The organism is Mesorhizobium sp. M1050 (assembly GCF_040318715.1).
Lineage (GTDB): Bacteria > Pseudomonadota > Alphaproteobacteria > Rhizobiales > Rhizobiaceae > Mesorhizobium.
The window spans coordinates 1-113,553 of record NZ_JAMYMV010000008.1; the positions used below are offsets into that span (position 1 = coordinate 1).

At 63.4% G+C, this 113,553-nt stretch carries 104 protein-coding genes, 2 tRNA genes, 1 pseudogene and 2 riboswitches (1 of these 109 only partly in view); of the genes and pseudogenes, 63 read left to right on the plus strand and 44 right to left on the minus strand.

The window, feature by feature from the left end; translation table 11 throughout:
- Positions 1-17 precede the first annotated feature (17 nt).
- The 6 genes and pseudogenes from NKH57_RS06865 to NKH57_RS06890 all read left to right on the plus strand — a co-directional run.
- Positions 18-833, plus strand: a pseudogene (locus tag NKH57_RS06865) (efflux RND transporter periplasmic adaptor subunit); the annotation flags it as partial.
- On the plus strand, positions 830-3,991 hold the full coding sequence (locus NKH57_RS06870; RefSeq protein ID WP_352942887.1) for an efflux RND transporter permease subunit: 3,162 nt from the start codon (positions 830-832) through the stop codon (positions 3,989-3,991). The pseudogene NKH57_RS06865 and the gene NKH57_RS06870, both read left to right, overlap by 4 nt.
- Before the next feature lie 80 nt (positions 3,992-4,071).
- Positions 4,072-4,683, plus strand: coding sequence for a nitrile hydratase subunit alpha (gene nthA / locus NKH57_RS06875; protein WP_352942889.1), 612 nt, complete (start codon positions 4,072-4,074; stop codon positions 4,681-4,683).
- Positions 4,680-5,339: a nitrile hydratase subunit beta gene (nthB, locus tag NKH57_RS06880; protein ID WP_352942891.1), complete on the plus strand. Its 660-nt coding sequence runs from the start codon at positions 4,680-4,682 to the stop codon at positions 5,337-5,339. Before nthA ends, nthB begins: the two co-directional genes overlap by 4 nt.
- Positions 5,308-5,685, plus strand: a complete 378-nt coding sequence (locus NKH57_RS06885; protein WP_502907266.1) for a nitrile hydratase accessory protein — start codon at positions 5,308-5,310, stop codon at positions 5,683-5,685. The genes nthB and NKH57_RS06885 overlap by 32 nt, the downstream gene beginning before the upstream one ends.
- A 187-nt stretch (positions 5,686-5,872) precedes the next feature.
- Positions 5,873-7,000, plus strand: coding sequence for an ATP-dependent DNA helicase (locus tag NKH57_RS06890; RefSeq protein WP_023757098.1), 1,128 nt, complete (start codon positions 5,873-5,875; stop codon positions 6,998-7,000).
- Here the strand turns inward: NKH57_RS06890 and NKH57_RS06895 are convergent.
- The gene (locus NKH57_RS06895) at positions 6,993-7,418 is read right to left on the minus strand and encodes a SpoIIAA family protein (protein WP_352943182.1); all 426 of its coding nucleotides are present in this window, start codon (positions 7,416-7,418) and stop codon (positions 6,993-6,995) included. The two genes, NKH57_RS06890 and NKH57_RS06895, sit on opposite strands and share 8 nt — an antisense overlap.
- 136 nt (positions 7,419-7,554) lie before the next feature.
- Here NKH57_RS06895 and NKH57_RS06900 point away from each other — a divergent pair, with 136 nt between their 5' ends.
- Together NKH57_RS06900 and NKH57_RS06905 are read left to right on the plus strand one after the other, a co-directional pair.
- Positions 7,555-8,295 carry a pyridoxine 5'-phosphate synthase gene (locus NKH57_RS06900; RefSeq protein WP_352603078.1) on the plus strand — a complete coding sequence of 247 codons (741 nt, stop codon included), beginning with the start codon at positions 7,555-7,557 and terminating at the stop codon, positions 8,293-8,295.
- A 103-nt stretch (positions 8,296-8,398) separates the two neighbouring features.
- Entirely contained in the window at positions 8,399-10,318 is a 1,920-nt protein-coding gene (locus NKH57_RS06905; RefSeq protein ID WP_352602984.1) for a potassium transporter Kup, read from the plus strand.
- A gap of 65 nt (positions 10,319-10,383) precedes the next feature.
- Here the strand turns inward: NKH57_RS06905 and NKH57_RS06910 are convergent, their stop codons facing one another.
- Positions 10,384-11,277, minus strand: coding sequence for an SDR family oxidoreductase (locus NKH57_RS06910; protein ID WP_352942898.1), 894 nt, complete (start codon positions 11,275-11,277; stop codon positions 10,384-10,386).
- A 135-nt stretch (positions 11,278-11,412) separates the two neighbouring features.
- On the opposite strand from NKH57_RS06910, the gene NKH57_RS06915 reads away from it, so the two are divergent.
- On the plus strand, positions 11,413-11,823 hold the full coding sequence (locus NKH57_RS06915) for a winged helix-turn-helix transcriptional regulator (protein WP_352727688.1): 411 nt from the start codon (positions 11,413-11,415) through the stop codon (positions 11,821-11,823).
- A gap of 98 nt (positions 11,824-11,921) precedes the next feature.
- Here the strand turns inward: NKH57_RS06915 and NKH57_RS06920 are convergent, their stop codons facing one another.
- Complete coding sequence (locus NKH57_RS06920) at positions 11,922-12,650, minus strand: glutathione S-transferase family protein (RefSeq protein WP_352727689.1); 729 nt, start codon at positions 12,648-12,650, stop codon at positions 11,922-11,924.
- A 144-nt stretch (positions 12,651-12,794) separates the two neighbouring features.
- On the opposite strand from NKH57_RS06920, the gene NKH57_RS06925 reads away from it, so the two are divergent.
- Positions 12,795-13,253 carry a MarR family winged helix-turn-helix transcriptional regulator gene (locus tag NKH57_RS06925; protein WP_352727690.1) on the plus strand — a complete coding sequence of 153 codons (459 nt, stop codon included), beginning with the start codon at positions 12,795-12,797 and terminating at the stop codon, positions 13,251-13,253.
- A 29-nt stretch (positions 13,254-13,282) separates the two neighbouring features.
- On the opposite strand, the gene NKH57_RS06930 is transcribed toward NKH57_RS06925, so the two are convergent.
- Positions 13,283-13,717 carry an anthrone oxygenase family protein gene (locus tag NKH57_RS06930; protein WP_502905872.1) on the minus strand — a complete coding sequence of 145 codons (435 nt, stop codon included), beginning with the start codon at positions 13,715-13,717 and terminating at the stop codon, positions 13,283-13,285.
- A gap of 152 nt (positions 13,718-13,869) precedes the next feature.
- Between NKH57_RS06930 and NKH57_RS06935 the strand changes: the two genes are divergently transcribed.
- Together NKH57_RS06935 and ilvC are read left to right on the plus strand one after the other, a co-directional pair.
- The gene (locus NKH57_RS06935; protein ID WP_352727691.1) at positions 13,870-14,526 is read left to right on the plus strand and encodes a TetR/AcrR family transcriptional regulator; all 657 of its coding nucleotides are present in this window, start codon (positions 13,870-13,872) and stop codon (positions 14,524-14,526) included.
- 22 nt (positions 14,527-14,548) lie between these two features.
- A complete protein-coding gene (ilvC, locus tag NKH57_RS06940; RefSeq protein WP_023757108.1) occupies positions 14,549-15,568 on the plus strand; it encodes a ketol-acid reductoisomerase in 1,020 nt (339 codons plus the stop codon).
- 82 nt (positions 15,569-15,650) lie between these two features.
- On the opposite strand, the gene NKH57_RS06945 is transcribed toward ilvC, so the two are convergent.
- Entirely contained in the window at positions 15,651-16,247 is a 597-nt protein-coding gene (locus NKH57_RS06945) for a BA14K family protein (protein ID WP_023757109.1), read from the minus strand.
- Between the two features lie 193 nt (positions 16,248-16,440).
- Here NKH57_RS06945 and NKH57_RS06950 point away from each other — a divergent pair, with 193 nt between their 5' ends.
- On the plus strand, positions 16,441-17,553 hold the full coding sequence (locus tag NKH57_RS06950; protein WP_352602971.1) for an endonuclease/exonuclease/phosphatase family protein: 1,113 nt from the start codon (positions 16,441-16,443) through the stop codon (positions 17,551-17,553).
- A 7-nt stretch (positions 17,554-17,560) separates the two neighbouring features.
- The gene (locus NKH57_RS06955; protein ID WP_352727692.1) at positions 17,561-18,277 is read left to right on the plus strand and encodes a hypothetical protein; all 717 of its coding nucleotides are present in this window, start codon (positions 17,561-17,563) and stop codon (positions 18,275-18,277) included.
- On the opposite strand, the gene NKH57_RS06960 is transcribed toward NKH57_RS06955, so the two are convergent.
- The 4 genes from NKH57_RS06960 to NKH57_RS06975 all read right to left on the minus strand — a co-directional run bounded on the left by NKH57_RS06960 (position 18,274) and on the right by NKH57_RS06975 (position 21,876).
- Entirely contained in the window at positions 18,274-18,516 is a 243-nt protein-coding gene (locus tag NKH57_RS06960; RefSeq protein ID WP_352727693.1) for a hypothetical protein, read from the minus strand. The two genes, NKH57_RS06955 and NKH57_RS06960, sit on opposite strands and share 4 nt — an antisense overlap.
- A gap of 132 nt (positions 18,517-18,648) precedes the next feature.
- Positions 18,649-19,866, minus strand: a complete 1,218-nt coding sequence (locus NKH57_RS06965) for an ABC transporter permease (protein ID WP_352727694.1) — start codon at positions 19,864-19,866, stop codon at positions 18,649-18,651.
- Positions 19,863-20,576: an ABC transporter ATP-binding protein gene (locus tag NKH57_RS06970; RefSeq protein WP_352942904.1), complete on the minus strand. Its 714-nt coding sequence runs from the start codon at positions 20,574-20,576 to the stop codon at positions 19,863-19,865. The genes NKH57_RS06965 and NKH57_RS06970 overlap by 4 nt, the downstream gene beginning before the upstream one ends.
- Before the next feature lie 4 nt (positions 20,577-20,580).
- The gene (locus NKH57_RS06975; RefSeq protein WP_352727696.1) at positions 20,581-21,876 is read right to left on the minus strand and encodes an efflux RND transporter periplasmic adaptor subunit; all 1,296 of its coding nucleotides are present in this window, start codon (positions 21,874-21,876) and stop codon (positions 20,581-20,583) included.
- Between the two features lie 102 nt (positions 21,877-21,978).
- On the opposite strand from NKH57_RS06975, the gene NKH57_RS06980 reads away from it, so the two are divergent.
- From NKH57_RS06980 to NKH57_RS06990, 3 genes are all read left to right on the plus strand, one after another.
- Positions 21,979-22,887: a PhzF family phenazine biosynthesis protein gene (locus tag NKH57_RS06980; RefSeq protein ID WP_352602959.1), complete on the plus strand. Its 909-nt coding sequence runs from the start codon at positions 21,979-21,981 to the stop codon at positions 22,885-22,887.
- Positions 22,888-22,993: 106 nt separating this feature from the next.
- Positions 22,994-23,069 (plus strand) — tRNA-Lys (locus tag NKH57_RS06985).
- A gap of 412 nt (positions 23,070-23,481) precedes the next feature.
- Positions 23,482-24,174, plus strand: coding sequence for an outer membrane protein (locus NKH57_RS06990; RefSeq protein ID WP_352942907.1), 693 nt, complete (start codon positions 23,482-23,484; stop codon positions 24,172-24,174).
- Positions 24,175-24,351: 177 nt separating this feature from the next.
- On the opposite strand, the gene cobT is transcribed toward NKH57_RS06990, so the two are convergent.
- The 7 genes from cobT to cbiE are packed head-to-tail and all read right to left on the minus strand — an operon-like array spanning position 24,352 to position 30,693.
- Entirely contained in the window at positions 24,352-25,362 is a 1,011-nt protein-coding gene (gene cobT / locus NKH57_RS06995; protein ID WP_352942910.1) for a nicotinate-nucleotide--dimethylbenzimidazole phosphoribosyltransferase, read from the minus strand.
- A 40-nt stretch (positions 25,363-25,402) separates the two neighbouring features.
- The gene (gene cobS, locus NKH57_RS07000) at positions 25,403-26,179 is read right to left on the minus strand and encodes an adenosylcobinamide-GDP ribazoletransferase (RefSeq protein WP_352942913.1); all 777 of its coding nucleotides are present in this window, start codon (positions 26,177-26,179) and stop codon (positions 25,403-25,405) included.
- Between the two features lie 3 nt (positions 26,180-26,182).
- Positions 26,183-27,496 carry a cobyrinic acid a,c-diamide synthase CobB gene (locus NKH57_RS07005; RefSeq protein WP_352942915.1) on the minus strand — a complete coding sequence of 438 codons (1,314 nt, stop codon included), beginning with the start codon at positions 27,494-27,496 and terminating at the stop codon, positions 26,183-26,185.
- Positions 27,493-28,311 (minus strand): uroporphyrinogen-III C-methyltransferase, encoded by an 819-nt coding sequence (gene cobA / locus NKH57_RS07010; protein ID WP_352942917.1) that lies wholly within the window; start codon positions 28,309-28,311, stop codon positions 27,493-27,495. Before cobA ends, NKH57_RS07005 begins: the two co-directional genes overlap by 4 nt.
- On the minus strand, positions 28,308-29,072 hold the full coding sequence (cobM, locus tag NKH57_RS07015; protein ID WP_352942920.1) for a precorrin-4 C(11)-methyltransferase: 765 nt from the start codon (positions 29,070-29,072) through the stop codon (positions 28,308-28,310). The genes cobA and cobM overlap by 4 nt, the downstream gene beginning before the upstream one ends.
- Entirely contained in the window at positions 29,069-29,455 is a 387-nt protein-coding gene (locus NKH57_RS07020; protein ID WP_352942922.1) for a cobalamin biosynthesis protein, read from the minus strand. Before NKH57_RS07020 ends, cobM begins: the two co-directional genes overlap by 4 nt.
- Positions 29,452-30,693 carry a precorrin-6y C5,15-methyltransferase (decarboxylating) subunit CbiE gene (cbiE, locus tag NKH57_RS07025; protein WP_352942925.1) on the minus strand — a complete coding sequence of 414 codons (1,242 nt, stop codon included), beginning with the start codon at positions 30,691-30,693 and terminating at the stop codon, positions 29,452-29,454. Before cbiE ends, NKH57_RS07020 begins: the two co-directional genes overlap by 4 nt.
- A 1-nt stretch (position 30,694) precedes the next feature.
- Here cbiE and NKH57_RS07030 point away from each other — a divergent pair, with 1 nt between their 5' ends.
- On the plus strand, positions 30,695-31,471 hold the full coding sequence (locus NKH57_RS07030) for a cobalt-precorrin-6A reductase (RefSeq protein ID WP_352942928.1): 777 nt from the start codon (positions 30,695-30,697) through the stop codon (positions 31,469-31,471).
- Here NKH57_RS07030 and NKH57_RS07035 read toward each other — a convergent pair.
- From NKH57_RS07035 to NKH57_RS07070, 8 genes are all read right to left on the minus strand, one after another.
- Complete coding sequence (locus tag NKH57_RS07035; RefSeq protein WP_352942931.1) at positions 31,435-32,199, minus strand: precorrin-3B C(17)-methyltransferase; 765 nt, start codon at positions 32,197-32,199, stop codon at positions 31,435-31,437. The two genes, NKH57_RS07030 and NKH57_RS07035, sit on opposite strands and share 37 nt — an antisense overlap.
- The gene (locus NKH57_RS07040; RefSeq protein ID WP_352942934.1) at positions 32,196-32,954 is read right to left on the minus strand and encodes a precorrin-2 C(20)-methyltransferase; all 759 of its coding nucleotides are present in this window, start codon (positions 32,952-32,954) and stop codon (positions 32,196-32,198) included. Before NKH57_RS07040 ends, NKH57_RS07035 begins: the two co-directional genes overlap by 4 nt.
- Positions 32,951-33,583 carry a precorrin-8X methylmutase gene (locus NKH57_RS07045; protein WP_352942936.1) on the minus strand — a complete coding sequence of 211 codons (633 nt, stop codon included), beginning with the start codon at positions 33,581-33,583 and terminating at the stop codon, positions 32,951-32,953. Before NKH57_RS07045 ends, NKH57_RS07040 begins: the two co-directional genes overlap by 4 nt.
- A gap of 2 nt (positions 33,584-33,585) precedes the next feature.
- On the minus strand, positions 33,586-35,070 hold the full coding sequence (gene cobG, locus NKH57_RS07050) for a precorrin-3B synthase (protein WP_502905873.1): 1,485 nt from the start codon (positions 35,068-35,070) through the stop codon (positions 33,586-33,588).
- Positions 35,067-38,705, minus strand: a complete 3,639-nt coding sequence (gene cobN / locus NKH57_RS07055) for a cobaltochelatase subunit CobN (protein WP_352942938.1) — start codon at positions 38,703-38,705, stop codon at positions 35,067-35,069. The genes cobG and cobN overlap by 4 nt, the downstream gene beginning before the upstream one ends.
- An 18-nt stretch (positions 38,706-38,723) precedes the next feature.
- Positions 38,724-39,761, minus strand: coding sequence for a cobalamin biosynthesis protein CobW (gene cobW / locus NKH57_RS07060; protein ID WP_352942939.1), 1,038 nt, complete (start codon positions 39,759-39,761; stop codon positions 38,724-38,726).
- Positions 39,758-40,192, minus strand: coding sequence for a DUF1636 family protein (locus NKH57_RS07065; protein ID WP_352942942.1), 435 nt, complete (start codon positions 40,190-40,192; stop codon positions 39,758-39,760). The genes cobW and NKH57_RS07065 overlap by 4 nt, the downstream gene beginning before the upstream one ends.
- A 39-nt stretch (positions 40,193-40,231) precedes the next feature.
- A riboswitch (cobalamin riboswitch) is annotated at positions 40,232-40,436 on the minus strand.
- 28 nt (positions 40,437-40,464) lie between these two features.
- Positions 40,465-41,664: a winged helix-turn-helix domain-containing protein gene (locus NKH57_RS07070; RefSeq protein WP_352942945.1), complete on the minus strand. Its 1,200-nt coding sequence runs from the start codon at positions 41,662-41,664 to the stop codon at positions 40,465-40,467.
- Between the two features lie 318 nt (positions 41,665-41,982).
- On the opposite strand from NKH57_RS07070, the gene NKH57_RS07075 reads away from it, so the two are divergent.
- The 23 genes from NKH57_RS07075 to NKH57_RS07185 all read left to right on the plus strand — a co-directional run bounded on the left by NKH57_RS07075 (position 41,983) and on the right by NKH57_RS07185 (position 66,916).
- On the plus strand, positions 41,983-42,348 hold the full coding sequence (locus tag NKH57_RS07075) for an NADH-quinone oxidoreductase subunit A (RefSeq protein WP_010910112.1): 366 nt from the start codon (positions 41,983-41,985) through the stop codon (positions 42,346-42,348).
- Entirely contained in the window at positions 42,339-42,920 is a 582-nt protein-coding gene (locus NKH57_RS07080; protein WP_023757133.1) for a NuoB/complex I 20 kDa subunit family protein, read from the plus strand. The genes NKH57_RS07075 and NKH57_RS07080 overlap by 10 nt, the downstream gene beginning before the upstream one ends.
- 4 nt (positions 42,921-42,924) lie before the next feature.
- Positions 42,925-43,527 (plus strand): NADH-quinone oxidoreductase subunit C, encoded by a 603-nt coding sequence (locus tag NKH57_RS07085; RefSeq protein ID WP_352942949.1) that lies wholly within the window; start codon positions 42,925-42,927, stop codon positions 43,525-43,527.
- Positions 43,528-44,718 carry an NADH-quinone oxidoreductase subunit D gene (locus tag NKH57_RS07090; RefSeq protein ID WP_352942951.1) on the plus strand — a complete coding sequence of 397 codons (1,191 nt, stop codon included), beginning with the start codon at positions 43,528-43,530 and terminating at the stop codon, positions 44,716-44,718. It abuts the gene before it with no gap.
- Positions 44,719-46,017, plus strand: a complete 1,299-nt coding sequence (locus tag NKH57_RS07095; protein WP_352942954.1) for an NADH-quinone oxidoreductase subunit E — start codon at positions 44,719-44,721, stop codon at positions 46,015-46,017. It abuts the gene before it with no gap.
- 10 nt (positions 46,018-46,027) lie between these two features.
- Positions 46,028-47,332 (plus strand): NADH-quinone oxidoreductase subunit NuoF, encoded by a 1,305-nt coding sequence (gene nuoF, locus NKH57_RS07100; protein ID WP_352942957.1) that lies wholly within the window; start codon positions 46,028-46,030, stop codon positions 47,330-47,332.
- Between the two features lie 103 nt (positions 47,333-47,435).
- Positions 47,436-48,131, plus strand: a complete 696-nt coding sequence (locus NKH57_RS07105) for a helix-hairpin-helix domain-containing protein (RefSeq protein WP_352727719.1) — start codon at positions 47,436-47,438, stop codon at positions 48,129-48,131.
- Between the two features lie 73 nt (positions 48,132-48,204).
- Positions 48,205-50,286 carry an NADH-quinone oxidoreductase subunit NuoG gene (gene nuoG / locus NKH57_RS07110; protein WP_352602913.1) on the plus strand — a complete coding sequence of 694 codons (2,082 nt, stop codon included), beginning with the start codon at positions 48,205-48,207 and terminating at the stop codon, positions 50,284-50,286.
- A gap of 2 nt (positions 50,287-50,288) precedes the next feature.
- Positions 50,289-51,332: an NADH-quinone oxidoreductase subunit NuoH gene (nuoH, locus tag NKH57_RS07115; RefSeq protein ID WP_023757141.1), complete on the plus strand. Its 1,044-nt coding sequence runs from the start codon at positions 50,289-50,291 to the stop codon at positions 51,330-51,332.
- Positions 51,332-51,823: an NADH-quinone oxidoreductase subunit NuoI gene (gene nuoI, locus NKH57_RS07120; protein WP_352727722.1), complete on the plus strand. Its 492-nt coding sequence runs from the start codon at positions 51,332-51,334 to the stop codon at positions 51,821-51,823. Before nuoH ends, nuoI begins: the two co-directional genes overlap by 1 nt.
- Before the next feature lie 234 nt (positions 51,824-52,057).
- The gene (locus NKH57_RS07125) at positions 52,058-52,678 is read left to right on the plus strand and encodes an NADH-quinone oxidoreductase subunit J (protein WP_352727724.1); all 621 of its coding nucleotides are present in this window, start codon (positions 52,058-52,060) and stop codon (positions 52,676-52,678) included.
- Between the two features lies 1 nt (position 52,679).
- Complete coding sequence (gene nuoK / locus NKH57_RS07130; RefSeq protein WP_019858930.1) at positions 52,680-52,988, plus strand: NADH-quinone oxidoreductase subunit NuoK; 309 nt, start codon at positions 52,680-52,682, stop codon at positions 52,986-52,988.
- Positions 52,989-52,998: 10 nt separating this feature from the next.
- Positions 52,999-54,972: an NADH-quinone oxidoreductase subunit L gene (nuoL, locus tag NKH57_RS07135; RefSeq protein WP_352602911.1), complete on the plus strand. Its 1,974-nt coding sequence runs from the start codon at positions 52,999-53,001 to the stop codon at positions 54,970-54,972.
- Positions 54,972-56,477, plus strand: a complete 1,506-nt coding sequence (locus NKH57_RS07140) for an NADH-quinone oxidoreductase subunit M (protein WP_023757144.1) — start codon at positions 54,972-54,974, stop codon at positions 56,475-56,477. The genes nuoL and NKH57_RS07140 overlap by 1 nt, the downstream gene beginning before the upstream one ends.
- Positions 56,478-56,495: 18 nt before the next feature.
- Positions 56,496-57,932 carry an NADH-quinone oxidoreductase subunit NuoN gene (gene nuoN / locus NKH57_RS07145; protein WP_023757145.1) on the plus strand — a complete coding sequence of 479 codons (1,437 nt, stop codon included), beginning with the start codon at positions 56,496-56,498 and terminating at the stop codon, positions 57,930-57,932.
- A gap of 5 nt (positions 57,933-57,937) precedes the next feature.
- Positions 57,938-58,759: a biotin--[acetyl-CoA-carboxylase] ligase gene (locus NKH57_RS07150; RefSeq protein ID WP_352942963.1), complete on the plus strand. Its 822-nt coding sequence runs from the start codon at positions 57,938-57,940 to the stop codon at positions 58,757-58,759.
- A 118-nt stretch (positions 58,760-58,877) separates the two neighbouring features.
- Positions 58,878-60,548, plus strand: coding sequence for a ribonuclease J (locus NKH57_RS07155; RefSeq protein ID WP_352942966.1), 1,671 nt, complete (start codon positions 58,878-58,880; stop codon positions 60,546-60,548).
- Between the two features lie 108 nt (positions 60,549-60,656).
- Positions 60,657-61,061 carry a methylmalonyl-CoA epimerase gene (mce, locus tag NKH57_RS07160; protein ID WP_352942969.1) on the plus strand — a complete coding sequence of 135 codons (405 nt, stop codon included), beginning with the start codon at positions 60,657-60,659 and terminating at the stop codon, positions 61,059-61,061.
- Positions 61,058-61,342, plus strand: a complete 285-nt coding sequence (locus NKH57_RS07165) for a DUF1467 family protein (protein WP_352602899.1) — start codon at positions 61,058-61,060, stop codon at positions 61,340-61,342. The genes mce and NKH57_RS07165 overlap by 4 nt, the downstream gene beginning before the upstream one ends.
- Before the next feature lie 625 nt (positions 61,343-61,967).
- Entirely contained in the window at positions 61,968-63,296 is a 1,329-nt protein-coding gene (gene proS, locus NKH57_RS07170; RefSeq protein WP_352942972.1) for a proline--tRNA ligase, read from the plus strand.
- Positions 63,293-64,579, plus strand: a complete 1,287-nt coding sequence (locus NKH57_RS07175) for a lipoprotein-releasing ABC transporter permease subunit (protein ID WP_352942975.1) — start codon at positions 63,293-63,295, stop codon at positions 64,577-64,579. Before proS ends, NKH57_RS07175 begins: the two co-directional genes overlap by 4 nt.
- Positions 64,576-65,259, plus strand: a complete 684-nt coding sequence (locus NKH57_RS07180; RefSeq protein WP_023757151.1) for an ABC transporter ATP-binding protein — start codon at positions 64,576-64,578, stop codon at positions 65,257-65,259. The genes NKH57_RS07175 and NKH57_RS07180 overlap by 4 nt, the downstream gene beginning before the upstream one ends.
- Before the next feature lie 406 nt (positions 65,260-65,665).
- Entirely contained in the window at positions 65,666-66,916 is a 1,251-nt protein-coding gene (locus tag NKH57_RS07185) for a site-2 protease family protein (RefSeq protein ID WP_352942978.1), read from the plus strand.
- Positions 66,917-66,937: 21 nt separating this feature from the next.
- Here NKH57_RS07185 and lipB read toward each other — a convergent pair whose 3' ends face one another.
- The gene (gene lipB, locus NKH57_RS07190) at positions 66,938-67,681 is read right to left on the minus strand and encodes a lipoyl(octanoyl) transferase LipB (protein ID WP_352942981.1); all 744 of its coding nucleotides are present in this window, start codon (positions 67,679-67,681) and stop codon (positions 66,938-66,940) included.
- Positions 67,682-67,859: 178 nt separating this feature from the next.
- Between lipB and NKH57_RS07195 the strand changes: the two genes are divergently transcribed.
- From NKH57_RS07195 to NKH57_RS07205, 3 genes are all read left to right on the plus strand, one after another.
- A tRNA-Leu gene (locus NKH57_RS07195) sits at positions 67,860-67,944 on the plus strand.
- 215 nt (positions 67,945-68,159) lie between these two features.
- Complete coding sequence (gene mgtE, locus NKH57_RS07200) at positions 68,160-69,557, plus strand: magnesium transporter (protein ID WP_502904128.1); 1,398 nt, start codon at positions 68,160-68,162, stop codon at positions 69,555-69,557.
- Positions 69,558-69,670: 113 nt separating this feature from the next.
- The gene (locus NKH57_RS07205) at positions 69,671-70,057 is read left to right on the plus strand and encodes a MerR family transcriptional regulator (protein WP_006203215.1); all 387 of its coding nucleotides are present in this window, start codon (positions 69,671-69,673) and stop codon (positions 70,055-70,057) included.
- 41 nt (positions 70,058-70,098) lie between these two features.
- Here the strand turns inward: NKH57_RS07205 and NKH57_RS07210 are convergent, their stop codons facing one another.
- The 5 genes from NKH57_RS07210 to NKH57_RS07230 form a co-directional block, all read right to left on the minus strand.
- Positions 70,099-72,243 (minus strand): beta-galactosidase, encoded by a 2,145-nt coding sequence (locus NKH57_RS07210; RefSeq protein ID WP_352942984.1) that lies wholly within the window; start codon positions 72,241-72,243, stop codon positions 70,099-70,101.
- Between the two features lie 25 nt (positions 72,244-72,268).
- Entirely contained in the window at positions 72,269-73,408 is a 1,140-nt protein-coding gene (locus tag NKH57_RS07215; protein WP_352942987.1) for an ABC transporter ATP-binding protein, read from the minus strand.
- A gap of 64 nt (positions 73,409-73,472) precedes the next feature.
- On the minus strand, positions 73,473-74,324 hold the full coding sequence (locus NKH57_RS07220; RefSeq protein ID WP_352828527.1) for a carbohydrate ABC transporter permease: 852 nt from the start codon (positions 74,322-74,324) through the stop codon (positions 73,473-73,475).
- The gene (locus tag NKH57_RS07225) at positions 74,324-75,208 is read right to left on the minus strand and encodes a carbohydrate ABC transporter permease (RefSeq protein WP_352942989.1); all 885 of its coding nucleotides are present in this window, start codon (positions 75,206-75,208) and stop codon (positions 74,324-74,326) included. Before NKH57_RS07225 ends, NKH57_RS07220 begins: the two co-directional genes overlap by 1 nt.
- Before the next feature lie 116 nt (positions 75,209-75,324).
- Positions 75,325-76,596: an ABC transporter substrate-binding protein gene (locus tag NKH57_RS07230; RefSeq protein ID WP_352942992.1), complete on the minus strand. Its 1,272-nt coding sequence runs from the start codon at positions 76,594-76,596 to the stop codon at positions 75,325-75,327.
- Between the two features lie 114 nt (positions 76,597-76,710).
- On the opposite strand from NKH57_RS07230, the gene NKH57_RS07235 reads away from it, so the two are divergent.
- On the plus strand, positions 76,711-77,886 hold the full coding sequence (locus NKH57_RS07235; RefSeq protein ID WP_352942994.1) for an ROK family protein: 1,176 nt from the start codon (positions 76,711-76,713) through the stop codon (positions 77,884-77,886).
- Positions 77,887-77,924: 38 nt separating this feature from the next.
- On the opposite strand, the gene NKH57_RS07240 is transcribed toward NKH57_RS07235, so the two are convergent.
- Entirely contained in the window at positions 77,925-78,401 is a 477-nt protein-coding gene (locus NKH57_RS07240) for a methyltransferase family protein (protein WP_352828518.1), read from the minus strand.
- Positions 78,398-79,396 (minus strand): heparan-alpha-glucosaminide N-acetyltransferase, encoded by a 999-nt coding sequence (locus NKH57_RS07245; RefSeq protein WP_352828517.1) that lies wholly within the window; start codon positions 79,394-79,396, stop codon positions 78,398-78,400. The genes NKH57_RS07240 and NKH57_RS07245 overlap by 4 nt, the downstream gene beginning before the upstream one ends.
- A gap of 224 nt (positions 79,397-79,620) precedes the next feature.
- Between NKH57_RS07245 and NKH57_RS07250 the strand changes: the two genes are divergently transcribed.
- From NKH57_RS07250 to cobO, 5 genes are all read left to right on the plus strand, one after another.
- Positions 79,621-80,820, plus strand: coding sequence for an MFS transporter (locus tag NKH57_RS07250; RefSeq protein ID WP_352942998.1), 1,200 nt, complete (start codon positions 79,621-79,623; stop codon positions 80,818-80,820).
- A 125-nt stretch (positions 80,821-80,945) separates the two neighbouring features.
- Positions 80,946-81,142: riboswitch (cobalamin riboswitch) on the plus strand.
- Positions 81,143-81,178: 36 nt separating this feature from the next.
- A complete protein-coding gene (locus NKH57_RS07255) occupies positions 81,179-81,358 on the plus strand; it encodes a CbtB domain-containing protein (RefSeq protein WP_023757164.1) in 180 nt (59 codons plus the stop codon).
- A gap of 15 nt (positions 81,359-81,373) precedes the next feature.
- The gene (locus tag NKH57_RS07260) at positions 81,374-82,141 is read left to right on the plus strand and encodes a CbtA family protein (protein ID WP_352943001.1); all 768 of its coding nucleotides are present in this window, start codon (positions 81,374-81,376) and stop codon (positions 82,139-82,141) included.
- A gap of 138 nt (positions 82,142-82,279) precedes the next feature.
- Positions 82,280-82,711 (plus strand): bifunctional adenosylcobinamide kinase/adenosylcobinamide-phosphate guanylyltransferase, encoded by a 432-nt coding sequence (locus tag NKH57_RS07265; RefSeq protein ID WP_502907267.1) that lies wholly within the window; start codon positions 82,280-82,282, stop codon positions 82,709-82,711.
- A 1-nt stretch (position 82,712) separates the two neighbouring features.
- The gene (gene cobO, locus NKH57_RS07270; protein ID WP_023757166.1) at positions 82,713-83,327 is read left to right on the plus strand and encodes a cob(I)yrinic acid a,c-diamide adenosyltransferase; all 615 of its coding nucleotides are present in this window, start codon (positions 82,713-82,715) and stop codon (positions 83,325-83,327) included.
- 40 nt (positions 83,328-83,367) lie between these two features.
- On the opposite strand, the gene cbiB is transcribed toward cobO, so the two are convergent.
- Positions 83,368-84,336 (minus strand): adenosylcobinamide-phosphate synthase CbiB, encoded by a 969-nt coding sequence (gene cbiB, locus NKH57_RS07275; protein WP_352943005.1) that lies wholly within the window; start codon positions 84,334-84,336, stop codon positions 83,368-83,370.
- On the opposite strand from cbiB, the gene cobD reads away from it, so the two are divergent.
- Together cobD and NKH57_RS07285 are read left to right on the plus strand one after the other, a co-directional pair.
- Complete coding sequence (cobD, locus tag NKH57_RS07280; protein WP_352943008.1) at positions 84,335-85,381, plus strand: threonine-phosphate decarboxylase CobD; 1,047 nt, start codon at positions 84,335-84,337, stop codon at positions 85,379-85,381. The two genes, cbiB and cobD, sit on opposite strands and share 2 nt — an antisense overlap.
- Complete coding sequence (locus tag NKH57_RS07285) at positions 85,378-85,887, plus strand: tyrosine phosphatase family protein (RefSeq protein WP_023757789.1); 510 nt, start codon at positions 85,378-85,380, stop codon at positions 85,885-85,887. Before cobD ends, NKH57_RS07285 begins: the two co-directional genes overlap by 4 nt.
- On the opposite strand, the gene NKH57_RS07290 is transcribed toward NKH57_RS07285, so the two are convergent.
- Both NKH57_RS07290 and NKH57_RS07295 read right to left on the minus strand, forming a co-directional pair.
- Positions 85,888-86,691 carry a creatininase family protein gene (locus NKH57_RS07290; RefSeq protein ID WP_352728444.1) on the minus strand — a complete coding sequence of 268 codons (804 nt, stop codon included), beginning with the start codon at positions 86,689-86,691 and terminating at the stop codon, positions 85,888-85,890.
- 55 nt (positions 86,692-86,746) lie between these two features.
- Positions 86,747-87,130, minus strand: a complete 384-nt coding sequence (locus NKH57_RS07295; RefSeq protein ID WP_023757787.1) for a RidA family protein — start codon at positions 87,128-87,130, stop codon at positions 86,747-86,749.
- Between the two features lie 266 nt (positions 87,131-87,396).
- On the opposite strand from NKH57_RS07295, the gene NKH57_RS07300 reads away from it, so the two are divergent.
- The 7 genes from NKH57_RS07300 (at position 87,397) to NKH57_RS07330 (ending at position 94,232) form a co-directional block, all read left to right on the plus strand.
- Positions 87,397-88,401 carry an ABC transporter substrate-binding protein gene (locus NKH57_RS07300; protein ID WP_352602863.1) on the plus strand — a complete coding sequence of 335 codons (1,005 nt, stop codon included), beginning with the start codon at positions 87,397-87,399 and terminating at the stop codon, positions 88,399-88,401.
- A gap of 11 nt (positions 88,402-88,412) precedes the next feature.
- A complete protein-coding gene (locus tag NKH57_RS07305) occupies positions 88,413-89,240 on the plus strand; it encodes an ABC transporter ATP-binding protein (RefSeq protein WP_352943012.1) in 828 nt (275 codons plus the stop codon).
- Entirely contained in the window at positions 89,227-90,078 is an 852-nt protein-coding gene (locus NKH57_RS07310) for an ABC transporter permease (RefSeq protein WP_023757784.1), read from the plus strand. Before NKH57_RS07305 ends, NKH57_RS07310 begins: the two co-directional genes overlap by 14 nt.
- Before the next feature lie 78 nt (positions 90,079-90,156).
- Positions 90,157-91,458 carry a cytosine deaminase gene (locus tag NKH57_RS07315; protein ID WP_352943015.1) on the plus strand — a complete coding sequence of 434 codons (1,302 nt, stop codon included), beginning with the start codon at positions 90,157-90,159 and terminating at the stop codon, positions 91,456-91,458.
- The gene (locus NKH57_RS07320) at positions 91,458-92,861 is read left to right on the plus strand and encodes an FAD-binding oxidoreductase (protein ID WP_352603074.1); all 1,404 of its coding nucleotides are present in this window, start codon (positions 91,458-91,460) and stop codon (positions 92,859-92,861) included. Before NKH57_RS07315 ends, NKH57_RS07320 begins: the two co-directional genes overlap by 1 nt.
- 202 nt (positions 92,862-93,063) lie before the next feature.
- Positions 93,064-93,645, plus strand: coding sequence for an NAD(P)H-dependent oxidoreductase (locus tag NKH57_RS07325; RefSeq protein WP_352602857.1), 582 nt, complete (start codon positions 93,064-93,066; stop codon positions 93,643-93,645).
- Positions 93,645-94,232 (plus strand): NAD(P)H-dependent oxidoreductase, encoded by a 588-nt coding sequence (locus NKH57_RS07330; protein WP_352828484.1) that lies wholly within the window; start codon positions 93,645-93,647, stop codon positions 94,230-94,232. The genes NKH57_RS07325 and NKH57_RS07330 overlap by 1 nt, the downstream gene beginning before the upstream one ends.
- A gap of 169 nt (positions 94,233-94,401) precedes the next feature.
- On the opposite strand, the gene NKH57_RS07335 is transcribed toward NKH57_RS07330, so the two are convergent.
- From NKH57_RS07335 to NKH57_RS07355, 5 genes are all read right to left on the minus strand, one after another.
- Positions 94,402-96,852 carry a GcvT family protein gene (locus NKH57_RS07335; RefSeq protein WP_352943019.1) on the minus strand — a complete coding sequence of 817 codons (2,451 nt, stop codon included), beginning with the start codon at positions 96,850-96,852 and terminating at the stop codon, positions 94,402-94,404.
- Positions 96,849-98,030: a pyridoxal phosphate-dependent aminotransferase gene (locus NKH57_RS07340; RefSeq protein WP_352943021.1), complete on the minus strand. Its 1,182-nt coding sequence runs from the start codon at positions 98,028-98,030 to the stop codon at positions 96,849-96,851. The genes NKH57_RS07335 and NKH57_RS07340 overlap by 4 nt, the downstream gene beginning before the upstream one ends.
- Positions 98,023-98,928, minus strand: coding sequence for a homocysteine S-methyltransferase family protein (locus tag NKH57_RS07345; protein WP_352943024.1), 906 nt, complete (start codon positions 98,926-98,928; stop codon positions 98,023-98,025). The genes NKH57_RS07340 and NKH57_RS07345 overlap by 8 nt, the downstream gene beginning before the upstream one ends.
- Positions 98,925-101,378, minus strand: coding sequence for a GcvT family protein (locus NKH57_RS07350; protein ID WP_352943027.1), 2,454 nt, complete (start codon positions 101,376-101,378; stop codon positions 98,925-98,927). The genes NKH57_RS07345 and NKH57_RS07350 overlap by 4 nt, the downstream gene beginning before the upstream one ends.
- 99 nt (positions 101,379-101,477) lie before the next feature.
- Complete coding sequence (locus NKH57_RS07355; RefSeq protein WP_352943188.1) at positions 101,478-102,020, minus strand: helix-turn-helix domain-containing protein; 543 nt, start codon at positions 102,018-102,020, stop codon at positions 101,478-101,480.
- A 225-nt stretch (positions 102,021-102,245) separates the two neighbouring features.
- Here NKH57_RS07355 and NKH57_RS07360 point away from each other — a divergent pair, with 225 nt between their 5' ends.
- Positions 102,246-102,950, plus strand: coding sequence for a nitroreductase (locus tag NKH57_RS07360; protein ID WP_352943030.1), 705 nt, complete (start codon positions 102,246-102,248; stop codon positions 102,948-102,950).
- 110 nt (positions 102,951-103,060) lie between these two features.
- Here NKH57_RS07360 and soxG read toward each other — a convergent pair whose 3' ends face one another.
- The 4 genes from soxG to NKH57_RS07380 all read right to left on the minus strand — a co-directional run bounded on the left by soxG (position 103,061) and on the right by NKH57_RS07380 (position 108,285).
- Positions 103,061-103,678 (minus strand): sarcosine oxidase subunit gamma family protein, encoded by a 618-nt coding sequence (soxG, locus tag NKH57_RS07365; RefSeq protein WP_352943032.1) that lies wholly within the window; start codon positions 103,676-103,678, stop codon positions 103,061-103,063.
- Complete coding sequence (locus NKH57_RS07370) at positions 103,671-106,664, minus strand: sarcosine oxidase subunit alpha (RefSeq protein WP_352943035.1); 2,994 nt, start codon at positions 106,662-106,664, stop codon at positions 103,671-103,673. The genes soxG and NKH57_RS07370 overlap by 8 nt, the downstream gene beginning before the upstream one ends.
- The gene (locus tag NKH57_RS07375; RefSeq protein WP_023757771.1) at positions 106,661-106,957 is read right to left on the minus strand and encodes a sarcosine oxidase subunit delta; all 297 of its coding nucleotides are present in this window, start codon (positions 106,955-106,957) and stop codon (positions 106,661-106,663) included. Before NKH57_RS07375 ends, NKH57_RS07370 begins: the two co-directional genes overlap by 4 nt.
- A gap of 68 nt (positions 106,958-107,025) precedes the next feature.
- Positions 107,026-108,285 (minus strand): sarcosine oxidase subunit beta, encoded by a 1,260-nt coding sequence (locus NKH57_RS07380; RefSeq protein ID WP_352602843.1) that lies wholly within the window; start codon positions 108,283-108,285, stop codon positions 107,026-107,028.
- 209 nt (positions 108,286-108,494) lie between these two features.
- Between NKH57_RS07380 and NKH57_RS07385 the strand changes: the two genes are divergently transcribed.
- The 3 genes from NKH57_RS07385 to NKH57_RS07395 form a co-directional block, all read left to right on the plus strand.
- The gene (locus tag NKH57_RS07385) at positions 108,495-110,984 is read left to right on the plus strand and encodes a mechanosensitive ion channel family protein (protein ID WP_352943039.1); all 2,490 of its coding nucleotides are present in this window, start codon (positions 108,495-108,497) and stop codon (positions 110,982-110,984) included.
- A 174-nt stretch (positions 110,985-111,158) separates the two neighbouring features.
- Positions 111,159-111,422 (plus strand): hypothetical protein, encoded by a 264-nt coding sequence (locus NKH57_RS07390; protein ID WP_023757768.1) that lies wholly within the window; start codon positions 111,159-111,161, stop codon positions 111,420-111,422.
- A gap of 295 nt (positions 111,423-111,717) precedes the next feature.
- Positions 111,718-113,553: the 5' portion of a GcvT family protein gene (locus NKH57_RS07395; RefSeq protein ID WP_352943042.1), read on the plus strand. Its footprint extends 726 nt past the window's final position; 1,836 of the gene's 2,562 nt are visible here — the first part of the coding sequence; its start codon is at positions 111,718-111,720; its stop codon lies off the right edge, out of view.

Genomic DNA, 113,553 nt, shown 5'->3' on the forward strand with positions numbered 1-113,553 from the left:
TGTAAAAGCGCCCGCAGCTGCAGCCCGCCAAGGATCTGGGCGCCAAGCTGGCCGCCACCAAGCACACCTATGCCCAGCCTGGCGCCGCGGCGAAGGCTGCCGCGGCGACTGTCGATGCCGACAAGGCGACGATCGACGCCGACAACGTCCAGCTTGGCTTTGCCACGATCACGGCGCCGATTGCCGGCAGGCTGGGTGCGGTCAACGTCACCGTCGGCGACCTCGTCACCACCAGCAATGGCAACAGCAGCACGGCCACTCCGCTGGTGACCATCACCCAGATGGACCCGCTGCAGGTCAACTTCAATCTTCCTGAGAGCAACCTGGCGCTGCTGCACAAGGCACTCGCAAATCCGCAGCAAGGGGCAGTGACGCTGACCAAGGACGGCGACCCGACGCCGATCGGCAAGGGCACGCTCGATTTCGTTGATTCAAGCGTCGACACGGCGTCGGGCACGATCGCCACACGGGCAAGCATTCCGAATGCCGATCTTTCGCTATGGCCGGGGCAGTATGTGAATGTCGTGCTCGACGCCGGCATCATGCCGCGGATGACCTCCGTTCCCACGGTAGCGGTCCAGCCTAGCCAGAAGGGGCCGTTCGTCTATGTCGTCAAGCCGGACAACACCGTCGAATTGCGCCCGGTGCAGGTGGCGCTGACCGAGGGCGAGAACAGCGCCATCAGCCAAGGGCTGAAAAGCGGTGAGAAAGTTGTCACCGAAGGCCAGACAAAGCTGAAGGACGGCGCCGCTGTGCATGAGGGCAACGCTGCGGCGGGTGCTGCCGCGCCCAAGGTGGCCGAGGCGGCCAAGGCCGGCGAGGCAGCCCGATGATCTCCGAATTTTGCATACGCCGGCCTGTCGCCACCCTTCTGATGTCGTTCGCCCTCGTGCTGGGCGGTCTGTTCGCTTACAAATTCCTGCCGGTGGCAGCACTTCCGAGTGCCGAATTCCCGGTGGTCAACGTCTCGGCTTCGCTGCCCGGCGCCTCTCCGGAAACCATGGCCACATCGGTGGCGACGCCCCTGATCAAGCAGTTCGCCACCATAGCCGGCATCGATTCGATCTCGACCAGCAACTCGCTTGGCTCGACCTCGATCGCCATCCAGTTCGTGCTCAACCGGGACATCGACGCCGCCGCCGCGGACGTGCAGGCGGCGATCGCGCGCACGCAAAGATCCCTGCCGCCGCAGATGACGTCGCCGCCGAGCTATCGCAAAGTCAATCCGGCCGACGCGCCCATTCTTTTAATGTCGCTGGTCAGCGACACGGTTCCATTGACCGATCTCGATGCTTTCGCGGAAAACGTCATCTCGCCGTCGCTGTCGACTATCGACGGGGTGGCTCAAGTTTCGATCTTCGGCCAGCAGAAATACGCCGTGCGCATCCAGATCGACCCGACCGCGCTTGCCGCGCGCGGCATCTCGATCGATCAGCTGCAGGCGGCGATCGCGTCCGCCAACAGCAACACGCCGCTCGGCGTGCTCCAGAACGACAAGCAGCAGCTCTCGATCACCGCCAACACGCAGCTCAATGACGCGGCCGGTTTCTCCAACATCATCATCGCCACCAAAAACGGTCACCCGGTGCGGCTGGGCGAGGTGACCCGCGTCGTCGATTCGGTGCAGACGACCACGACCGCAAGTTGGTACGATGGCACCCGCGCGATCATCATGGCGGTGCAGCGCCAGCCCGACGCCAATACGGTCGACGTCGTCGACAAGGTCAAGGCGATGCTGCCGTCCTTCCAGGACCAGATGCCGGGCGCTGCCTCGATCAAGCTGCTCAACGATCGCTCGACCTCGATCCGCCAGGCCGTCGACGACGTGCAGTTCACGCTGCTGTTGACCATAGCGCTGGTGGTGATGGTTATCTTCGTGTTCCTGCGCCGGGTGACGGCAACCATCATCCCGGCCGTGGCGGTGCCGATTTCGCTGATTGCCACGCTTGGCGCGATGTTCCTGTTCGGCTTTTCCATCGACAACATATCGCTGATGGGCCTGACGCTCGCGGTCGGCCTCGTCGTCGACGACGCTATCGTGATGCTGGAAAACATCTTCCGCCACATGGAGGAGGATGGGTTGTCGGCCTTCGATGCGTCGCTGAAGGGCGCGCGCGAAATTGGCTTCACCATCATCTCGATCTCGATCTCGCTGGTGGCCGTGTTCATCCCGGTGCTGCTGATGGGCGGCGTCATCGGCCGCATCTTCAACGAGTTCGCCGTCGTGGTGACGGTCGCCATCCTGGCGTCGATGTTCGTATCGCTGACGCTGACGCCGATGCTGTGCTCGCGCTTGCTGTCGGTCAGCAAGGCCGATCGCGACAAGCATGGCCCTGGCCATAAACGGGACCTCATTACACGCGGCTACGACCGGATCTTGAGTTTCTGCCTGAGGCACACCTTCCTGGTGTTCCTCGTCTTCATGGGAACCGCGGCAGCCTCGGTGTGGCTGATCGAGGCCTCGCCGAAGGGCTTCTTCCCGCAGGAGGATATCGGCCAGATATCGGTGACCACCATCGCGCGCCAGGACATCTCGTTCGACGCCATGTCCAAGCTGCAAGGGCAGGTCGCCAGCGTCTTCTCGCATTCGCCCTATGTCGACCATGTGGCGTGGTCGGCGGGCAGCGGCAACAATGCGCTCAACCAGGGGCAACTCTTCGTCCAGCTCAAGGGCAAGGACCAGCGTCCCGATATCGACAAGGTGCTTTCGGATCTGCGCAAGCAACTGGCCGGCGTGGCGGGTATCGAGACCTACATGCAGCCGGTGCAGAACCTGAGGCTGGGCGCACGGTCGTCGGCCAGCGCCTACCAGCTCGTGGTGCAAGGGCTCGATACCGGGCTAACCGACACCTGGGCGCAGAAACTGAATGACGCGATGGCGGCCGACCATACGAACTTCACCGACGTCACCAGCGACCTGCAGAACAATGCACTGCAGGCGACGCTGGTAGTGGATCGCGATAAGGCCGCGCAGCTCGGCATCGATACTGCCACGCTGCGCTCCGCCCTTTATGGCGGCTTCGGCACCGATCAGGTTTCAACGATCTTCGGTTCGGCCGACAGCTACGAAGTCGTCACGGAGCTCGATCCCAAGATCGAATGGTCGCCGGAGCGGATGCTCGCCATCCAGATGAGGACTGCGAGCGGCAGTCTGGTTCCGCTTGGCGCCTTCGCCCGGGTCGATCGCACGGCAGGCGCCTTGACCGTCAACCAGCTCGGCCAGCTTCCGGCGGTGACGATCTCCTATAACCTGCCGCAGGGCGTGGCACTGGGTGACAGCGTAGCGCGCATCGACGCGCTCAAAGAGCAGATCGGCATGCCGACGGCGATCTCGACCACCTTTGCCGGCACGGCCAAGACCTTCCAGGACTCACTAGCCAACCAGGGTCTTCTGGTCGGCGGCGCGATCCTGACCATCTATATCGTGCTCGGCATCCTGTACGAGAGCTTCATCCACCCGCTCACGATTCTCACCGGCCTGCCGTCGGCTGTGTTGGGTGCCGTCGTTGCCTTGCGCTTCGCCGGCATGGATCTGTCTGTCATCGCGGTGATCGGCATCCTGATGCTGATCGGCATCGTCAAGAAGAACGGCATCATGATGGTCGACGTCGCGCTCGAGCTCCGACGTGATGGCATGTCCGCGAAGGAATCCATCCACAAAGCCTGCCTGATGCGGTTCAGGCCGATCATGATGACGACGCTGGCGGCATTGATGGGAACCTTCCCCATCGCCCTCGGCACCGGCGCCAGCGCCGAGCTGCGCCAGCCGCTAGGTGTTGCCGTTGTCGGTGGTTTGCTTGCCTCGCAGGCGCTGACCCTGTTCGTGACCCCGGTGATCTATGTCTACATGGAGAATTTCTCGGGCTGGCTGGTCGGGCTTTGGTCGAAGCGCAAGGGCGATCGGAGCGCGGTCGAAGATGTCGACCAGCCCTCGCCACTCGATGCCAAGCAGGAAATGCTGCCCGAACCGCGGCGGGCGGCCGCCGAATGATGTAGCAGGGCCAGCTCCATGTGCCGGTGGCCCAAGGCGTTGCGCTTGCGGTGGCATCACGGGAAACGTAATTTGTCGCCATGTCCCACGACCACGACCATGACCACGACAACGAACTCGATCCGTTTGCCGCCCGCGTGCGCGCGCTGGAAACCATCCTCACTCAAAAGGGGCTGATCGATCCGGCGGCGATCGACGTCATCGTCGACACCTATGAAACAAAAATCGGGCCGCGCAACGGCGCCAGGGTGCTGGCCAGGGCCTGGGCCGACGCGGACTTTGCCGACTGGCTGAAACGCGATGCGACGGCGGCGATCGGATCGCTCGGTTATGCCGGCCGTCAGGGCGAACATATGCAGGCTGTCTTCAACACCGAGGAGACGCATAACCTCGTCGTCTGCACGCTGTGCTCCTGCTATCCGTGGTCGGTGCTCGGCCTGCCGCCGGTCTGGTACAAGGCCCCGCCCTATCGGTCGCGCGCCGTCATCGATCCGCGCGGGGTGCTGGAGGAATTCGGGCTGACGCTGCCGGCGGACAAGAAGATCCGCGTCTGGGATTCGACCGCGGAACTGCGCTACCTCGTCGTGCCGATGCGGCCTGCCGGCACCGACGGCTGGAGCGAGGAACAGCTGGCGGAACTGGTGAGCCGCGACGCGATGATCGGCACCGGCTTGGCGAGACAGCCGGCGTGAACGGGCCGCAGGATCTCGGCGGACAGATGGGGTTCGGCCCGGTCGCGCCCGAAAAGGACGAGCCGTATTTTCATGCCGCCTGGGAAAGGCGGGCGCTCGGCGTGACGCTGACTGCCGGCGCCATGGGCGCGTGGAATATCGACGAGAGCCGGCATGCACGGGAATCGCTGCATCCGGCCGACTATTATGCGTCGAGCTACTACGAGATCTGGATCAAGGCGCTGGAGATACTGCTCAAGCGCCATGGCTTCGTCAGCGAGCGCGACCTGGCCGAGGGCCGGGCGGTCGATCCGGCGGCAACACCAAAAAGGGTGCTCAAGGCGGAAAACGTGACCGCAGTGCTGGCCAAGGGCGGTCCTTGCGACCGGCCGGTGGCGCAGCCGGCACGGTTCAAGGCCGGCGATGCCGTGCGGACCAAGAACTTCAACCCGACCGGCCACACGCGGCTGCCGCGCTACGCACGCGGCAAGAATGGAATGATCGAGGCGGTGCGCGATGGCTTTGTCTTTCCCGACAGCAACGCGCATGGGCACGGCGAAAACCCGCAATGGGTCTACACCGTGGTTTTCGACGGGTTGGAGATTTGGGGCGAGGGGGCCGACCCGACTCTGAGCGTGTCGATCGATGCCTGGGAGAGCTATCTTGAGCCGGCGTGACGGCCTTGTCGCAGATCTGCCACCGGGGATCGATGCCCCGGTGTTTGCCGAGCCATGGCAGGCCGAAGCCTTCGCCATGACGGTGGCGCTGCACGACAAGGGTGTGTTTTCGTGGAGCGAATGGGCGCAGGCGCTGTCGGCGCAAGTGAAGAACCCAGGCGCCGCGGCTGACGGCCATGACTATTACGAACATTGGCTGGCGGCGCTGGAGGGCCTGCTTGCCTCGAAAGGACTGGCCGCCAAGGCGGATGTAGACGCGATGGCTGAGTCCTGGGAACGCGCCGCACATGCCACCCCGCACGGCAAGCCGATCCTGCTTGAGAACGATCCCGGCCCGACCCGATAGGGTCGTGGCGGCCCGACCCGATAGGTCGGCAACCCGTCCCAAGGACGTCGAGCTAGATCGTGCGTTCTCTTTACGTTCTGATTTGCCCCTGATAGCCTGATCCTGTCGGTGGCACTGAGGCGCCCGACCCGTCGATGGTGGTGATGGCTGTCTTGTCTTTCCCTTGCGAATCCGGTCTCTCGCGCTGATGGAATTCTCTCCCCAACAGGACGAGGCGCTGCAAGCGGTTGCTCGCTGGCTGAAGACCGGAAAGCCGCAGCTGTTCCGGCTGTTCGGCTATGCTGGCACCGGCAAGACGACGCTGGCACGTTATTTCGCCGAACATGTCGACGGCCAGGTGCAGTTCGCCGCCTTCACCGGCAAGGCCGCGCAGGTTCTGCGCTCCAAGGGCGCGGTCAATGCGCGCACCATCCATTCGCTGATCTACAGGCCCAAGGGCGAGGAATCGGTGTCGGACGAGGTCACCGGCAAGACCTCCATGTCGCCGACCTTCTCGCTCAACCGGCAAAGCCCGATCTCGCGGGCGAAACTGGTCGTCATCGACGAATGTTCGATGGTCGACGAACAGCTTGGCCGCGACCTGATGAGTTTCGGCACGCCGATCCTGGTGCTCGGTGACCCCGGCCAGTTGCCGCCGATCTCGGGTGGCGGTTTCTTCACCGATCACGAGCCGGATTTCCTGCTCACCGAAATTCACCGGCAGGCGCGCGACAATCCGATCCTGCGGCTGGCGCTCGACGTGCGCGAGGGCCGCGAGTTCATGCGCGGCGACTACGGCACGGCGCAGGTGATCGGCAAGGAAGACGTTACCCAGGAGCTGGTGCTGAAGGCGGACCAGGTGCTGGTCGGCACCAACCGCACCCGGCGCCGCTACAATCAGCGGCTGCGCGAGCTCAAAGGCTTCAATGCCGAGTATCCGCAGGCCGGCGACAAGCTGGTCTGCCTGCGCAACGACCCGGCCAAGGGCTTGCTCAACGGCTCGCTGTGGAAGGTGATGACCTCGTCGCGCGAGACGGTGAAGCCAGGCATCAATCTGCTGGTTTCACCGGAAGAGGACGATCCGGATCGCGGCGTCGCCAAGATCAAGTTGCTCAAGGCGGCTTTCGAGGATCCCGACGCCGATATCCCCTGGCAGCAGAAGAAGCGATTCGACGATTTCGACTATGGCTACGCGCTGACCGTGCACAAGGCACAGGGCTCGCAGTGGAACGAGATCGTGCTGTTCGATGAAAGCTGGGCCTTCAAGGAAACCCGCCAGCGCTGGCTCTACACCGCCATCACGCGGGCGGCGGAGCGGCTGACGATCGTCAGGTAGAGGCGGCGGGACGCTGTCGGTCCCCGACAGGCCGCGCAGCAAGCCATTGCCAGGCCGCGGCTTCGTCCTCGATCTTGAAGTGCCTGAATTCGATGGGCGGCGAGGACGGCAGAAAGCGTTGTGCGTCCGCTATCCAATCCGGTTCGCCTATCGTCGCGCAACGTCCGACATGTTCCAATGCATGGATGGCGCCCTGCTTCAGGGTCTCGTCCGCGATATCGGCCCAGTCGACGCCCTCATGGTCGATGAGGCGCATCAGCACGTCGATGCGCTGGTGGAGGGCATAGGCAGCCTCCAGCAACCCGAAAAGGTTTTCGCCGTCGGCCGCGGAAACGTGCCCGACGACATCGATGGCTAAAAGGTCGTCACGAGTGGTCTCGACACGGCGAATAGCCGGCACGGCATCGAGAAAATTCATGGGTGCGTCCTTTCCCGGACTCATTCATCAGGCTCCTGGAACACCCGAAACCCCCAGTCTGTTCCCACCGAAGGCATTACTGTTCCCGCTAAACGCATTATAGGTGGCGCATCGAATGATTTCCGAGGCCATCGCCATGCCCGCAAAACTCTCCGTCAATCTCAATGCCATCGCCATGCTGCGCAACCGGCGCGACCTGCCGTGGCCCAGCGTCACCGGCCTCGGCCGCATTGCACTCCAGGCTGGGGCGCACGGACTGACGGTGCATCCGCGCCCCGACGAGAGGCACACAAGACACTCCGACCTGCCCGAGATCCGGTCGCTGATCGACGACGAGTTTCCGCGCGCCGAATTCAACATAGAGGGCTATCCAACCGAGGAGTTCCTGGCACTTGTGGAAAAGCATCAGCCCGAACAGGTGACGCTGGTGCCGGACGATCCCGCCCAGGCAACCTCCGACCACGGCTGGAACTTCGCGGCCCAGGCTGCGTTCCTTACTCCGGTCGTCAAACGCCTGAAAAAGGGAGGCTTTCGCGTGTCGCTGTTTGCCGATCCGGACCCCGATTGCGTGGCTGCCGCGCGCGATACCGGGACCGATCGTATCGAGCTCTACACGGGTCCGTATGGAAGCTGTCATTCGGATTCCGCCAAGGCGGCCAAGGAATTGGAAAGGTTGGGAAAAACCGCCGATGCAGCGCTTGCTGCCGGGCTTCAGGTCAATGCCGGGCATGATCTGGTGGTTAGCAATCTGCCTGCGCTTGCCAAGCGCATTCCGGCATTGGCCGAAGTGTCGATCGGACACGGGTTGACAGCCGACGCGTTGGAGTATGGCATGGCCGGCACGGTGGGGCGATTTCTCAAGGCCTGCGGGTGGTAGCGATGGCAGCTTCGCGCGACAGACATGGCAGCCATTACCCGACGGCACTTGATATTGCATCGCAGCAAGCGTAGAGCACCGCGCGCTTATCGGAGTGTCGTCCATGGCCCTTACCAATGCTGGTACTGAGGCAGAACCCGTCGAACAATCAAGCCATCCAGAGGTCGAACAGCACAGCACCAAGGTCCTGATGCTGGGCGCGCTCGGTATCGTCTATGGTGATATTGGCACCAGCCCGATCTACGCCTTTCGCGAAGCTTTGCACGCCTCGTCCGGCGGCGATGTCGCCGATCGTGGCGACATCCTTGGTGTGTTGTCGCTGATTATCTGGTCGCTCACGATTACGGTTACAGTAAAATATATCATGTTCGTGCTGCGCGCCGACAACCGTGGCGAGGGCGGCGTGCTGTCCCTGATGGCGCTGGCGCGCGGCAGCTTCCCGACGCGCTCGGCGATCATTCTCGCCATCGGCATCGTCGGGGCCTCTCTGTTTTTCGGCGATGCCGTCATCACGCCGGCCATCTCGGTCCTTTCGGCGGTCGAGGGCATGAATGTCGTCACGCCTGCCTTCCAGCCTTATGTGGTACCGCTGACGTTGGTTATCCTGGCCATATTGTTCGCGGTGCAGCGGTTCGGCACGGGTGGTGTTGGCTTGGTGTTCGGCCCGGTAACCGCCGTGTGGTTCCTCGCCATTGGCCTTTCCGGCCTCAATCACATCATCGCCGACCCGGAAATCCTGTGGGCGGTGAGCCCGCACCATATCGTCGCCTTTCTGATCAATTCGCCCGACGTTGCCTTCGTCACCGTCGGCGCCGTCTTCCTTGCCGTCACCGGCGCCGAGGCGCTCTATGCCGATCTCGGTCATTTCGGCCGCAAACCGATCGTGCTCGCCTGGCTGGCGATCGTGTTCCCTTGTCTGCTGCTCAACTATGCCGGGCAGGGCGCCTTCGTGCTGGCCAACGGCGGAGTCGTCGGCCATCCATTCTTCGAGATGAACGGGGGTTGGACGCTGATCCCGATGGTGGTGCTGGCGACCGCTGCGACGGTGATCGCCAGCCAGGCGGTCATATCAGGCGCTTTCTCGCTGACCCGGCAGGCGGTGCAGCTCAACATGCTGCCGCGCCTGGAAATCCTGCACACGTCGGAAAAGCAGTCCGGCCAGATCTACATGCCGCGCGTCAATCTGTTGCTGGCGCTGGTGGTGATGATGCTTGTCGTTGGCTTCGGCGAGTCCAGCAGGCTGGCCTCGGCCTATGGCATCTCGGTGACCGGCAACATGCTGGTGACGACGACCCTGCTCTTCGTGATCATGACGCGTATCTGGAAATGGAACCTCTGGCCGGCAATCGCGCTGACGGCGCTGTTCTTGTTCATCGATATCGGCTTCTTTGCCTCCAACATCGTCAAGGTATTCGAGGGCGGTTGGGCCTCGTTGGCGGTGGCCTTCGCTATCATCATGGCCATGTGGACCTGGGTGCGCGGCAGTCGCTATCTGTTCGACAAGACCCGCCGCAACGAAATCCCGCTCGATTTCCTCGCCGGCAATCTGTTGAAGAAGAAACCTCAGCTGGTGTCGGGCACCGCCGTGTTCCTGACCAGCGATCCGCTCAGCGCGCCAACCGCGCTGATGCACAGCCTCAAGCACTACAAGGTGCTGCACGAGCAGAACGTCATCCTTTCGGTGGTGACGGCGCCTCAGCCGGTGGTGCCCGACAGCGACCGGGTCAAGATGGAGACGGTCAACGAATTGTTCATGCGGGTGACGCTGACCTTCGGCTATATGGAACAGCCCAACATCCCGCGTGCGCTGGCGATCTGCCGCAAGCAGGGCTGGAAGTTCGACATCATGACGACCTCGTTCTTCCTGTCGCGGCGCTCGCTCAAGGCCTCGCCCAATTCAGGCATGCCGGTGTGGCAGGACCGGTTGTTCATTGGCCTGGCGCGCACGGCGGCCGATGCGACCGAGTATTTCCAGATCCCGACCGGTCGTGTCGTTGAGATCGGTACACAAGTAGCGATCTAAACAGGCGATTGGCAAACGGGCTGTGCCTGACAGCACAGCCCTGCCATACCGGCGAAAATGCCGCCTCAGCCCGCCAATGCGGTTTTGTTCGCCTCGAGAAATTGCTTCAACGTCTTTGGCGTCCTGCCGGAAAGCGTCTCGATCGCGTCGGTCACAATGGCGATGCGGCCTGCGCGCGTGTTTGCGTCGAACGACACGACGACGTCAGCGAAATCCTCGGGAACGCCTGCTGCCTTCACCCCTTCCGTCAAGGCTTCATCCGGAACCTGCACGACATTGAGCGGCTTTCCGGTGACCTCGCTCACCAGGGCGGCGATTTCGGCCGTGGTGTAGGCGTGCGGGCCGGTCAACGTGTAGGTCTTGCTTTCGTTCGAGGCGCCGGCGAGGCCGGCGGCAATCGCTGCTGCCATGTCATCGCGTGCGCCGTGCGCAATGCGGCCTTCGCCGGCGGACGTATACCAGTGTCCAGAGGCGATCGCGTGCGGCAGGGCCATGAACAGGTTCTCCTGGTACCAGCCGTTGCGGAAGATCGTGTAGGGGATGCCACTCGCCTTGATCGCCTGCTCGGTGCCGTAGTGGTCGCCGGCAAACAGGACCGGCGACACCGGCTCCGGATTGGGCATCGAGGTGTAGAGCAGATGCGAAACGCCGGCGTTCTTGGCCGCCGCGACTGCATTTTCGTGCTGCCTCAGGCGCTTGCCGCTTTTGAGATCGAGATCGCCGGTCGAGATGATCAGCACCTTGTCGGCGCCCTTGAATGCGGTTTCCAGCGAGGCCGCGTCGTTGAAATCGGCGGCCCTGACGACAACGCCGCGCGCCGCTAGATCGGCCCCGTTTTCTGGATTGCGTGTGGTGGCGATGATCTTTGCCGGCGGAACTTTGTGCGTGTCCAAGAGATAGTGGATGACGCCGCGGCCGAGCTGGCCGGAGGCGCCGGTGACGAGAAGGGTTTCGGTCATGGGGGATCCTGACGTTGCGCCGCAAGGGCGGATCGAGTGGTAGTCTCTGAAAGAGACCAGCACTAAAATAGGAATTGACCCACCGCCGTAAAGAAGGCAGTTTTTCGGGAGGTAGGCACAGGCAGGGAACCAGCCATGGACGGCAAGGTCATCAATCTCAGATCGAAGATGGAGGTCTACAAGGCCATCTCCGGCGGCGGCAATTTCGCCAATTGTCCGGTTCGCGATGTCATCCAGGGCGTCAGCGGCAAATGGAGATCGCTGCTGATGATGGCGCTGGCTGAAAGACCCTATCGCTTCGGCGAGTTGAGGCGCCTGGTGCCCGATATTTCGCAGCGCATGCTGACCCAGACGCTGCACGATTTGCAGCGCGATGGCTATGTCCATCGTGAGGTGTTCCCGACCAAACCACCGGGTGTTGAATACAGCCTGACCGATCTCGGGCGCTCGATGTTCGGCGCCTTTCATCAATTGATTCTGTGGGCCGAACTCAACCACGATGCGGTGCGGACAGCGCGCGCCGATTTTGATGCCGCCCAGGCGTAAGCTGAAGCGGTGGCTTGATTTCGCCCGACGGCTGAAGGATTGTCCCGGCCATTCGGCTTTCCTCGCCTCGATGGTGGCTGGAACCGTGATCGATCCGTTCAGGCGGATCGGGCTTGCAGAGGCGAAGTGGCCGGATCGCTTCGGCCAATGAGGCTCGAAAGGTACGATCCCTTTGCCTGCAGGAACGCACCCAGGCCCCGCGGGTAGTCCGGTGCCACGGCGTGCTTGATCGACGCCCGTTCACTCAATGCCTTGCGCCAGGCCCGGACGAGCGGCTTGCCCTCCAGGATGCCGAAATCGCCGATCCGATCGAAGGCATCGAAGTAACGGAAGATCGGGCCGTAGACGGCATCGACGAGCGAAAAGCGCTCACCCGCGAACCATGGTCCGTTCCGTATGCATTCCGCCAGCTCGGCCTCAACACGATCGAACATCGCTGACAATGAACCGGACTCGGCAAGGAAGCCGGCCTCGGTCGAGGCTGAATAGAACCGGCCGATGGCGTTAAGGGTTGCCGAGCCGAATTCGATCCAGGCACGATGCCGGGCGCGGGTATAGGGGTCGGCGGGGTGGAGAGGGTTGGCCTGCGTCTCTTCGAGGAATTCGAGGATGACCGCGGATTCGAAGATCACCGTTTCCTCGCCATTTCGCTGCGCGCGCAGCAGCGGCACCTTGCCGAGCGGCGAGATTGCCTTGAACCAGTCCGGCTTATTGGCGAGGTCGATATCGACGCGTTCGAACGGCACGCCCTTTTCAGCCAGTGAAATCGCGGCGCGCTGCACATAGGGGCAGAGATGATGGCTGACGAGGATGAGTTTATTGGCCATTTCGCTCTCCCCAATTTCGGTGAGTTTCCAGATTTCGTGTTTCATCGGGTTGGCTTTCCATAGTTAATGCAATTGCATCTATCTAGATGCATACGCATCGATCGTCAAGCTTGATGCAATTGCATCTATTGCCTATGCTGGGCCATGACCGAGAAAGTCGCGCCTTCGCCTGAAGCCATCAAGGCCTGGGCCCGCCTGATGCGCGTTTCGCGCCAGCTGATGGAAAGCGCTGAAGAGGCGTTGAAGGCCGCTGGCCTGCCGCCGCTTGCCTGGTATGACGTGCTGCACGAGCTCGCCGAGGCGGGCGAGGGCGGGGTGCGACCGTTTCAGCTGATCGAGCGCACACTGTTTGCGCAATACAATATCTCCCGGCTGCTGGCGCGGCTCGAGGCCGATGGGCTTGTGGAGAAGCTGCCGGTGGCCGATGACGGTCGCGGCCAGACCATCCGCATCACTCCCAAGGGCCGCGAGACGCGGCGCCAGATGTGGGCTGTCTACGGACGATCGATCGCCGAACTGGTCGACGCCAAACTCTCGGCCGATGAGTTGACCATGGTCTCGGCACTGCTCGGACGGTTGCGTCATCCGCCCGTCGTGGACTGACGCCATGGCACCGAGCCGACCTGGCGAGGTCAGGCCAGATGGCTGCCCCAGAGAAACGCCAGCGTCGCCAGCACGCCAAGTGCGGTGCGAACCAGATGCAGATTGCCCCATTTGACGATCAGGGACCTGGCTTGCGGATTGGCGGCGCCTGCGTCCATCGCCCCCAGCACCCTGTTGGTCGGCATCATGGCGATCAGCGTCCACGGCCAGGGCAGGATGATCAATACGGCGCCAACCAGAAAGGCGAGACCGCCGGCCTGCCACCAGGCAATCAGACCGAGAACGCAGGCGACAAGGGCAATCGACGCCTGCATGGCGGCGCCGCGTTTGTAGGAAGGCTGCCATTCCTGCAGCAGCGCCTTGTCATCGAGACGAAGCCGCGCCGGTTGCTCGGCGACGCTGACATAGATCGCAGCGCCGGAGAACGCGGCGGCAACCGTCAAGGCAAGCAACCCGATCAGCATCTTCTTTCCCGCGCAAGCCGTCCGGCGCTGATGCCGCCAGACAGAAATAGGGCTTGCAAGGCTCAAAACAATACGCCATAGATTGAGCGAACCGTAACGTACGGTACGGCTGGGCGGGGATAACCGGCCGGCCTTGCCTTTGAGAGAAGAGCGTGTTGCACATCCTACCCGAGATCGAGAACAGCCAAGCGCTGACAGAGCGGCAGAAGGCCGTTCTCGATGCGGCGTTGCGGCTGCTGGTCGAGGAGGGCGACCAACTGACCATGACAGCCGTGGCACGCCGTGCGAGTTGCTCCAAGGAAACGCTCTACAAATGGTTCGGCGATCGTGATGGATTGCTGACGGCGACAGTGCAGTGGCAGGCTTCGAAAGTGCGGGTGGCGCCGGTCGACGGCAAGGGGCTCGATCTGGACTCGCTGACGGCAAGCCTGGAACGCTTTGCTTCCGACTGGCTGAAGGTAATTTCGAGCGACACCTCGATAGCGCTCAATCGTGTGGCGGTCGGCCATGCCGGATCGGGAAACGACAATCTCGGCGCTGTCGTGCTGGAGAATGGCCGTTTCGCGCTGGCCAAGCGGTTGAAGCCTGTCCTTGAGGCCGGCCGCCAGGCCGGGTGGCTCGACTTCGCGGATGCCGAAACGGCGTTCCGCACCTTTTTCGGGCTGGTCGCCCGTGACGTGCAGATACGTCTGCTGCTCGGCGATCGGCTGGAATTGACTGAGGCGGCGATCGGCGGCGATGCCGCGCGGGCGACGCAGCAGTTTCTCGCTCTTTTCGGAGCAAAAACCGGCCGCAAGGCTGATTCATAAAAAACGGGAAGGAAGACAAAGAATGCGCGTCTATTACGATCGTGATGCCGATCTCAACCTGATCAAGGGCAAGAAGGTTGCCATCATCGGCTATGGCAGCCAGGGCAGGGCGCATGCGCTCAACCTCAAGGATTCCGGCGCCAAGGAGATCGCCATCGGCCTCAAGGCCGGCTCGGCGACCGCCAAGAAGGTCGAAGCCGACGGGCTCAAGGTGATGAGCGTGGCCGACGCCGCCAAATGGGCCGACCTGATGATGATGGCGACGCCTGACGAACTGCAGGCCGACATCTACAAGAACGAGATCGCGCCAAACATCCGCGACGGTGCCGCAATCGCCTTCGCGCACGGCCTCAACGTGCATTTCGGCCTCATCGAGCCGAAGTCGACGGTCGACGTCGTCATGATCGCGCCCAAGGGTCCCGGCCATACCGTGCGCGGCGAATACCAGAAGGGCGGCGGTGTGCCGTGCCTGGTCGCCGTCAACCAGGACGCTTCGGGCAATGCGCTCGACCTGGCGCTGTCCTACGCCTGCGGCGTCGGTGGTGGCCGTTCGGGCATTATCGAGACCAATTTCCGCGAGGAATGCGAGACCGATCTGTTCGGCGAGCAGGTCGTGCTGTGCGGCGGCCTGGTTGAGCTGATCCGCGCCGGCTTCGAGACGCTGGTGGAAGCCGGCTACGCGCCGGAGATGGCCTATTTCGAGTGCCTGCACGAGGTCAAGCTGATCGTCGACCTGATCTATGAAGGCGGCATCGCCAACATGAACTACTCGATCTCGAACACCGCCGAATGGGGCGAATACGTCTCGGGTCCGCGTATCATCACCGCCGAGACCAAGGCCGAGATGAAGCGCGTGCTGAAGGACATCCAGACCGGCAAGTTCACGTCGGAGTGGATGCAGGAATACCGCGCTGGCATGTCACGCTTCAAGGGCATCCGCCGCATGAACGACAGCCACCAGATCGAGGAAGTCGGCGCCAAGCTGCGCGCGATGATGCCATGGATTTCGAAGAACAAGCTGGTCGACAAGGCGAAAAACTGAGCGAAATCAGCACATACAGCTGGAATCTGAAACGGCGCCTCGTGGCGCCGTTTCCTTATTCTGCCGGTAGGTCGGCTGCAGCTCAGCTATAGGGCGAGTAGCACTGCTGGCGCGGGCCGCTATAAGGCTGGAACGTGTTGTCGTAGGCGCGATACGACCGATAACGGTTGTAGCACCATTGGACATGGGCGCTCGAAAGCCGTCCTGCGCGGTAATAATGGCGCGGGGCCGGCCTGACATAGTACCTGTCATAGTAGTTGTAGTTGTTGTACATGCTGCCGAGGCCGAGCCCCAGCCCAAGGCCCAGGATTGCGGCCGCTCCATCATCGTAATAGCGGCCGCCGCGATAATGGTGGCGACCGTGGCGCCAACGCCAGTCATCTCCGCCATTCCAGTTGCCGCGGTTCCATCCATTCCAGTTGCCGCGGTCCCAGTTGTCACGGTTCCAGTGGCGACGCCCATCATGGCGGCGCCACCTCCAATTATCACTGTAGAACGGACGGTTGTTGCCGCCCGCCCATTCCTCGCGGACCGGGGTGACCGCCGGTGCCGCGGTGCTGGTGGGAATCGACAGTGTCGGCTGTATGATCGGACCGGCAGCGGACGGTGCCGTGGTGCCGGAGAGGATACTGAGCGCTACCAGTCCTGATGTTATCGTGGACGAAAAGAGCGAATTCATTGCACTCTCCAAGAGGTACAGGCCCCACGCCTACCCGAGGAATGGGCCTAATGTGGATGTTTGCATCTGAACGGCGGATGAACGGAAAGGTTCCGGTCAACCACGGCGCGTATGCCCCCAGGACCAACCGGTCTCCCTAGGAGGTGGTCCTGCAACCTTGTTTTCTGCAGCGCTTGCGGGCAAAGGTCATGGCATGTCGCTGCGCCTTGCCACTTTCAATGTCGAGAACCTGATGAACAGGTTCGATTTTTCCGGCTATCGCAACCAGCTCAACGAAGATCGAACGTTGGCGCTGTTCGATATCCAGAGCGAGGCGGAATACAAGATGCTGGAGCAGGCACGCGCCATCGCCCAGTCCGACGACACGCGCCAGTTGACGGCGCTGGCAATCGCGGCCACCCGCGCCGACATCGTCTGCATGCAGGAGGTCGACAATATCGAGGCGCTGAAGGCCTTCGAATACGGTTACCTGTTCAAGATGGTGGGACAAGGCTACCGGCAGAAATACATCACATCGGGCAATGATTCGCGCGGCATCGACGTTGCCGTGATGATGCGCAACCAAACCGCGCACGGCCAGCCGATCGAATTCGTGCGCATGACCAGCCACGCCTATGTCACCTACGAGCAGTTCGGGCTGCATACGCCGGAGTTGGCGGCACTTGGCAACCAGGCCAATGAGCGCATCTTCCGGCGCGATTGCCTGGAAATCGACATCACGGTGGGCGGCGTGCCGCTGACGCTCTATCTCGTGCACTTCAAGTCGATGGGCTCGCCGCGCAACGGGTTTGACGGGCGTGAGGCGACGATGCCGGTCCGCATCGCCGAGGCGCAGGCCGTGCGGCGGATCATCGAGGAGCGCTTCGGCAAGGACCATGCCGCCGACAAGCGCTGGGCGATCTGTGGCGACATGAATGACTACCGGCAACGCGTGATGGTCGCCGGCGATGCGATCGACGGCTACCGCTTCGAGGTGATCGACGAGACCCTATCCTGCATCAACGTACTGACGGCGGGGGGTTTCTGCGAAAACGTCGTCGAGCGGCGGCCCGAGATAGACCGCTGGAGTTTTTATCACACGCGCGGACCGGAAGAGCGGCATCTGTGCCAGCTCGACTATATCCTGCTGTCGAAGGGGCTCGCCGCCAGCAATGCTACGGCTGTTCCCGACATCATCCGCAACGGCCAGCCCTGGCGCACGATTTTCCCACCCGGCCAGGAGGTCGATCGCTTTCCGCGCGCCGGCTGGGATCGGCCGAAGGCGTCGGACCATTGTCCGGTGGCCATCACCCTGGACATCGTTTGATACGCCCATGAGTTTCGACCTGCCGCGCAATGTCATCCTGCCGGTCGACGCCGTCGACGTCAGGCTCGATCCCCGCCCGCATCCCTTCGCTTGGGACAATGCAGAGGCCATCGCCGAGAACTGGCAGCGCGAAATCGCCGCCAATCCGGCGCTGTTCGACGGCATAGTGGTGTTGCTGTCGCAACTCGCGTACCGCGACAACCGTCTCGTCGGCCGCTGCCATGCGGTCAATTACTCGACGTTCCTGCTATGGCGAAAACGGCGCGAGAATTCGGGCGCCGAGCATGCCTATGCGCATGCCATGCTGGTGGCCGGCGACAACGCGCTGGTGGCGATCCGCATGGGACCGCACACGGTGAACGCCGGCCGCGTCTATTTCGCCGCCGGGTCGTTCGAGCCGCTCGATTTTCGCGATGGACTGGTCGATGTCGATTTCAACATGATCCGCGAGGTTCGCGAGGAAACCGGCCTCGACCTGTCGGGTGCCGAACGCGGCAAGCGCTACCACGCGCTGTCGACCAACAGCGGAACGGTGATCTTCCGCCGCTATCACGCGAAGGCGCCCGCCGACGAGATCGCGCGCCGCATCTCAGCCTTCGTCGCCACCGAAATCGATCCGGAGATCGAGGGACCGGTGATCATCCGTGATGCCGCCGACCTGCCGAAAGGGCTGTCGCCGCACATGAAGCCGCTGATTGATTGGCATTTTGCCGGCAGGGATTAGCGTTGCGCCTTGTCCTGCGCCGGCTCGCGATCGTTGCGGGTGGCGACGAAGAACAGGATAAAGCCGATGCCCAGCAAGCCGCCCATCGCCATCCCCATGGTCTGGCCGACGACTGCCTGGAAATCTGGTGTGACGCGGTCGGGATTGGCCATGCCGTAGCGGGCGAGATACCACCAGATGCCTGCAAGAGCGGCCTCGATGATGACCATCACCAGGATCAGCCGCGCCTTCTTGCTCACGCGCTATTCCTCGACCCAAGGTGAATTGCCCTAGCATCGCGAACGGTGCGGCGACAGTGGCGGGGCGGGTTGGGAACGTCGAAGCCTGCGCAAAAGCCGGCCGGGCGCGGGGTGCGTTCCGATCGGGTTGCCCTATTCGTGCCTTAGCGCATCGATCGGATCGAGCCTGGCGCCGCGTAGCGCCGGGAAGAAGCCGAAGACCATGCCGATCAGCGCTGAAAAACCCACGGCGAGCAGGATGACCGCGGGGCTTGGCGCGAAGGGGATGGTCAGCGTCACCGCGGCGAGGCCGGCCAGCGACAGGCCGATCAGGATGCCGATGATGCCGCCGAGCAGCGACAGCACCGTCGCCTCGACCAGGAACTGGATGAGGATGTGCTTTTCATGCGCGCCGATGGCCAGCCTGATGCCGATCTCGCGTGTACGCTCGGTGACCGAGACCAGCATGATGTTCATGATGCCGATGCCGCCGACCAGCAGGCTGACGCCGGCGACAGCACCCAGCATGCCGGTCATGGTGGTTGTGGCGCTGGCCATGGCGTCGGCGATCTGGGTCATGTCACGGATGGCGAAATCGCTCTCGCGGTCCGGCGTGACGCGGCGCGCGTCGCGCAAAATGTCCTCGACGCGCGGCTGCAATTCGCTGGTCGGCGTGCGGTCGTCGGCGGCGATGTAGATGTTGTCGATGTCGCGATTGCCTGCGATGCGGCGCTGATAGGCGTGCAGCGGCATCAGCACGACATTGTCCTGGTCCTGGCCGAAGCCGGTATAGCCCTTGGGCTCGAGCAGGCCGATGATCTTGCAGGAGGTGCGGTTGACGCGGATGATCTCGCCCTCCGGATCGCCGGCCCCGAAGAATTGCTGGCGCACCGTCTCGCCGATCAGGCACACGCCGGTGCCCGAGCGGGTTTCGGAATCGCTGAACGGGCGGCCGGACACCAGTTTCCAGTCGCGCGCATCGAGATAGGCGCTGTCGGTGCCGGTGACGCCCGAGGTCAGGCTCTCGGTGCCGAAGATGACACGCACCTGTTTTTGCGAGGCCGGCGAAATGGCGCGCGCGCCGGTCAGGTGCGCAACCAGCGCGGCCAGATCCTTTTCAGCCAGCGGACGCACTGCCTGATCGAGCCCGCCCGGAGCGCCTGGGCCGGCCGGACGGCCGGAGCGCACGACCAGCAGGTTGCTGCCGAGCTTGGAGATGTCGGCCTTGACCTTTTCGGTGGTGCCAGAGCCGATGGTCAGCATCGCGATAACGGCGGCAACGCCGATGACGATACCGAGCAAGGTCAGGAATGAGCGCAGCACGTTGCGACGGATCGAGCGGAGCGAGAGACGGACGGTTTCCCAGATCATGGTTGTGCCACCTCGATCTTCATGGTGTCGGAGGCGACATGCCCGTCGAGGAAGCGAATTGTGCGTTCGGCATAGCCGGCGACGTCGGCCTCGTGGGTGACCATGGCGATGGTCAGGCCAAGCTCCTTGTTCAGCCGGGTCAGCAATTCCATGATCTCGTGCGTACGTGCGGTGTCGAGATTGCCGGTCGGCTCGTCGGCGACGAGCAGCGTCGGGCGGGTGACGATGGCGCGGGCGATCGCCACGCGCTGCTGCTGGCCACCGGAGAGCTCGGCCGGCGTGTGGTGCTCGCGGCCGACAAGGCCGACCTGGGCCAGCGCCTGCATGGCAAGGGCGCGGCGTTCGCGAGCGGCGACGCCGCGATAGATCAGCGGCAGTTCGACATTTTCCGCCGCCGTGGTGCGGGCCAGCAGATTGTAGCCTTGGAAGACGAAGCCGACATAGAGATTGCGCAGCATGGCGCGGCGGTTGCGGTCGAGCCGGCCGGCATCGATTCCCATGAAGGAATAGGTTCCGGCCGTCGGCGTGTCGAGGCAGCCGATGATGTTCATCGCCGTCGACTTGCCGGAGCCGGACGGCCCCATGATGGCGACGAATTCACCGCGGCGGATGGCAAGGTCGACGCCGGCCAGCGCATGCACCCTGGCCTCGCCCTGGCCATAGCTTTTCCAGACCTTGTCGAAGGTGATGAGGGTCGCGCCCGCGGCCACGGTGTCAGCTCCGCTGCTGCGACGCGGTGATAACCTGAGCGCCTTCGTCCAGGCCGGAGGTGATCTCGGTCAGTTCGCCGTCGGTGGAGCCGATCTTGACGTTGACCGGGCGCGGACGCCCATTCTCCAGCACGTAGAGCGTGCGCGAGCCGTCGGTGGGCGGCGTCGGGGCTTGGCTCTGGCGATTGCCGCCGGGGCGACCCATGCGGCCGGTGAACAGATCACTCAGGCTCCACGTGCGGGCGGCCGCCTGCTGTGTCGGGCGATAGCGAAAGGCCGTGGCCGGCACTGTGAGCACGCCCTTGGCCTGTTTGGTGACGACCGAAACGGTGGCGGTCATCCCGGGCCGCAGCAACAGCTCGCCGTTGTCGACTTCCAGCCGCGCATTGTAGGTGACGACGCCGTCGGTGGTGACCGAGGCGTAGGAAATATCGCGGATCTCGGCATCGAATGGCCGATCCGGAAAGGCATCGACGGTGAAACGGGCATGCTGGCCTGTCTTGACCGCGCCGATGTCTGCCTCGTCGACCGCAGCCACCAGTTCCATGTTCCTGAGATCGGCGGCGATGATGAACAACACCGGCGCCTGCAGGGAGGAGGCGACCGTCTGGCCGGGATCGACCGAGCGCGTCAGCACGATGCCGTCGATCGGCGCATAGATGGTGCTGTTGGCAAGGTCGGTCTGCTGCGATTTCAGATCGGCATTGGCGATGGCGAGGTTGGCCTGGGCGCTATCGAGCGCCGCCTTGGAGCGATCGCGGGTCGCGGTCGCCGCCTCGAGCGACTGCTCGGTCGCCATGCCGCGTTTGGTCAAAGCCGCCGCGCGGACAAGCGCCTTCTCGTTTTCGGCGAGCGTTACCGTGGCGTCCTCGACATTGGCCGCCGCACCCTTGGCGGAGGCCTCAGCCCGTTCGATCTGGACCTGCAGCTTGGCGGTGTCGAGCGCTGCCAGCACGTCGCCCTTCCTGACCCGCTGGTTCTCCTCGACCGACACCGAACGGATGATGCCGGAGAGCTGGCTGGAAATGTCGACCTGGGTGAGCGGCTGCAGCGTGCCGGTCGCCGACACCGCGACGGTGAGGTCGGCCTTTGCGGCTGGCACCGTGGTGTAGTCGATCCTGGCCGGCGTGCCGGCATACCACTGATAGGCGCCAAGCCCGCCGGCGAGCACGATCAGCGCCAGCAGGGCATAGAGCCAGCCGCGCCGGCGCGACTTGCGCAGACCTTGCTTGTCGAGCCCGAGCGCCGTCTCGATGGTGGTATCCGATTCCGTCTTTGGCAGATTGACAATTTGGTCCACGCTGGACCCCTATAATGCGCAAATGTCCCGATCTGTGCACAGATCAGGCTTGATGGTTCGAATATCAAATTAAATTTCGCCCATGTTTGGATTGAGGCAGGAATGAAAACCCGGAATTACTTGCTTTACGATGTGTTTACGACGGAGCGACTGGCCGGCAATCCTTTGGCCGTCGTGCTGGACAGCAAGGGATTGGACACGGCCGCGATGCAGGCAATCGCCCGCGAATTCAACCTGTCCGAATCGGTTTTCGTGCTGCCGCCGAACAATCCAAAGCATAAAAACCGCATCCGCATCTTCACGCCCGACTATGAAATGCCGTTCGCCGGTCATCCAACGGTCGGCTCGGCGATCGCGCTGGCCGAACTGGCGGAGGAGGGCGGCGCTGGCATCTTCGTACTGGAGGAAAACATCGGCCCGGTGCGTTGTGCCGTCAGCAAGCATGATGGAGCGACGTTTGCCGAGTTCGATCTGGCGAAGCTGCCGGAGCCGCTGAAGCTGGAGGCCGATCCGGAGGCTATCGGTGCAGCCCTTGGCCTGACGCCGCACGAAATCGGCTTCGAGAATCATCGCGTCGCGTTCTGGTCGGCGGGCGTGCCCTATGTGACCATTCCGGTCGCCAATCTCGAAGCGGCGGGCCGCATCCGTCTGGATAACCAAGCCTGGTCGGAACTGGCGCCGCGCAAGAGCGAATGGGCCTTCGCCAGCCCGTATGTCTATTGCCGCGAGACGGTGAACCACGAAAGCGCCTTCCATGTGCGCATGATCGTGCCCGGCACGCCATCGTATGAAGATCCGGCGACGGGTTCGGCGGCAGCGGCTTTTGCCGGCGCCATCATGCATTTCGACGCGCCGACCGACGGCATTTGGCAGCTGTGGATCGAGCAGGGGCTGGAGATGGGCAGGCCATCGCGAATTCGCCTCGAATTGAACGTGGAAGGCGGAAAACTGGCCTCCGCACGCATCGGCGGCAATGCCGTGAAGGTGGCGGAGGGCAAGCTGTTCGTTTGATCGCGATGGGCTGAAAGCGATTTGTCGGGAAATGACTCCGGCAGGGCTGGACATGACCGATGGTGGCGGCTATATGCCCGCCAACGCCGGTTTTTGCCGGCCGAGTGGGTGCGTAGCTCAGTTGGTAGAGCAGCTGACTCTTAATCAGCGGGTCCACAGTTCAATCCTGTGCGCACCCACCAAATTCCTAGAAGACTTGGTGGAAAGACCCTGAAAACGAGACGCGTTTGGCGTGTCACGAGCGCGTGAGCGTGACCGTGACTACCGTGCCGATGCCGTCACTTTCCCAGCCATGCGCCTGCAGAAACACGCCAGGGAATGGCCCGATGCCGGCCTAGGCATCGGCCATGAAGAAATTCAACAGTTGAACGGGCCAGATCCCGCATTGCGCCGCCCGGATCGCAGACCTGTCCATTCCAGCCATCGTCCCAGCCGCGGCGGCCGGAGTCTGGTTCAGTCCGGCATGCCATGATATGCGTGGCGCCGCTGCATGCCGGGATCGGGCAGGCGTCGAACAGCTTGTTTCCTTTAGTTGTTGCGAAAATATCACGTCTAATGCGAGCGAGCTGTAGTATTATTCGTGCAGGGCAATGCTTGGGGATCAAACGCATGCGGGCTTCCGTTTTTATCGGTTCTGTATTCTTTGCGGCTTTGATGGCTGGTACGGCACTTGCCGCGGACCGGACGGTCGAGCTGCCGGTCGCATCGAGCTACAACTGGACGGGCGGCTACATTGGCGCCCAGATCGGCGGCGGGTGGAGCAAGGTTGATCAGCCATGGGGTGTTACCGAGGCTAGTCCGAACATCTTCGACCAGGACAATGCGGATGGAAGCGGTGTCGTCGGCGGCTTGCATGCCGGCTACAACTGGCAATCCGGCTCATTCGTGTTCGGTGGCGAAGCGGACATCAACGCAACCGGCATAGATGGCGACGACGGCGGAAGCGGAGGCGACATCAATGGCTTCAAGGCGAGATGGGTTGCTTCCGTCCGCGCCAGGGCTGGTGTCGCATTTGATCGGGTGCTGATCTACGGTACGGGCGGTTACGCCTACCTCAATGGAAAAGCAGACACTCGAGATGTGGGTCGACAGGAAAGTCACTCGGCTTCATTCAACGGATGGACGATAGGCGCAGGCGCTGAATACGGTGTCACCGACAACATTACGGTTCGTGGCGAATATCGCTACGCAGATTTCGGCTCAAAGACCGTCGTCTTCAACAACTATGTCGAAGACATTAGCCCGGCCTTGCACACCGTCACGATAGGTGTGTCGTATAAGTTTTGACCGTCTTCGGCGCGGCCCCCCCGCGTCGACCAGCTGCGGCAAAGTTAATCACCCGCATAGTCCCCGTTTCACGGAAACGGGGGAACCGGTTCAGCTCTTGTTTCGAGGCAATTCCCAAGGGGAGTGCTACGCGCCTTTCCCCGGGGAAAGCCGATACACACTTGTCCTGGAATTGCTCTACTTCTCCGACACACCAGCCTCGGCAAAACTGGCCATCCTCGCATGGCATTCCAGCGCTGAACGGACGATGTTGACGGCCAGACACGCGCCGGAGCCTTCGCCGAGCCGCATGCCGAGATCGAGCAGCGGCGGCAAGCCGAGCGCTTCGAGCAGGCCACGATGGCCCGATTCAGCCGAAACGTGCGCGGCGATCGTGTGGGCGAGCCCGGTCGGGTGCAGCTTTGCCAGTGGGGCTGCGGCGGCGGTGCAGACGAAGCCGTCGAGCAGCACGGGTATGCCCAGATGGCGGGCGGCCAGCGTGGCGCCGAAAATGGCGGCGAGTTCGCGTCCGCCAAGATTGGCTGCGACGTTTAGTGGGTCGGAAAGAGAATCGGCATGGCGCTTCAGGCCGGCTTCGATGGCGACCACCTTGCGCTTCAAGCCGGCGTCGTCGACGCCGGTGCCGCGCCCAGTCCATTTTTCAGCACCACCGCCGAACAGCGCCGCCGTAATGGCGGCGGCCGGCGTGGTGTTGCCGATGCCCATTTCGCCGAAGCAGATGAGGTCGAGGTCTTTGGTCACCGCGTCGTAGCCGGCCGATACGGCGGCGAGGAAGGCTTTCTCATCCATCGCCGGCATTTGTGTGAAGTCGCCGGTCGGATGGTCGAGATCGAGCGGAATGACGTCGAGTTCGGCGCCAGCCATGCGGGCGAGCTGGTTGATTGCGGCGCCGCCACCGGCGAAGTTCGCCACCATCTGTACGGTGACCTCGGAAGGATAGGCCGACACGCCCTGCGCGGTGACGCCATGGTTGCCGGCGAAGACGAAAACCTTGACGCGATCGAGTTTTGGCATGTCGCGGCTCTGCCAGCGCGCCAGCCATGCAGCGATCGTCTCCAGCCTGCCGAGGCTGCCTTGCGGCTTGGTCAGGGTGTCCTGGCGGCGCGCAACGGCATTGGCCGCCTCGTCGCTGCCAGCCGGCAGCTCGAGGCAAGCGGCGCGCAGTTCATCGAGTGATTTGAAAGGCATGGGGGCAAAGTCTCCAAAAGAGAATCAGGTCAAAGGGGAATCAGGAAAGGGCTACTGAAGCGACGAGAAGCACCGCGATTTCGCTCGCCTGCTGCAAGGCGCCGATCGTGTCGCCGGTCTGGCCACCGATCTGGTTGAGGCAAAGGGCGCGGAACGCGGCAAACAAAAGGCCAAGCAGGATGAGCGCAAAAACGGCGCCTCCCAGCCCGAGCAGGAGCAGCGGGATCGCACCGACCACGGCGCCGGCCATGGCGGCTTCCCGCGAGACGGTGCCGGCGTCGGCCGACAGGCCATCGGCCCGCGCCGGCGGCAAGAAATGCATGAAGGCGCCGAGCAGACCGCGCGAGGCCGCGTGTGCGGCCACGAGGGCGAAGAGCGCCTGTGTGGGGTCGACGAGTTGCGAAAGGACGCTCCAGCGGATCAGCAGCGACAGAGCAAGCGCCGCAGCGCCATAGGCGCCGATGCGGCTGTCGCGCATGATCTCAAGTTTTTTGCCGCGCGACTTGCCGCCGCCAAAGCCGTCGGCAACATCGGACAGCCCGTCCTCATGCAGGCAGCCGGTGGTAAGCAGGGTAGCCACGAGGGCAAGGCCGGCCGCCGGAGCCATGGCAAGGCCAAACCGTTCCGCCGTGGCAAAGACGATGGCGCCGATCAGGCCGACCACGAGGCCGGCGGCCGGTGCGGCCCAGATCGCTGCGGCAAGGCTGCGGCCGCGAAAATCGAACACTGGCAGCGGCAGGCGGGTGAAGAAGACCAGGCAAAGCGCGATGTCGTCGAGGACCTGCCGAGGCGACAGACTGATGTTTCGGAGCCTCATGCTCTAGCCCTTCGCTGTGGCGTGGAAGAAGGTACCGCTGACATGGCCCCGCCGATAGCCCGAAGCGCCGATCGGATTGCCCTGGCCGTCGGCAAGGTCGGCCAACGGCTCGTCATTACCGATGGCGGTCATTTGCGCATAGTGGAATTCGTGGCCACGGATCAGCGCGCCAGCTGAGCCCAGCGGACAATCGGCACGCAACCGGGCCTCGCGGTAGCCGAGGTTCATCTTGCGCTTGGCAAAGCTGGTGGAATGGCCGAGCAGGCCAAGCATCTTGTGCGTCTCGGCGGCCGCGTCCTCCAGCGCTTCGCCAAGCACCATGAAGCCGCCGCACTCGCCATGGATGGGCTTCGTCGCGGCGAGTCTTGCCATTCCGGCGCGGAAAGTCGCGGCGCCGGCGAGCCGGCCGGCGTGAAGCTCGGGATAGCCGCCCGGCAGCCAGCAGACGTCGCAGCCCTCATCGGGTGCCTCGTCGGCGAGCGGAGAGAACGGGACGATTTCGGCACCCGACTTGCGCCAGTAGGCGGCGACATGCGGATAGAGGAAGGTGAAGGCGGCATCTTCGGCCAGCGCAATGCGTTGACCGGGCGGTGCCAGCGCGTCAGCGAAGCCGCCGGGCGCCGGGGTAAGGGGTGTCGCCAGGGCCATAATGGCGTCGAGGTCGAGCGATTTTTCCGCCATGTCGGCAAGCCGGTCGAGATGTGCCATCAGGTCGTCATATTCACCGGCCTGCACAAGACCGAGATGGCGCTCAGGCAGGTTGAGGGTCGGATCGCGCAGGATAGCGCCGACGACCGGCAGGCCGATCGCCTCGATGGCATCGCCGGACAGCCGGCGGTGCCGCTCGCTGCCCAGCCGGTTGAGCACGACGCCGGCCATGCGCACGGCCGCATCATAGGTGGCAAAGCCCTTGGCGACGGCGGCCGCGGTGGTCGACTGGCCGGACACATCGAGCACCAGCAGCACCGGCAGGCCGTAGAGCCGCGCCAGGTCGGCTGCCGAACCGCTGCGCCCCTGCGAAGCCGGAATGCCGTCGAACAGTCCCATGGCGCTTTCGAGGATGACGAAATCGGTGTCGTCGGCTGCCTGCGCTGCCAATGCGTTGAGCAGCGACGGCGGCATCGCCCAGCTGTCGAGATTGACGCCGGAAAGCCCGGTGGCTGCGGTGTGGAAGCCTGGGTCGATATAGTCGGGACCGGATTTGGCGCCCCGCACCTTCAGCCCGCGCCGGGTGAGCGCGCGCAGGATGCCGATGGTGACGCTGGTCTTGCCAGAGCCCGAGCGCGGCGCGCCGATGATGATGGCGCGAGCCGTCATGCGTTCCCCGCCAGTGCCGCGCGCATGGCGACGATGCCGCCGACGACGATCAGCGCCGGCGAGGCAAGGCCGGCGGCAGCGGCTTCCTCGGCAATGGTGGCCAGCGTGGCGACGACCGTCCGCTCCTGCGGTGTCGTTGCGGCGACGATCACCGCCGCCGGCGTCGACGGCGCCAGCCCGCCATCGAGCAGCGCCGCGGCGATCAGCGGCAGATTGGCCATGCCCATATAGACGACGACAGGCTGGCCGGTGCGGGCGATTGCCGCCCAGTCGAGATCGTCATCGGTGCCGGCGGCATGGCCGGTGGCCAGGATCACGGCCTTGTTGATGCCGCGCATGGTGGCCGGGATGCCGGTGGCGGCCAGCGCGCTGAGCCCCGAGGTCAGGCCGGGCAGGACGCGAAACGGGATAGCTTCCCGCGCGAGCGCCAGAGCCTCTTCGCCGCCACGGCCGAAAATATAGGGATCGCCGCCCTTCAGCCTGACGACGCGACGGCCAGCGCGCGCCAGCCGCACCAAGAGGGCGGTGATGTCGTCCTGTTTCATTGACGGTTTGCCGCCGCGCTTGCCGGCAAAGAAAAGCTCGGCATTTTCGGCAACGGCGACGACATCTGGTGAGACCAGCGCGTCGTAGACCAGGGCATCCGCCTCGGCCAACGCCGCCAGCACTTCCAGCGTCAGGCAGCCAGGGTCGCCGGGACCGGCCCCGGCCAGCCAGACATGGCCTGGCTCGAGCCGGCGCGGATTGAAATTCAGCCGCGACAAGGCCTTTTCGAGCGTGGCATTCTCGCCGGTATCTTTGGTGCTGCCGCTCACAATCCGTCCCGCCCGCGAAAACGCCGCTGATAGTGAGCGTCGTACAATGAACTCTCGCCAAAACCTTCCGCTGCCAGCGAACGGCCGACGAAGATGATCGCCGTACGCTCCATTGGGTCGGCGGCGAGCTGTGCCTCGATTGTGGCCAGCGTGCCGGTCAGCACGCGTTCGTCCGGCCAGGAGGCGCGGAAGACGATCGCCACCGGGCAATCGCCGCCATAATGCGGGGTCAGTTCGGCGACGACGCGGTCGATGGCGTGGATAGCCAGATGAATGGCGAGCGTGGCGCCGGTGCGGCCGAAGCCCGCCAGCGTCTCGCCAGGCGGCATTTTTGATGCGCGGCCGGAGACGCGAGTCAGCACCAGGCTTTGCGCAACTTCGGGAATGGTCAGTTCGCGGCGAAGTGCTGCGGCAGCGGCGGCGAAGGAGGGGACGCCCGGTGTCAGCGTGTAGGGGATGCCATGCTTTTCCAGCCGGCGGATCTGCTCGGCAACGGCGCTCCACACCGACAGGTCGCCGGAATGCAGGCGGGCGACATCGTGGCCGTCACTATGAGCGTCCAGAAATGCGGCCTCGATCTCATCGAGCGACATCGGCGCGGTGTCGATCAGCCTTGTCCCCGGCGCGCAATGTTGCAAAAGCTCGGGCGCGACGATGGAACCGGCATGGAGGCAGACGGGGCAGCTGGCCAGAAGCCTTGCGCCGCGCAGCGTGATGAGATCGGCGGCGCCCGGGCCGGCACCGATGAAATGAACGGTCATGGCGCGTCTCCGCTGATGGCGATGGCGCAAGTGACCGGGCCGAGCACCGTGCGGGGGCCGAGCAGTCTGGCGCCTTTGCCGGCGACGGCAAGCGCGGATGCCTCGGAAACCGATGGCGTGCCAGCCAGATCCTGCGAGAGGTTGGAATGGCTGAGCGCGTCCGGCGAGGCGGCCTGGAGCGCTGAGTCATCGACGACAATGACCGGAAGACGCAGCGCGCGGCCAGCGGCGGGGATGGCTTCTTCATCCTTCTTCAGCGTGGCAGTTGCCAGCGCCGAAAGGGCCGTCATCGCCAGCCCATGCGCTTCCAGGGCGGTTTCTATCGCGGCAAGCACGTCCTCGACGCGCACACCTTTTCGGCTGCCGATGCCCGCGACCATCATGGCTTCACCCAGCTCCATTGGGTGACCGGCATGGCCGGCCGCCAGGCCTGCATCGAGCCGACCGGCGATACCCGGGAGATTGCGATCCGGGTAAGGTCACCGCCGAGCGAGACGTGGCGGGCGAGAAGCAGGGTTTCCATCTCCAGCGTCACCGCATTGGCGACGAGACGGCCGCCTGAGCGCAGGGCCTTGATGGCAGCGTTCAACACGCCGGCATCGCTGCCGCCGCCGCCGATGAAGATCGCGTCAGGCGTATCCAGCCTGGCAAGCGCCTTGGGCGCGCTGCCTTCCACCACGACAAGTCCAGGAACGCCGCAGGCGGCGGCATTACGGCCGATGCGGGCGGCGCGGATCGGGTCGGCCTCGATGGCAATGGTGCGCATAGAAGGGTGGGCCAGCATCCATTCGATGCCGATGGAACCGGAGCCGGCACCGATGTCCCAAAGCAGTTCGCCACGCCTCGGCGCCAGAGCCGACAGCGTGATGGCACGGATTTCGCGCTTGGTGATCTGGCCGTCATGATCGAACAGATGATCGGCAAGGCCGGATGTGAGCGGTAGCACACGGGCTTGCGGGCTAGGATCAATTTCGATAGCCAGCACGTTGAGCGGATTGATGTTTTCGAGATCGAAGGCGTCGGCGCGGGCCTTGCGCTGATTCTCGTTTGGCCCGCCCAGCGCCTCCAGTACAATCAGCGGCGAGGCGCCGAAATCGAGTTCCGTGAGCAGGCGGGCGATTGCCGCAGGGGCTTCGGCATCCGAGGTCAGCGCCAGGATGCGGGCATTCGGCTGCAATAGTGGGCGGATCAGGTCGATCGACCGGCCATGCAGCGACACGGTCTCGATGTCCTGCAGCGCCCAGCCAAGCCTGGCGGCCGCCAGTGAAACGGCCGACGGGGCGGGAATGACATGCATCTCTTGGGGCTTGACCTTGCGGGCGAGCGTGGCGCCGACGCCGTGGAAGAAAGGATCGCCGGAAGCCAGCACACAGACGCGTCGGCCGGCAAGCGCGAGTACGTCGCGCATCTCGGCATCGAAAGGGGTGGGCCAGGGGCGCGCCTCGCCCTTGGCGAATGAAGCGACCAGCGCCAGGTGCCGCTTGCCGCCGAAGATGATCTCCGCTTGCGCAATCCGCTGCTTGGCCTCGTCGCCGAGACCCGATAAACCGTCCTCGCCGATACCGACGATGGTGAGCCATCGTGAGTTGACCCTGGCACCGCGCGGACGCTCAGCAGGCATGATGACCCACCGTATTCTGATCCTCGGCGGCACCACTGAAGCCCGGCAACTGGCCGGAAAACTGGCGGCGCGTGCCTCGGTCACGCTGTCGCTGGCTGGCCGTACCGAGAGCCCTGTCGAACAGGGCGTGCCGGTGCGAACCGGAGGCTTTGGCGGTGCCGATGGATTGGCCGCCTATCTCAGGGAGATGCGCGTCGACCTGATGATCGACGCCACGCATCCTTATGCGGCGCAGATCTCCGCCAATGCCGCGCAAGCCGCACGCGCGTCCGGCGTGCCAATCCTTGCCCTGCGACGCCCTGGCTGGGAGCCTGTCGAAGGCGACCGCTGGACGCTGGTCGATACGTTTGGCGATGCCGCGCAGGCGCTTGGACCGGCGCCGCGCCGTGTCTTCCTGGCGCTCGGCCGGCAAGAGGTTGCGGTTTTCGAAGCCGCGCCCCAGCACCACTATCTTATTCGCAGTGTCGATCCGGTCGAGCCCACGTTGGCCGTGCCTGATGCCGAATATCTGTCGGCCCGTGGCCCGTTTCGCGAGCCCGATGAGCGCGCGCTGCTCGAAAAGCATCGCATCGAAGTCGTCGTGTCCAAGAACAGCGGCGGCGCGGCCACATACGGCAAGATCGCTGCGGCGCGGGCGCTTGGCCTCGTCGTGGTCATGGTCCGACGGCCTGATCTGCCGGATGTGCCTTCGGCTGAAACCGTCGAAGCGCTTGCCGCCATTGTTGATCAATTTGGGGTCGATCATTTTGTCGAGCCCGCTGCCGAACGCGGCGTGTAGACCAGCGCCGGCTTCTCCGCGCGCTTGATGATCCTGGTTTCCGGCGAGCCGATGATGATGCAGGTCGCCATGTCTGCCTTCTCAGCCTCGACCTCCGCCAGCAGATAGACCTCGATGCGCTCGTCCGGGCGGCCGGCGGCGCGGCCGAAAATCACCGGCGTCGTGCCGGGCAGGATCGCAGTCAGGCATTCAAAGGCGCGGCCGAGCTGCCAGGGACGCGCCTTGCTGATTGGGTTGTAGAGCGCGATGACGAAGCCGGCGCCGGCCGCCGCCAACAGGCGCAACTCGATCAGCTCCCACGGCTTCAGATTGTCGGACAGCGAGATGGCACAGAAATCATGGCCGAGCGGCGCGCCGATGCGGGCGGCGACCGCGAGCATGGCGGTGATGCCGGGCACGACGGCGACATCGACCGCGCGCCATTCGGCTGGGCCGGCCTCGATCGCCTCGCAGACGGCCGCCGCCATGGCGAACACGCCGGGATCGCCGCCGGAGACGACGGCAACATCGTGGCCCTCGGCCGCTTTGATCAGTGCGTCCTTGGATCGGGCGAGTTCCTCGCGATTGTCGGAAGCGACGCGGATCTGGTCCGGTCGTAGCTCCAGCCGGTCGAGATAGGGTCTGTAGCCGTAGAAGAATTTTGCCTCGGCGACAGCGCGGCTGGCTTCCGGCGTGACCTGATCGGCATTGCCGGGGCCAAGGCCGATGACGGTGAGACGGCCACTCATGCCTGCGCTCCCAAGATGCCGGGGCGGCCCGACCAGCCGGCGACCAGTACGATGGCGAAATAGGGTGCCTTGTCGTCTTGTTTGTCGGCAAGCTTCATGGACACACTGCCAGCCATGGTGCCGCGCTCTACATAGACGGCGCGCGTCAGCTTGCCGGTAGCTTCCAGCGCTCGCCTGATCTTGGGCAGGTTGCGGCCGACCTTCATGATGACGGCGGCATCGGTGTCGGCCAGCCGACGGGTCAGCTCGAACTCGCTCATCGTGCCAGGCAGCACCGTCAGCACGTCGTCGCCCTGGACGATCGGAACACCAGTCTGCGACCAGCAGCCGGACATGGCGGTGATTCCGGGAATGACTTCGGTCGGGAAGCGATGAGCCAGTCGCACATGCAGATGCATGTAGGAGCCGTAGAAAAGCGGGTCGCCTTCCGACAGCACGGCAACCATTCTGCCTGCCTGAAGGTGTTCGGCGACCTTCTCGGCGGACTCCTCGTAGAATGCCGTGATCTGCGACCGATAGTCGTCGTGATCCTTGTCGATCTCTATGGTGACCGGATAGAGCAGCGGCAATTCCGTCATTTCGGGCCGGAACTGCGCTTCGACGATGGCGCGTGCGTTGCTGTTGTTGCCGCGCTTGGCGAAGTAAGCCACGACATCTGCCTCGGCCAACACCCGCGCGGCCTTTAGCGTCAGCAGCTCAGGATCGCCGGGACCGGTGCCGACGCCAACGAGACGGCCTTTTGAGAGCGCGTTCACAGGCCCGGCCTCGCCAACGCATTGAGCGCCGCGGCGGTCATGGCGCTGCCGCCGAGCCTGCCGCGAACAATGGCGTATGGCACTCCATAAGAGTTTTCGGCCAGCGCATCCTTGGATTCAGCCGCACCAACGAAGCCGACCGGCATGCCGATGATGGCCGCCGGCTTCGGCGCGCCGTCGCGCAGTTTTTCCAGCAAATAGAACAGCGCGGTCGGCGCATTGCCGATGGCGACCACTGACCCCGCCATGCGCTCGCCCCACAGGTCGATCGCGGCGGCGGAACGGGTGTTGCCGATCGCTTTGGCGATGTCGGGCGTGCGCGGGTCACGCAAGGTGCAGATCACCTCGTTGCCGGCCGGCAACCGGGCGCGGGTAACGCCATGCGAGACCATTTCCGCGTCGCAGAAAATCTGCGCGCCCGCCGCCAAAGCGGCGCGCGCGGCGGCAACGAAATCCGTGGAGAACACAAAACGACCTGATGCTTCGACCTGGCCGCAGGCATGGATCATGCGGACGGCGACATCGGCCTCGGCTTCGGAGAAGCGCGACAGATCAGCCTCGGCGCGGATGATCGCGAAGGAGCGCTCGTATATCGCCGTGCCGTCATGGATATAGTCGTAGGCGGCCATGCTCATTCCTGTTGGTAAGTTCGGGCCTGTCGGTAAGCCTCGGCGATAGCGGCCGGCCCGAGCCTTGTCAGGCAAGCAGCGGCGGTCTCGCCTTGATATCGTGCGCTGCGGATCATTGCCGCGACGCGGCTGATGCCGCGCGCGGCGTCATAGCCCGGCCTGTAGCCGGCAGGAAGAGCCTTTGCCGTCGCGTTCACGACAAGTCCGGCTCCGTTTTCGCCGCCGACCAGAGTGAGGGCTGCCTTGCCTGGGTGGGCGCAGCCCTTGGCGCAGCCTGAAATGTGCAGTGTGAAGTCGAGAACGTCGGCGTTTTCGGCGGCGATCGTCTCGGCAATATCACGCGTGGCGATCCGGCCGGAACCGCAGGCCGGCGTGCCGGGGCAAGCGGCGATGCGCGTGCGCGGATCGGTGGCGGCGGTGACGAAGCCGAGGCTGGCGGCGGCGTCTTGGAGGGGCTGGCTGGCGGCTGCTGGTTGGCCGAGGAGAAGCAAGGCGCGGCCGGGGGCGAGGCGGATTTCGGTTGTGCCGAGGGTGAGGGCGTTTTGGGCAAGGGTGATGATCTTGTCGGCTGGCATGCTGCCATAGGGGAGGCCGGTGCCGAGGGCGATGGCGTGGCTTATGTTGAAGAAGCCAATTGGCCGGCGAGAGTGCTCTACGGCGCCCCCCTCTGTCCTGCCGGACATCTCCCCCTCAGGGGGGGAGATTGCGCTCCCATCTTTGCTTTCGCCAATCACCAATGTTGAGCTGCGGGCGCGGACAGCGAAGCTGCCAATCTCCCCCCTTGAGGGGGAGATGTCCGACAGGACAGAGGGGGGTGTGAAGGAATGCCAACCTGCGAGAGAAGCCAACTGCCTCTCCGACAAATCCCTCGCGCGGACCAAACGGCCTTTCTCGGCGACCATCCTGAGCACGGCAACAGCAATATCGCGCGCTGCATCGTCTTCCACCGTGACCAGCGGTCTCGCGTTCTGCCCATCGCCCGCGACAGACACCCGCCATCGAACTCCCGCATCGGTGCGCATTGCAGCAAGCCGCACATCGGCCGTCACCGAATCCAGCCCCAGCTGCCCGCCGCCGTCCACGACGACCGACACCTTCGGGCCGAGCCGTTGCGTTAGCCCAGTCTCTTCGACCGCTGCCCTGATCCGTTCCGCCAAAGGCCGGGGATCGACGATCTCCTGAGGATCGATGCCGGCAAGCGGCCCGGTCTCGACCGGCACACCGGTGCGCACCGCGATGCCCAGCGCATCGACCTCCGCCGCCAGCACGGTCGCGCTTTCCGCCGTCAGGCCGCGTATCTGCAGGCTGCCGCGCGCGGTGACTTCCATGATGCCATTGCCAAGCCGCAATGCGGATTCGGCCAGTCCGATCAAAAACTTCGGCGACAATTCTCCCGCGACCGGGTTGAGCCGCACCAGCAGGCCGTCGCCGGTCTGCATCGGCGCTGACAGGGCGGGGCAGGCGCCACGACGTGAGAAGTCGTTCATGCCGCCACCCCAAGCGCTTCCGCCTCGGCAATCAGGGCCGTGAGATCGTCGTCGATGGAATTGCGCAAGGGATGCCATAGGCCACGCCGGCGCGCCGACAGCAAGCGCTCGGCGATGATTTTTGCGGCGGCGGGGTTCTCGCGCAGGATGAAGGCGCGGACGGCTGGATTGCCGACATACGCATCGTGAACGGCCTCGATCAGCGTTCCCGATATGGCATGAGTGGTTTCGGCGAAGCCGACCAGCCGGTCGACCGTTTCGGCGAATTCGGAAGCGCCGCGCGGGCCATGGCGCATCTGGCCCGATATGAAGCGCGGATTGACGGCGCGGGCGCGCACGACGCGGGCCACCGCCTCGCCAACCGAGCGCGGCTTCGGCTTTTGCGGGTCCGTGGTGTCGAGCACGATGACGTCGGCATTTCTGCCGAGGGCCGCCAGGGCTGCCGAAAAACCACCGATGAAGGCGACGTCGGCGGAGCCTTCGAGGATGTCGCGGCCGGGGTCGTCGCCGGTGTGGACGAGAAGATCAGCCTCGGCGATGCGACCCTCGAAGGCGCCGGGCGCCGAGACGCCTTCGCCCACCGCACCGCCATAGGCGTGCGAGGTGGCGTCGAGATAGGCGCGGCCGACCTCTTCGCGCACTTCCCAATCGCCGGAGGACAAAAGATCCTCGACGCCGGCGCCATAGGTGCCGGGCGAGGTGCCGAAAATGCGTGGGCTGACCTTGCCATCGGCGCGGGTCCTCGCCGCGAGCGGGTTTTCCGAATCCTCCTCGTCACGCGCGGCAACGGCGTTGGCGGCGGCATCGATCAGTGCGATCTGGGTCGGGAACATGTCGCGAAACAGGCCTGATATGCGCCAGGTGACGTCGACACGTGGGCGGCCAAGCGTGGCCAGCGGCAGCACTTCGATGCCGGTGATACGGCCGGTCGCAGGGTCCCATTGCGGCCGGCAGCCCATCAGCGCCAGCCCTTGCGCGATCTCCTCGCCGCCGGTGCGCAGCGAAGCGGAGCCCCAGAGATCGATGACCAGCGAGCGCGGCCAGTCGCCATGCGATTGCATGTAGCCGCGCACGACCTCTTCCGCCGCTGCCTTGCCCAGGTCATAGGCGGTCGGCGTCGGCATGGTGCGCGGATCCGACGTGAACAGATTGCGGCCGGTGGGCAGCACGTCCGAGCGCCCCCGCCCGGGCGCGCCTGCCGGACCGGCCTTGACGTGGCGGCCATCGAGTGCGGCAAGCAGCGCCATCTTCTCCGAATCAGCGCTTTGGCGGCGCATCGCATCGAGCTCGTCATCGGGAGCGCGGCCGTAGATATGCAGCCCGTCCTTGATGGCGAAATCCTTGAGGTCGCAGAGCCAGGCGTCAATGCGGCGCAACGCTTCATCGGGCGCGTCGGTCGTGGCGACGCCGGCTTCGGAGGCGACGCCGGTCTTCTGCGCCGTCTCGACGATCAGCTTGGCAAGGCGGTCACGGCGGCGGCGGTCGAGCCCGTCGGCCTGGGCGTATTCGTCGACCAACCGTTCCAGCTTGTGCTGGTTCTCGTCCAGGCCGGCGCCGGTCAGCGGCGGCGGCAGGTGGCCAAGGGTGACGGCGGCGATGCGCCGCTTGGCCTGTGCCGCTTCGCCGGGGTTGGAGACGATGAAGGGATAGATGACGGGCAGGGGACCGGTGACGATCTCGGGAAAGCAGTTTTCCGAAAGCGCGACCGTCTTGCCGGGCAGCCATTCCAGCGTGCCATGCGCGCCGACATGGACCAGCGCGTGGATGCCCAGCGACTTGCGCAGCCACAAGCCGAAGGCGATCAGCGCATGGCGCGGCGGCAGTGTCGGGTCGTGATAGTCGGCGCGGCGGTCGGCCGAGCGGCCGCGGTCGGGGGCGAGGGCCACAGTGACGTTGCCGAAGGTGGCGGCACGGAAGGGGAATTTGGCGAGGGTAGGTGCGTGAGTACCCCCCTCTGTCCTGCCGGACATCTCCCCCGCAAGGGGGGAGATTGGCAGTGCCGCCGCCTGCGCCTCTTCTGCAACGCTTGAGATTAGCGAAAGCGCAGATGACAGCTCAATCTCCCCCCTTGCGGGGGAGATGTCCGGCAGGACAGAGGGGGGTGCCTCGCGCAAACCTAACTCGTCCTCTGCCTTCCCCCAAGCAGCCTCTACAGCAACCATTGCCGCCTTCGGCAATTCGGTCGAAGAGGCGAGATAGTCGTCAAGCTTCAGCCCGTGGCTGGACGTTTCCAGGCTCTCCAGCAACGCACGCGGCGTCTCCGGAATCCCCTCAACTCCATAGCCCTGTTCGCTCAAGTCATGCAGCATCGCCAACACGCTGGACGGCACGTCGAGGCCGACGGCGTAGCCGGTGCGGCCGGGGGCGCTCGGATAATCCGGGATCAGGATGGCGAGCTTGCGCCCGGCGCGGGGCGTCTGCTGCAGGCGGATGAAGGCCGCGACGCGGTCAGCCACCTGCGCGACGCGATCGGGTTCCGGTCGGTTGGCGAAGGCGCGGTGGCCAAGCGCGGGATCGGTCTCGCTCTCGCCCTTGAAGGAGATCGCGCCGGCGAGGATGCGGCCGTCGAGTTCGGGCAGCACGACATGCATGGCGAGGTCGGCGGGCGCCAGGCCGCGCTGGTTGTTTTCCCAGATATCGCGGCGGGTGGTGGCGACGATGACCTGGAAGACGGGCACGCCGGCGCGGTCGAACAGAGTTTCGACGCCGGGCTCGGCGCCGGAAGCGAAAGCGGTCGCGGTGATGATGGCGGCGGGTTTCAGGAAGGCCAGTGACGTTTCCACGAACGCCAGGGATGCTGGGTCCTTGAGGCTGGAGACGAAGATGGGGACGGGGTTGATGCCGCGCTGCCGCAGCGCCTCAAACAGGGCGTCGATGGGCGCGACATCGGCGGCCAGCAGCATCGAGCGGTAGAACAGGATGGGCACGACGCTTCCCTCCCCCTCGAGGGGAGGGTGGCCCGAAGGGCCGGGTGGGGTCGGTACGACCGGACTCGACGTCTCTTTGAGTCGGCGCGTCTCAGAGAGGACCCCACCCCCGGCCTGCGGCCGGACCCTCCCCTCGAGGGGGAGGGGGACGACGCTGCGTTCGGGGTCGTAGTAACCGGCTTTCGGCACTGCGACCGGCTCTGCTACGTCCGCATCGGACCCCGCTAACCTTGCCAACCTTCGCACCAGCGCGCTCATATTCGCCAGGCCGCCCTCGCGGAAATAGTCGAGCAAGCCGTCGAGTTCTTCGCGCGGCAGCGTCGAGGCTTCGATCAGCCTTAGGTCCTCGTCGCGGCATTCGCCAGGCAGCAGCGCCAGTTTTATACCGCGCGCCCGCGCCGTCGAGGCAAGCTGGTCGCAGCCGTAGCGCCACCAGTCGTAACCGCCGAGGATGCGGACGAGGATGATTTTGGCGTGACGGGCGACGCTGTCGACCCAGAGGTCGACGGACATGGGATGGCGCAAGTCGCGCAGTGCCGCCAGCCGCATCGAGGGCAGGCGGTCGGCGTCGGCCTTCCACGCTGCCGCCAGTCCGGCGAGGTCGCTGTCGGTGAAGGACAGGGCCACGATATCCGCCGGCGTCTGCCGCAGATCGACCGGCTCGGCGAGGTCGTCGAGCGAGGCGGATGTCGTGGTTAGGATGTGCATCGCAACCTGTGTCCGAAATCAGCCGGCGAGTATACGCTCGATAGCCGGGCGGTTCAGCCCCTTGAGGCCGATGACGACAAGGCGCGAGCGGCGGTCGTCCTGCGCCGTCCAGGCGCGGTCATAGTAGTGGTTGACGCGCGGCCCGACGGCCTGCAGCAGCAGCCGCATCGGCTTGCCGCCGACCTCGACGAAGCCTTTCACACGCAGCACGTTCTCTTCCTCGGCAGCCGTGGCGACGCGTTTCGCCAATTCGTCCGGATTGGCGATCGAGGCAATGTCGACGATGAACGTATCGAAGTCGTCATGCTCATGGTCGAAGGCGCCGTCGTGATGGGACTTGCGGTTCTCGATATCGTCCTCGACCGCGAGTCCGAGGCCGAGCAGCACGGAGGGATCCACCTTGCCATGCGACGTCGGCACGATCTTCACCGCGCGGGCGGAGTGTTCGTTGATGATGGCGTTGGCGCGGGCGGTGCCGGTGGCGTCCATCAGGTCGCTTTTCGACAGGATGATCAGGTCGGCGCAAGCGATCTGGTCCTCGAACACTTCCTCGACCGGGTCGTCGTGGTCGAGCGTCTCGTCCTGGGCGCGCTGCACCTGGAGTGCCTCCATGTCGTTGGCGACGCGTCCCTCGGCCAATGCCGGCCCGTCGACCACGGCGATGACGCCATCAACGGTCACGCGGCTTTTCACGCTCGGCCACTGGAAAGCCTGGACCAGCGGCTTGGGCAAAGCGAGGCCGGAAGTCTCGATCAGGATGTGGTCGACCTTCGGAGTCAGCGCGAGGATCTGGTCGAGCGCCGGCACGAAATCGTCGGCGACGGTGCAGCAGATGCAGCCATTGGCCAGTTCGACGATGTTTTCCTCGGGGCAGGTGTCGATGCCGCAGCCCTTCAGGATCTCGCCGTCGATGCCGATGTCGCCGAACTCGTTGACGATGATGGCAATACGCTTGCCGCCGGCGTTTTCCAGGAGATGGCGGACCAGCGTCGTCTTGCCGGCGCCGAGAAAGCCGGTGACGACGGTGCAGGGGACGCGGGAGACGGAAGCAGTCATTTCAAGTCCTTCAACAGGTCGAGGGGAGGGATGCGGGCAACAAGGCCGCGCTTCAGGCTATCGGGGCGGCCGCGCCACGGGATCAAACCGTCGGCCGAGGTGGCGAAGAGCTTCGCGCCGGTGACGAGATCGCTGCCACTGGTTGCCGTCAGGTCGCCGAAGACATAACTCCAGCACCCGTCGCGCAGGATGGCGGCGCTGAGCCGCCGCTTGCAATTGCCGAGACATTCGACGCTGCTGATGCGAATGTTGTCGCCCGACGCGGCGCGTCGCGTGTCGTCCGCCAGCAGTTCGCCGGCGCGGGGATGGGCGTCGGAGCCGGTTTCATCGCGGCAGGAGGCGCAGACGATCACGGTGACGCCAGCCAAGGCATCATCATGGCCGGACGAAACATCCGCTGTGCCAGCCGAAAAACTGCTGTCGTGGTCCAAAGATCGTGCTCCTTGCCCGGAAACCCGCCGGACGATCGGATTCTGTAGTCGCAGACGGCAGGTCTCCTGGCTCGCGGGTCATTGCCTTGGGTAGCCGCCTTCCCGGGATCACCCCAGTGGCTTTCGGCCTTGGCTCTTCGCTTACAGTTGCGGGGACAGCCGCGGATTTGGGATTTCGTCCCTCACCGCATTCCCTCTTAGCTCCTCTCGTTGAAGAGAAGAGACCGTCTGTACCGGATTTAGGCTTTTGCAGGCGGCAGTGTCAACGCGGCTTACGACACGGCGATGTCGGCCAGCGCCGGACCCAAGTCACCGGCGGGCGTCACTTCCATGCGCTCAAGGCCAAGCCAGCCCTGCATCTGTTTCAATTCCTCGAAGAGCTGAGCAGCGGTTTCAGGCGGCGCACCGGACTCGGCATAGGTGGCATGGACGCGCAGGGCACTGGCCGGCCGGTCGGCCTTGAGGTCGACGCGCGCGACGATCCTGTCGCCGAGCAGGAACGGCAGGACATAATAGCCGTATTGCCGCTTGTCGGCCGGCGTGTAGATTTCGATGCGGTAGTGGAAATCGAACAGCCGCTCGGTGCGCGAGCGTTCGAAGACCACCGGGTCAAACGGCGCCAGCAGGGCGCGTGCCTCGACCTTGCGCGGCAGACGGGCATCCTTGTGAAGATAAGCTGGCTTGTCCCAGCCTTCGACGCGCACCGGCAGCAATTCGCCTGTTTCAACCAGTTCCTCCAGCCGGCCTTTCATGTCGGCCGGCGACAGGCGGAAATAGTCGCGCAAATCGCCTGATGTCGCGATGCCGTGGGCTCGGGCGGAAATGCGCAGCAATTCGCGGTGCGCGTCCTCGGCGGCCGGAACCGGAAGATCGAGGATCGCCTGCGGCAGCACACGCTCGGGCAGGTCATAGAAGCGTTCGAAACCGCGACGGTGCGCCGTAGTGATGCGTCCGGCCCAGAACAGCCATTCGAAGGCATGCTTGGCATGGCTCCAGCCCCACCAGCCACCCGAGCCCTTCTGGCCCTCGAGCGCGGAGGCGGCGGTCGGGCCGCGCTCGACGACCTGGCGGTAGATCTCTTCGACATAGGCGGCGTGCTCGCGGCCCCATTTGGCAAGGCCCAGATACATTTCGTCGCCGCGCTCGGCCCGTTGCATGCGCCAGCGCATCAGCGGGTATGTCTTGACCGGCAGGAAAGAGGCCTCATGCGCCCAATATTCGAAGACCGTGCGCTTGCGCGTCATGGCCGCATTGTCGAGCAAGGCGAGAGGGTAAGGGCCAAGGCGCGAATAGAGCGGCATATAATGAGCGCGCACCACCGCGCTGACGGAATCGATCTGCAGCAGACCGGTTCGAGCCAGCACGCGGGCAAAATGGCGGCGGTCTGGCGTAGCTGTTGGGCGGGGATCGAGAAAACCTTGGGCGGCAAGCGCGATGCGCCGGGCCATGGGGAGCGAGATCTTTTCCTTCATGCAGGCGTCACTCTGAGGGCGATGATCGGTGATTCCGGACAATGCTAGCAGGGTTTTGGCAGCAACCATGTCAGGAGAGAAAAGTGGAGTAAAAAGCGAAGGAAATCAAACAGGAGCGGATCGGACCAGTTTGCCGCGATAAGCCGTCCAGGTCAGTGTTTTGAACAAGGTTTGACTTGCTTCGCTGGAAGTGCTGCGCTAACCCTCGCCGCGTTGCAGCATAGGCCCTTAAAACGGTTCAGCGGTTAAACTGTCACGCTTCCGCATTAGGGTCCGGTGCTGTAATCAACGTGGATTGGCGCCAACGGAAAGCCGAGCATGAACGCACTATTGAGCTCATACCTGCCCATCGTCCTGTTCATCGGCGTGGCGCTGGTTGTCGGCCTGGCGCTGCTGGCCGCACCCTTCCTGGTGGCTTACCGCAACCCCGATCCCGAAAAGCTTTCCGCCTACGAGTGCGGTTTCAACTCGTTCGACGACGCCCGCATGAAGTTCGACATCCGATTCTACCTGGTGTCGATCCTGTTCATCATCTTCGACCTGGAAGTGGCCTTCCTGTTTCCGTGGGCGGTGTCGTTCTCGAAGATCGGAATGCTCGGCTTCTGGTCGATGATGGTGTTTCTGGCGGTGCTGACCATCGGCTTTGCCTATGAATGGAAAAAAGGAGCGCTGGAATGGGATTGAACGACAGTTCAGGCACCCTCGTCGCGCCGAAGCCTAAAGGTATCCTCGATCCCAATACCGGCCGGCCGGTAGGGGGAGACGATCCCTTCTTCCTCGAGATCAACAACGAACTGGCCGACAAGGGCTTTCTCGTCACCTCGACAGAGGCGCTGATTACCTGGGCGCGCAGCGGTTCGCTGATGTTCATGACCTTCGGTCTTGCCTGCTGCGCGGTCGAGATGATCCACACCTCGATGCCGCGTTATGACTCGGAGAGGTTCGGCGTCGCGCCGCGCGCGTCTCCGCGCCAGTCCGACATCATGATCGTCGCCGGCACGCTGACCAACAAGATGGCGCCGGCGCTGCGCAAGGTCTACGACCAGATGCCGGAACCGCGCTACGTCATCTCGATGGGCTCCTGCGCCAATGGCGGCGGCTACTACCACTATTCCTATTCGGTGGTGCGTGGCTGCGACCGCATCGTGCCGGTCGACATCTATGTGCCCGGCTGCCCGCCGAGCGCCGAAGCGCTGCTTTACGGCATTCTTCTCTTGCAGAAGAAGATCCGCCGCACCGGCACGATCGAACGGTAAATCCATGACCGCATCCCTGAGCGAACTGTCGACCTATCTCGGCGAGAAGCTGATCGACCGCGTGAATGACGCTGATATCGCCTATGGTGAGCTTACCATTGGCGTCGAGCCGCGCGATCTGGTCGAGGTCATGACCTTCCTGCGCGACGATGCGCGCTGCCAGTTCATCTCGATCATCGACGTCTGCGGCGCCGACTATCCGTCACGCGCCAAGCGCTTCGACGTCGTCTACCATCTTCTGTCGCCGAAGCAGAATGTGCGCATCCGCGTCAAGGTGCAGGCCGACGAGGAAACCATGGTGCCGTCGATCACCGGCGTCTTTCCGGGTGCCGACTGGTTCGAGCGCGAGACCTACGATCTCTACGGCGTGCTGTTCTCGGGCCATCCCGATCTGCGCCGCCTGCTGACTGATTACGGTTTCGAAGGCCACCCGCTGCGCAAGGATTTCCCGCTGACCGGCTTCGTCGAGGTGCGCTACGACGACGAAGCCAAGCGCGTCATCTACGAGCCTGTGGAATTGAAGCAGGAATTCCGCAATTTCGATTTTTTGTCCCCGTGGGAAGGTACTGATTACGTCCTGCCGGGTGACGAGAAGGCAAAGCAGTAAATGGCTGAAACCTCCGTCCGCAATTTTAACATCAACTTTGGGCCTCAACACCCTGCGGCGCATGGTGTTTTGAGGTTGGTCCTTGAACTCGACGGCGAAGTCGTCGATCGCGTCGATCCGCATATCGGGCTCTTGCATCGCGGCACGGAAAAGCTGATCGAGGCCAAGACCTATCTGCAGGCGATCCCCTATCTGGACCGGCTCGACTATTGCGCGCCGATGAACCAGGAGCACGCCTTCGCGCTGGCTGCCGAGCGTCTGCTCGGCATCGAGGTGCCGAAGCGCGGCCAGCTGATCCGCGTGCTCTACTGCGAAATCGGCCGCATCATGTCGCACATCCTCAATGTGACGACGCAGGCGATGGACGTCGGTGCGCTGACGCCGCCGCTGTGGGGCTTCGTCGAGCGCGAAAAGCTGATGGTGTTCTATGAGCGCGCCTCCGGTTCGCGCATGCATGCCGCCTATTTCCGTCCGGGTGGTGTCCATCAGGACCTGCCGCAGAAGCTGGTCGAGGATATCGGCAAATGGATCGATCCGTTCCTCAAGTCGATCGACGACCTTGATCAACTGCTGACCGGCAATCGCATCTTCAAACAGCGCAATGTCGATATCGGCATCGTAACGCTGGCCGATGCCTGGGCCTGGGGTTTTTCCGGAGTCATGGTGCGCGGCTCGGGCGCTCCTTGGGATCTGCGCAAGTCGCAACCCTATGAATGCTATTCGGAAATGGATTTCGACATTCCGATCGGCAAGAACGGCGACTGCTTCGACCGTTACCTCGTGCGCATGGAAGAAATGCGCCAGTCTGCAAAAATCATGCGCCAGTGCGTCGATCTCTTGCTGGGCAAGGAAAGCACCGGTCCAGTGTCGAACCTCGACGGCAAGGTGGTGCCGCCCAAGCGTCAGGCGATGAAGCGCTCGATGGAAGCGCTGATCCACCACTTCAAGCTCTACACCGAGGGTTATCGCGTGCCGGCCGGCGAGGTCTATGCGGCGGTCGAGGCGCCGAAGGGTGAATTCGGCGTCTATCTGATCTCCGATGGCTCCAACAAGCCCTACCGCTGCAAGCTGCGCGCGCCCGGCTTCGCGCATCTGCAGGCCATGGATTTCCTCTGTCGCGGCCACATGCTGGCCGACGTCACCGCCGTTCTCGGCTCCCTCGACATCGTGTTTGGTGAGGTCGATCGCTAAATGTCAGTCCGCCGTCTCGCAGAAGCCAGCGTCCAGCCAGCATCCTTCGCCTTCAACCGCGCGAATGCGGCCGCGGCGAAGCAATGGATCAAGAAGTACCCGAAGGGCCGCGAACCGTCGGCCATCATCCCGCTTCTGATGCTGGCGCAGGAGCAGGAAGGCTGGGTGACGAAGGCGGCGATCGAGACGATCTCCGACATGCTCGGCATGCCCCGTATCCGTGGCCTCGAGGTGGCGACCTTCTACACCCAATATCAGTTGAACCCGGTCGGCACGCGCGCGCATATCCAGGTCTGCGGCACCACGCCCTGCATGTTGCGCGGCTCGGAAGCGCTGATGGATGTCTGCCGGTCAAAGATCCATCACGACCAGTTCCACACCAACGACAAGGGCACCTTGTCGTGGGAAGAGGTCGAATGCCTCGGCGCCTGCGTCAACGCGCCGATGGTCATGGTGTTCAAGGATACTTTCGAAGACCTCACCCCCGAACGGCTGGCCGAGATCATCGACCTCTATGATGCGGGCAAGGGCGCCTCGGTAACGCCGGGGCCGCAGAACGGCCGCACGGGCTCGGAGCCGGCCTCCGGCCTCACCAGCCTGAAGAGCGAAAAGGCGATTCTCAAGTCGACCCGCGATAGGGAAGCCAGGGAGGCGGCCAAGGCCGCCAAGGCGGCGCCTGATGCGATCATCGCCACGGTCGCGCCAGTAGCAGCTGACGCTCCGGTTGCGCCGTCGAAGGCCAGCAAGCCGAAAACCGATGCGCCGGAAACCAGCCCGGCGCTGAAATCGCCTTCGCCGGTCAAAGTGGCGCCGGCCGTTGAAAAGGCGGCGAGCGTTTCGGCACCGTTGCATTCGGCCGCCAATGCCAACAAGGCGGACCCCGAGGTCGAGCAGGTTTCCAAGCAGCGCAGCGGCCCGAAGAACAAAGCCGAGCCGGCGACCGCCTTCAAAGCACCGGAAGTCAAAGTGCCGGCGGCGAAAGCCGCCAAGCCTTCCAAGCCTTCCAAGCCGTCGCTGGAGGACAAGAACCGTCCAGCCGGCATCGACAGGCCGGCACTGGTCGACGACCTCAAGCTGATCTCGGGCGTCGGGCCGAAGATCGAAGGCATCCTGCATTCCCTTGGCATCTTCACTTTCGCGCAGATCGCATCGTGGAAGAAGGCCGAGCGTGAGTGGGTGGACGGCTATCTCTCGTTCCAGGGCCGCATCGAGCGTGACGACTGGGTCAAGCAGGCCAAGGCGCTAGCCAAGGGTGGCGTCGCCGAATACATCCGCGTCTTCGGCAAGAAGCCGGTCTGAGGGACGAAAAATGCTTCAGGACAAAGATCGCATCTTCACCAACATCTACGGCCTGTTCGACAAGTCGCTGGCCGGCGCGCAGGCGCGCGGCGCCTGGGACAACACACCCGGCATCGTCGCCAAGGGACGCGACTGGATCGTCAACGAGATGAAGGCGTCGGGCCTGCGCGGCCGCGGCGGCGCAGGCTTTCCGACGGGCCTCAAATGGTCGTTCATGCCCAAGCAGAGCGACGGCCGGCCGAGCTACCTCGTCATCAATGCCGACGAGTCCGAGCCGGGCACCTGCAAGGACCGCGACATCCTGCGCAATGACCCGCACACGCTGGTCGAGGGGGCGCTGCTTGCCGGTTTCGCGATGGGTGCGATCGCCGCCTACATCTATGTACGCGGCGAGTTCGTCCGTGAGCGCGAGGCGCTGCAGCGGGCGATCGACGAGGCCTATGAGGCCAAGCTGATCGGCAAGAACAACACCTCCGGCTATGATTTCGAAATCTACATGCACCACGGCGCCGGCGCCTATATCTGCGGCGAGGAGACAGCACTCCTCGAAAGCCTCGAAGGCAAGAAGGGCCAGCCCAGGCTGAAGCCGCCATTTCCGGCCAATGTCGGCCTTTATGGTTGTCCGACCACGGTCAACAATGTCGAATCGATCGCCGTGGCGCCAACCATTCTGCGCCGCGGTGCTGCCTGGTTCTCGTCCATCGGCCGGCCCAACAATGTCGGCACCAAGCTGTTCTGCATCTCCGGCCACGTCAACAATCCGTGCACGGTCGAAGAGGCGATGTCGATCCCGTTCCGCGAGCTGATCGAGACGCATTGCGGCGGCATTCGCGGCGGCTGGGACAATCTCTTGGCGGTCATCCCCGGCGGTGCATCGGTGCCCCTGGTGCCGGCCGAGCAGATCATCGATACGCCGATGGATTTCGACGCATTGCGCGACCTCAAGTCCGGCCTCGGTACGGCGGCTGTCATCGTCATGGACAAGTCGACCGATATCGTGAAGGCGATCGCTCGGCTTTCCTACTTCTACAAGCACGAGAGCTGCGGCCAGTGCACGCCGTGCCGCGAAGGCACCGGCTGGATGTGGCGGGTGATGGAGCGGCTGGTGCGCGGCGAGGCGCAGAAGCGCGAAATCGACATGCTGCTCGACGTCACCAAGCAGGTCGAGGGTCACACGATCTGCGCGCTGGGCGATGCGGCGGCATGGCCGATCCAGGGCCTGATGCGGCATTTCCGCGGCGAGGTGGAGCGGCGCATCGACGAGTTTTCGCGCAGCGCGCACCGGGCCGAGCCGGTGATGGTGGCGGCGGAATAGAAGAATTTTTTTGGATGCGGGCGAGAGCCCGAAGGGAAATACGGGCAAGTGCCCGATCTGAGACAACCGGGGCGGGCGAACGAAGAAACGACCAGGAGAATCTATGGCGCCGTATTCGACACCCAATCCACTGATGCCCAATTTGGACCAGCTCGAGAAAATGAACCAGGACCTGACCAGGATGATGCCGAAGGAGATGGCCAGTGCCGTCAACCTTCTCGTACATCCCGTGGCGGGTGTGGCGGCGATGTCGGCGCTTGGCCTCGGGTTCGCCAATCACGCATTCGGCGTCTGGCTGGGCGCGCTTTCGGGGGCGGCTGAGGCCTCGCAACGGCTGCTGCAGCCGATCGTCGATGATTTCGAGGCGCGCGTCGCGCAGTTCGACGATCCGAGCCCGTCCTCCACCAGGGCGCGCGCGACAGCGAAAACCATGATTGCCGAGGCGCAGTCCTTTGCCCAGGAAGTCACGGACATTGCCGCGAAGGAACCGGCCGCTGCAGTGCCGGCGGCGAATGCCGTCCCGGCGGCCGGCGACGCCGCCGATGTGCTGATGCCAGAGGATTTCAGACAGCCCAAGGCGATAGAAAAGCCGGCAGAACCGGCGGACCTCAAGGCCATATCGGGTATCGGTCCCAAGCTGGAAAAGGTTCTCAACGGCCTGGGCATCTGGACCTATGCCCAGATCGCGGCATGGACGCCGCAAGAGGTTGCCTGGGTCGAGGACTATCTGTCGCTCGGCGGACGTATCGGCCGCGACGACTGGACGGCCCAAGCGGCGGCGCTCGCCGTCACGAAGTGAATGAAATGCCCGGTGTGGTTTCGACCATGCCCGGAAAAAGAGATTGCGGGAACTCCGCAGGGGTTTGAGGCGAATGGCAAAGCTCAAGGTCGACGGGAAAGAGATCACTGTACCCGACCACTACACGCTGCTGCAGGCGGCGGAAGACGCTGGCGCGGAAGTGCCGCGCTTCTGCTTCCATGAGCGGCTGTCGATCGCCGGCAATTGCCGGATGTGCCTGATCGAGGTGAAGGGCGGACCGCCCAAGCCGCAGGCTTCCTGTGCCATGGGCGTGCGCGACCTGCGCCCCGGCCCGAATGGCGAGGCGCCGGAAATCTTCACCAACACGCCGATGGTCAAGAAGGCCAGGGAAGGCGTGATGGAGTTCCTGCTGATCAACCATCCTCTGGATTGCCCGATCTGCGACCAAGGCGGCGAATGCGACCTGCAGGACCAGGCGATGGCCTTCGGCGTCGATTCCTCGCGCTATCATGAAAACAAGCGCGCGGTCGAAGACAAGTATATCGGGCCTCTGGTCAAGACGGTGATGAACCGCTGCATCCATTGCACGCGCTGCGTCCGCTTCACCACGGAAGTCGCCGGCATCTCCGAACTCGGCCTGATCGGCCGTGGCGAGGACGCCGAGATCACCACCTATCTCGAAAGCGCGATGACCTCGGAGCTGCAGGGCAATGTCATCGACCTGTGTCCGGTCGGCGCCCTTACCTCGAAACCCTTTGCGTTCCAGGCGCGGCCGTGGGAGCTAACCAAGACCGAATCCATCGACGTGATGGACGCGGTCGGCTCGGCGATCCGCGTCGACAGCCGGGGCCGCGAAGTGATGCGCATCCTGCCGCGCGTCAACGAAGCGGTGAACGAGGAGTGGATTTCCGACAAGACCCGCTTCATCTGGGACGGCCTGCGCACGCAGCGCCTCGACCGCCCCTATGTGCGCAAGGACGGCAAGCTGGTTCCGGCAAGCTGGGCCGAGGCGTTCGCCGCGATCAAGGACGAGGTGTCGAAGACCGCTCCCGAGAAAATCGGCGCCATTTCAGGCGATCTCGCCGCGGTCGAGGAAATCTACGCGCTGAAGCTGCTGATGGCCTCGCTCGGTTCAAGAAATATCGACTGCCGCCAGGACGGTGCCGCCCTCGATCCGGCGCTTGGCCGTGCGAGCTATATCTTCAACCCGACCATTGAAGGCATCGAGCAGGCCGATGCGGTGCTGATCATCGGCGCCAACCCGCGCTACGAAGCCTCGGTGCTCAACGCCCGCATCCGCAAGCGCTGGCGGATCGGCAATTTGCCGGTCGGTGTCGTCGGCGATGTCGGCGACACGCGCTATGACTACGAACAGCTGGGCGCCGGCCCGGATTCGCTGAAGGATCTGGCGGACGGCAACGGCAAGTTCTTCCAGGTGCTTAAGAAGGCGACACGTCCGCTTGTTATCGTCGGCCAGGGCGCGCTGGCGCGCGCCGATGGCGCGGCCGTGCTCGGCCAGGCGGCAAAACTAGCCGCCGCTGTGAACGCTGCTCGCGCGGACTGGAACGGCTTTGCCGTACTGCACAATGCGGCCGGACGTGTCGGCGGCCTCGATCTCGGCTTCGTGCCGGGCGAGGGCGGCAAGAATGTTGCCGGCATGCTGGGCGACATGGAGCTGCTGTTCCTGCTCGGCGCCGACGAGATCGACATGGCCAAGACCGGCGGCGCCTTCGTCGTCTATATCGGCACGCATGGCGACAAGGGCGCACACCGCGCCAATGTCATCCTGCCGGCTGCCGCCTATACCGAAAAGTCGGCCACCTATGTCAACACCGAGGGCCGCGTGCAGCAGACCAACCGTGCCGGCTTCGCGCCGGGCGAAGCGCGCGAGGACTGGGCGATCCTGCGGGCCCTGTCGGATGTACTGGGCAAGAAACTGTCGTTCGATTCGCTGCCGCAACTGCGCGCAAAACTGTACGGAGAATACCCGCACCTGGCCCGCATCGATCAGGTCGCGGCCGGCAATGCCGAGGACATCGCCAAAGTGGCCAAGCTCGGCGGGCGCCTGAACAAGGGCACCTTCACCTCGCCGGTCAAGGATTTCTACCTGACCAACCCGATCGCGCGGGCATCGGCCGTGATGGCGGAATGCTCGGCGCTGGCCAAGAGCGGCTTCAAGCAGGCGGCGGAATAAGCATGGACACTTTCTTCTCCTTCTACGTGTTGCCGGCGCTGCTGATCCTGTTGAAGTCGGTCGTGCTGATCGTTGTGCTTTTGATCTTCGTCGCCTACATCCTCTACGCCGATCGCAAGATCTGGGCGGCGGTGCAATTGCGCCGCGGCCCGAACGTCGTCGGCCCCTGGGGCACGCTGCAGGCATTCGCCGATCTGCTAAAGTTCGTCTTCAAGGAACCGGTGATCCCGTCCGGCGCCAACAAGGGCGTCTTCCTGCTGGCGCCGCTGGTCTCGGCCGTGCTGGCGATCTCGGCCTGGGCGGTCATCCCGGTCAGCCAGGGCTGGGCGATCGCCAACGTCAATGTCGGCATCCTCTATGTCTTCGCCATTTCCTCGCTCGAGGTCTATGGCGTGATCATGGGCGGCTGGGCGTCCAACTCGAAATATCCATTCCTCGGCGCGCTGCGTTCGGCCGCGCAGATGGTGTCCTACGAAGTCTCGATCGGCTTCGTCATCGTCACCGTGCTGCTCACTGCCGGCTCGCTCAACCTGTCCGAAATCGTGCTGTCGCAGCATGACGGGCTTGGTACGCGGCTTGGCCTGCCCAACACCTTCCTCGATTGGAACTGGTTGGCACTGTTCCCGATGTTCATCATCTTCTTCATCTCGGCACTGGCCGAGACGAACCGTCCGCCTTTCGACCTGGTGGAAGCCGAATCGGAACTGGTCGCCGGGCACATGGTCGAGTACTCGTCGACGCCGTTCCTGCTGTTCTTCCTCGGCGAGTATGTCGCCATCGTACTGATGTGCGCGCTGGCCACCATCCTGTTCCTCGGCGGCTGGCTGCCGCCCTTCGATTTCGCGCCGTTCACCTGGGTGCCGGGCGTCATCTGGTTCGTGCTGAAGGTCTGCTTCGTGTTCTTCGGCATTTCCATGGTGAAGGCCTTCGTGCCGCGCTATCGCTACGACCAGCTGATGCGGCTTGGCTGGAAGGTGTTCCTGCCTATCTCGCTGTTCATGGTGGTCGCCACCGCCGCCGTCCTCAAGATCACGGGGTTTGCGTGATGTCCACTCTTTCCCAAGCCGCAAAATCGCTGCTGCTGCAGGATTTCGTCAGCGCCTTCTTCCTGTCGATGCGCCAGTTCTTCGCGCCGAAGGAGACGATCAACTATCCGCACGAGAAGGGGCCCACCAGCCCGCGCTTCCGGGGCGAGCACGCGTTGCGCCGCTATCCCAATGGCGAGGAACGCTGCATTGCCTGCAAATTGTGCGAGGCCATCTGCCCGGCTCAGGCGATCACCATCGAGGCCGGGCCGCGCCGCAATGACGGCACGCGCCGCACGGTGCGTTACGACATCGACATGGTGAAGTGCATCTATTGCGGCTTCTGCCAGGAAGCCTGCCCGGTCGATGCCATCGTCGAGGGGCCGAATTTCGAATTCGCGACGGAGACGCGCGAGGAACTCTACTACGACAAGGACAGGCTGTTGGCGAATGGCGACCGTTGGGAGCGCGAACTGGCGCGCAACATCTCGCTGGACTCGCCGTACCGCTGATATTTGACGCATGGACGGGGCGAGAGGCCTCGGCCAGAGGATGATCCCGAAAAGTTGCAGCCTTTTCGGACCTGATCATCCTCAGGAATTCTGAGTGGCGCATGTTTCTTTCGATCGGGTCTTTCAACCCGATCGGAACATGGGCTAGGAACACGCAACTTGCCGACCGGAGGCGGTGGCAAAAATCGAAACAGGACGAGCGTCCTGTTCGGACAGGAACATGGGGGAACCCCAATGCTGAGTGGACTAGAGGCGGCCTTTTTCTACCTCTTCGCCTTTGTCGCGGTGGCGTCGGCGTTCATGGTCATTTCGTCGCGCAACCCCGTGCATTCGGTGCTGTTCCTGATCCTGACCTTCTTCAACGCCGCCGGCCTGTTCATGCTGACCGGGGCCGAGTTCCTGGCGATGATCCTGCTCGTCGTCTATGTCGGCGCGGTCATGGTGCTGTTCCTGTTCGTGGTCATGATGCTCGACGTCGATTTCGCCGAGATGAAGGAAGGTGCCCTGCAGTATGCGCCGATCGGCGCCATGGTCGGGCTGATCCTGGCGGCGGAGCTGATCGTCGTGCTAGGCGGCTATACATTCGCGCCGCAGCTCGCCTCTACGGTCTCGAAACCCATCCCGGATCTCGCGGCGCGGACAAATACGGCCGCACTCGGCGACATCCTCTATACCGACTACCTCTACTACTTCCAGATTTCGGGCCTCATCCTGCTGGTCGCCATGATCGGTGCCATCGTACTGACGCTGCGCCACAAACCGGGGATCAAGCGGCAGTCGATCGCGGCCCAGGTCGGCCGCACGCCGGCGACGGGCATGGAAATCCGCAAGGTCAAGACAGGCGAGGGACTCTGAGATGGTTGTCGGCATCGCGCATTACCTGACCGTATCGGCGATCCTGTTCACGCTCGGTGTGTTCGGCATCTTCCTGAACCGCAAGAACGTCATCGTCATCCTGATGTCGGTCGAGCTGATCCTGCTCGCGGTCAACATCAATTTCGTCGCCTTTTCGGCCGCACTTGGCGACCTGGTCGGCCAGGTGTTCGCGCTGTTCGTGCTGACGGTCGCGGCGGCCGAGGCCGCCATCGGACTTGCCATTCTCGTCGTCTTCTTCCGCAACCGCGGCTCGATCGCGGTCGAAGACGTGAACATGATGAAGGGTTGACGGAACCACCATGTATCAGGCCATCGTCTTCCTTCCCCTGCTCGGCTTCCTGATCGTCGGCCTGTTCGGCACGTCGCTAGGCGCCAAGGCGTCCGAATACATCACCTCCGGCTTCCTGGTGATCGCGGCCGTGCTGTCCTGGATCGCCTTCTTCACCGTCGGTTTCGGCCATGGCGAGGTGTTCACCGTGCCGGTGCTGCGCTGGATCCAGTCGGGCGGACTGGAAGCGTCCTGGGCGCTGCGCATCGACACGCTGACGGTTGTGATGCTGGTGGTGGTCAACACGGTGTCGGCGCTGGTCCACATCTATTCGATCGGCTACATGCACCACGATCCGAACCGCCCGCGCTTCTTCGCCTATCTGTCGCTGTTCACCTTCGCCATGCTGATGCTGGTGACGGCGGACAATCTGGTGCAGATGTTCTTCGGCTGGGAAGGGGTGGGCCTCGCCTCCTACCTGCTGATCGGCTTCTGGTACAAGAAGCCGTCGGCCAATGCCGCGGCGATCAAGGCCTTCGTCGTCAACCGAGTGGGCGATTTCGGCTTTGCGCTCGGCATCTTCGGCTTGTTCGTGCTGTTCGGCTCGGTCAATCTCGGCACTATCTTCGCCAATGCGGCTACGTTCGTTCCGGCCGAAGGCGCGCCACAAGGCGCCGCCGTGCTGACCTTCCTTGGCTATGCGCTGGACAAGCAGGCGGCCATGACGATCGTCTGCCTGCTCTTGTTCATGGGTGCCATGGGCAAGTCGGCGCAGGTGCCGCTGCACACCTGGCTGCCGGACGCCATGGAAGGCCCGACGCCGGTTTCCGCACTGATCCATGCCGCCACCATGGTGACGGCCGGCGTGTTCATGCTGGCGCGCCTGTCGCCGCTTTTCGAACTGTCGCATTCGGCACTGATGGTGGTCACCTTCATCGGCGCCTTCACCGCCTTTTTCGCGGCGACGGTCGGCCTGGTGCAGAACGACATCAAGCGCGTCATCGCCTATTCGACCTGTTCGCAGCTCGGCTACATGTTCGTGGCGCTCGGCGTCGGCGCCTATGGCGCGGCGATCTTCCACCTGTTCACGCATGCCTTCTTCAAGGCACTGCTGTTCCTCGGCTCCGGCTCCGTCATTCACGCCGTTTCCGACGAGCAGGACATGCGCAGGATGGGCGGCTTGCGGACGCTGATCCCGACCACTTACTGGATGATGGTGATCGGCACGCTGGCCCTGACTGGCGTCGGCATTCCGGTGACGGTCATCGGCACCGCCGGCTTCTTCTCCAAGGACGCTATCATCGAGAGCGCCTTTGCCAGCCACAACCCGGTCGCCGGCATGGCCTTCATCCTTCTGGTCATCGCCGCCTGTTTCACCTCCTTCTACTCCTGGCGGCTGATCTTCATGACCTTCCACGGCCAGCCGCGGGCGAGCCATGAGGTGATGCACCACGTCCATGAATCGCCGCCGGTGATGCTGGTGCCGCTGTTCATCCTGGCCGCGGGCGCGCTGTTTGCCGGCATTATCTTCCACGGCGCCTTCATCGGTGAAGGCTATGCCGAGTTCTGGAAGGCGTCGCTGTTCACGCTGCCGGACAACCACATATTGCACGAGATCCACGAATTGCCGCTGTGGGTCGAACTGTCGCCGTTCATCGCCATGCTGATCGGCTTCGCGGTGGCCTGGAAGTTCTACATCCGCTCGCCGGAAATGCCCGTCAATCTGGTTGCCCACCATCGCGGGCTCTATGCCTTCCTGCTCAACAAATGGTATTTCGACGAGCTTTACGACTTCCTGTTCGTGCGGCCCGCCAAGCGCCTCGGCCATTTCCTGTGGAAGACCGGCGACGGCGCCGTCATTGACGGCCTCGGCCCGGATGGCATCTCGGCGCGGGTCGTCGATGTCACCAACCGCGTGGTCAAGCTGCAGACCGGCTATCTCTACCACTATGCCTTCGCCATGCTGATCGGCGTTGCCGCACTCGTCACCTGGATGATGCTCTGATGACCGCCTGGCCAATCCTCTCGCTGGTCACCTTCCTGCCGCTGGTTGGTGTGCTGCTCATCCTGTTCATCAACGATGACAGTGAAAACGCGCGCCGCAACATCCGCGCGATCGCTCTGTTGACGACGACGTTCACGTTCGTCATCTCGCTGTTGATCTGGACCGGTTTCGACAATTCGCAGTCCGGCTTCCAGTTCGTCGAGAAAGTTGCCTGGCTCGACTCCGGCATTTCCTACCATATGGGCGTCGACGGCATCTCGATGCTGTTCGTCATCCTGACGACCTTCCTGATGCCGCTCTGCATCCTGGCGTCGTGGGAATCGATCGAGAAGCGCGTCAAAGCCTACATGATCGCCTTCCTGCTGCTCGAAACGCTGATGATCGGCGTGTTCTGCGCGCTCGATATCGTGCTGTTCTACGTCTTCTTCGAAGCCGGCCTGATCCCGATGTTCATCATCATCGGCGTCTGGGGCGGCAAGCGGCGCGTCTATGCGTCGTTCAAGTTCTTCCTCTACACGCTGGCCGGCTCGGTGCTGATGCTGCTCGCCATCATGGCGATGTTCTACCAGTCCGGCACGACCGACATCCCCACTCTGTTGACGCACAATTTCCCGGCCAACATGCAGACATGGCTATGGCTCGCCTTCTTCGCCTCTTTCGCGGTGAAGATGCCGATGTGGCCGGTGCATACCTGGCTGCCGGACGCGCACGTCGAGGCACCGACGGCGGGGTCGGTCATCCTGGCAGCTATCCTCTTGAAGATGGGCGGTTACGGGTTCCTGCGTTTCTCCTTGCCGATGTTCCCGCTGGCGTCCGAGATGTTCGCGCCGCTGGTCTTCGTGCTCTCCGTCGTCGCCATCATCTACACTTCGCTGGTGGCGCTGATGCAGGAGGACATGAAGAAGCTGATCGCCTATTCGTCGGTCGCCCATATGGGCTTCGTCACCATGGGCATCTTCGCCATGAACCAGGAAGGCGTGCAGGGTGCCATCTTCCAGATGCTCAGCCACGGCCTCGTCTCCGGCGCGCTGTTCCTGTGCGTCGGCGTTATCTACGACCGCATGCACACGCGCGAGATCGACGCCTATGGCGGCCTGGTCAACAACATGCCGAAATACGCCGCCGTGTTCATGATCTTCACCATGGCCAATGTCGGCCTGCCCGGCACCAGCGGCTTCGTCGGCGAGTTCCTAACCATGCTCGGCGTGTTCCGGGTCAACACCTGGGTGGCGTTCTTCGCCGCCACCGGCGTCATCCTGTCGGCCGCCTACGCGCTCTGGCTCTATCGCCGGGTGATCTTCGGCGCGCTGACCAAGGACAGCCTGAAAAACCTGCTGGATCTGTCGCCGCGCGAGAAGCTGATCATCTACCCGCTGGTCATGCTGGTCATCTTCTTCGGCGTCTATCCCGCACCCGTCTTCGACGCGACGGCTGAATCGGTCAAGTCGCTCGTCACCAATGTCACTGCATCCATCGGCGCCGCGCAGACCGCGGCGGCGAACTGACCAGAGGTTTTGCGAAACATGACGCCGGACCTTCTCTCCAGCCTGTCGCTCTCGACGCCAGAGTTGATCCTTGCCGTCGGCGCCCTGGCGCTGCTGATGGTCGGGGCCTATTCGCGCGCCAACACAGCCAACACGGTGACTGGCATTGCCGTCGCCGTGCTGGTGATCGCCGGAGCCTGGCTGATCTTCCAAACCGGGCAGGGCAGCGCCTACGGCAATGCATTCATCCAGGATACCTTCGCCCACTTCATGAAAGTGCTGGCGCTGGTCGGCTCGGCGGTGACGCTGGTTATGTCGATGCGCTTTGCCAAGGCGGAACGGTTCGACAAGTTCGAATATCCGGTGCTGATCCTTCTCTGCACGCTCGGCATGATGCTGATGATCTCCGCCAACGGCATGATCGGCCTCTATCTCGGCCTCGAACTGCAGTCGTTGGCGATCTATGTGCTGTGCGCGATCAATCGTGACAATCTGCGCTCGACCGAGGCCGGCCTCAAATATTTCGTCCTCGGCGCGCTGTCGTCGGGCATGCTGCTCTACGGCATCAGCCTGGTTTACGGCTACACCGGCAACACCGGCTTCCAGGAGATCGCAACGGCACTGGGCAGCGGCGAGCGCCAGCTTGGCCTCGTCTTCGGTCTCGTCTTCGTGCTGGCCGGCCTTGCCTTTAAGATCTCGGCGGTGCCGTTCCACATGTGGACGCCCGACGTCTATGAGGGCGCGCCGACGCCGGTGACGGCCTTCCTGGCGGCGGCACCGAAGATGGCGGCGATGGCGCTGATCGTGCGCGTCACCATGGGCGCGTTCAAGCCGATCGCCGCCGACTGGCAGCAGATCATCGTCTTCATTTCGATCGCGTCGATGGCGCTCGGCGCTTTCGCCGCGATCGGCCAGACCAACATCAAGCGGCTGATGGCTTATTCCTCGATCGGCCATATGGGCTACGCACTGGTCGGCCTTGCCGCCAACAGCCAGGCCGGCGTGCGCGGCGTGGCCATCTATATGCTGATCTATCTGGTGATGACGCTCGGCACCTTCGCCTTCATTCTCGCCATGCGGCGCAAGGAAGGCAATGTCGAGCAGATCAGCGATCTGGCCGGCCTGTCGTCGACCAATCCGATCATGGCGACGATCCTGACCATCCTGATGTTCTCGCTGGCCGGCATCCCGCCGCTCGCCGGCTTCTGGGGGAAATGGTACGTCTTCCTCGCCGCCATCAATGCCAATCTCTACGCGCTGGCGATCATCGGTGTGCTGGCCTCTGTCGTGGGCGCCTATTATTATCTGCGCATCATCAAGATCATGTGGTTCGACGAACCGGTCGGCGGCTTCGTGCCGATGGCGAGCGAATTGCGTGTCGTTCTCGGCGTCTCCGGCGCCTTCGTGCTGTTCTATGTGCTGATCGGCGGACCGATCGGCACCTATGCCGAAGCCGCCGCCAAGACGTTTTTCTAGACGGCATGGCGTTTCGGCTGGCTCCAACCTCGGCGTCGGAAGGGTTCCGGCTCGAGGCGCATGACAGCGTCGGCTCCACCAATGCGCTGGCACTGGACCACGCAAGGGCCGGCGATCCAGGCAGGCTGTGGGTTGTTTCCAAGAAACAGGAAAGCGGGCGCGGACGACGTGGCCGCGTCTGGGCAACACCCGAAGGCAATCTGGCGGCGACGCTGCTCGTCATCACCAATGCCGAGCTTCGCCTTGCCGCGACGCTGGGTTTCGTCGCCGGGCTGGCGCTGGCCGATGCGCTCGACGCCGTCGTGCCGAAGGGCCGGATCGCCATCGGCCTCGACGGCGGCAGTGAGGGAAAGAACCGTTTCGAGCTGAAATGGCCGAATGACGTGCTTGCCTCGGGTGCCAAGCTGGCGGGCATCCTGCTGGAATCGGCGATCCTGGAAGGCGGCCGTTTCGCGGTGGCGGTCGGCATCGGCGTGAATGTCGTGGCATACCCTGAGGATTTGCCCTATCCGGCAACATCATTGCGTGCGCTGGGCGCGACATGCGATGCGGAAACACTGTTCCTGGCGCTGTCGGACGCCTGGAGCGAGAATGCCCGGTTGTGGGACGAAGGGCGCGGACTTGCCGCCGTCAGGCGACGCTGGTTGGCTCGCGCGGCGGGGCTCGGTGGGCAGGTTGCTGTCAGAATTGACGGTAATGTCGTGCGTGGGATCTTTGAAACCATTGACGAGGACTGCCGTTTCGTGATCCGCGACGATGAAGGTTCTGTTCTGACTGTTGCCGCCGGCGACGTGCATTTCGGCGCGGTCGCGTCTGCCCGCGTCTAGGGTCGTTCGCTAGCGGCTCTAAGTGTTTGTTTTCATGCAATTCCTGTGGGAAAATCGTTAGACACTTTTCCTGGAATTGCTTTATGGACTTGGTCTGAGGACCAGGAAGGAAAAAATCATGGCGAAAGCGGAAAACGCCGACCTTGTCTTCGTGCCGCTCGGCGGCGTTGGCGAGATCGGCATGAACTTCGCTCTTTACGGCTACGGTCCGCCGAGCGCGCGCGAGTGGATCGTTATCGATGTCGGTGTGACCTTCCCCGATGCCACCCTCCCCGGGGTCGACCTCGTGCTGCCAGATACGCGCTTTATCGAGGAGAACCTCGCCAATCTGCGCGGCATTGTCATCACCCATGCGCATGAAGACCATTATGGCGCGCTGCTCGACACCTGGCCGAAGCTGAAGGTGCCGGTCTGGATGACGCCGTTCAGCGCCGGCTTGCTCGAAGCCAAGCGCCAAGGCGAGCAGGGGGCTCCGAAAATACCGGTGACGATCTACAAGGCGGGTGAGAAATTCACCGTCGGTCCGTTCGAGATCGAGGCCATTCCGGTCGCGCACTCTATTCCCGAGCCGATGTCGCTGGCGATCACCTCGCCGGCCGGCACCGTCATCCACACCGGTGACTGGAAGATCGATCCGGAGCCGACGATCGGGCCGAAGACCGACGAGGCGCGTTTCCGCGCCTATGGCGACAAGGGCGTTCTGGCGCTGATCTGCGATTCGACCAACGCGCTGCGGGAAGGCGAGTCGCCGTCGGAAGTCGCGGTCGGCGAAGGACTGAAAGGTGTTATCCAGTCTGCCAAGGGCCGTGTTGCCGTCACCACATTTTCCTCCAATGTCGGCCGCATCGTCTCCATCGCCAGGGCGGCGCGCGATGCCGGCCGCCAGTGCCTGGTGCTCGGCCGCTCGCTGAAGCGGGTGATCGATGTCGCCGGCGAACTCGGCTATATGGACGGGCTGCCGGAATTCATCGCCGAGGAGGATTTCGGTTTCATCCCGCGCGAAAACCTCGTCATCATCTGCACCGGCAGCCAGGGCGAGCCACTTGCCGCATTGGCCAAGCTATCGCGCGACGAGATGAAATCGGTATCATTTACAGCCGGCGACACGGTGGTGTTTTCTTCGCGCACCATTCCAGGCAACGAGAAGGCGATCCTCGAGATCAAGAACCGCCTCATCGACCTCGGCATCAAGATCATCGAGGACGGCGACGCGCTGGTGCATGTCTCCGGCCATCCGCGGCGCAGCGAATTGCGCAAGATGTACGAATGGGTTCGACCGCAGATCGGCGTTCCCGTGCATGGCGAAGCGGCGCATCTTGTGGGGCAGGGGTCGCTGATGTCGACTTCGGGCATCGGCCAGGTGGCGCAGGTGCGCGACGGCGACATGCTCAGGCTTGCTCCCGGTCCCGCCACCATCATCGACCAGGTGCCGTTCGGCCGCATCTACAAGGATGGCAGGCTGATCGGCACCGATCAGGCGATGGGCATCCGCGACCGGCGCAAGCTATCGTTTGCCGGCCATGTCGCGGTCAATGTCGTGCTCGACGACAAATATGAGCTTGCCGGCGATCCCGACCTTGTCGCCATCGGCGTCGCCGAGGCCGACGGCCGTGGTGAGACGCTGGAGGACCTGATGATCGATGCGGCAATCGGCGCTGTGGACTCGATCCCCCGTCAGCGCCGAAAAGACCTCGACCTTGTGCAGGAAGCAGTCCGGCGCGCGGTGCGCGGCGCCGCCAACGAAGCCTGGGGCAAGAAGCCGCTGGTGACGGTGTTTGTGACGAGATGAGGGAGTAGGCAGTAGGCATTAGGCAGCAGAGGAAAAATGACAGAGATGCAGATCTATCACCATTCCCTACTGCCTACTGCCTACTGCCTACTGCCCTGAGGAAAACCTATGCTCGAACGCCTGAACCATGTCGCGCTTGTCGTGCCGGATCTGGCTGCTGCCATCGCCGCCTATCGCAACACGCTTGGCGCTGAAGTGACGGAGCCGCAGGCGCTGCCGGAGCATGGCGTCACGGTGGTGTTCGTCAATGTCGACAACACCAAGATCGAGCTTCTGGAGCCGTTGGGCGAGGGGTCGCCGATCGCTGCCTTCCTGGAGAAGAACCCTTCCGGCGGCATGCATCATCTTTGCTATGAGGTCGACGACATCCTGGCCGCGCGTGACCGTCTCAAGGCTGCCGGCGCCCGTGTGCTCGGCGACGGCAACCCGAAAATCGGCGCGCACGGCAAGCCGGTGCTGTTCCTGCATCCGAAGGATTTCTTCGGCACGCTGATCGAACTGGAGCAATCATGAGCTGGGTTTCGTTCACCGCCCTTTTTTTCGCGACCTGGTGGGTGGTGCTGTTTGCCGTGCTGCCGTTCAGTGTGAAGACGCAGGATGACGATCATGATGTGACGCTGGGCACGGTTCCGAGCGCGCCGCGCGGTCCCCATATGCTGCGCGCCGTGATCCGCACCACCCTCGCCACGGCCGTCCTCATGGGCATTTTTTATGGCCTGACGCATGGGTTGGGATATAGCCTCAACGACATCCCGCACATCGTGCCTGAATTCAACCAAACCCCAACCAAATAAACCGTCCCGCAAGGGCGTTTTTATCACTCGGAATGCTGCGCGTTCCGAACAGGAATGCCGTGCCGTTTGCGGCTGCTGCCGCAAGGTAAGGTAGTTTGGCAACTCGTTGCGCTAAGCGGGTGATTGCACAAAAAAAATGCAAGGCACAAGGCCTTGCAATTTAAACGCGTCCGATCTGTTTCCGGTTTCCGGTGGCAGCGAGTAACCGCGCCTAGATCGCATCCTCCCAAGACTTTGACCGCGTAGGAGAGCAGATTTTTTTCTACCCTCTCGGTTATGAGGGCACATTAGCCTAACGCGAATGAAAATGTCACGAAGAATTTTGCCTTGAAACGGGCATTCTCGTGCTGCACTGCACAATAGTGCGGCAGGCGTTGCTTGGGAAACGACCTGCAAGGCGCGCGGCGCAATCACGGCGCCTTGGAACGCCGCGCGTTTGCCCGATCCGCGAAGGACAGTGCAACAGTTTTACTCGCAGCAGCGCCGTATTTTTGAAAATCAATTTCCGATTTTCGGACCGGTGCGTCCGGGTTTCCATTCCGCCATGAAATGGCTATGAAGCCGGGGCAAGCAAGCCCGTGCCGCGCCGATTCCCGCGCGGCGATCCTCACTCACGGACCAGTCCATGCGTTTGTCGCGCTATTTCCTGCCTATCTTGAAAGAAAATCCGCGCGAGGCTGAAATCGTCTCGCATCGGCTGATGCTGCGCGCCGGCATGATCCGCCAGCAGGGGCAGGGCAGTTTCTCGTGGCTGCCGCTCGGCAAGCGGGTGCTGGACAAGGTCTGCCGCATCATCCGCGAGGAGCAGAATCGTGCCGGTGCGCTGGAAATCCTGATGCCGACCATCCAGTCGGCCGATCTGTGGCGCGAAAGCGGCCGCTATGACGACTACGGCAAGGAGATGCTGCGCATCAAGGACCGGCAGGACCGCGACATGCTCTACGGCCCGACCAATGAGGAAGTGGTCACCGAGATCGTCCGCGCCTATGTGAAATCCTACAAGGACCTGCCGCTCAATCTCTACCACATCCAGTGGAAGTTCCGCGACGAGGTGCGGCCGCGCTTCGGCGTCATGCGCAGCAGGGAATTCCTGATGAAGGATGCCTATTCCTTCGACCTCGACTTCGAGGGCGCCAAGGCAGCCTACAACAGGATGTTCGTGTCCTATCTCAGGACGTTTACGCGCATGGGCCTGCAGGCTATCCCGATGCGGGCCGACACCGGACCGATCGGCGGCGACCTCAGCCATGAATTCATTATCCTTGCCGATACAGGCGAGAGCCAGGTCTACTGCCATCACGACTATCTTTCGCTCGATGTGCCTGGAGAGAAGACCGACTTCACCAACGACGCCGAGATCGCCGACATCGTCAAGACGTGGACGACGCCTTACGCCGCCACCGACGAGATGCATGACGAGGCGGCGTGGGAAAAGATCGGCGAGAACGAGAAGGTTTCGGCGCGCGGCATCGAGGTCGGCCACATCTTCCATTTCGGCGACAAATATTCCAAGCCGATGGGCGCCAAGGTGACCGGGCCCGACGGCAAGGATCATTTCGTCTCCGGAGGCTCATACGGCATCGGTCCGTCGCGCCTTGTCGCGGCGATCATCGAAGCCAGCCATGACGACAACGGCATCATCTGGCCGGAGGCGGTGGCGCCGTTCGATATCGGGCTGATCAACATGAAGGCGGGCGATGCCGAGTGCGACCGCGTCTGCGACGAGTTGCATGCCGCTTTCGTCGCTGCCGGCAAGGAAGTGCTCTACGACGACACCGACCAGCGCCCCGGCGGCAAGTTCGCCACCGCCGACCTGATCGGCCTGCCGTGGCAAGTGATCGTCGGACCGCGCGGCGTGGCCAGCGGAGAGATCGAGATCAAGAATCGCAGGACCGGCGAGCGCGAGACGCTGCCGATCGCGGACGCGAAAAAGCGCTTCGGTATCGCCGCATGAGCGAAGCGGTGGCGACAAGATCGGCGGGTGCCGGGCCTTTTTCCATGTTCGAGCGCATGGTCGCCTGGCGCTATTTGCGCTCGCGGCGCAAGGAGACGGTGATCTCGGTGATCGCGTCGATCTCCTTCCTAGGCATCATGCTGGGGGTCGCCACGCTGATCGTGGTGATGGCGGTGATGAACGGCTTCAGGGCGGAGCTGCTGACACGCATCCTCGGCGTCAATGGTCATCTCATCGTGCAGCCGCTCGATTCGCCGCTTGAAGACTATGCCCAGGTCGCCGGCCGCATCAACGGCGTATCAGGCGTCAGATACGCCATACCGCTGATCGATGGCCAGGTGCTGGCACAGGGCAATGTCGGCGGCGGAACCGGTGCGCTGGTGCGCGGCATCCGCGGCGAGGATCTCGGCAAGATCGCCATCGTTGCCGGCAACATCAAGCAGGGCTCGATCGCCGATTTCGATACGGGCGAAGGCGTGGCCATCGGCAAGCGCATGGCCGAGAATCTCGGCCTGACGCTCGGCGACACCATTACCCTGATCTCACCGGAAGGCGACGTGACCCCGATTGGCACGACGCCGCGCATGAAGGGCTACAAGATCTCGGCGATCTTCGAAGTCGGCATGTCGGAATATGACACGTCCATCGTCTACATGCCGTTCTCCGAGGCGCAGCTTTATTTCAACATGGACGGGCGGGCGCAAACGATCGAGATCTATGTCGACAATCCCGATGACGTCGACGCGCTGAAACCGAAGGTGGAGGCGGCGGCGCAGCGGCCGATCGACATGGTCGACTGGCGCCAGCGCAACGAGACGTTCTTCTCCGCCCTGCAGGTCGAGCGCAATGTCATGTTCATGATCCTGACGCTGATCGTGCTGGTGGCGGCGCTCAACATCATTTCCGGCCTGATCATGCTGGTGAAGGACAAGGGCCACGACATCGCCATCCTGCGCACCATGGGGGCGTCGCGCGGCGCCATCCTGCGCATCTTCCTGATGACCGGGGCAGCGATCGGCGTGACCGGCACGCTCGCCGGCGTGCTGCTCGGCGTGCTGATCTGCACCAACATCGAATCCATCCGCCAGTTCTTCTCCTGGATGACCGGCAAGGTGCTGTTCAACCCGGAGCTCTATTTCCTCAGCCAGCTGCCGGCGAAGATGGATCCGCGCGAGACGACCTATGTCATCCTGATGGCGCTCGGCCTGTCATTCCTGGCAACGGTTTTTCCAGCATGGCGGGCCGCGCGCCTCGATCCCGTCGAAGCCTTGAGGTACGAGTGATGGCCGAGGCCATTATCGAGTTGAAGAGCGTCGAGCGGCACTATGTCCAGGGGCCGCGCAAGCTCACCATTCTCAACGGCGCGGATTTCTCGCTGAAGCGCGGCGAGATGGTGGCGCTGGTGGCGCCGTCGGGCACCGGCAAGTCGACGCTGTTGCACACGGCCGGCCTGCTGGAGCGCCCCGATGCCGGCGACGTCATCCTCGCCGGCCGCGCCTGCGGACGGCTCTCCGACGACGACCGCACGGCGATCCGCCGCAACGATGTCGGGTTCGTCTACCAGTTCCATCATTTGCTGCCGGAATTCTCGGCGCTGGAAAACATCATGATGCCGCAGCTCATCAAAGGGCTGAGCCGCAAGGAAGCGGCGGAGCGCGCCGCGCAGCTGCTCGACTACATGCAGATCGGCAAGCGCGCGTCGCACCGGCCGTCCGAGCTTTCCGGCGGCGAGCAGCAGCGTGTCGCCATCGCCCGCGCCGTTGCCAATGCGCCGCTGGTGCTGCTGGCGGATGAGCCGACCGGCAATCTCGACCCGGTCACTGCCTCCTATGTGTTCGAGGCGCTGGCGGCGCTGGTCAAGCAATCGGGCCTCGCGGCGCTGATCGCCACCCACAATCACGAACTGGCGTCGCGCATGGACCGGCGGGTGACGCTGGCCGATGGCAAAGTCGTCCCGCTCTAGCGCATGCCGATATTCAGATAATGCCGGCCTGACCTGAATCTCGACGGGCCCTGGTCGGCGCCGGGCCACCGTCGCACGCCCGTCAACCTTTTCTTAACCCTGCCGATCCGACCTCCCGAAAATTCCGGAGGCGGCCGGATTGTGCACGTTGACATTTGAACAAAATTAGAACAAAATACGAACATATCAACAACAGGAGAGAGTTATGACCGATCTGGTTCAGGATGTCATCTCACTGGTTTGCATGAGCACTTTCCTCGTTTCCATGGCGATCTGGATCGGAGCCATGTGATTTGGGCGGCATTCGCCGCCGCGGATCCTGCGCGGCCAAGACCGTTGCGCCCGTTAAGCCTTTCTTGCCGCCGCGACGATAGGGTGATCTGAAAGACAGGGGAGCAACGTCCAAGTGTCGCCCATCGTCACGGCCATTCTGGTGGCCAGCAATCTCGGGCTGATCTTTCTCTTGATGACCGTGCCGTTTGGTTTGCGCACGGTCCGGCTGTCTCGTCTGGTGGCGATGGATCGGCAACGTCTCTGGCAGGCGCTGTGGCCGCCCGGCAGCGATGCCGGCTGGTCCGGTGAGATCCTCTCGGCCGAAGGGCCGGACGGCGAGGGCGTGGCTCGAATCATGCTGTCCTGGGAAGGAAGCGATGGCAAGCCGATCGAGCGCAAGTCGCGGTTTGAAGACGTCGTAGAGGGATGCCGCTTTTCGATGCGCGTCATCGAGGACACCGCGCTCGACGCTTCGTTCTGGAAGGATTATCGCGAAACCGCCGAACTTGTTTCCGAGGGCAACGGCACGTGGGTGACGCTCAGCCAGACCGATCGTTATCGCGGCGTTGCCTTCCTGGTGTTCCGCTATTTCGCCATGCGCCGCGAACTCTCCAAGCTGCAGCGCTGGGCGCGGACCGGGCAGTATCGCAAGGGCGGCTGGTTCGAGCATCCGCTGAGCCAGGTGGGGTTCGCCGGTCTTTCGGCGCTGATCCTGTGGCCGTTCTTCGGGCTTCATTTCGGCGGGCTGGCATTGGCCGCGATCCTGACATCGGTGGTCGCCCTGCATGAGCTCGGTCACATGGCTGCATTTCGGCTGATGGGCCACAATAGGGCGCGGATGATCTTCATTCCGTTGCTCGGTGGCATCGCCATTGGCGGGCGGCCCTATGACAGCCGTTTCGAGGTCGCCTTCGTGGCGTTGATGGGCGCCGGTTTCTCCGCCTTCCTGGTGCCGATCGCAATCGCTGCCAGCACCTTTGCCGGCGCGGAAGGGCATCGGTTGGCGGCTGGGCTGCTGGCGACGCTGGCTGGCTTCGCCGCCCTGTTCAACATCGCCAATCTGGTGCCGGTGTGGAAGTTCGACGGCGGCCAAGTGCTGCGCCAGATCTGTCCAGGGCCGGTCGCGCTGGCGCTGGCCTCGTTCTTCCTGCTCTCGGCCTTTCTGGCGGTGGGTTGGCAGGCCGGCTTTTCCTCCAACTTTCTGCTCGCGACAGGAGCGGTGTTTTCAATTCTCAGCCTGCTGACGATGAGCAGCGGGATCAAGCCGCGTCACGAGCTGAAGCCGATCCGCACCGTCGACCGCTTCGCCATGGCGGCGGCGCTGCTGGCGGTGTTCGCTATTCATGGCTACGGCGTTCTGTGGGCCTCCGCTCAGCTAATTTGAGCCGTGCCGGATCAGGAAGAATCAACCCGCCTTGCGGGCAGTTTCGATAGACAACGCCGTGGTGGGACCAAAGACATCCTCGAAGGCGGATTTCAGCGCGAGATCGAGGTCGGCCATTGTCAGGGGAAGACCGAGGTCGACGAGGCTGGTGACGCCATGGTCCTGCACGCCGCAGGGCACGATGCCGCTGAAATGGTCGAGATCCGGTTCGACATTGATGGCGATGCCGTGAAAGCTCACCCAGCGTCGCAGCCGGATGCCTATTGCCGCGATCTTGTCTTCGGCCGGCGAGCCGTCCGGCAGGGAAGGGCGATCTGGACGCACAACCCAGACACCGACCCGGTCCTCGCGGCGCTCGCCATGCACGTTGAAGGCTGCGAGCGTGCCGATGATCCACTGTTCGAGCGCGGCGACGAAGGCGCGCACATCCTCGCGTCGTCGCTTCAGGTCGAGCATGACATAGGCAACCCGCTGGCCCGGTCCATGGTAGGTGTATTCGCCGCCGCGTCCTGCTTCAAACACCGGGAAGCGGTTGGCGTCTATCAGATCCTCGCCGCGGGCACTGGTGCCGGCCGTGTAAAGCGGCGGATGTTCGACCAGCCAGACCATTTCGCCGGCGGCGCCGCTGCGGATCGCCTCGGCGCGCGCCTCCATGAATGCAAGCGCATCGGGGTAGGCGGTGAGGCCCGGTTCGACGCGCCATTCGACCGGTGCCGACCCGGGGAGCGGCAGGAACGACGTGGCGATCTGGCTGCGTTCTGGCATGACGTATCTCGTGTTGCCCTCATATGGCGCCAATCCGGCGAAACGTCCAGTTCGGCCCTGCATTGCCATCCTGTGGAAGGTTATGCCAATCGCCTGACATTATTGCGTGCCGCGCACTTGTTTCGCCGGAAACGATTTGCTACACGCCGCGAGCCGGTCGGTTCCGGCTCTACCACGTGCGGTCGTGGCGGAATTGGTAGACGCGCAGCGTTGAGGTCGCTGTGGGGCAACCCGTGGAAGTTCGAGTCTTCTCGACCGCACCAGTATCTCTTCCCAGAATCCGATTTGTGCCAGCCTCCGCCCGCTGCGGGCAGGGCGCATTTCGTTTGATATTCCCGCGCTTTACGCCATTTCCTTATTGAACATCGGATTCTCCCAAAACCGGTTTCCACTTTTGGGCCCGATGTTCTAGACCTGATTTGCACCTTTTCCGGGATTGCGATGGCGGGAGGCGCTGGTGGAAGGCCAGGACGAACGGATGACCGGCGCCAGGGCCGCCGAGGAACACCAAGCCGATATCTATGGCGAGGACGGCGCCGTTCTTTCGTCCTTCCTAGCCCAGATCGGTGCTGCGATCGCCGATCGCGACACGCTCGCGCTGAAGCGTGAAGTCGACGATCTGCACCAATCGGAACTCGGCGACCTGCTCGAGGCGCTGCACCCCGACCAGCGCCGCGCGCTGGTTGAACTGTTGGGCGCCGACTTCGACTTCTCCGCGCTGACCGAGGTCGACGAGGCGATCCGCATGGAGATCGTCGACAGTCTGCCCAATGCGCAGATTGCCCAAGCGGTGCAGGAACTCGATTCCGACGATGCGGTCTACATTCTCGAGGATCTCGACCAGGAAGACCAGGACGAGATCCTGTCGCGGCTGCCGTTCACCGAGCGGATCAGGCTGCGCCGCTCGCTCGACTATCCGGAAGAGACCGCCGGCCGCCGCATGCAGACCGAGTTCGTCGCGGTGCCGCCGTTCTGGACGATCGGTCAGACCATCGACTACATGCGCGAGGACAACAATCTGCCCGAGCGCTTCAGCCAGATCTTCGTCATCGATCCGAGCTTCAAGCTGCTCGGCGCCATCGACCTCGACCAGATCCTGCGCACCAAGCGCTCGGTCAAGGTCGAAGAGGTGATGCATGAGACGCGGCACGCCATTCCCGCCACCATGGACCAGGAAGAGGCGGCGCGGGAATTCGAGCAGTACGATCTCTTGTCGGCCGCCGTCGTCGACGAGAACGAGCGGCTGGTCGGCGTGCTGACCATCGACGATGTCGTCGACGTCATCCAGCAGGAGGCCGAGGAAGATCTGATGCGCATGGGCGGCGTCGGCGACGAAGAGCTCTCCGACAGTATCTTTTCGACCTCGCGCTCGCGCGTTCCGTGGTTGCTGATCAACCTTTTGACCGCGTTCCTGGCGGCGTCGGTGATCAGCCTGTTCGACCGCACGATCGAACATATCGTGGCACTGGCGGTGCTGATGCCGATCGTCGCGGGCATGGGCGGCAACGCCGGCTCGCAGACCATGACCGTCACCGTGCGGGCGCTGGCGACCAGGGATCTCGACATCTACAACGCCAGCCGCATCATTCGCCGCGAGATGGGGGTCGGCTTCATCAACGGCATCATCTTCGCCATCCTGATCGGTGTCGTCGCGGCAGCCTGGTTCCGCGATCCCAATCTGGGCGGCATCATCGCGGCGGCGATGATCATCAACATGTTCGTGGCCGCGCTCGCCGGCATCCTGATCCCGCTGCTGCTCGACCGTTTCAAGGTCGATCCAGCGGTCGCTTCTGCGGTCTTCGTCACCACGGTTACCGATGTCGTCGGCTTCTTTGCGTTTCTGGGCATCGCCACATGGTGGTTCGGCGTGCGTTGAGGTGCGCCCTTCAATTGACTTTTACGTAAACGCCGTGCGAGGCTGGCGCGGGGCGCCATGTCGATTCCGGCATGGCGTGGGTTTGGTCGGGATTCCGGCGTGTGGGAGTGACAATGCGGGAATATTATTCGATCACCGAGTTGACTCGCGAGTTCGACGTATCGACGCGGACGCTGCGCTTCTATGAGGATGAAGGACTGGTGCAGCCGGTGCGGCGTGGCCGCACACGACTGTTTCGTCCCTCCGATCGCCACCTCATCCGGCAAATCATGCGCGGCAAGAGACTTGGTTTTTCGATCAACGAAATCCGCGAAATCATCCAGATGTACAAGGAGCCGCCCGGCGAGGTCGGTCAACTCAAGCTGATGATCAAGCGCATCGAGGAAAAGCGCGAGGACCTCAGGCAGAAGCGTCGCGACCTCGAGGAAACGCTCGCCGAACTCGACCAGGCCGAAGAGTCCTGCGTCGAGCGGTTGGTGGAGCTTGGCGTCAACACCTGAACGGCCAATGATCGCGGCCGTTCCGGCAAGTCTGCGTCTTCTCATAGGGCCAGCGAAACAACCGCGCAGCCATAGGCTTCGAGTTCAATCGCGCCGCCGACCGGGCGGCCGGTCAAGAGATCGACGCCCAGCGGTACGTTCGGGACGGTGATGGAAGTATCCCTGGTATTCAAAACGAACATCAGTTGACGGTCGTCGGTTTCCCGTATGGACACCTCCACCCCGGCCGGCAGTTCCGGCAGCAAGGACACCACGCCGACCTTGGCCAGCACGACATCGGCGATTGCTTCGGCAAGCTCGGGCGTCAGATAGGTGCCGACATAGACGACGCGACCCTGGCCGAGTTGGCGAGAGGTGATCGCCGGCTGTCCGGCGCAAAAACGGTTCGACCACGTGCCCAGCACCTCGGCATCCGACTCGACGTCGAGCAGCTCGTAGAGGTGGGCTGCCTCGAACTGCCTGTTGCCCAAGGTGAAGCGATATTTGCGCTCCGCCGACGAAGACGGCAGTGGTGACGGAGGCACGTAGGCGCCCATCGCGGCCTGCCGGAACAAGGGGAACAGCCCAGTGCCGCCCTCCGGAACCAGGCGGCCGAATTCGGTGACCCTGACGCCGCTCAACGCCGAAAGCTCGCGCCCGGGTGCTTGCTCGCGAACAATGTGGTTGTTCTCGTCTCGGGTGCCGGTCAACGCCGACAGGATCAGCGTGCCGCCGTTGCGGACGAACGTCTCGACCGGGGCATTCCATTCCTGCCTCCACATCACCCAATGCGGAACATAGAGCGCCTTGAGCCGTGACAGATCGTCCTCAGGGTGGATGAAGCCGCAGGCAATGCCATTCTGGTAGCAGTAGCGATGCAACAGCGTGGCGTCTTCAAGCGGGCTCGGTAATCCCATAGGATAGGTCTTGTGCGCCTCCTGGTTGTCGAAATCGGCACCGGCAATGCCGAGGTCCATGCGCACCACGGTGCCGAGGATCTGGTCCTTGATGGCGGCGATCTCATGGAAGAAACGGCTTGCCTCGTCGTAGCGGCGACGCGGCACATCGTCGTGATCGATGACCCCCATCCAGTAGATCTCGGCACCGAAGTGGGCTGGGCGCCAGCGGAAGAACATGATGCCGTCGGCGCCGCGCGCCACGGACGTCATAGCCATGCGGCGCATCTCTCCCGGCTCCGGCGTCATTGTCGAAAAACCCGGCTGGCTGCCGAAACCGGAAGCCTGCTCCGGCACGATGTAATTGCCGGTGTATGCGCGGCAGATGTCGAGATGCAGTGCTTGGGTGGCCGCATGTCCACCGGTGCGCCTCATCTCGTCGTACAGCATCGGATAGATATCGAAGCCGATGAAATCGAGGTCTTGGCCGAACTGGCCGCGGAAATCGATGTCGGCGAGCTGGCCAAGATTGTGGAAGATGAACCAGTCCGGATTGGTGGCACGCAGGATCTCGACCTGGTCGTGCTGGAAAGCCGCCGTCGCCGCGGCCAGGAACCGGTGGTAGTCCTGCACATGCCCAGGGCTCGGATAGGACGGCATCAGCGGGCGCGGCAGGTCGATCTGCGAGAAATCGTCGTAAGCGGTCGCCCAGAAATGGCCGCCCCAGGCGAAATTCAGCGCGCCGATCGCACCGTATTTGTGCTGGAGGAATTTCTGGAATTCCAGCCGTGTCGCCGGCGCGAACGATTCTGAAACGGTCGTATTGAGCTCGTTGTCGGTCTGCCAGCCAATGATGCGGGGATTGTCCCTGTAGTGTTCGGCCATGGCGCGCGTGATGCGCCGGCTATGGGCGCGGAACACCGGGCTGGTGGTGTCGGCATGTTGGCGCGATCCGTGGCTTGCGGGGCGGCCGCTCACATCGACACGCAGCACCTCCGGATAGTTGGCGGTGAGCCAGCGCGGCGGCGTGGCCGTAGGCGTACACATGATGGTGTCGATCCCTGCGTTCGCGAGAACCTCGATCGCGCGGTCGAACAGGCCGAAGTCGACCTTGCCTTCGTAGGGTTCGAAGATGTGCCAGGCGAACTCGCCCATCCGGACCGTGTTGACGCCGGCTGCAGCCATACGTTCGGCATCGCGCCGCCAGCTGCTTTCGTCGACATGTTCGGGATAATGCGGCGCTCCCAGCAGGAAGCGGTCGAGGTTGAGTGGTCGCCATACCGAAAGCGGGGCGGGCTTGTTGCGCTGCATACAAGGATACTCTTGGATTCGGGGGTCAGGTTGCGGGGACGGGTTTTCGCGGCGTCAGCGTGCGGCCATCGGGTCCGAAGAGATAGGCATCGGCGACATCGAAGCCAGCGGTGAGCTGGGCCCCGACGCTGATCGGAGACACCTTGTTGAGCTGGACCGTGAAATTGCCTGTGCCGCTGTCCGAATTGGTCGCCTGAAGAGGAGAGGCGTCGAGGTAGAGAACCATTTCCCGGCCCAGATGTTCGACCAATCGTACCTGGCTTGGGAACGATGCCTGGCGTGCGTTCGCCGCCTCGACCAGGTGCAGATTTTCGGGCCGGATCCCGACGGTCACCGCGTCGCCTGCCGAAAGGCCGTCGATGCCGCCAAAGGCAAGCGCCGGCATTCCGGCCGCCGTCAGCGTGATCCCGCCCGCACCGACGGTTTCCACCCGCGCTTCGATGAAGTTCATGCGCGGCGCGCCGAGAAAGCCGGCGACGAAGATATTCGCCGGATTGGCGTAGAGTTCGAGAGGAGAGCCGACCTGCTCGACCCGCCCTTTATTCAGCACCACGATCCGGTCCGCCATGGTCATGGCCTCGATCTGATCGTGGGTGACATAGACCATGGTCGATCCGAGCTGGGCGTGAAGGCTGGAAAGCTCGACCCGCATCTGGGTGCGCAGTGCCGCATCGAGGTTCGACAGCGGTTCGTCGAACAGGAACACTTCAGGCGAGCGGGTGATGGCGCGGCCGATGGCGACGCGCTGGCGCTGCCCGCCCGACAATTGCTTCGGGCGCTTGTCCAACTGCTCCTCGAGGCGAAGTATCTGCGCGGCGCGCTTGACGGCGGCGTCGATCTCCGCCTTCGGGCGTTTCGCCATCCGCAAGCCGAAGCCCATGTTCTCGGCCACGGTCATGTGCGGATAGAGTGCATAGGACTGGAAGACCATGGCGATGCCGCGATCGCCGGGCTCTTCCCTGGTGACGTCGCGCCCGTTGATCACGACCTGGCCGGAGTTGATGGTCTCAAGCCCAGCGATCGTCTTCAGCAATGTCGATTTTCCGCAACCGGACGGTCCGACCATGACGACGAACTCGCCCTTTTCGATCCTCAGGTCGACTGCCTTCAAGGCATGATAGCCGGCATAGTGCTTGTCGACCTTGCGCAGTTCCACGCTGCTCATCGCGCGCCGCCCTTCTGTGTTGGCCGGCGTCCGTACGGTGCGGCCTGAATTCCTCGAACAAAAATCATCCCTTGACCGCCCCCATGGTGAGGCCGCTGATGAAGTGCTTCTGCATCAGGAAGAACATGACCACGGGCGGCAGGGCGACGAAGATCGTTGCCGCCGAGACGATGTTCCAGGCGGACGTCCATTCGCCGCGCAGATTGTTCAGCCCGGCCGTGACGGGTTTGACGGCGTCGCTCTGGGTGAGCACGATCGCCCAGAAATAATCATTCCAGATGAAGGTGAAGGTGAGGATGGCAAGCGCCGCCAGCGCCGGCCGTACCAGAGGTACCACCACATGGCGCAGCACCTGGAAGGGCGATGCGCCCTCGGCGCGCGCGGCCTGGAACAATTCGCCCGGCAGTGCCGCGATGAAGTTGCGCATGAACAGCGTCGCAAAGCCGGTCTGGAAGGCGATGTGGAATACGATCAGCGCGTAGACCGTGTCGTAGAGGCCGAGCCTGACCATGAGGTCACGCACCGGGATCATCATGACCTGGGCCGGCAGGAAATTGCCGCCGACGAACAGCGCGAAAATGAGATTTGAGCCGCGGAACGGATAGCGCGACAACACGAAGCCGGTCAACGTCGACAGGATCAGCACGCCGATCACCGAGGGGATGGTGATCAGCAGGCTGTTGAGGAAGAAGCGCAGCATCGCGGTCTGCTCGAAGACCGCCGTGTAATTCTCGACCAGGCTGAACTTCTGTGGCCAGCCCCAGTAATTGCCTGCCATCAATTCCTCATTGGAGCGGATCGAGGTCAGCATGACGGCAATCAGCGGCAGCAGCCACAGCGCGACGACCAGCGTCACGCCGCCGACGTAGAGCGCACGCTTGATCTTGGCGTCTTCGGGGATCGGGCGCGGATACATCAGGCATTGCTCCGTTCGGCCTTGATAAGGCCGTGCAGGTACCAGGCGATGAAGGCGCTCATGATCACGAAGAGCACCGTGGCGATCGCCGCGCCATAGCCGAAGCGATAGGAAAAGATCGATTCCTCGTACATCTGGTAGGCGAGCACAGTCGACGAGCCGTAGGGACCGCCGGTGGTCATGACGGCGACCATGTCGAAGGAGCGCAGCGCGCCGATCACCGTCACCGCGATGGCGATGAAGCCGACTTGCGACAACTGCGGCAGGACTACGTGGTGAAGCATGCGCCAGCCGCGTGCTCCGTCGACGCGTCCGGCGCCGATCAGATCCTCATCGAGGTTATTCAGCCCCGCCAGGAACAGAACCATGCAGAAGGCGATCTGCGGCCAGAGAGCCGCCGCGGCGACAGCGAAAGTGGCGAAATTCTCGTCGGAAAGCAGCGCCGGCGCGGTGGCACCGAACAGGCCGAAGATCAATTGCAGCAAGCCGAAGGTGGGATCATAGACCCAGCCGAAAACGACACCCACGGTCACCGTAGCCAGCACCAGAGGGACAAAGAACAGCGACTTCAGAATGCGCATGCCGCGGATCTGCTGGTTGACGATCAGCGCCAGCGCGAGACCGATCGGCGGCGCCAGCATGAAGATCAGCAACCAGATGACGTTGTTCTTCAGCGAGACGTAGAATTGCGGGTCCTCGGCCAACTCGGCATAGTTGGCGAGGCCGACCCAGGTCTTGGCGCCGATACCGTCCCATTCGTGCAGCGAAATCCAGACCGTCTCGACGGAGGCGGCAAGGATAACCAGGCTGAACAGGATAAGACCCGGCAGAAGGAACAATGCCGGCGTCAACCAATGACGATGTCTGCGCCAGAAGCGGGGCATGGGAATTCATCCAAAAGGAGACGGGGCCGCCAGGATAAGCGGCGCCCGTCAAGTCCGGGAGGACTAAGCCGTGTTCAATTTGTCCCAAAACCGCTACGCGCTTTTGAGCGACAGCATCAGCTGAATATTCTCTTGCGGGTCTTTTCCAGCCGTTCGAGGATCTGGTCGCGCCGTTCGGGTTTGACCATGAATTCCTGAAGCCCGGTCATGCCCTCCTGGGCCATGTCCGGATCGGTGTCGCGATCGTAGTATTGCGACGTGCCGACCACTTTCTTCAGCTCTTCCACGGCGGCGTTGACCAGCGGATCGTTGCTGGGCGGGCAATCGTTGCGCGGCGGGATCGCTCCCTCGGCGGCGAGGAAGGCTCCGAGATTCTCCGGTTTGTAGAAATAGGCGAGGAAGTCGCGCGCGCCTTGCTTGTTCTTGGCGTTGGCCGGAACATGAACGGAGTTGACCGAAAAATCCTCATATCTGGCGACACCGGGGATGATTTCGGGAAACGGCGCGTAGGCGAGCTGCGGGAGGTCTGCCTCCGGGAAGGCGGACCTGACGAAACCACCAAGGTCCATCATGGCGGCTTTCTTCTGCGCCAGGGCAGCGCCGGCTTGCTCCCAGCCGAAGGAACTGTGGTTCGGCGAGAAGAACCCGGCCTTGATCAGCTCGTTCCATTTGTCGAAGACGGGCGTAAGCATCGGATCGGTGTACTGGACTTTCCCGTCCATCAGGGCGATGTGCTTGTCGAGGCCGTTGATGCGCAGGTTCATGTGGTCGAACCAGCCGCCTGCGGGCCAAAGCTCCTTGGTGCCCATGCTCATCGGGATCATGCTTGCAGATTTCGCGGCCTCGCCAAAGGCGAGAAAATCGGTCCACGTCTTCGGCGGGGTCCAATTGTGTTGGGCAAAAACATCCTTGCGGTAGAACAGACCCCAAAGCAGGCCGCCCATCGGCAGGCCATACTGCTTGTCGCCGACCGTGACTGCATTTGTCGTGGCGCCGAGCACGCTCTTGTAGTTCTCGCGGGCGAACAGATCGGAGATGTCGTCGAACAGGCCTTTGGTGACAAAGGCCTTCATGCGGTTGCCGGAGAACCAGAAGCAGATGTCGGGGGCGCCGACGACCAAATAGCTGCGGATCGCCGTCTTGTGCGCCTCGTGGTCCATGTTGTTGATGGTGATCTTGGCGCCGGATTTCGCCTCGTATTCGGCTGCCAGCCTGTTCAGGATGTCGCGTTGCCCGGCGTTGCTGAGATTGGAAATGATGTTGATTTCCTGCGCCTGCGCCAGGGCCGGCAAGCAGAGGCTCCCGGTGGCAGATGCAGCGAGAGCCGCGCCCGTGCCCTTCAGGAATCGGCGTCTTGTCGTGGATAGCATCGTAGCGGTGATGGTCATGGCTTTTATCTCCTCCCTGAGAACAGCCGGATTCCAATTGAACCACGGCGAGTCGTAGCGTATGCAGATGGAGCCGGTCAATACTTAATTTACAAAATTAACAATGAGGCGAAGATGAAACTGAAAGGCGACCAGCAGACGTCGCGCTCGATCAATCGCCGGCTGATTCTCAACCTGCTGCGAAGGGAAGGGGCGATCAGTCGTGCCGAGATTGCCGCGATCACCGGACTAAGCCCGGCGGCGGTGACGTTCGTCGTCACCGACCTGTTGCACGAGAACATTCTGATGGAGGGAGAGGCCAGCATCGGCGCGCCGGGGCGGCGGCCAATCCCGATCAACATCAATTATGCCGGCCGCCTTGTTGTCGGGTTCAAGCTGATGGTCGGTGCGATCGATTGCGTGCTGACTGACCTGGCCACGACACCGCTTGTCTCCAAACGCGTCGCTGTGCCCGATCAGTCGCCGCGAAGCACGGTAGAAGCCTGCGCCGCCGCTGTCAGCCAGTTGCTTGCCGATCGGGCCGCGCCAACCGGGGCGCAGCTCAGCGGCATCGGCATCGCCGTGCCCGGGGTCATCGACCATGGCGTCTGCCGGCTCAGTCATCGGTTCAATTGGACCGACGTGCCGATAGCGGCCATGCTGGCCGATCTCGTCAATGTGCCCGTGTGGGCCGACGACGATACCAACGCTTTCGCGCTGGCGCAGCAATTGTTCGGTCTCGGCCGGCATCACCGCACTGTCGGCGCGCTGGCCATCGGCGCCGGCATCAGTTGCGCGGTGGTGATCGATGGTTCGGTCCATCACGGCGCGAACGGGGCCGCGGGCAAGATCGGGCACTCCATCTACGATCCAAACGGGCCGCAATGCGAGTGTGGCCGCCGCGGATGCCTTCAGACGTTCTTCTCCGAACCAGCATTGGTTAAGCGGTGGCGTGAGACGAAGGGCCTCTCAGCCGACGTTGACCGCTACGACATGGTCAGAGCGGCCAAGACCGGTGACGAGGTGGCCGTGAATTTGCTGCGCGAAGCAGGCGAAGGCATCGGAAGGTTTCTGGGCAGCTTCTGCAACATCATCGATCCGGAGGTGATTGTCGGCGGCGGCGAAGCGGTGAGCTTCGGCGACTACCTCTTCGAGCCCATGCGCGACGCGCTACGGCGTTACGCAATGTGGACTCCACCGCCGATCACGCCGGACTGGGCAGACGATTCATGGGCGCGGGGCGCCGCCGCGCTCGCTACCCAGCGGCTGTTTGATTTCGAAAGCAGGCCTGGAGAAGTCGCGGCCGTATAGGCAATATCTCGAACTCGGACGCCCGCGGTGAGGCTTGCTCAAATCCAGCGCCGCACGCGTTTGGCGTAGTCGCGGTATTTCTTGCCGAACTTCGCCGCCAGAACCTTTTCCTCGCTCTCGATCGCCATCTTCTGCGTGGCGAAGGCCGCGATGAGCGCCATCGGCAGGAACCAGACTATCCCTGAGACAAAGGCGACGCCGATCAACAGCAGTGTGTTGGCCAGATAGATCGGATTGCGGGTGATGCCGAAGGGACCCGACGTGACGAGGTGGTCAGGCACCGCGTTCGGGTTGAGCGTTGTCTTGGCCCGGATCATGGTGCGGATCGCGGTGAACCAGAGTGCTGCGACGCCGAACAGCGCCACCCAGCCGGCGGCGAACAGAATATCGCCCAAGAGGTCGCCGATCCAGGGCAGGGGATAGAGCAGGCCCAGCGCGATGCTGATGGCGATGGCGGCGGTGTAGATCAGCGGCGGCCACGGGATGAGCCCCGGCTTCGGCTGGTTCTCGGTCATTTGACCCCTTCCTCCATCAACTTGCTGTCGGTGTTGGCGGTACACATGCCGGCAAGGTCGGACAAGTGTGATTTCCATTCCGCAGTCTGATCGTTGTTGTAGAGCCGATCAAGCGTCGCCTCGCCCTCGAGCGTATCGAGCATGCAGACACAGTAGCTGGAACAGAACTCGGTGTCGCGCGACTGCTCGCAGGACAGCTGGCAGGTTTTGAGGAAATTCACCTGCGGGGTTTCGACCTGCGCCGGCATGATCTGCGAGAACAGCCAAACGCAGCCGATCAGCAATGGCTGGTGGATCAGGTAGAAGGCCAGGCTGTGCCGGCCGATGAAGACCAGCGGGTTGGCCCAGCGCCCGGCCTTGAGGTTCGCCAGCCACGTCAAGATACCCGCGCCCGCGGCAAGCCTGGTGGAGCCTATACCCAGAAGCACGGCGCCGAACCATGGGAACAGTGGAACGTAGTCGTTGGAACGCGGATTGACCGCCGACAGGCCGACCCACCACAGCCATGGATGGTCGAAGGCCTCGAAGCGCAAATAGACCGGCGCCGCGATGACCAGCGCGGCAACCACCATGGTCAGTAAAGCCGGCAGGCGAAGAAACAGCAGGCCGAGCAGGCTGGCCAGCGCGATCTCGTGCAATATGCCGAAGAAGATGAAGCCGTCCGGGGTGGCGATGCGGGTGACGATCGAAATCGCGATCGCGGCTCCCGCGACCATGGCGAAACGCTTCCAGAAGCCGTTCCAGCGGATTTTCTTGCCATGGGCGAGGTACAGGCTGACGCCGACCAGGAACAGGAAGGTCGAGGCGATGCAGCGCGCGTAGATCTTCCACCAGCCGAAGGCGGTCAGGCCGGGATCGGTGTAGCCGAAGAATTCCAGATCCCAGGTGAAATGGTAGCTCGCCATGGCGATCAGCGCGATGCCGCGCACGATGTCGATGGCGACGATGCGCCTTGGTCGATCCTGAACGGGTGCGGTCGGCGTTTGGATGCTCATGGTCTCGCATTCTGATTCAGCCCCGCAAAACGACTATCACGGTTGCACCGAACAAAAGAAGGCCGGGAATTTTGCCGAGGACGCCGGATCAGGCGCCGCTTTAGGCCAGTGCCGGGAAGCCTTTGGCCGACTTCGTTTTTTGCCGGGTACGCGTCGGTTTCCTCTTATTGGCGCCGGCATCGCCACGGCAGATTTGGTCCGATAGATTCTGCTTTGGGGAAGCAATGTCCACCCATGTGCGCCATCCGATCTGGCTTCCGGCCCTAAAGGCCGCGGACGCGCGCACCTTCGCCTCGCTCTATGCGGTCGAATCCTTCGCCCGCGCCACGGTGTCGAGCGTCATCCCGATCCAGGCCTATGAGATCCTGCACAACGAGCAGATCGTCTCGATCCTCTACACCGTCGTGGCGATGCTCGGCCTGTCGGTGACGCTCTTCATGCCAATGCTGATCCGCCGCTTTGCCCGGCGCTGGGTCTACACCGCTGGCGCCTGCCTGCTTGCCATCGGCTCGCTGTTCTTCGTCACCCATACGCTTGCCGGGCAACTGGCCGGCATGCTGTGCCGCGTGATGGGCGCCAGCGCGCTGTCGATCACGCTCAACCTCTACATCATGGACCATATCCGCAAGACCGATTTCATGCAGGCCGAATCGCTGCGCATGGCGTGGTCGATGTTGGCGTGGACCGGCGGGCCGACGCTCGGCATCTTCCTCTACACGCACTTCGGCATCTATGCCGCGCATGGCGCCGTGGCGATCTTCGCCCTGGCCTTGCTGGCGCTGTTCTGGACTTACCGGCTCGGCGACAACCCGTCGATTCGCCCAGGCCAGACGCGCCCGGTCAATCCGCTCGCCAATATCGGCCGCTTCGTCGCGCAGCCCAGGCTCAGACTGGCCTGGCTGATCGCTTTCGGCCGCTCCTGCTTCTGGACGACTTTCTTCGTCTATGGGCCGCTGTTCATGGTCATCACCGGCGAAGGCAAGCTGGCCGGCGGGCTGCTGGTTTCGGCCGGCAACGCGCTGCTGTTCATGGCCATCTTCTGGGGCAAGGCGGGAAAGCGTTTTGGCGGCCGCAGGACGATGACATTTGCCTATTTCGCCATGTCGGCCATGCTGCTGGCGGCAGGCTTCGTCGGCGAGACCGTGCCGCTGCTCACCGGCGCCTTCCTGCTTGGCGGCGCCTTCTTCACCATCGCGCTCGACGCACTCGGCTCGACCGCCTTCATGCGCTCGGTGCGCTCCTATGAAAGATCGCAGATGGCGGCGGTCTACCGGACCTATCTCGACTTTTCCGAACTGACGCCGCCGCTGGTCTATTCGGTGGTGCTGGCGTTTTTCGGCCTAGGCTCGGTGTTCGTCACGCTGGGCCTGCTGGCTGCGGTCTGCGGCTTCGTGACGTGGCGCTATCTGCCGAAATCGCTTTGATCTTCAGGGCTTTGGTGGAAGTGCCGCATGCCAAGGTGCCTGCGGCAGCGGAGGCCCTCACTGGCACGACGCATTCGCGATGGTTGCCGCCGGAATTTGGTTTGCTGGAGGCGACGATTCTGCCTATAGTCGGCAATGTCGTCGGTTCCATTTTGGAGCCAAGAGGGAATGCGGTGAGGGCGAGTTTCGCCCAATGCCGTGGCTGCCCCCGCAACTGTGTGCGGTAGTCCTCTCCATATGCCACTGAAGATTTCTTCTTCGGGAAGGTGGGGAAGGGCGCTGATCCGCGAGCCAGGAGACCTGCCGGCGACAGGAAACTGACTTCGATGCCCTCGGGTGGAGGGCGAAAGGACAAGACATGACTACTGCTTCCGTCTCCCTCGGCGCCTCCGTCTCCTCGCAGTCGCGCTTCATGCAGCTCGCGCTTGCTGCGCTGCTCGGCGTTTTCGTGATGGGCTTTGTCGGCTTCTCGCATATCGATGCGGTCCACAATGCGGCTCACGACTATCGCCACTCGATGGCGTTTCCCTGCCACTGACGAGGATCTGACATCATGAACCTGTTTCGCAACGTCGTGTTCATTGCGGCGATCGCAGGGCTCGTGGCCGGTGTCGTTCTCGCCTGCATGCAGGCCTACGCCACCGTGCCGCTGATCCTGAAGGCGGAAGTCTACGAACAGGCCGGCGGCGGGCATCACCATGACCATGCCGTTCCGGCCCCAACGGATAGCAATGCCATGAGCACAGCCGCTCCGGCAGCGGAAGCCGCCCCGGCCGCCGAAGACGAGGGTTGGGCGCCGGCAGACGGTTTCGAACGTTTCGCCTTCAGCGTGCTTGCCAACATCGTCACCGGCATCGGCTTCGCCTTGATCCTGGTCGCGGTTTCCGAATTCGCCGGCGGCATCGGTGGCTGGCGCCAGGGCGTCTTCTGGGGGCTGGCCGGCTTTGCCGTGTTCACGCTGGCGCCGGGCCTAGGCCTGCCGCCGGAACTGCCGGCCATGCCAGCGGCCGATCTGACCGAGCGCCAGATCTGGTGGTGGGCGACCGTAGCGATGACCGCGGCCGGGCTCGGCCTGATCGCCTTCCGCAAGTCGCTGCCGCTGGCGATCCTGGCTGTGGCCTTGATCGTCGCTCCGCACATCGTCGGCGCGCCGCAGCCCGGCAGTTACGAGACGGCGATCCCCGAAGGCCTGCACCACCAGTTCGTGGTGGCGGTGACAGTGACCAATCTGGTGTTCTGGCTGGTGCTCGGCGCGGTCGTCGGCGTGGTCCGCAGCCGCTTCACCGGCACCGCGACCAGCCTGCGCGACAGCTTTGCCTGACAGCAAGGCACTGACCTTCATCATCGGCGGTGGGGGGGCGGGGGGCGCCGGGCCCCCACCCCCCCCCCCCCCCCCCCCTGCCGCCCGCCCGCGCCCCCCCCCCCCCCCCCCCCCCACGCCGAAACCCTGGCGACGGCCTTGCCCTCGCCATGGGCCTATATCGCCACGGCGCAAGCCTATGATGACGAGATGAGTGAGCGCATCGCTTTGCACCGGTCGCGGCGCGGCGAAGGCTGGACGACCATCGACGCACCGCTCGATCTTGCCGGCGCGCTCGCGGCGTTGCCCGACAACCAGCCGGTGCTTGTCGACTGCCTGACATTGTGGCTGACCAATCATATGTTGGCCGAACATGATCTCGAGCTGGAATGCCGGCGACTGGCGGAGGTGCTGTCGCGGCCGCGCGGGCCCTGGTTCGTGGTGTCCAATGAAGTCGGGCAAGGCATCGTGCCTGACAACGCACTGGCGCGCCGGTTTCGGGATGCCGGCGGCCGGCTCAACCAGCAGATCGCTGCCGTCGCCGACACAGTGCTGCTGATGGTGGCGGGACTTCCGCTGAAGGTGAAATGACATGACCGACGTCGACAATAAGGACGAAGAACGCCACCGCGCCAAGATGGCCAAGCGCAAGGCGGTGCAGGATGCCGAGGTGGCGAGCAAGACGGTCGAGAAGGGGCTGCTGATCGTCAACACCGGGCCGGGCAAGGGTAAGACGACGGCCGCCTTCGGTCTCGCGCTGCGGATGCTCGGCTACGGCAAGCGCGTCGGCGTCGTCCAGTTCATCAAGGGCAAATGGCATACCGGCGAGAAAGACGCCTTCGCCGCCTTCGGCGACCGCGTCATCTGGCACGCGATGGGCGAGGGGTTCACCTGGGAAACGCAGGATCTGAAGCGTGACATCGCCGCGGCCGAAGCGGCGTGGGCCAAGGTGCTCGAGCTGATGGCCGACCCGTCGATCAGCCTGCTGGTGCTCGACGAGTTGAACATCGCGCTGCGCTACGACTATCTTGATCTCGACAAGGTGGTTGCGGCGCTGAAAGCCCGGCGCGAGGGCCTGCACGTCGTCGTCACCGGCCGCAACGCCAAGCCGGCGCTGATCGAGGCTGCTGACCTCGTCACCGAGATGGGCGTGACCAAGCACCATTTTTCCGCGGGCGTTAAGGCGCAGCAGGGCATCGAGTTTTGAACGTCTCTTACCCTCCTCACAAGGGGGAGGGTGAAATGGGTCACGCCACAATGACGATGATCGAAATCACTCCAAACAGCGCAATCAGCAGATAGTCGGCGACGCGATAGAGTTTCAGCGCCTGCCTTATATCGGCGCTGTCGGCTTCGCGGCGGCCGCCTCCGCCCATGAAGACGTCGTCGACCAGGACGCCGCCGTAGCTGCGCGGCCCGGCGAGTGCCAGGCCGAGCGCGCCAGCCATCGCCGCTTCCGGCCAGCCGGCATTCGGCGAGCGGTGCTTCTTCGCGTCGCGCCACACCGCGTGCCAGGCATTGCGCGGGTCGGCGTCCCTGACCAGGAAAGCCGCCAGCACGATCAGCAGCGCCGTCAGCCGTGACGCCGGCAAATTGATCCAATCGTCGAAGCGTGCCGCCGCCCAGCCGAACGCCTCATGGCGCGGGGTACGGTGACCGATCATCGAATCGGCGGTATTGGCGGCCTTGTAGGCGGCGCCGCCGGCGAGGCCGCCTACACCGGTCCAGAAGGCGGGAGCGACGATGCCATCGGAAAAATTCTCGGCCAGGCTCTCGATCGCCGCGCGGCTGATACCGGCCCTGTCCAGCGTCTCGGGATCGCGGCCAACGATGCGCGAGACGGCCACGCGGCCCAGAGCGAGGCCGCCAGTGTCGAGCGCGTCCGCCACCGCCTCGACATGTTCGTAAAGGCTTTTCTGCGACAGGAGCGAGGTTGCCAGAAGGGCCGTGATGATGAGTCCCATGGGAACGAACCAGAGCAGGATCTGCATGCCGAGGCCGATCAGCGCCGGCACGAGCACGATGACCAGCAGCGCCTGGACACCGCGCTTGCGACGCAGTGCGTCGGGATCAGCAGCGTGGTTGAGCCTGCGGTCGAGAAAGGATATCAGCCTGCCGAACCATGTCACGGGATGGCCGATGGCGCGAAACAGCCAGTCGGGATAGCCGAGGGCGAATTCGACGGCCAATGACAGGAAAGCGATCAGAACTGACATGAAGCTTCTTGAAGGAGCGGTGGACCATGGTGGAAGTCTTGGCCGGGCGAGGGCGCTGTTCCCTCACGCTTCGCGGCCTTTCGTCGACCTCTCGACCGGTATCAATCCGCACTCCTACCCGCTTTTCGACCTGCCCGCCACCTCGCTGTCGCGATTGCCGGAGGCCGCGCGCACGCGTGACCTGTTAGAGATCGCGGCCAGCACCTACGGCGCGCCGTCGCCAGCCAACCTCGCGGCGGCACCGGGCACGCAGATCCTATTGCCGCGCGTTGCATCGCTGATCGCGCCCGGCAAGGCTTTGGTGCTGGGGCCGACCTATGCCGAACATGCCCGCGCTGCGGCGATCGCCGGACACCGAGTGTTGGAGGTCAACGATTTCGAAGCGCTGGCAGACGCCGACCTTGCCATTGTCGTCAATCCGAACAATCCGGATGGACGCATCGTCGAGCGGGACCGTTTGCTGGCGCTGGCCGCCCGACTGCGCGCCAAGGGCGGGCTGCTGGTCGTCGACGAGGCGTTCATGGATGTCGGCCCGCGTGAACATAGCCTTGCCGGCGATGTCGAGAGTGGCGGCATCGTCGTCCTGCGCTCGTTCGGCAAGTTCTTCGGTCTTGCCGGGCTGCGGCTCGGGTTCGCACTGTGCGATGTAGCGACGGTCGAACGGCTGGAAACGCAATTCGGGCCATGGGCTGTCGCCGGCCCGGCGCTTGAATACGGCATCCGCGCGCTTGCCGACATTGACTGGCAGGACGCGATGCGGGCATCCCTTGCGGAAGCATCGGCGCGGCTCGATACGCTGTTCAGCCGCTTCGGCATTCTCGTCGCGGGCGGCACGACCTTGTTTCGCTATCTCCGCCTGGCCGATGCCGATGGCCTGTTTGCAGCCCTTGGCGAGCGCGGCATCCTGCTTCGGCATTTTGCCGACCGGCCACATGTCCTGCGCGCCGGCCTGCCGGGGAGCGAGGAGGAATGGCAGCGGCTTGAATCCGCTCTTGCCGAATGGACGGCGCGGCGCGAGGATCGATCAAAGGGTTCGAAGCAATGATCTATGTCTGCTCGTTGGCAAAGATCGAGGAAACGGTGGCAAGGACCGGTGCCGAGCGCATGCTGTCGCTGCTTGCCGCTGGAACGGAGGTGGTACGTCCCGCCTCGATAGCGAGTGAAAACCATCTGCACCTGGTCATGCATGACATTGCGGTGGCGCAGGACGGCATGACCATGCCGGGCGAGGATCATGTCCGCAACCTGCTCGATTTCGCGCGCCGGTGGGACCGGGCAAGGCCGATGGTCGTGCATTGCTATGCCGGCATCAGCCGCTCGACCGCCTCGGCCTATATCATCGCTGCAGCACTGGCGCCGAAACGCGACGAGGCCGAACTGGCTCAAACGCTGCGAGCGCTGTCACCATCGGCGACACCCAATCCGCGACTGATTGCGGTGGCCGACACGCTGCTCGATCGCAACGGCCGCATGGTCGAGGCGATCGAGGCGATCGGGCGCGGTGCCGACGCTTTCGAAGGCACGCCTTTCGCGCTCAAGATTGACGGCTAGCTATTTCAGCCAGTCGACGAGCTTGGCCTTGCGCACATCCCGCAGCAGGCTGATGAAACCATCAGCCTGATATTCTGCCGTCAGCCGGCCTTTTTCCGATGTGGCGATGCTGGCGTCGCCGACCACGCCATTCGGGTTGAGATCGCTAGCGATCCAGGCAAAGGCGTGGGTGCCGGTGTGGCGCAGCAGCGAGAATTCCTTTTCGGCCTTGGCGACGTTAGAAACGAAATTGTCGGCCTTGCCCATGTCGACAAGGTCCGGCCGGAAATGCAGCATCAGCGAGGTCTCGACATCGCCGCCATGGATGCCGTGACGGTCCTCGAGCTCGGTGTACATGCCGGTCGGGCGGCCAAAACGCTGCCAGCTGGTCTTCACCGCCAGCATCTTTTCGCGCACGCGCAGTTCGCGCGTGACGATGCCCATGATCTCCTCGTTGCCACCGTGCGAATTGACGACGACCAGTTTTCGCACGCCGGCGCGCGCGATCGACAGGCCTAGCTCGGTCCAAGCTTCGATCAGCGTGGTTGCCGGCAAGGTGAGGGTGCCCGGCGCGTGCAAATGCTCGTTCGACTTGCCCACTGCCTGGACCGGCAGGATGCGGATGTCGAGATCATCGGGCAGGCGCGAAATGACCGTGTCCAGCATGCCATTCATGATCGAGGTGTCGGTCGAAACAGGCAGGTGCGGCCCATGCTGCTCGATCGCCGCCAGCGGCAGCACGGCGATCGTAGCCTCCGGATCGATCGAGGCGTATTCGGTGGTCCGGTAATCGCCCCACCAGACGCGTTTCTTCGCAACCGTCATGTCATGCCTCTTCGATCAACGAGCCAGACCTAGCGCGGGAAGGGCGGCCTGTCGATCACCCAGCCGCGATCGCCTCGACCTCGACCTTGAATTCGGGCCGCGCGAATCCGGAGACGATCATCAGCGTCGATGCCGGGGCGGGGCTGGAGAACAGGCGGTCGCGGACGTCCATGTAAGGCCGCAGATGCGCGCGGTCGGTAACATAGGCGTTGATGCGCACGATATCCCCGAGGGCCAGCCCGGCCTCGCCGAGCACCGCGGCGATGTTGCGGAAACAGAGCTCGGCTTGTGCCCCCGCGTCTTCCGGGATCTCGTCGTCCGCCGTAATGGCAACCTGGCCCGAGCACAGTACCAGCCGCTTGCCGGCCGGCACTTCGACGCCATGGCTGTAGCGGGCAAAGGGCGGCTTGATCGACTTCGGGGTGAGGAATTTGAACATGGCAATCTCCTGGATGCCGCCAGCCTAAGGCCTGACCCGTCACGCCTTCAAGATGGCGGTGCATGTTGCCGGTGCGATTGTGGACAGGCGTTCAAAAAATAGGCACGATGCCTCTAGTGCAGCACGACCTTGTCCGGCTTTCGCAGATGGCTGTGGTGCAAGCGGGCGGTCCCGGCGCAAGGCGCTGGTGGCATATGTCTTGCTTCTTGAATCTTTGGTGTCGAGCCTGGCGCGTGGCGCGCCGGTGCAAACAGAGGGTGGTGTCGATGTACGGAAAACAGAAGATTTCGGCGGCGGTGGTGGCGCTGCTTGCAGCCGGCACGCTGAGTGCCGCTGCGAATGAGAAAGTCACCTTCGGCACCAACTGGTTGGCCGAGCCGGAACATGGCGGATATTACCAGTCCGTGGCCGATGGCACCTACGCTGCCTGCGGCCTCGATGTCACCATCATGCAGGGCGGCCCGCAGGTCAGCGGTCGGCCGATGCTGCTTGCCGGCAAGATCGATTTCTACATGGGCGGCAATCTCCTGTCGGCTTTCGATGCCGTCCAGCAAGGTATTCCGATGCGCGTGGTGGCGGCGGACTTCCAGAAGGATCCGCAGGTCATCATGTCCCACCCCGGCGAAGGGCTCGACAAGTGGGAAGACCTGAAGAACGCCGACCAATATATATTGGGCGACGAGGGCGTGCAGACCTTCTTCCAATGGATGGTCATCGAACTCGGTTTCGACGCCTCCAAGCGCGCGCCCTACACCTACAACACCGCTCCTTTCCTCGCCGACAAGAAGTCGATCCAGCAGGGCTACGTCACCTCCGAGCCGTTCGCGGTAAAGAAGGAAGGCGGCTTCGTGCCGAACCAGTTCCTGCTGGCCGACTATGGCTGGGACACCTACGCGACGACGATCGAGGTGATGCAGGACACGATCGACAAGAAGCCGGAGGTGGTCCAGTGCTTCGTCGATGGCTCGGCCAAGGGCTGGTACAAATATCTCTACGGCGACAACAAGGCCGCCAACGACCTGATCAAGAAGGATAATCCCGACATGAACGACGAGCAGATCGCGTTCTCGATCGATCAGATGAAGAAGTTCGGCCTGGCCGATTCCGGCGACACGGAAAAGCTCGGAATCGGCGCAATGACCGACGCGCGGGTCCAGAGCTTCTACGACAAGATGGTCAAGGCCAAGGTCACGCCAGCCGGCATCGACATCAAGAAGGCCTACACGCTGACCTTCGTCAACAAGGGCGTCGGGCTCGAGCTGAAGAAGTAGGCCGTCCCGGCATGATGCAGGAAAAAGTGGCGCCAGCGCCGTCTGCGTCGGGCACGTCCTCGACGCTTCTGGCGCTGCGTGGCGTCGGCAAGGTTTTTTCCAACGGTGTGACGGCGCTGAGCGATGTCGACCTGACGATCCGGGAAGGCGATTTCCTCAGCCTGCTCGGACCGTCGGGTTGCGGCAAGTCGACAGCGCTGCGGCTGATCGCCGGCCTGTCGACGCCGACCTCCGGCGTGCTCGACTGGCGCGGCGGCGGCTCGCTTGACCGCTCGAACATCGGCTTCGTCTTCCAGGAGCCGACGCTTTTGCCCTGGGCAAATGTCTTTGACAATGTCTGGCTGCCGCTTCGGCTGAAAGGCATTTCGCGCGCCAAGGCGACACCGGCGATAACGGAAATGCTGGCGCGGGTGCATCTGACCGGTTTCGAAGACGCGGTGCCGCGCGAACTGTCCGGCGGCATGAAGATGCGCGTCTCGATTGCGCGGGCTATGGTGACCAAGCCGCGCGTGCTTTTGATGGACGAGCCGTTCGCGGCACTCGACGAGATCACCCGCTTCAAGCTCAACAATGATCTGCTGGAGCTGTGGCAAGACGAACGCTTCACCGTCGTGTTCGTCACCCACAGCGTCTTCGAAAGCGTCTTTCTCTCCAACCGCGTCGTCATCATGGCGGCGCGGCCGGGCAGGGTGTTCGACGAGCTCGCTATCGAGGCTTCCTATCCTCGCGACGAGGCGTTTCGCACCTCGCCCGACTATGCGGCACTGTGCCGCCAGGCCTCCGATGTGCTGGTCAAGGCCATCAACTCAACAGCAGGCACACACCATGACGGCCATTGACGAGCGGGTGCTCGAACTCGACCCCGAGGAAGCGCGCCGGGTGCGCCAGGAACGCTTCGAGCGGATCGGCCGCTGGGTGCTGCCGCTGGCGATCATGATCCTGGCGATCTGGCTGTGGGACCGCATCTGCGTGTGGAACGAGATTCCGCAGTACATCCTGCCGCGCCCCGGCGTGGTTCTGTGGACGCTCTACAACGATGCCGGCCTGCTGTTTTCCTCCCTGCTGGTCACCTTGCGCATCACCTTCCTCAGCCTGGCTCTGGCCGTCATCGGCGGGGTCGGGCTAGCGGTGCTGTTCGCGCAATCGAAATGGGTCGAGATGTCGTTCTTCCCCTTCGCGATCGTGCTGCAGGTGACGCCGATCGTGGCGATCTTTCCGCTGATCAACATCTATGTGAACGACCAGACGACCAAGCTTCTGCTGTGCGCCTGGATCGTCGCCTTCTTTCCCATACTGTCCAACACCACGCTTGGCCTCAACTCCGTCGACCGCAATCTGCGCGACATGTTCAAGCTCAACGGTGCGACGCGCTGGCAGCAGTTGCGCTATCTCAGGCTGCCGGCGGCGATGCCTTATTTTCTCGGCGGGTTGAAGATCGCCGGCGGCCTGTCGCTGATCGGCGCCGTCGTGGCCGAATTCGTCGCCGGCACCACCGGCCAGTCGTCGGGGCTTGCCTCGCGTATCATCGAGGCTGGCTATCGGCTCAACGCGCCGCGGCTGTTCGCGGCGCTGTTTTTGATTTCGCTCACCGGCATCCTGATCTTCCTAGTGCTGTCGCTGATTTCGCATCTCATTTTGCGGCGCTGGCACGAAAGCGCACTGAAGCAGGAGCGCTAGGATGACTATAATGTTGGCGCGAAATACCCCCCTCTGTCCTGCCGGACATCTCCCCCTCAAGACAGAGGGGGGCAGGCCTTGATACCAGCCTCCGGCTCTTATCAGCTCGCCAACGTCCGTGTTCATCAATCACTGACGTCGGGCCTTACTGCAACTTACGATGATGATGGTTTCGCCCTGGCTGACATTACCGTTGCCGACGGCAAAGTCGCCTGCATTGCAGCGCATGGCAAATTGAAGGCACGTGCCGATGCCGTCGACCTTGCCGGCCGCATAGTGCTGCCGTGCTTCATCGACTGCCACACGCATATCGACAAGGGCCATATCTGGCCGCGAATGCCCAATCCCGACGGCACCTTCATGGGTGCGCTGAACGCCACCGGCACCGACCGTGCCGCTCGCTGGAGCGCAGAGGACGTGGCGCGGCGCATGGATTTTTCGCTGCGCTCGGCCTATGCGCATGGCACAAGGGCGCTGCGCACGCATCTCGATAGCGTCGCACCGCAGGAGGAGATCTCCTGGCCGGTGTTCGAGACGATGCGCGAGGCATGGCGCGGCCGTATCGAGTTGCAGGGCGCGTGCCTGATCGGCATCGAGGGCGTGCGCGACAAGAAGTGGTTCGACAGGCTGGCCAAGCGGGTCGCCGCCGCGAAGGGCGTGCTCGGGGTCGTCACCTATATGGTGCCGGACCTCGAAGAGCTGCTTGACCATGTCTTCGCGCAGGCGATCAAGCATGGCCTCGATCTCGATTTCCATGCCGACGAGACCGACGATGTTGCCGCCATATCGCTGAAGAAGATCGCGGAAGCCGCCCTTTGGAACGGCTTCGAGAGCAAGATCCTCATCGGCCATTGCTGTTCGCTGGCGCGCCAGCCGGACCTCGATGTGCTGGACACGCTGGACAAGGTGGCGAAGGCGGGGCTGGCCGTCGTGTCGCTGCCGATGTGCAATCTCTATCTGCAGGACCGGCGCGGCAACGGCACCACGCCGCGCTGGCGTGGCGTGACGCTGCTGCATGAGATGAAGGCGAGGGGCATTCCGGTGGCGGTCGCATCCGACAATACGCGCGACCCGTTCTATGCCTATGGCGATCTCGACATGCTGGAGGTCTACCGCATGGCGACGCGCATCCTGCATTTCGATCATCCGGTCGCCGACTGGCCGCAAGCAATCACCGCGACGCCGGCCAAAGTGATGCGGCTCGACGGCTTCGGTACGCTCGCCGCTGGTGGCGATGCCGATTTCATCGTGTTCAAAGGTCGAAGCTGGACGGAATTGCTGTCGCGGCCCGAATCGGATCGCGTTGTCGTGCGCGGCGGCAGGGCGATCGACCGGCAATTGCCCGACTATGCCGAACTCGACGAACTGATGGTGGAATGATGGACGTTTCGGCGCTCAAACGCGATCTCGAAGGCCTGAAGGTCGACGACAATCCGGCCATCGTCCAGCAGAAGAGCCGCGATTTCTATTGGTATAGCCCGGTGCTGAGGCAGCAGCTCGATCATGTCACCGGCGATTTGATCGTGACGCCGAAGACCGAGGCCGAACTGATCCGCGTGCTTGCGACCTGCCATCGCCATGGCGTGCCGGTAACGCCGCGCGGCAGCGGCACCGGCAATTACGGGCAGGCGATGCCGCTCTCCGGCGGCGTCGTGCTCAACCTTGCCGAAATGAATGAAATCAAGTCGATCGCGCCGGGTCGCGTGGTGACCGGACCGGGAGCCATTCTGGCCGACATCGACAAGGCAACGCGGGCGCATTCCGGCCAGGAGCTTCGGCTGTCGCCGTCCACCTATAACACAGCCTCGATCGGCGGCTTCATCGCCGGCGGTTCGGGTGGCGTCGGTTCGATCAATTTTGGTGGCCTGCGCGATTTCGGCAATGTGCTGCGGCTGCGCGTGGTGACGATGGAAGCGGAGCCGAAAGTGCTCGAACTCACCGGCGAGGACCTGCACAAGGTGACCCATGCCTATGGCACCAACGGCATCATCACCGAAGTCGAGATGCCGCTGACCGCCGCTTACGATTGGGTCGACGTCATCGTTGGCTTCGACGCTTTCATGGATGCGGCCCGCTACGGCAACGCGCTGGCCTGCCAGGACGGCATCCTGACCAAGCTGATCACGCCGATAGCGGCACCCGTGCCGCAGCTCTATTTCAAGCGCCACCAGAAATTCCTTCGGGAAGGGCAGAGCATTTGCGTGGTCATGGTGGCGCGGCACGGGCTCGATGCCTTCCTGGCCTTCACCCGGCGCGCCGGCGGCGAAGTGATCTTTAACGCCGCCACCGTGACGCCGGAGGAGAAAAAGGGCTTGCCGCCGGCCTATGAGCTGGCCTGGAACCACACGACGCTCAGGGCGCTGCGCGTCGACCCTTCGATCACCTATCTGCAATCGCTTTATCCCTTTCCCCACCAGCTGGCGCTGGTCGAAAAGATGGACGCGATGTTTCCGGGCGAGGTTTTTTCGCATCTGGAATTCGTGCGGCTGGACGGCAACATCACCTGCTTCGGCTTGCCATTGGTCAAATTCACCACCGAAGCGCGGCTCGACGAGATCGTGCGCCTGCATGAGGAGAACGGCTGCCCGATCTTCAACCCGCATCGCTACACGTTGGAAGAGGGCGGCATGAAGCAGACGGACGCGGTGCAGCTTGCCTTCAAGCGGGAGACTGATCCGCAAGGGTTGCTCAACCCCGGCAAGATGATCGCCTGGGAGAATCCGGACTACGACTACCGATCGGGTCGGACATTCCTGTTCAAGGGGCTGCAGAGGATGGGATGAGAGGTTCGCGCTTGAGCACCCCCTTCTGTCCTGCCGGACATCTCCCCCGCAAGGGGGGAGATTGGCAGCCTCTCGGTCGCGACCATTCTGCGGCGTTGAAAGTTGGCGAAAGCGATGCGGCGGTCCGATCTCCCCCCTTGCGGGGGAGATGCCCGGCAGGGCAGAGGGGGGTGCCTCGCGCTGACCTGGGGGATATTCCCCTGTGAACATCCTCGTCCTCTACGCCCATCCGGTCGAGACCAGCTTCAATGCCGGCCTGCACCGGATGATCGTGGAGCGGTTGACGGCAGCGGGCCATACCGTCGATGACTGTGACCTCTATGCCGAGGATTTCGATCCTCGGCTGACGCGCCGGGAAAGGCTGGACTATCACAACCAGCGCGGCTCCTCCGATGCGGTGGCTTCCTATGTCGAACGCCTGCTGCGGGCGGATGCGCTGGTGCTTTCCTATCCGGTCTGGAACTACGGCTTTCCGGCGATCCTGAAAGGCTTCTTCGATCGCGTCTTCCTGCCGGGCGTGTCGTTCAAGCTGGTCAACGGCAAGGTGCAGCCGTCGCTGCACAATATCCGTAAGGTTGCAGCGGTGACCACCTATGGCGGCAGCCGGTTCCGCGCCATGCTGATGGGCGATCCGCCCCGCAAATTGATCAAGCGTATGCTGCGCGCCACCGTAAAACCGGGCGCGCCGGTGAGCTATCTCGCTCACTATGCAATGAACCTGTCTACAGACGGCACGCGCAAGGCCTTCGCGGCAAGAGTCGCAGCCAGCATGGACGCCTTCTGATGCGCGCGCTGTTGGTCTACTGCCATCCGGTGCCGGAGAGTTTTTGCGCCGCAATCCGCGATACCGCCGTGGACGTGCTGAAGGCGAGGGGCTGGGAGGTGCGGCTGCTCGACCTCTATGCCGAGAAATTCGACCCGGTGATGACCTGCGACGAGCGGCGCTCCTACAACGACCAGGCGCCGCAGGACCCGGCGCTGAGGCCGCATTTCGAACTGCTCAACTGGGCCGAAGCGATCCTGTTCGTCTATCCGACCTGGTGGTATGGGCTGCCGGCGATGCTGAAGGGCTGGCTCGACCGGGTGTGGGCGACGGATGTCGCCTTCAAGCTGCCTGCTGGCAAGGGACGCATCAAGTCGCTGATGACGCACGTGACCAAGGTCGGCGTCATCACCACTTGCGGCGCGCCGACCTGGTGGAGCGTCGTCGTCGGCCAGCCCGGACGCAAGACCCTTTTGCGCGGCATGCGGGCGCTGTGCGCCACGCGTTGCCGGACATTCTTCCTGGCGCACTATCTGATGGATTCCTCGACGCCACGGACGCGCGCAGCGTTTCTGGCGAAGGTGCGGGCGAAGCTGGAGCGGTTTTGAGTTTTTCACCCTCCCCCTTGTGGGGAGGGTCGCGCAGCAAATGCCGCAAAGCGGCTTTTGCGAAGCGGGGTGGGGTCCTCGTAGGGCGCTATCCCCTACCCCGTCCCGCAATCTCCGCTCCGCTCCGACCGCGAGCCGACCCTCCCCACAAGGGGGAGGGTAAGAGGTGCTATATCCTCACCCGCTCGGATTTCGGATCATACATCGGCTTCAGCGACGCTTCCGCCGCAAAACGCTCGCCGGCGATCTCGATCTCGTAGGATGAGCCCAGCACATCCGCCTCGCTCTCGCCCTGGCACTTGATATAGCCCAGCCCGACGGCGCCGCCGAGGTGATGGCCGTAATTGCCTGATGTGATCGGACCGACGATCTTGCCGTCGCGCAGGATCGCTTCATTGTGGAAGAGCAGGGGTTGCGGGTCCTTCAGGCGAAACTGGACCAGCCGGCGTGACAGGCCGGCTTCCTTCTTCTTCAATACTGCATCACGGCCAATGAAGTCGCCCTTGGCCGTTCTAACCGCAAAGCCGAGGCCGGCTTCCAGCACGTCGTCCTCATCGGTGATGTCATGGCCGAAATGCCGAAAAGCCTTTTCGATGCGGCAGGAATCCAGCGTGTGCAGGCCGCAGAGTTTCAGCCCGACATCGGCCCCTGCGTCTTCGATCGCTTCGAAGATATGGGCTGCCTGGTCGGTCGAGACATAGAGTTCCCAGCCGAGCTCGCCGACATAGGTGACGCGGTGAGCGCGGGCCAGGCCCATGCCGACCTCGATCTCCTGGAACGTACCGAACGGATTGGCTTCGTTGGAGAAATCGTTCGGGCTCACCTTCTGGATCAGCTTTCGCGAGTCCGGCCCCATCAGGCAGAGCACGCTTTCGGCGGCCGTCACATCGGTGATGACGACGAATTCGTCGGTGAGGTGTTTTCTCAGCCAGGCGAGATCGCGCTGCAGCGTGGCGCCGGGAACGACCAGAAAGAATGCCGTCTCCGACAGGCGCGAGACGGTGAGGTCGCTCTCGATGCCGCCGCGCTGGTTGAGCATCTGGGTATAGACGATCTTGCCCGGCGCGACGTCCATGTCGTTGGCGCATAGTTTTTGCAGGAAGGCACAGGCGTCGCGGCCCTCGACGCGGATCTTGCCGAAGGAGGTCATGTCGAACAGGCCGACCTTGTTTCTGACCGCGAGATGTTCTTCGCGCTGGTTGTCGAACCAGTTCTGCCGCTTCCAGGAATAGCGGTATTCGCGCTCCTGGCCCTCGCGAGCGAACCAGTTTGCGCGCTCCCAGCCGGCGACTTCGCCGAAGACAGCGCCGCGCGCCTTCAGATGCTCATGCAGGGGCGAGCGGCGGACATTCCTCGATGTCGCCATCTGGCGATAAGGGAAATGGTCGGCATAGAGCAAGCCGAGCGTTTCGGAGACCCGCTCCTTGAGATACCGGCGGTTCTTCTGGAACGGCTGGGCGCGGCGGATATCGACTTCCCAAAGGTCGAAAGGCGCTTCGCCATCGTTGATCCACTGCGCCAGCGCCATGCCGGCGCCGCCGGAGGAGACGATGCCGATCGAATTATAGCCGGTCGCCATCCAGTAGCCGGACAATTCTGGTGCCTCGCCAAGATAATAGCGGTCGTCCGGCGTGAAACTCTCGGGCCCGTTGAAGAAGGTGTGGATGCCGGCGGTCGCCAGCATCGGCATGCGGTTGACGCCCATTTCGAGGATCGGCTCGAAATGGTCCATATCCTCGGGCAGTTGGTCGAAGCAGAAATCCTCTGGGATGCCGTCCATGCCCCAGGGCTTTGCCACCGGCTCGAAGGCGCCCAGCATCATCTTGCCAGCGTCCTCCTTGTAGTAGGCGCATTCGTCGGGCACGCGCAGGACCGGCAGCCGGCCGAGGCCGGGGATCGGCTCTGTGACGAGATAAAAATGCTCGCAGGCATGCAGCGGGATGGTGACGCCGTTCTGCGCGCCAAGCTCGCGCGCCCACATGCCGGCGCAGTTGACGACAATTTCGGCTTCGATGGTGCCTTGGTCTTCGCCCTGTGCCCAGGACACGCCGGTGACGCGACCAGCCCTGGTGTGGATCTTGGTGACCTTCACATTCTCGACGATTGTGGCGCCGCGCTGGCGCGCGCCCTTGGCCAGCGCCATGGCGATGTTGGCGGGGTCGCACTGGCCGTCGAGCGGCAGATGCACGGCGCCGACGACATCGGAGACATTGAGATGAGGGTACATCTCCTTGACTTCGTTGGGCGAAATCTCGCGGACATCGACATCGAAGGCGCGGGCGAGAGAGGCTTGTCGATAAATCTCGTGCTTGCGCTCCTCGGTCAGCGCCACGGTGATCGAGCCAACCTGGCGCATGCCGGTGCCGACGTCGGTCTCGGCTTCCAGCTCGACGTAAAGGTCGGCGGAATATTTCGCTAGCCGCGTCATGTTCTGCGAACCGCGCAACTGGCCGATCAGGCCGGCAGCATGCCATGTCGTGCCCGACGTCAGTTGCTTGCGTTCCAGGAGCACGATGTCGGTCCAGCCGAGCTTGGCAAGGTGATAGGCGACCGAACAGCCGGAGACGCCGCCGCCGATGATGACGGCTCTGGCTTTGGCGGGAACTGCCTTGCCCGTCATGCGGCCTCGCGACGGTAGCTGGAGGCAAAGCGGCGCAGCCGGAGCGCTGCTTCCTGCAGCACGGGTTCGGGCTGGCAGAGGCTGATGCGAATATGGCCGGCTGCGGCTTCGCCGAAGCTGGAGCCGGGCATCACGGCGACATTCTCCTTGTCGAGCAGAGCCCAGGCGAATTTCTCGTCGTCGGGTTCGAACGCACGTATGTCGAGCATGACAAACATGCCGCCCTCGGAACCGCGCACGTTGACATTGTTCATCCCACGCACGGCGTCGAGCAGGACGGTGCGGCGCGCCGCATAGCGCTCGGCGATCTCCCTGACGCCATAGCGGTTCTCCAGCGCCTCGGCGCAGGCGATCGAGGTGAAGGCCGGCAGGCCGTAAGTCGTCACCAGATTGAGATTGGTGAGCAGTGTGATCATCGCCTCCGGGCCTGTCAGCCAGCCCATGCGCCAGCCGGTCATGCCGTGGCTCTTGGACATCGAATTGATGACCAGCGTTCGTTCGGCCATGCCGGGCAGCGAGCGCGGCGAGACATGCTCGCCGCCGCCCAGCGTCCAATAGACTTCGTCCGACAGCAGCCAGAGGTCATGCTCGCGGCAGATTTCGGCCAGCTGTTCCAGCCGTTCGCGCGAATAGACCGCACCGGTGGGGTTGTTCGGCGTGTTGATGAGAATGGCGCGCGTGTTGGGCCGGAGTGCTGCGCGGATCATCTCGGCACGCGGCTGGAAGCCGTCCTCGGCGGGTGTCTCGACCACGGTGAAACTGGCGCCGGCGGCGCTGAACGTGTTGGGATAGGTGGCGTAATAGGGCGCCACCACGATGGCGTGGTCGCCCTGGTCGAGCACGGCCTGCACGGCCGCGTAGAGTGCGGCCTGGCCACCCGGCGTGGCGATGACTTGATCCGGCGTCGTCTCGACGCCGGTGCAGGCGCTCGAGGCTGCCGCCATCGCCTTGCGCAGGCGCGGCAGGCCGGAAAGCGGCGTGTAGTGGTGATTGCTGCCGCGAACCGCGGTCACGCACGCTTCGATCGTTTGCGAAGGTGTGTCGAAGTCGTGATCGCCGACCGACAGCATGATGATGTCTTCGCCGGCCGCTTTGCGGGCCCAGGCGGCCGAATGGACTTCCCAGCCGTCCTTGCCGGAGGGCACGATGCCGGAAATGCGCGATGATGGTCTAGGCATGCAAAACTCCCGAAATTTCGTAGCCGGCCTGTTCGAGCCGGTCGCGCAGAGCAGCGATATGCGGCGGTCCGACTTCACAGCAGCCGCCGACAATGTCAGCGCCGGCCTCGACCCAGCCGATCGCCTGGTCGGCATAGGCGTCCGGACCAAGGTCGTGACGGGCATGCAGCACATCGACGGTGCCGCCATGCTTGAGGGCTTCGGTGGAGGTGAAGCCATTGGCGTAGGCGCCGACAGGGCCGCCGAGTTCGATCAGTTCAGGCAAGGCCGCGGCGATCGCTTCCGGCCGGCAGCAGTTGAGCAGCCGCGCCGCGACGGCCAAGCCGTCGAGCGCGCTTGCCGCGGCGGCTATTGTCTCGCCACTGCGCAGCCGCGGCTTGCCATGATCGGCCAGCGTCCACGACACCCAAACCGGCTTGCCGCTTTCCGACGCCGCGGTGACAGCAGCGCGCGCCTCCTCGGTGGATGCCATGGTTTCGCACAGGAACAGGTCGACACCATCCGCCTGCTCGGCAACGATGCGGCGATAGATGTCGAGCGTATCCTGATATGAGATGGTCAGTGCCGGCGCGTAGCTGCCGAACAGCGGCGACAGGCAGCCGGCGATGGTTGCCTCACCGGCCTGCTCGCAAGCTTGCCTGGCCAATTCGATGCCGCGCTTCTGCAACGGCTTGAAGAGGTCTTCCGCGCCCTCGCGCGCCAGGCGTTCGGGTGTTGCCGAATAGGTGTTGATCGTAATGACACGGGCGCCGGCACGGATGAATTCCGCGTGTAGGTCGCGTACCAGATCCGGCTCATCGATCAGCACCCGGGCCGACCATAGCGGCGTCGGCTCGGATTGGCTGCGGCGGACCAGTTCCTGGCCCATGCCGCCATCGGTGAGGATGACCTTCTTCATGCGCGCAGCCTGTCGTTCTTCGGATCCCACAGCGGCTCGTCTTTCTGCACGATCGCCTGAAAACGCTCGCCGAAGATCTCGACCTCGATGGCGGTGCCCGGCTCGGCCAGGTCGGCGCGCAGCATGCCGAGCGCGATCGATTTGTCGATGCGATGACCCCAGCCGCCGGACGTCGTTTCGCCGACGATCTTGCCGTCATGCCAGAGTGTAGAAACTGACGGAGCGTCGCAATCGCCGGGGTTTTCCACCACCAGCGTGACGAAGCGCTTTTTCACGCCTTGCTGTTTTTCATTCAGCAACGCCGCCTTGCCGCGGAAGTCGGGCTTGTCCCATTTGACGAAGCGCTCGAGCCCGCCCTGCAGGATCGAATAGTCGGTCGACAGATCGCCTTTCCAGGTGCGGTAGCCTTTTTCGAGCCGCAGCGAATCCAGCGCATACATGCCGAACGGCTTCAGTCCGTGCTGTTGTCCTGAAGCACAGACGGCGTCGAAAATGGCTGCGGTGTCGTCGACCCTGGTGTGGATTTCCCAGCCGAGTTCGCCGGCGAAGGAGACGCGCACAAGTTTCGCCCAGCGACCGGCGATCTTTGTCTCCTGATGCGTCAGCCATGGCAAAGTGAGGTCGGCTTCGCAGACATCGGCGAGGATTTTTCGCGAGTTGGGGCCGGCCAGGATCTGGGTCGAGAATTCCTCGGTCCGGTCGATCAGCCTGAACGGCGCGTCCTTGGGCATGCGCGACTTCAACCACTCGAAATCATGCCATTGCGCGACCGCCGCGGTGATCAGCGTCATCACGTTCTCGTCGTGGCGCACGACGGACATTTCAGTCACGATGCGGCCCTTGTCGTCGGCGAAATAGACGAGGCCGATGCGGCCGGGCTTCGGCACCAACCCGGTGACCTGCAGGCTCAGCCATTCGGCGGCACCCGGGCCTTCCAGGTTGAAGCGGGAGAAGCCCGGCAGGTCCAAAATGCCGGCGGCGTCGCGCACGGCCAGGCATTCCTCGCGCACGCGGTGTTGCCATGGCCCGTCGCGGCGGAAGGTCAGCGTGGCTTCCTCGGAGATGTCGTCGCCGTCCTGCGCGTACCAGGTGGCGCGCTCCCAGCCATTATAGGCGTCGAAGCGGCCACCGAGCGCCTTGATGCGATCGTGGATCGGCGACAGCTTGCGGTCGCGGCCCTCAGGCCAGGCATGGCGCGGAAACTGGATGGCGTATTCGTTGCCGTAGATCTCCATGCCCTTGGCGACGCAATAGTCCGGCGCCGAGGCAAAGGACGTGAAGCGGCGCGGGTCGCAGGACCACATGTCCCATTCGGTCTGGCCCTCGGTCACCCATTCGGCCAGCACCTTGCCGGCGCCGCCGCCCTGGGCGATGCCGAAGGTGAAGACGCAGGCCTCGAAGGCATTGGGAACGCCGGGCATCGGCCCGATCAGCGGATTGCCGTCCGGCGTGTAGGGGATGGGCCCATTGATGACCTTGGACAGGCCGGCGGTGCCAAGGATCGGCACGCGAGCGACGGCGTCGGCCAGATAATGTTCCAGCCGGTCGAGATCGTCGGGGAACAGCTGGAAGGAAAAATCCTCCGGCATCGGGTCGTTGTGGGTCGCCCAGTGCGCACGGCAATTGCGCTCATAGGGGCCGAGATTCATGCCGTTCTTTTCCTGGCGCAGATAGTAGGAGGTATCGACGTCGCGCAGCAGCGGCAGCTTTTTGCCCTGTTCTTTCGACCATGCCGCCAGTTCGGGGATCTCCTCGAACAGGATGTACTGGTGGCTCATCACCATCATCGGCACGTCGCGGCCGAACATCCGGCCGACTTCGGCGGCGCGGTAGCCGGCGGCATTGACGACGATCTCGCAGCGGATCTCGCCTTGTGCCGTCTCGACCACCCACTCGTCATTCTCACGGCGCACGCCTGTGACCGGGCAGAAGCGGATGATCTTCGCGCCCATGTCGCGCGCGCCCTTGGCCAGCGCCTGGGTGAGCTGTGCCGGGTCGATGTCGCCGTCACTCGGGTCGTAGAGCGCGCCTTTCAGATCATGCGTCTCGATGAAAGGATAGCGGCGCTGGATTTCGTCGACGCCGACAATGTCGATGTCCATGCCCTGGTAGCGGCCCATGCCCTTGGCGCGCTGAAATTCCTGCATGCGCTCTTTCGTATGAGCAAGGCGCAGCGAGCCGGTGACGTGATAGTTCATGGGATAGTCGACCGCGTCGGCCAGCCCGCGATAAAGCTCGGTCGAGTAGCGCTGCATGTTCATCAGCGACCAGGACGAGGAGAAGGTCGGCACATTGCCGGCGGCATGCCAGGTCGAGCCGGAGGTCAGCTCGTTCTTTTCAAGCAATACGCAGTCGGTCCAGCCCGCCTTGGCGAGATGATAGAGCGCGGAGGTGCCGACGGCGCCGCCTCCGATGATCACCACGCGCGCCGTGCTCGGCAAACCCGCCATGTTCTTCTCCCAAACCTGAAGCGCGTCGCGCTTCTATTTTTGTTTTGATGCATGTCGTTCTCCCAAAACCGCTGCACACTTTTGGGCGACATGCATTCTTCAATAGACTGGTGGTGAAACCACCCAGATGACAATTGCCGGCTCGGAACCCGGATTGCGCCAACGGTAGGGCTTGCCTTCGAAGCGAAAGGAATCGCCCTCGCCAAGCCGATGCCAGACGCCGGCTATTTCGATGTCGAACAGTCCGGATGCGACGTACCCGGCTTCCTCGGTCGGCCGCTGTGCCTCGGCTTTCAGTTCGGCACCCGGCGCGAAGACCGAACGCACCATCTCGAAGCTACCGCCGAGATCGGGCGACAGAAGCTCCTCCACCAGGCCGGATTCGCTTGTGCCAAGCGTGCGGCGCCTGCCGGCGCGCACAACCACGCCGCGCTCGCTTTCAACAGGCACGTCATGGCTGAAGAACAGGCTGATCGGCACGCCGAACAGTTCGGCGAAGGCCCTGAGGTCGCCGAGCGATGGCGTCGACAGGCCACGCTCGACCTGGCTGACCCAGCCGACCGAACGGCCAAGCTTCAGGCCGATCTCGGCCAGCGTCAGCCCGCGCGCCTTGCGCAAGGCCCTGATATCGCTAGCCAGCACGCGCTCGTCAGGTCCCTGCAATGTTCGTGCGGTAGTCGGCGGCAAAATACTCACTTCATGAAAAATTCCAGTCAAATTTCATGAGAAATCAGGATCGTGAAAAAATCAAGTGGATTTTCACGGATGCACAAGATTTGCTTGCGCGATTTTGGCGGTTCATGCAAAGGCTCGGGCACGAACGGCGAGTGGGGACGTCTGGTCGAGACGAGGGTTAAGGGACGGCCCATGCTGAAAAACAACACCCGAATTGCGGGCGATGCCGAGATCGTCGATGAGGCGATCCTGTCGCGCCGTTCGGTGCGCGCGTTTCTGCCCGACATGGTCGACGACGACACCATTCGCGATATTCTGGCGGTCGCGGCGCGTGCTCCGTCCGGGACCAACATGCAGCCATGGAAGGTCTACGTCACCAAGGGCGAGACCAAGCAGCGGATATCAGACGCCATTCTCAATTCGGGCATTCGCGCCGAAAAGGCCGACTGGGACGAGTACCGCTACTATCCCACCCAGTTCTTCGAGCCGTATCTGACCCGCCGCCGCGCCAACGGTTTCGGGCTCTATGGCGCGCTTGGCATCGGCCGCCGCGAGGTCGACAAGATGCGCGCCCAGCACGACCGCAACTTCGTCTTCTTCGATGCGCCGGTCGGCATGATCTTCACCATCGACCGCCGGCTCAACCAGGGCTCATGGATCGACTACGGCATGTTCCTGCAGAACATCATGGTCGCGGCGCGGGGCAGGGGTTTGCACACGTGCCCACAAGCAGCGTTTGCACCCTACCATCGTCAGATAAGGCCGGTGCTCAACATTCCCGACGAGGAGATCGTCGTCTGCGGCATGGCGCTTGGCCATGAGGACCTATCCAAACCGGAAAACACCTTCCGCACCGATCGCGTGCCGCTGGAAGAGTGGGTGACGTTCAGCGAATAAGCCGGCCGGCTAGGAATCCGGGTGGTAGGTAGGCAAGCAGCGCCCAGAGCGTGATGACGCCCTCGATCACGAACTGGAGGCGGAAGTCGTCGGCGAGAGGCCGGCCGCCTCTACTGCACCTCGTAGCCGACTTCCTCGCTTGCGTGACAGAGCGCCTTCCAGAACGACCGGGCGAAGGAGCGGAAGACGTAGATGTCGAACTGGTCGGCGCCGGTGCGCTGGATCTGGGCGAAGACATCGTGATGGGCGGTCGAGCGGCCGACGCCGACCGGGAAGGCAGGCAGCGAAAAGTCGATGGCGAAGAACTTTGCCAGCACCCATTCGGCCTTCGGCCCGGCAATGCGGATCACGGTGCGGCCATGCGAGAGGTCGGTGATCGTACCGATGGCCGGGGTAACCAGCTTGGCAAAGGCAGCGGCCAACTCCTCGGCCTCGTCGGCAACGGTGAACTTTCCAGGCGCGAAGCCGAACACCGACTTCACGCCGTCGCTCGCTCCGCCGCCGGCACCGTCCGGCAGCGCAAGCCCAGTGACGGTGTGGATGGCTGATATCAGCTTCTTCTCTTCGCCAGGCCAGGCGGCGAGCTGCACGATCGAGCCCGGCCGCGTCTCGGTCAGGATGATCTCGACGCCGTGCTCGAAATTGCCGTGCGAGCCGACGTGAAATTCCGGCTCGAGTGGCGACAAGTGCTCTGGCGGCTTGCGCTCGGGTGATTGGCGCTCAACCATGCATGCGACTCCCGTCCGGATCGAAGAAGTGGTTGGAGACGATCTCGACCGGTCCGAACCGGTTGCGCAAGGGATCCGAGACATGGGCGCGCGTGCCTTGCCTGGCCTTGCCGCCCTTGACCAGCGCCAGCGCGATATGCTTGCCGAGCGCCGGCGAATAGCAGCAGGCGGTGATGTGGCCGATGGAACCGTGCGGATTGGCCTCGTCCAGTTCTTCGACGATGTGCGCTCCGCCGTTGAGTGGCCGGTTGTCGAGCGAAATCAGGCCGACCAGTTCCAGGCGGTCAGCGGCGGTCAGGCCTTCGCGGTCCATCATCGCCGAGCCGATGAACGGCTTCTTCTTCGACAGCATCCAGTCGAGATGCAAATCGCGCGCAGTAGTGCGGCCGTCGATCTCGGCGCCGGTGACATGGCCCTTTTCGATGCGCATCGTGCCCAGTGCTTCAAGACCGTAGGTGACGAGCCCGAACGGTCTGCCGGCCTCGACCAGCGCCTCCCAGACATGGGTGCCATAGCCTGCGCCGGAATAGACTTCGAACGCCATTTCGCCGGAGAACGACAACCGGCAAATCATCACCGGTACGCCTGATATCTCGCCACGAACGATGCCCATGAACGGCAAGGTAGCGTTGTCCACCGCTGTGCCAGTGACACATGTAGCAAGGATCTGCCTGGCCTTGGGCCCACCGATCGCGGCGCCCGCCCATTCGTCGGTCACCGAGGTGACGTGGACTTTCAGCTCCGGCCAGATCACGTCGAGGAAATATTCGAGATGCTGCATCACCTTGCCAGCGTTGGCCGTGGTGGTGGTCATCAGGAAATCCTGCTCGCCGAGTCGCCAGGTGGTGCCGTCGTCGAAGGCGAGGCCGTCCTCGCGCAGCATGAGGCCGTAGCGGGCCTTGCCGACGGCGAGCGTCGAAAACATGTTGGTGTAGACGCGGTCGAGGAACAGAGCGGCGTCGGGCCCTTGCACCGCAATCTTGCCCAGTGTCGAGACATCGACGATGCCGGCGCTCTCGCGCGTCGCCTTGGCTTCGCGGACATAGGCCTGCTCGACCGTCTCGCCGGCATGGCCGTAGATCATCGGACGGTACCAGAGGCCGGCGGAATACATCGTTGCACCATTGGCTAGATGCCAGTCATGCATCGGCGTCAGCCGTTCGGGCTTCAGGTCGCCGAAGCGCTCGGCCGCCAGCGAACCGATCGAAACCGGTGCAAAGGGCGGCCGGAAGCGCGTCGTGCCGACCTCTGGGATCGGCTTGCCCAGCGCTTCGGCCATGATGGCAAGGCCGGGCACGTTGGAGCTCTTGCCCTGGTCGGTCGCCATGCCGAGCGTGGTGTAGCGCTTCAGATGCTCGACCGAGACAAAGCCTTCGCGATGCGCCAGCCGCACGTCCTCGGCGGTGACGTCGTGCTGGAAGTCGACAAAGCTCTTGCCCTTGGCCCTGATCTCGAACACCGGGGCAGGACGGGGGTCACAAGGCAAGGATTCGATAATCGGGTACGCCATCGGCGTGACTGTTGCGCCGATCGCCGAAAAACCAGCGTTGCGGCCGTCCAGTATTGCCTCGAGGGTCATGAAATGGCCGTTGAAGGCGCCGGCGCCGACCCATTTCTGCGTCGGCTTCGGCGGCAGGAAAGCTTGCAACGCCTCGTTCCATTCCGCTTTGGCGCCAGCCTGGCTTGCGAGATGGATGGTCGGCGACCAGCCGCCGGACATCAGCAGGCAATCGGCATGGATGCTGCGCGCGTCGCCGGCGAGCGTTCCGTTGGTCATGTCGAAGCGTTGCAGCTTGAGGCCGGACAGCGCCTTGCCACCTTCGGTGGCGACGACGGCGTAACCGGCGAAGATCTCGGCTTCGGCTTCCGTGGCCAGCTTGCGCATCTCTGGCGACAGCTCCGGCCTGATATCGGCGATGGCAACGATCGCGGCACCGGCCTTCTTCAAGGCGACGGCTGCCCGGTAGGCGCTGTCATTGTTGGTGAACAGCGCGATCCGCTCCCCCGGCAGCACGCCGAACTCGTTGGCATAGCGCTCGGCGGCGTGCGCCAGCATCACGCCTGGCCGGTCATTGCCGGGGAACACCAGCGGCCGTTCGAAAGCGCCGGTGGCCAGCACCACGGATTTGGCGCGGATCGCCCAGTAGCGATGGCGCGGCTCGCCTTTGCCTGGCTGCTCCTTGTGATCGTTGACCCGTTCGAGCGCGGCGAGCGTGTTGTTGTCGTAGTAGCCCCACACCGTGGTGCGCGGCAAAAGGCGGACATTGTCGCGGCCTTCGAGCTGGGCGACTATGCGGCGAGCCCAATCGGCGGCCGGTGCGCCATCGATGGTCTCGTCGGACCAGCTGGCCGAGCCGCCGAAACGCGGCTCGAGATCGGCCAGCATGACGCGGGCGCCCAGATCGGCGGCGGTCTTGGCTGCCATCAGGCCGGCCGGGCCGGAGCCGACCACCAGCACATCGCAAAATGCGTTCATGCGCTCATAGCGGGCCGGGTCCTTGGCCGATCCGGCGCTGCCGAGCCCGGCGGCACGACGGATGAAATGCTCGCAGAACATCCAGAAGCGCGTGCCCTTCAGCGGGCCGAACACCGGTCCCATGAACGTCTTGTAGTAGAAGCCCGCCGACAGGATCTTGCCGCCGAGTTGGTTGACGGCGTTAATGTCCCAGGCAAGGGAGGGAAAGCGGTTCTGGCTGATGGCAACCAGCCCGTCATGGATCTCGACCATGGTCGCCGGAATGTTCGGCTCGCGGACGTCGCCCTTCAGCACTGTCACCAGGGCGTTGGGCTCCTCGACGCCTGCGGTGACCAGGCCGCGCGGGCGGTGGTATTTGAACGAGCGACCGAAGAGGGTGATGCCCTTGGCCAGCAGGGCCGACGCCAGCGTGTCGCCGGCATGGCCGGTGTAGGTCGCGCCGTCGAAGGTGAAGCGGATCGTTTTCAGCCGGTCGATGCGGCCGCCGGTGTCGGTGCGGCGCGGGCTCATGCCTTGTCCTCCGCCTTGCGGCGCGCGGCCGAACCATGATCGCCGCGCACAAAGGCGACGCTGGAAATCTCATGCGTCAGCGTGTTGCGCACGACCCTCAGATGCGCGCGGCAACCACCGGAATGCTGCCAGATCTCGTTGTGTTCGCCGGCCGGGTTCAGGCGGTCATAGACATAGGCGTTCCACGCCTCGAAATTCTGCGAGGCGGGGTCGGGACGCTGACGGTTGCCGTCACCTTGATAGGTAAACTCGATGACGTCGCGCGGGCCGCAATAGGGGCAGGTGATCAGCATCGAATTTTATCTTCTTGGTTGACCATGAGCTTATCGGAAAACCGTTCTCCACTTTTCCGCATCATGGTTTAATGCAGCCGCGGGTTTGCACCCTGGCCCTTGTCGTCGATCATCAGGCCGCGATGGAAGCGGTCAAGCGTGAAGGGGGCGTTGAGGTCGTGCGGCTGATCCTTGGCGATGGTCCAGGCGAAGCACCAGCCGGAAGCCGGCGTCGCCTTGAAGCCGCCATAGCACCAGCCGCAGTTGAGATACATGCCGGGCAGGGGGCCGGTGGTGATGATCGGCGAGCCATCCATCGACATGTCGCAGACGCCGCCCCAGGAGCGCAGCATGCGCACGCGGGCAAGGCCCGGAAACAGCGCCAGCATCTCGCTCATCACCTCGTCGACGATAGGCAAATTGCCGCGCTGGGCGTAACTGTTGTAGCCGTCGATGTCGCCGCCATAGATGAGGCCGCCCTTGTCCGACTGCGACATGTAGAAATGGCCCATGCCAAACGTGACGACGGTGTCGATGAAGGGCTTCAGCGATTCCGTCACGAAGGCCTGCAGCACATGGCTTTCGATCGGCATCGTCTCGATGCCGGCCAGCTGCATGACGCGTCCAGTGCTGCCGGCCACCGCGACAGCCACCTTCTTGGCGCGGATGTCGCCGCGCGACGTCGTGACGCCCGTGATGCTGTCGCCATCGCGAAGGAAGCCGGTGACCTCGCAATTCTCGATGATATCGACGCCACGGCGGTCGGCGCCACGCGCATAGCCCCAGGCCACCGCATCGTGGCGAGCAGTGCCGGCGCGCCGCTGCATCAAGCCGCCGACCACCGGAAAGCGTGCGTCGGCGGAAACGTCGAGCGCCGGGATCAGGCGCTTGATCTGCGCCGGTGTCATCAGCTCGGCGTCGACGCCGAGATGGCGCATGGCGTTGCCGCGCCTTGCATAGTCGTCGAACTGGGCCGGCGTGTGCGCCAGGTTCAGGCAGCCGCGCTGCGAAAACATGACGTTGTAGTTGAGCTCGTGCGAAAGGTTCTCCCACAACTTCATCGAGTGTTCGTAGAAGCGGGTGTTGGCCGGCAGCAGGTAGTTCGAGCGCACGGCTGTCGTGTTGCGGCCGACATTGCCGGAGCCGAGCCAGCCTTTCTCCAGCACGGCGACATTGGTGATGCCGTGCTCCTTGGCGAGATAATAAGCGGTCGCCAGCCCGTGGCCACCGCCGCCGATGATGACGACATCATAGGACGCTTTCGGGTCCGGCTTCCGCCAGGCCGGCTTCCAGTCCTTGTTTCCCTTGAGCGCGTTCGCGAGCAGCGAAAAGGCCGAGTACTCTGCCATCATGGTCATCCGGTTCGGGCGATGCGGCAGACTATAGAGCAGGCCGCATCGGCAAAGCCAATATTGCGCCATTGCCTTTCGACTGGCCGACGCACTGTGTGATCGGACGGGCCAGTGATGGTTGCGACGGCTTGCCCCATGATATGGCCGTCTCTATCAAGGACAGGCAATTTCAAATTGCCTTTGCCGCACGAGTCGCCATCAAAATCATGATTTTCCGATTGCATCGCCTCATTTTGATCCTCGCGCTCGTTTTCTCGGCGCTGCACCCGTTCGACGCTACTGCGCAGGCGCTCGGCCAGGGCGCCGCCGGACTGATCACCGATCAGCAGAAAGTCATTCAGGGCCTGACGGCCAAGACTGACGACCTCGAGAAGAAGATACAGCAGGACGGTGAGGACGATGCCTCGCTGGTGGATATACGTCTGCAACTGGAGGGTCTGTCGCGGGCGGCCCTCACCGGTGCGCTGGCGTTCCGTTCGCGCCTCAACGATATCAACAATCGGATCGAGACACTGGGTCCGCCGCCGGCGGCAGGCCAGCCGCAGGAGCCCGACATAGTGACCGGCGAACGCCAGGCGCTGGTGTCGGAGAAGGCCGAGATCAATGCGGTCGTCGCCAGCGCGCAGAACCTGTCGATCCGCATCAGCGGGCTGATCGACAGGATCGGCAGCATGCGCAGCGAGCTGTTCCGCAATCTTTTAACCAAGCGCTACGTGCTATCCGATGCACTGAGCCCGCAGGTCTTCTCCGACGCCAGGGACGAATTCGACAAATTCTACAAGGCGGTATCGTCCTGGCTGAGCTTCGCCTTCAAGTTCAAGTTCCAGGCCGTCCTTGCCGCGACCTTCGTGGCGCTCGGGCTGGCCCTGGTGCTGCTGGTCGGCGGCAGGCGCCTGTTCGGGCGGGTGTTCGAGGCTGATCCCACCAACGAAGATCCATCCTATCTCAGCCGTCTTTCGGTGGCCTTCTGGTCGACCTTGCTGCCGACGCTGGCGGTCGGTGTATTCCTGGCCTCCACGGTATTCTTTTTCAACTATTACAATGTGCTGCGCGGCGATATCGGCCTCTTCCTGAATGCGCTCGCGGCGGTTATCGGAGTGGTGTTCTGCGTCAACAGGCTGACCAACGCGGCGCTTGAGCCGCGGCTGCCGAACTGGCGGCTTATCCCCGTCGAAACCGGCCCGGCGCGCTGGCTGGCGCGGCTGACGACCGCCATGGCCGTGGTCATCGGCGTCAACTATTTCCTGTCAGTGGTCAACGACAAGATGGGCTCGCCGCTGTCGCTGATCATCGCCCGCAGTTTCGGTGCCACCATCATCGTCGGCGTTATCCTGATCCTGATGGCGATGCTGAGGCCGTTCAAGGCGCATGATGGAAGCTGGCGGCCGTGGCCGGCATGGCTGCGCTATACATCGCTTGCGCTTGGTCTTTTCACCATCATTGCCGCGCTGCTCGGCTATATCGGACTTGCCTTGTTCGTCTCTCAACAGGTGGTCGTTACCGGCACTGCGCTGGTCACAGCCTATATCGGCTTCCTGTCGGCGCGCGCGATCGGCGAGGAGGGCGCTTTCACCAACACGTCCGTCGGGCGCTGGCTGTCAGCCAATTCGAGTTACGAGGATACCGCGCTCGACCAGCTCGGCCTCGTCGTCAGCGTCGCCATCAATGTGATGATCGTGCTGGTATTCCTGCCGCTGATCCTGCTGATGTGGGGCTTCCAGCCCGGCGATATCGAGGCCTGGGCCTACAAACTGGCAACCGGGATCAATATCGGCTCGGTGACGATTTCGGTCACCGGCATTCTTTCGGGCATCGTCGTCTTCATCATCGGCTATTTCCTGACGCGCTGGTTCCAGGGCTGGCTAGACGGTTCGGTGATGGCGCGCGGCAAGGTCGATACCGGGGTGCGCAATTCGATCCGGCTGGCGGTCGGCTACGCCGGTGTTGCGCTGGCGGCGCTCGTCGGCATATCGGCGGCGGGCATCGACCTCTCCAGTCTGGCGCTGGTCGCCGGCGCTCTTTCCCTCGGTATCGGTTTTGGCCTGCAGAACGTTGTGTCCAATTTCGTTTCCGGCCTGATCCTTCTGGCGGAACGGCCGTTCAAGGTCGGCGACTGGATCGTCGCCGGCGATGTCAGCGGCACCGTCAAGAAGATCAGCGTGCGCGCCACCGAGATCGAAACTTTCCAGCGGCAATCGGTCATCCTGCCCAATTCGAACCTGATCAACAACGCCGTCGGCAATTGGACGCATCGCAACAAGCTCGGCCGTATCGATATCAAGGTCGGCGTTGCCTATGGCAGCGACGTCAAGCAGGTACATGCCGTCCTGCTGGACATCGCCCGCAGCCATCCCTTGGTGCTGAAAAACCCCGAACCCTTCGTGCTGTTTTCCAACTTCGGGCCTGCCGCACTCGAATTCGAGATCCGCGTGTTCCTGGCCGATGTGATGAACGGCAACATCGCGCAGAACGACATCCGATTTGCCGTGCTTGAGAAATTCAGCGGCGAGCACATCGAAATTCCATCGACGCCGCGCGCCGTTGTCGATGTCAGCAAACCCAAGGCCTGGCCGACCGATGATGACAAGATCGAGGCCGACTTCGCCGAGCAGGAGCAGGCCAAGATGGCGGCTGCCGCCGAAGCAAGACGGGCGGCCAAGACGGGACGCAAGGCGCGCAAGCCAGATCCCGACTAAGTTGTGCCGATTTCAGCCAGCCCGCCAATTGACGCGCTCGACCGGCCAAAGCCAATTGCGGCATGAATGCGGCATTCAGTTGCGGTTCAGCTTCCATCTCATATAAGCTCCCATGCAAAGGCGAAAGTGCCTTGCGAAATGCAACAGAGGCGGTGGGAACACCGATATTGCACCATGTGGAAGTCTCTCGTCGCTGCCGTCGCTTTGCTCGCCGTGAGCGGCTCGACCCATGCCGCAAGCGCGGTCAACAAGGACGCCGAGACCCGCACGCTGATCGTGACCGAGGGTGGCAGCAAAAGCGACCTGGCGCTCGCCGCTGGCGAAACCGTCGAGTTCTGCCCGAATGGCTGCTTCGTCACCTTGCCCAACGGCGACCTCGAAGCCCTGACCGGCTCGGAAACGGTCGAAATCTCGGGGGGCGTCGCCCGCATCAAGTAATCTTGGCGGCATGATTGGAAAGGCCGGGCATTTGCTCGGCCTTTTGCCGTTCCCGGTATCGATTGTTTAGCAATGACGCCGGAAATAGCGCCACGGCAGCCACAACCAAACCCAACCGGCCCTGCCCGCGGTGCCTGAGTTAACCCCGCTTCGGAAGGCGACCCGCTCAAGTCCCGGATGTGAAGCATTTCACCCTGTGGTCGCTCGGCTTTTTGCCAATGTCGCAAACAGGCTTCATCAGCGTCACCGCTCCGCCCTATAGTCCGCCCGCTTTATCACTTTGGAGTCGCGGGCAATGGCAGAGTTTCCGAAAAAGGCAAAGGTCGTCATCGTCGGCCTCGGCGGTATTGTCGGCGCATCGATCGCCCATCATCTGATCGAGCGGGGCTGGGATGATATTGTCGGCATCGACAAGTCAGGCATCCCGACCGATATCGGCTCGACGGCGCACGCCTCCGACTTCTGCTACACGACCAGCCACGATTTCCTGTCGTGCTGGACGACGCTCTACTCCATCGATTTCTATGAGAAGATGGGCCACTACGCGCGCATTGGCGGGCTCGAAGTCGCGCGCGTCGGCGACGATAGCCGCATGGAAGAAATCAAGCGCAAGATCGCCTCGGCCAAGGCGTTTGGCACGCGCGCTCGCCTGATCGAACCGGCCGAGATCAAGGAAAAATTCCCGCTCATCGAAGAAGCAAGGGTGCAGGGCGGCCTGTGGGATCCGGACGCCGGTCTCGTCATCCCGCGCTCGCAGACCGTCGCCGGCAAGCTGGTCGACCAGGCGGAAGCCTCCGGCAAGCTCAAATCCTTCGCCAATACGCCGGCCCGGTCTCTTGTCGTCAAGGACGGCCGCATATCAGGCGTGGTGACCGACCGCGGCACGATCGAGGCAGACTATGTCGTCGTCTGTGCCGGCATCTGGGGCCGGCTAATTGCCGAAATGGTCGGCGAGGACCTGCCGGTCATGCCGATCGATCATCCGCTCACGTTCTTCGGTCCCTACAATGAGTTTGCCGGCACCGGCAAGGAGATCGGCTGGCCGCTGCTGCGCGACCAGGGCAATTCGGCCTATATGCGCGACACCGGCGATCCCAAGACCGCCGAGGGCGGCCAGATCGAATGGGGCTACTACGAGGAGACCAATCCGCGCCTTTGCCATCCGCGCGATCTGCTTGAGAAGGACCAGGCGCGGCTTTCGCCCTCGCAGCGCGACCTCGACATGGAACAGATCCTGGCACCGCTCGAGCGCGCCATGGAACTGACGCCGATCCTCGGCGAACTCGGCTACAATGAAAGCCATTCCTTCAACGGCCTGCTACAGGTGACAGCGGATGGTGGCCCGTCCATGGGCGAAAGCCAGAAGGTGCGGGGCCTTTGGTATGCCGTCGCCATCTGGGTCAAGGACGGCCCCGGCATGGGCAAGCTCATCGCCGATTGGATGACCGACGGCCGCACCGCGATCGACCATCACGCCATCGACTATGCGCGCTTCTATCCGCACCAGACGAAGGAGCAGTTCATCTGGGACCGCTGCACCGAGACGGCGATGAAGGTCTACAATCCGGCTGTGCATCCGCGCGAGCCTTTCTCCAAGGCCCGCAACATCAGGCGCTCGCCGTTTTGGGAGCGCGAGAAGGAACTCGGCGGCTATTTCATGGAACTGGGCGGCTGGGAGCGCGCGCATGGTTATGCCGCCAACGAGCATCTGCTGGAGAAATACGGCAACCGGGTGCCGGTGCGCGAGAACGAGTGGGACAATCGCCATTTCTGGCGCGTCTCCAATGCCGAACATCTCGCCATGAGCGAGGATTGCGGCATCGTCAACCTGTCGCACTTCGCCATGTATGATATCGAAGGTCCCGACCATGTCGCGTTGCTGGAATGGCTGTGCGCGGCCAAGATCGGTGGCGACAACAACATCGGCAAGGGCATCTACACCCACTTCCTCGACGAGGAAGGCATGGTGCGCGCCGACTTCACCGTCATCCGCATGGCCGACCGCTGCCGTTTGATCGATGGCGCCGACGCCGGCCCGCGCGACTTCCAGTACATGCGCCGCACGGCGCAGGACAAAGGCTTTGATGTCACGATCACCGATGTGACCGAGAAGTATGTCACCGTCGGCATC

What these genes read in the sequence shown, in the direction of transcription:
- NKH57_RS06870 (WP_352942887.1), top strand. Translation starts at nt 830, where the DNA reads ATGATCTCCGAATTTTGCATACGCCGGCCTGTCGCCACCCTTCTGATG.
- nthA (WP_352942889.1), top strand. Translation starts at nt 4,072, where the DNA reads ATGTCCCACGACCACGACCATGACCACGACAACGAACTCGATCCGTTT.
- NKH57_RS06885 (WP_502907266.1), top strand. Translation starts at nt 5,308, where the DNA reads ATGCCTGGGAGAGCTATCTTGAGCCGGCGTGACGGCCTTGTCGCAGAT.
- NKH57_RS06890 (WP_023757098.1), top strand. Translation starts at nt 5,873, where the DNA reads ATGGAATTCTCTCCCCAACAGGACGAGGCGCTGCAAGCGGTTGCTCGC.
- NKH57_RS06895 (WP_352943182.1), bottom strand. Translation starts at nt 7,418, where the DNA reads ATGAATTTTCTCGATGCCGTGCCGGCTATTCGCCGTGTCGAGACCACT.
- NKH57_RS06900 (WP_352603078.1), top strand. Translation starts at nt 7,555, where the DNA reads ATGCCCGCAAAACTCTCCGTCAATCTCAATGCCATCGCCATGCTGCGC.
- NKH57_RS06905 (WP_352602984.1), top strand. Translation starts at nt 8,399, where the DNA reads ATGGCCCTTACCAATGCTGGTACTGAGGCAGAACCCGTCGAACAATCA.
- NKH57_RS06910 (WP_352942898.1), bottom strand. Translation starts at nt 11,277, where the DNA reads ATGACCGAAACCCTTCTCGTCACCGGCGCCTCCGGCCAGCTCGGCCGC.
- NKH57_RS06915 (WP_352727688.1), top strand. Translation starts at nt 11,413, where the DNA reads ATGGACGGCAAGGTCATCAATCTCAGATCGAAGATGGAGGTCTACAAG.
- NKH57_RS06920 (WP_352727689.1), bottom strand. Translation starts at nt 12,650, where the DNA reads ATGGCCAATAAACTCATCCTCGTCAGCCATCATCTCTGCCCCTATGTG.
- NKH57_RS06925 (WP_352727690.1), top strand. Translation starts at nt 12,795, where the DNA reads ATGACCGAGAAAGTCGCGCCTTCGCCTGAAGCCATCAAGGCCTGGGCC.
- NKH57_RS06930 (WP_502905872.1), bottom strand. Translation starts at nt 13,717, where the DNA reads ATGCTGATCGGGTTGCTTGCCTTGACGGTTGCCGCCGCGTTCTCCGGC.
- ilvC (WP_023757108.1), top strand. Translation starts at nt 14,549, where the DNA reads ATGCGCGTCTATTACGATCGTGATGCCGATCTCAACCTGATCAAGGGC.
- NKH57_RS06945 (WP_023757109.1), bottom strand. Translation starts at nt 16,247, where the DNA reads ATGAATTCGCTCTTTTCGTCCACGATAACATCAGGACTGGTAGCGCTC.
- NKH57_RS06950 (WP_352602971.1), top strand. Translation starts at nt 16,441, where the DNA reads ATGTCGCTGCGCCTTGCCACTTTCAATGTCGAGAACCTGATGAACAGG.
- NKH57_RS06955 (WP_352727692.1), top strand. Translation starts at nt 17,561, where the DNA reads ATGAGTTTCGACCTGCCGCGCAATGTCATCCTGCCGGTCGACGCCGTC.
- NKH57_RS06965 (WP_352727694.1), bottom strand. Translation starts at nt 19,866, where the DNA reads ATGATCTGGGAAACCGTCCGTCTCTCGCTCCGCTCGATCCGTCGCAAC.
- NKH57_RS06980 (WP_352602959.1), top strand. Translation starts at nt 21,979, where the DNA reads ATGAAAACCCGGAATTACTTGCTTTACGATGTGTTTACGACGGAGCGA.
- cobT (WP_352942910.1), bottom strand. Translation starts at nt 25,362, where the DNA reads ATGCCTTTCAAATCACTCGATGAACTGCGCGCCGCTTGCCTCGAGCTG.
- cobS (WP_352942913.1), bottom strand. Translation starts at nt 26,179, where the DNA reads ATGAGGCTCCGAAACATCAGTCTGTCGCCTCGGCAGGTCCTCGACGAC.
- NKH57_RS07005 (WP_352942915.1), bottom strand. Translation starts at nt 27,496, where the DNA reads ATGACGGCTCGCGCCATCATCATCGGCGCGCCGCGCTCGGGCTCTGGC.
- cobM (WP_352942920.1), bottom strand. Translation starts at nt 29,072, where the DNA reads ATGACCGTTCATTTCATCGGTGCCGGCCCGGGCGCCGCCGATCTCATC.
- NKH57_RS07020 (WP_352942922.1), bottom strand. Translation starts at nt 29,455, where the DNA reads ATGATGGTCGCGGGCATCGGCAGCCGAAAAGGTGTGCGCGTCGAGGAC.
- cbiE (WP_352942925.1), bottom strand. Translation starts at nt 30,693, where the DNA reads ATGCCTGCTGAGCGTCCGCGCGGTGCCAGGGTCAACTCACGATGGCTC.
- NKH57_RS07030 (WP_352942928.1), top strand. Translation starts at nt 30,695, where the DNA reads ATGACCCACCGTATTCTGATCCTCGGCGGCACCACTGAAGCCCGGCAA.
- NKH57_RS07035 (WP_352942931.1), bottom strand. Translation starts at nt 32,199, where the DNA reads ATGAGTGGCCGTCTCACCGTCATCGGCCTTGGCCCCGGCAATGCCGAT.
- NKH57_RS07045 (WP_352942936.1), bottom strand. Translation starts at nt 33,583, where the DNA reads ATGGCCGCCTACGACTATATCCATGACGGCACGGCGATATACGAGCGC.
- cobG (WP_502905873.1), bottom strand. Translation starts at nt 35,070, where the DNA reads ATGAACGACTTCTCACGTCGTGGCGCCTGCCCCGCCCTGTCAGCGCCG.
- cobN (WP_352942938.1), bottom strand. Translation starts at nt 38,705, where the DNA reads ATGCACATCCTAACCACGACATCCGCCTCGCTCGACGACCTCGCCGAG.
- cobW (WP_352942939.1), bottom strand. Translation starts at nt 39,761, where the DNA reads ATGACTGCTTCCGTCTCCCGCGTCCCCTGCACCGTCGTCACCGGCTTT.
- NKH57_RS07070 (WP_352942945.1), bottom strand. Translation starts at nt 41,664, where the DNA reads ATGAAGGAAAAGATCTCGCTCCCCATGGCCCGGCGCATCGCGCTTGCC.
- NKH57_RS07075 (WP_010910112.1), top strand. Translation starts at nt 41,983, where the DNA reads ATGAACGCACTATTGAGCTCATACCTGCCCATCGTCCTGTTCATCGGC.
- NKH57_RS07080 (WP_023757133.1), top strand. Translation starts at nt 42,339, where the DNA reads ATGGGATTGAACGACAGTTCAGGCACCCTCGTCGCGCCGAAGCCTAAA.
- NKH57_RS07085 (WP_352942949.1), top strand. Translation starts at nt 42,925, where the DNA reads ATGACCGCATCCCTGAGCGAACTGTCGACCTATCTCGGCGAGAAGCTG.
- NKH57_RS07090 (WP_352942951.1), top strand. Translation starts at nt 43,528, where the DNA reads ATGGCTGAAACCTCCGTCCGCAATTTTAACATCAACTTTGGGCCTCAA.
- NKH57_RS07095 (WP_352942954.1), top strand. Translation starts at nt 44,719, where the DNA reads ATGTCAGTCCGCCGTCTCGCAGAAGCCAGCGTCCAGCCAGCATCCTTC.
- nuoF (WP_352942957.1), top strand. Translation starts at nt 46,028, where the DNA reads ATGCTTCAGGACAAAGATCGCATCTTCACCAACATCTACGGCCTGTTC.
- NKH57_RS07105 (WP_352727719.1), top strand. Translation starts at nt 47,436, where the DNA reads ATGGCGCCGTATTCGACACCCAATCCACTGATGCCCAATTTGGACCAG.
- nuoG (WP_352602913.1), top strand. Translation starts at nt 48,205, where the DNA reads ATGGCAAAGCTCAAGGTCGACGGGAAAGAGATCACTGTACCCGACCAC.
- nuoH (WP_023757141.1), top strand. Translation starts at nt 50,289, where the DNA reads ATGGACACTTTCTTCTCCTTCTACGTGTTGCCGGCGCTGCTGATCCTG.
- nuoI (WP_352727722.1), top strand. Translation starts at nt 51,332, where the DNA reads ATGTCCACTCTTTCCCAAGCCGCAAAATCGCTGCTGCTGCAGGATTTC.
- NKH57_RS07125 (WP_352727724.1), top strand. Translation starts at nt 52,058, where the DNA reads ATGCTGAGTGGACTAGAGGCGGCCTTTTTCTACCTCTTCGCCTTTGTC.
- nuoK (WP_019858930.1), top strand. Translation starts at nt 52,680, where the DNA reads ATGGTTGTCGGCATCGCGCATTACCTGACCGTATCGGCGATCCTGTTC.
- nuoL (WP_352602911.1), top strand. Translation starts at nt 52,999, where the DNA reads ATGTATCAGGCCATCGTCTTCCTTCCCCTGCTCGGCTTCCTGATCGTC.
- NKH57_RS07140 (WP_023757144.1), top strand. Translation starts at nt 54,972, where the DNA reads ATGACCGCCTGGCCAATCCTCTCGCTGGTCACCTTCCTGCCGCTGGTT.
- nuoN (WP_023757145.1), top strand. Translation starts at nt 56,496, where the DNA reads ATGACGCCGGACCTTCTCTCCAGCCTGTCGCTCTCGACGCCAGAGTTG.
- NKH57_RS07150 (WP_352942963.1), top strand. Translation starts at nt 57,938, where the DNA reads ATGGCGTTTCGGCTGGCTCCAACCTCGGCGTCGGAAGGGTTCCGGCTC.
- NKH57_RS07155 (WP_352942966.1), top strand. Translation starts at nt 58,878, where the DNA reads ATGGCGAAAGCGGAAAACGCCGACCTTGTCTTCGTGCCGCTCGGCGGC.
- mce (WP_352942969.1), top strand. Translation starts at nt 60,657, where the DNA reads ATGCTCGAACGCCTGAACCATGTCGCGCTTGTCGTGCCGGATCTGGCT.
- NKH57_RS07165 (WP_352602899.1), top strand. Translation starts at nt 61,058, where the DNA reads ATGAGCTGGGTTTCGTTCACCGCCCTTTTTTTCGCGACCTGGTGGGTG.
- proS (WP_352942972.1), top strand. Translation starts at nt 61,968, where the DNA reads ATGCGTTTGTCGCGCTATTTCCTGCCTATCTTGAAAGAAAATCCGCGC.
- NKH57_RS07175 (WP_352942975.1), top strand. Translation starts at nt 63,293, where the DNA reads ATGAGCGAAGCGGTGGCGACAAGATCGGCGGGTGCCGGGCCTTTTTCC.
- lipB (WP_352942981.1), bottom strand. Translation starts at nt 67,681, where the DNA reads ATGCCAGAACGCAGCCAGATCGCCACGTCGTTCCTGCCGCTCCCCGGG.
- mgtE (WP_502904128.1), top strand. Translation starts at nt 68,160, where the DNA reads ATGACCGGCGCCAGGGCCGCCGAGGAACACCAAGCCGATATCTATGGC.
- NKH57_RS07205 (WP_006203215.1), top strand. Translation starts at nt 69,671, where the DNA reads ATGCGGGAATATTATTCGATCACCGAGTTGACTCGCGAGTTCGACGTA.
- NKH57_RS07210 (WP_352942984.1), bottom strand. Translation starts at nt 72,243, where the DNA reads ATGCAGCGCAACAAGCCCGCCCCGCTTTCGGTATGGCGACCACTCAAC.
- NKH57_RS07215 (WP_352942987.1), bottom strand. Translation starts at nt 73,408, where the DNA reads ATGAGCAGCGTGGAACTGCGCAAGGTCGACAAGCACTATGCCGGCTAT.
- NKH57_RS07220 (WP_352828527.1), bottom strand. Translation starts at nt 74,324, where the DNA reads ATGTATCCGCGCCCGATCCCCGAAGACGCCAAGATCAAGCGTGCGCTC.
- NKH57_RS07225 (WP_352942989.1), bottom strand. Translation starts at nt 75,208, where the DNA reads ATGCCCCGCTTCTGGCGCAGACATCGTCATTGGTTGACGCCGGCATTG.
- NKH57_RS07230 (WP_352942992.1), bottom strand. Translation starts at nt 76,596, where the DNA reads ATGACCATCACCGCTACGATGCTATCCACGACAAGACGCCGATTCCTG.
- NKH57_RS07235 (WP_352942994.1), top strand. Translation starts at nt 76,711, where the DNA reads ATGAAACTGAAAGGCGACCAGCAGACGTCGCGCTCGATCAATCGCCGG.
- NKH57_RS07240 (WP_352828518.1), bottom strand. Translation starts at nt 78,401, where the DNA reads ATGACCGAGAACCAGCCGAAGCCGGGGCTCATCCCGTGGCCGCCGCTG.
- NKH57_RS07245 (WP_352828517.1), bottom strand. Translation starts at nt 79,396, where the DNA reads ATGAGCATCCAAACGCCGACCGCACCCGTTCAGGATCGACCAAGGCGC.
- NKH57_RS07250 (WP_352942998.1), top strand. Translation starts at nt 79,621, where the DNA reads ATGTCCACCCATGTGCGCCATCCGATCTGGCTTCCGGCCCTAAAGGCC.
- NKH57_RS07255 (WP_023757164.1), top strand. Translation starts at nt 81,179, where the DNA reads ATGACTACTGCTTCCGTCTCCCTCGGCGCCTCCGTCTCCTCGCAGTCG.
- NKH57_RS07260 (WP_352943001.1), top strand. Translation starts at nt 81,374, where the DNA reads ATGAACCTGTTTCGCAACGTCGTGTTCATTGCGGCGATCGCAGGGCTC.
- cobO (WP_023757166.1), top strand. Translation starts at nt 82,713, where the DNA reads ATGACCGACGTCGACAATAAGGACGAAGAACGCCACCGCGCCAAGATG.
- cobD (WP_352943008.1), top strand. Translation starts at nt 84,335, where the DNA reads ATGAAGCTTCTTGAAGGAGCGGTGGACCATGGTGGAAGTCTTGGCCGG.
- cbiB (WP_352943005.1), bottom strand. Translation starts at nt 84,336, where the DNA reads ATGTCAGTTCTGATCGCTTTCCTGTCATTGGCCGTCGAATTCGCCCTC.
- NKH57_RS07285 (WP_023757789.1), top strand. Translation starts at nt 85,378, where the DNA reads ATGATCTATGTCTGCTCGTTGGCAAAGATCGAGGAAACGGTGGCAAGG.
- NKH57_RS07290 (WP_352728444.1), bottom strand. Translation starts at nt 86,691, where the DNA reads ATGACGGTTGCGAAGAAACGCGTCTGGTGGGGCGATTACCGGACCACC.
- NKH57_RS07295 (WP_023757787.1), bottom strand. Translation starts at nt 87,130, where the DNA reads ATGTTCAAATTCCTCACCCCGAAGTCGATCAAGCCGCCCTTTGCCCGC.
- NKH57_RS07300 (WP_352602863.1), top strand. Translation starts at nt 87,397, where the DNA reads ATGTACGGAAAACAGAAGATTTCGGCGGCGGTGGTGGCGCTGCTTGCA.
- NKH57_RS07305 (WP_352943012.1), top strand. Translation starts at nt 88,413, where the DNA reads ATGATGCAGGAAAAAGTGGCGCCAGCGCCGTCTGCGTCGGGCACGTCC.
- NKH57_RS07310 (WP_023757784.1), top strand. Translation starts at nt 89,227, where the DNA reads ATGACGGCCATTGACGAGCGGGTGCTCGAACTCGACCCCGAGGAAGCG.
- NKH57_RS07320 (WP_352603074.1), top strand. Translation starts at nt 91,458, where the DNA reads ATGGACGTTTCGGCGCTCAAACGCGATCTCGAAGGCCTGAAGGTCGAC.
- NKH57_RS07330 (WP_352828484.1), top strand. Translation starts at nt 93,645, where the DNA reads ATGCGCGCGCTGTTGGTCTACTGCCATCCGGTGCCGGAGAGTTTTTGC.
- NKH57_RS07335 (WP_352943019.1), bottom strand. Translation starts at nt 96,852, where the DNA reads ATGACGGGCAAGGCAGTTCCCGCCAAAGCCAGAGCCGTCATCATCGGC.
- NKH57_RS07340 (WP_352943021.1), bottom strand. Translation starts at nt 98,030, where the DNA reads ATGCCTAGACCATCATCGCGCATTTCCGGCATCGTGCCCTCCGGCAAG.
- NKH57_RS07345 (WP_352943024.1), bottom strand. Translation starts at nt 98,928, where the DNA reads ATGAAGAAGGTCATCCTCACCGATGGCGGCATGGGCCAGGAACTGGTC.
- NKH57_RS07350 (WP_352943027.1), bottom strand. Translation starts at nt 101,378, where the DNA reads ATGGCGGGTTTGCCGAGCACGGCGCGCGTGGTGATCATCGGAGGCGGC.
- NKH57_RS07360 (WP_352943030.1), top strand. Translation starts at nt 102,246, where the DNA reads ATGCTGAAAAACAACACCCGAATTGCGGGCGATGCCGAGATCGTCGAT.
- soxG (WP_352943032.1), bottom strand. Translation starts at nt 103,678, where the DNA reads ATGGTTGAGCGCCAATCACCCGAGCGCAAGCCGCCAGAGCACTTGTCG.
- NKH57_RS07370 (WP_352943035.1), bottom strand. Translation starts at nt 106,664, where the DNA reads ATGAGCCCGCGCCGCACCGACACCGGCGGCCGCATCGACCGGCTGAAA.
- NKH57_RS07375 (WP_023757771.1), bottom strand. Translation starts at nt 106,957, where the DNA reads ATGCTGATCACCTGCCCCTATTGCGGCCCGCGCGACGTCATCGAGTTT.
- NKH57_RS07380 (WP_352602843.1), bottom strand. Translation starts at nt 108,285, where the DNA reads ATGGCAGAGTACTCGGCCTTTTCGCTGCTCGCGAACGCGCTCAAGGGA.
- NKH57_RS07385 (WP_352943039.1), top strand. Translation starts at nt 108,495, where the DNA reads ATGATTTTCCGATTGCATCGCCTCATTTTGATCCTCGCGCTCGTTTTC.
- NKH57_RS07390 (WP_023757768.1), top strand. Translation starts at nt 111,159, where the DNA reads ATGTGGAAGTCTCTCGTCGCTGCCGTCGCTTTGCTCGCCGTGAGCGGC.